The sequence below is a fragment of the Bradyrhizobium erythrophlei genome, assembly GCF_900129505.1.
GTDB classification, from domain to species: domain Bacteria; phylum Pseudomonadota; class Alphaproteobacteria; order Rhizobiales; family Xanthobacteraceae; genus Bradyrhizobium; species Bradyrhizobium erythrophlei_D.
The window spans coordinates 6242050-6352276 of sequence record NZ_LT670818.1; the positions used below are offsets into that span (position 1 = coordinate 6242050).

A 110227-nucleotide genomic window follows, 5' to 3' on the forward strand; every position below is an offset into this window, starting at 1 on the left:
CCGGAACCCTCGGGCCCAACCAGCAGCATGATCCGGTTGGGCCATTCGGGCCAGCTGTCGACCAGCACCAGCCCTGCGGCATTGGCCGGCCCCTCCAGGAAATTGTCGCGCGTCAGGCTTTCCGTGTGCGGCAGCGCAAATGCGAGCTGACGGGGTTCAACGCGGCCTGGCACCTGAATTACTCCATGCCGGAACCGGCCGGCGCTGACTTATTTGGCTTCGATCGTGCTCATGTGCCGCATCCACTCCACGAGATAGAGCGACACAGAAGCCAAAGTAAAGATCGTGACAAGACCCATCAGGATTAGATCGTACGGCGTCGGATTGAAGCCAAATCCAAGCGCTGCCAGCACCAAAGCCGCGAACGCAACCTGCGCCACGGTATTGAGCTTCGACACCATCAACGGTTTCATCGGAATCGGCTTGCCGAACAACCATGACACAATCACGGCGGAGACGATCATGATATCGCGCGACACCACCAGGATGACGATCCAGCGCGGCACGGCGCCCCAGATTCCGAGCGCCACGTAGATCGAGACCAGAAGCGCCTTGTCGGCCAGTGGATCGAGCAGGGCTCCCAATTCACTCGCCATATTGAAGCGCTTGGCCAGAAAGCCGTCGACGGCATCGCTGACGCCAGCGATGATGAAGATCGCAAACGCGATCTCCATCTGGCTGGAGGCGATCGCCCAGACGATGATCGGGACCAGCAGGATGCGGCCCAGGGTAATGATGTTGGGGATACTCACGCGGCGCTTCCCGGCTACCGGCCTGATTTTACGAAAGGTCTGGCCCTTTGCGAGGTTAGCCGGTTCCTGTCTACATAGTACATGCGCGTAGCGCTTGCGAGCCATTGCGCATCGGCGGAATCCGACGTAACCAGCCGCCATCATCTGGAATAGGCCATGGTCGACCGCAAAAACGGGCTCACTTACGCGGATTCAGGCGTCGATATCGATGCCGGCAATCGTCTGGTCGATCTCATCAAACCGATGGTTCGCGCGACCGCCCGCGCCGGCGCGGATGCCGAAATCGGCGGTTTCGGCGGGCTGTTCGATCTCAAGGCCGCGGGCTTCAAGGACCCGGTTCTGGTCGCCGCCACCGACGGCGTCGGCACCAAGGTCAAGATCGCAATCGAGACCGGCCTGCATAGCGGCATCGGCATCGACCTCGTGGCGATGTCGGTCAACGACCTCGTCGTGCAGGGCGCAGAGCCCTTGTTCTTTCTGGACTATTTCGCCTGCGGCAAACTCGATCCGGAGGCCGCCGCTGCCATCGTCGCCGGCGTCGCCGAAGGCTGCCGGGAATCCGGCTGTGCGCTGATCGGCGGCGAGACCGCCGAAATGCCCGGCCTCTACAAGGACGGGGATTACGACCTGGCGGGCTTTGCGGTCGGTGCGGCCGAGCGCGGCACGCTGTTGCCGCGACCCGATATCGCCGTGGGCGATGCGGTGATCGGTCTGGCTTCGTCGGGTGTTCACTCCAACGGGTTTTCGCTGGTGCGGAAAATCGTCGAAACCTCGGGTCTTCCGTTCGATGCGCCGGCGCCGTTTTCGCCGGTCATGACGCTGGGCGGCGCGCTGCTGGCGCCGACACGGCTCTATGTCAAATCGTGCCTGCGCGCGATCCGTGAAACCGGGGCGGTCAAGGGACTTGCCCATATCACCGGCGGCGGGTTCACCGACAACATTCCGCGCGTGTTGCCCAAGCATCTCGGCGTCGGCATCGACCTGGCACGCCTGCCGGTGTTGCCGGTGTTCAAGTGGCTGGCGGGGCAGGGCGGTATCGCCGAACTCGAGCTGCTGCGCACCTTCAACTGCGGCATCGGCATGATCGCCATCGTCAAACCGGACGCGATCGAACAGGTCAGCGGGATCCTCACGGAGGCCGGCGAGACCGTCACCCTGCTGGGCGAGGTGATTCCGGCCGCAGGTGAACACCGCGTGGTCTATAACGGTCATCTCGATCTTTCCCGGTGAGTCCATGAAGCGCCGTGTCGCAATCCTGATTTCGGGGCGTGGATCGAACATGGCCGCGCTGATCGAGGCTGCGGCGGCTGCGGATTTTCCAGCCGAGATCGTTCTCGTCATTTCCAACCGGGCCGATGCCGGCGGGCTGGAAAAAGCAGCCGCTAGCGGCATTGCGACGCGCGTCATCGAAAGCAAACCGTTCGGCAAGGATCGCGCGGCGTTCGAGGCGGTGCTGCAGGCGGCGCTCGATCAGCGCCGAATCGACCTGATCTGCCTGGGCGGCTTCATGCGGTTGTTCACCGCTGAATTCGTGCAGCGCTGGTACGGTCGTATGCTCAATATTCATCCCTCGCTGCTGCCGTCGTTTCCCGGGCTCGAACCGCAGGCCCAGGCGGTGCGCGCCGGCGTGAGGATCTCGGGCGCAACCGTGCATTTTGTCATTCCGGAAACGGACGCCGGCCCGATCCTGATGCAGGGCGCGGTCGAGGTTTACGACGACGACACGCCCGAGAGGCTGGCGGAGCGTATCCTTGCGATCGAGCACCGCATCTACCCTGCCGCGCTGCGGCTGCTGGCCGGTGGCCGGATCCGGATCGAGGGCAATACCTGCAAGACAGTCGGCGGCTCAGGCTCCGACGCGAGCCTGATTTCGCCCGGCATCGGCTAGGCTTTTGCTCGGAGAATGGGGGCAACGCCGGTTAGGCGGCGAGCAATAAAAATCCCCCGGCAGAGGCCGGGGGTACATCAGGAATGCTTGCGCGCATCGTGACGAAGCTTACGAGACCTTCAGATTTTCCGCGGAAGTCTTGCCGCGATTCTCCACGAGGTCGTATTCGATAACTTGGTTTTCGTTGAGGGTAGAGAGCCCAGCACGTTCGACCGCCGAGATATGGACGAACACGTCCTTATCGCCGACCATCGGCTTGATGAACCCATAACCCTTTGTCGGGTTGAACCACTTGACGGTGCCTTTTTGCATCGCCTGTCTCCTGGTCTAGACGTAAAAAAGACGCGGCCACGCTTTACGCGTGCCACGCCACAAGCGGGCTTTTCGGATGTCTGCTGCTCAATTTCTCGGTCGCGAAACGCACAGTCGATCGGCCTAAATCCGATTGTGCCGGATATTGCAACACGAAATTTGCGCGTTAGCAAGCTTTTGGCGCGGTTCACGAAATCGAGCGGCGACAGGGACTGCCCCCGAACAGCTGTGGCAACGGAACAACAATGTCGGCTAATGCCCTCGCCAACGACCAAGACCGATTGACGGTCCGGAAGAACTGGAGGCAAATCCGCGCCGGCCGGCGTTATTTTAGTAATTTTTACCAAGTTGGTACTCTTTGGGAATGGCATCGATGTGCTGCTCACCGCAGCCTGCGCGATCAAGAGAGAGGGGCGCCGGCCGCGGGGTTGCAAGAGCCGTTGCCATCGTCTTTGGCCTGATGCTGGCCGCCGCAGTGGCGTCTTCGCCGGCGCATGCCCAATCACCCAGCCCTACGCCTACTCCAAACCCGACTCCGTCCCCGAGCCCTACGCCGCTCCCCAGTCCGTCGCCGACGCCGACATCGACATCAATCAATTCCGATCTGTCGGCCGGCGCGACCGTGACCAATCTCGGCAGCAATTTCCTGGAACGGCTTGGAAGCCAGGCGTCGTCCGGCTTCGGGCGAGGTTTGCGGACCAATCCGGGCGGCGGCGGCGCCTCCGAGGCAACCGACGCGCCACGGTTTCGGACTTGGGGCGAAGCCTACGGGATCTCGGTCAATACCGGCGCGCAGGCTGATTTCGTCGGCGATCACCGCCAGACGTGGGGCGGCGTCGCAGGCCTTGGCGCGATGGTCGCGCCCGGTGTCAATCTGGGCGTTTCGGTCGACCAGAGCCGCACCGCGATCGACGTTCCGCTGGCGCTGCAGTCGGCAACCCTCGATCTCACCCAGTTCGGCTTCAACGCCTCGGTCGACAACGGACCCTGGACCTGGGCGGTCGCGCTGGTCCATGGGTTCGGCAAGATCAATTCAAGCCGGGACACCGGCTTCGGCACCGCCAGCGCCGGCTACAATGCCAGGATCGACGGCGCGCTGACCGAGCTCAGCTACTACTGGAACATCGACCAGAGCCGGATCGTGCCGAAAGCCGCACTCGAATATGTGCGTGCCACGACCGGATCGTTCCAGGAGGTCGGCGGGCTCGATCAGCTGATGGCGACAGGGACGTCGGTGGAGCGCTCGCGCATCCTGCTGGGCGCGGAGGTCGGGCACTACTGGATATTGGATCAAAAGATTTTCGATCTGTCCGCCTACGGCAAGTTTGTCGACAATACCTCTCAGAATTTCAGTTCGATCACCGTCAGCCTCGGCGCCGAGAGCATCACCGTACAGGGCATCGGCGAGAGCCGGTACGGCGCGGACGCCGGCGCGTCCGCTTCGCTCAGCCTGAGCAACACGGCGCGGCTCTATCTCAACTACGACGCCAAGTTCCGCGCCGCGCTGCAGTCGCATCAGGGAACGCTCGGCGTCGAGTTGAAATTCTAGCGACGCCGACGCGGGACCTGTCGGGTTCAATCCTGGCCGCGTTGCTAAGCCTGCCCGGCGGCATACCCCTCCAGGCCGAAATTGCGCCGCGTCTCCGCCATCAGCGAAATGAGCTCATTCGGGTGGATGAACTCGTCGCCGAAACACGGATACGCCTTGGGATCGAATATCTTCTTGAGCCAATCAATGACGATCTTGTGCCGGTCGGAGTTGCGAAACTCCTTGTGGTACGTGAGCCACAAATCCATGTGATAGTTGATCCCGAGATCGATCGGAACGACCGGCGCGCCGAGTGCCATCACGGACGTCGGCAGAAATCCGATCCCGGCCCCCCTCTCGATCGCATAGAGAACCGCGACGCTGGAATTGGTCGATATGCCGACGATCCCATCCAGCGAATCCAATCCGAGGATTCGCGCATAGCCGGTCTCGTCGAGTTGCACCCCGTGTTGCTTGACGATCCGGTGATGTCTGAGGTCGGCGAGCGATTTCGGCAGCCCGTAGGCGTCGCGATAGGCCTCCGACGCAAACGCGTAGATGTGATGTCTTCCGAGCTTCGTAACAATGAGGTCCGGATTTGTCGGCCGCGCGAGCTGGATCGATATATCCGCCTCGAGTCGCGAGACGTCGGCCTGCTCCATCGCGCAGCGAAGATCGACCGTGATCTTGCGGTAGGTTTTCTGGAAATCGATCAGTCGGGGCAGGATCCAGGAGAGGCCGGGTCCCTCCGTCACTGCAACACGCACTGAACCATTTATCTCTGTCGACATCGAGGCGCGACGAAAAATGTTGAAGCTGAGGCGCTCCATCTGTTGGACATCGAACAGCAATGCGTGTCCTTCATCGCTTAGCGACAAGCCGGATTGATCGCGCAAGAAGAGTTTAAATCCCAATTCCTCTTCAAGCCTGTCGATCTTGCGCATCAGCGTCGTGCCGGTCAGTCCGAGCACTTCCGCAGCGTTCCTGAAACTCTGATGCCGCGTACATAGTAAAAATGCGTGTAAATCTTCCCACGACGCGTTGAGGGTTTCTTCAGTCTTCTTGCGCTGCATTGGTGCAGCGCCCCGATGCAAATGTTGCCGCATACCCGTCGTCCCCGTCAGATATGATGATGGTTACATAAATGGGACATTAATTAAATGCAGAAAATGTTTCGAGAAAGTAGGGACCTGGCCGTTCGCCACGAGCTGGATCGGCTTTCGCCAAGCTCCGCGATCAGCGTCGGCCTGGCTGCGCGCGCTCACCTGACCGAATTGGTGGATATTGCCCGGCGCGAAATCCCGGGGGTCAATGCGACGGAACAGGGCCTCGCGCATTTCTTGCAGCAGGATCCGGAGTCGATTTTCGTATTTCAGCGTGGCGGCAATCTGCTCGGCGGCATCGCGTTTCTTTATCTCAATTGCCGGGGACATGACGCGCTTCTGCTGGAAGAAATCGATCTTAAAAACCCGAGCCGCGAGTTTTTGGCGCGCTCCGACGAGGAAGCATCGGCGATTTACGTCTGGGCTCTCGCTGCCTTCGGGCGCGCCGTCGTCGGATTGGGAAATGTCGCGGAGTATCTGAGAAGGCCGCGATTCATCGACGCGGATTATTTCGCGCAGCCGGCGACGAAAGCGGGCCGCGATCTGCTGAAAGCCATTGGTTTCGAACCGGTCTCGAGCTTCCAGCCCGAGCTCTGGAGTTATGTGCGGCCGTGGAATCGCCTTCCACCGAATATCCAGGCGTCGAATGTCCCAGCAAGGAGTTTTGCAGATGCACGGCACTAGGCCCCCAACACCCGCAAAAACAGGTTCGCGCGCGATTTCAATCCGCATCGCCCGCGACCCCAACGATTTGATGCTGGTGACCGCGATTCGCGCCGCCGTGTACCTTGCCGAGCAGGATTGCCCGATCGAGGAAGAATTCGACGGCAACGATCTGGTCGCGGCGCACTTCATCGGATTTATCGGCGGCGAGCCCGCGGCCTGTCTTCGGGTGCGATTTTTTGGCGAGTTTGCCAAAATCGAGCGTCTCGCCGTGCGGCATCAGTTCCGGCGCTCGCGCATATCGTTCAAGCTGGTGCAGGCGAGCTTCGAATACATCAAGCGCAAGGGCTTCAGGAAGGTTTACGGCCATGCGCAAGACCGGCTGGTGAACTTCTGGTCGCATTTCGGCGCCAAACCGCTCGGCCACAACCGGAAGATCACCTTTTCCGATTTTTCCTATACCGAGATGGTGCTGGACCTCGAGCCGGATCCCGATGCCATCACGCTCGACAGCGATCCTTACGTGATCATCAGGCCGGAGGGTGATTGGGACAGACCCGGCGTCCTCGACATATCTTCCGGCCGTGCGGTGACGTCGCCACTTCGCACGCCGGCGCTGGCCGACACATGATCGCGAGTCGCAAAATAATGCCGGCCTCGATCCATGACGATCCGCCGATCCTCGTCTGCGCCGATCTCCAGACCGAGTATCTGACCGAGGGCCGCAGCCACGTCATCTCGGACGCCGAGGCGGTCACGGCGCGCTGTCTCGAACTGATGACGCTGTGGCGTGACAATCTCTGGCCGGTCATGCATCTCAAACGCATCGCCCAGGCGGCTTGGTTCAATCCGGCGTCGAACCTGACGGACTGGATCGCGGAGCTGAAACCGAGGCCGGGGGAGCTTGCCTTCGAGCATCCGCTGCCCTCGGCCTACAGTTCGTCGCGGTTCGCCGAATACATGGCGAACATGAGAAACATCCGCTGCGTATTGATGGGATTTTCCCTCGATGAGACCGTGCTGTCGACCGTGGTCGACGGGTTTCACCGCAGCCATCGCTATCAGGTGGTCAGCGATGCCGTGGCCTGCAGGCGCCCCGGCGTCGGCGACGCCGCGTCATACAAGCTTGCGGTCGTCAAGGTCATCGGCAACTTCGCCGGGACACTGGGAACCGCCGAGCTGATCGGGGCAAGCGGTAAAATCGCGGTATGATCCGTGAGCGATGGCGCCGCGTCGAGCCGACGGTCGCGCCGCCGATCGTTCGGTCAGTCCGTGCTTGCGGCAAAGGCGCCGGCACCGAGTATGAATGTTGATGCGCGAGGACGATCTCAATGAGCTGGCGCAGCCCTGCTCTAGGTTCGATCGACCCTGACCACCCGGCCTTTTTCGATCGCGAGCGCGAGCCGACCATGCTTGAGCGACAGCGCCGCTTCGCCGAACAGGTCGCGGCGCCAGCCGCGCAGCGCGGCGACATCGGCGTCGTCGTCGCCGGCGATTTGTTCGAGGTCGTCGACGGTGGCGATGACCTTGCTGGCGACGGCATGGCGTTCCGACGTCATCCGCAGCAGGACCTTCAACAACTCGACGGTCGCCGCGCCATTTGAATTGCCACGCGGTTTCTCGATTTTCGGCAAGGCCGCGGGATCGCGCGCAAGGCCCCGCTGTACAGCAGCCACGATATCGGCGCCCCATTTCGAGCGGTCAAAGCCTTTCGGCAGCGAGCGCAGATTGGCCAGCCGCTCGAGGCTGGTCGGCGCATGGGTGGCGATGTCGCCGACCGCATCGTCCTTCAGCACGCGGCTACGCGGAACGTCGCGACTCTGCGCTTCCTGCTCGCGCCAGGCGGCGACTTCCATCAGCACCGCCAGCTCCTTCGGCTTGCGCACCCGCGTCTTCAGGCGTTCCCAGGCGCGCTCGGGGTGAAAGTCGTAGGTCTTCGGGCTCGTCAGGACCTCCATTTCCTCGCTCACCCAGTCGCTGCGGCCGCGCTTCTTGAGGTCGGCGTCCAGGGCCTGGAACACGTCGCGCAAATGGGTGACGTCGGAGACCGCATAGTGCATCTGCTCCGCACTCAGCGGCCGGCGCGACCAGTCGGTGAAACGGTGGGTCTTGTCCGGCCGGTGCCCGGTGATGCGCTCGACCAATTGGTCATAGGCGATGCTGTCGCCATAGCCGAGCACCATGGCGGCCACTTGCGTGTCGAAGATCGGATGCGGAATGGTGCCGGACTGGTGCCAGACGATCTCGATGTCCTGGCGGGCGGCGTGGAAAACCTTCAGCACGTTCTCTTCGGCCATCAATTCGAAGAACGGCTTGAGATCGATGCCGGCCGCCAGTGTATCGACAACGACCGCTTCGTCGGCGCTCGCCATCTGCACGACGCAGAGCAGGGGGTAATAGGTGGTCTCGCGCAGGAATTCGGTATCGACGGTAATGACCGGATGCTGGGCAAGCCGGGCGCATACCGCGGCGAGTTCGGAAGTGGTGGAAATCAGATCCATGAATGGTCCATAACGCTTTTCAGAGGCGTTCTGCCGAAAGCGCTGATATGTCAAGGGTCTTGCGGCGAATTCGAGCCTTGCATTTCCGCCAGACGCGGGCTTTTGGCCAAGAGTCGGCCCAAGAGTCGGCCCAAGACTCAGCCAAGATCAACGCAGGACTCGGCCGCTCGCGGCGCGCCTGGCGATGGCCGGGACCCAAGCCCCCTGGTTTCGAAAAGCGGAATCAGTGGTCGCTCATGTGCCGGGCAGAGGGCCGTCGCTGCGACGGCACGGCAAGCACGATGACGCAGAGCCCGAGCATCGCCAAACCCATGAATTCAAATACCAACGCGTCAAACACGATAGTTCCCCCCAACCAAGCCGCTAGACTTGTAGGGAACGCATTGACCGCTTCTTAATTCCTGTGGCGCGGCCGCGGGCGCCTTCTGGAATGTTTAACGGAAGGTTAGTGCTTCACGTCCCGCAAAAGGTCTGCAGCACGCGCTCATGCGGCTCGGGTGGCTCCGCATAGGCCGAAAACGCCGGCTGGTCCTCATAGGGCTTTGACAGGACCGCGAGAAGGTTCTCGAAGGGAACAAAATCGTCGCGATTTACGGCGGCCTCGATCACCGCTTCCACCCGATGGTTCCTCGGAATGAAGGCCGGATTGACGGCTCGCATCGCCGTCCGCCTGGCGCGGGAATCCTGCTTTGAATCCTCCGGCTCCCCGCCGAGCCGCTGCCGCCAGCGTGCCGCCCATTCGTCATAGGCGGCCGGATCGGCGAACAGCTGCCTGACCCCGCCATCATAGTCCGGGCCGAGTGCGGCATCGCTCAGCCGCCTGAAAGTGAGCGTGAAGTCGGCTTGGTTCCTGGCCATCGCATCGAGCAGGTCCTGGGCGAGGATCCGGTCATCGTCACGCGCAGAGAACAGGCCGAGCTTGCGTCGCAAGCCTGCCTGATAGGCGGTGTCGAAAACCTCGACGAATTCACCGATCGCCGCCTGCGCTTCGGCCACGGCCTTGTCCGGGTCGTCGGATATGAGCGGCAACAGGCACTCGGCCAGCCGCGTCATGTTCCACTGGGCGATTCTCGGCTGGTTGGCGTAGGCATAGCGCCCCATTTCGTCGATCGAACTGAACACCTGCTTCGGATCGTAATGGTCCATGAAAGCGCACGGGCCGTAATCGATGGTTTCGCCCGAGATCGAGCTGTTGTCGGTATTCATGACGCCATGGATGAAGCCGACCAACAGCCAGCGCGCAACGAGATCGGCCTGCCGCGCAATGACGGCGCCGAGCAGCGCGAGATAGGGGCGTTCGTGGTCCGCTAGCTCAGGGTAATGCCGGGCGATGACGTGATCAGCCAGCTGCCGCACGCCTTCGGTATCGCGGCGGGCCGCGAAATACTGGAAAGTTCCGACCCGGATGTGGCTGGAGGCGACCCGGGTGAGGACCGCGCCGGGCAGGGCGGTCTCGCGCAGCACGCTCTCGCCGGTCAACACCGCGGCGAGCGATCGCGTGGTCGGGATTCCCAGTGTCGCCATCGCCTCGCTGACAATGTATTCGCGCAGGACCGGACCCAGTGCCGCGCGGCCGTCGCCGCGGCGCGAAAACGGCGTCGGGCCTGATCCCTTGAGCTGAATGTCGCGGCGGACGCCGTCGGCATCGACCACCTCGCCGAGCAGGATGGCGCGGCCGTCGCCGAGCTGCGGCACGAAATGACCGAACTGGTGGCCGGCATAGGCCATGGCGATCGGGTCGGCGCCGTCGGGGAGCCGTTTGCCGGCGAGGATTTCGGCGCCTTCCGGGGTTTCCAGAAGGTCCGGATCGAGGCCGAGCTGGAGCGCCAGCGGCCGGTTCAGCTTGATCAGCCGGGGCGAGGTGACCGGGGTCGGCGCAACACGGGCGAAAAAGTTCGCCGGCAGCGCCGCATAGGTGTTCTGAAAGGGGAAATGCACCGTCATGGCCTCAAGATAGGCATGTGGGGGAAATAGACAATTGGCTTGCGGGATGGGATGCAATGGGGTGGATGATTTGCCGTCCCTTTTCTACGGGGCTGCCTCCTTTCCAGGGGGCAGGTTTGGGTCCGCATTCGGTTGCCGCGCCCGACGCGCTCGGGTAAACCCTGACGCTCTTCGGGGCCGGCAAATGCCGCCCGATTCTGCCCTCTGGCCATCTTTCTTGGGATTTCCATGCATCGTTACCGCTCCCATACCTGCGGCGCGCTCCGCGAGAGTCACATCGACCAGACGGTCAGGCTGTCGGGCTGGTGCCATCGCATTCGCGACCATGGCGGCGTGCTGTTCATCGATCTGCGCGACCATTACGGCCTGACCCAGTGCGTCGCCGATCCGGATTCGCCGGCCTTCAGGGACGCGGAGAAACTGCGTTCGGAATGGGTGGTACGGATCGACGGCAAGGTGCGGCGGCGTCCCGCCGGAACCGAGAATCCGGAACTGCCGACCGGCGCGGTCGAAATCTATGTCAGCGAAATCGAGGTGCTGGGACCGGCGGGCGAACTGCCGCTGCCGGTGTTCGGCGAGCAGGAATATCCTGAGGACATAAGGCTTAAGTACCGGTTCCTCGACCTGCGTCGCGAGAAATTGCACCAGAACATCATGACCCGCGGCGCGATCGTCGATTCCATGCGCAGGCGGATGAAGGAGCAGGGGTTTTTCGAGTTCCAGACCCCGATCCTGACGGCCTCGTCGCCGGAGGGCGCGCGCGACTTCCTGGTGCCGTCGCGGATCCATCCGGGCAAGTTCTACGCCCTGCCGCAGGCGCCGCAGCAGTACAAGCAACTCCTGATGATGAGCGGCTTCGACCGCTATTTCCAGATCGCCCCCTGTTTCCGCGACGAAGACCCGCGCGCCGACCGGCTGCCCGGCGAGTTTTATCAGCTCGACCTCGAGATGAGCTTTGTCGAGCAGAACGATGTTTTCGCAGCGGTAGAGCCCGTCATCACGGGCGTGTTCGAGGAGTTTGCCAAGGGCAAGCCCGTTACCAAATCGTGGCCGCGGATTCCCTTTGCGGAGGCTTTACGCAAATATGGCAGCGACAAGCCGGACCTGCGCAACCCGCTGGTGATCCAGGAGGTTTCCGAGCATTTCCGCGGCTCCGGCTTCAAAGTATTCGCGCGGATGCTGGAAGACCCGAAGAACCAGGTCTGGGCCATTCCCGGACCGACCGGCGGGTCCCGCGCGTTTTGCGACCGGATGAATTCCTGGGCGCAAGGCGAGGGCCAAGTGGGTCTTGGCTATATTTTTTACGCACAAGAAAAAGGACCAGAAGCGGGCAGCGTGCGCGAGGCCATCATGCAGGCTCTGCGGGAGGAGGGACATCCCGACGTTGCTAAATGGATGGAATTGCAGGACTTGGTTGTCGGAAGAGGTCCAGTCGCTAACAATCTGGGGCAGGGACGGACAGAAGTTTTGCGCCATAAGTTAGGTTTGGAAGCTGGCGATGCTGTTTTCTTCGTCGCCGGCGATCCTGACAAGTTCTGGAAATTTGCTGGATTGGCGAGGACAAAACTCGGCGAGGAGTTGAACCTGATCGACAAGGATCGGTTCGAGCTTGCCTGGATCGTCGACTTCCCGATGTACGAATACAATGAGGAAGACAAGAAGGTCGACTTCTCGCACAATCCGTTCTCGATGCCGCAGGGCGGGCTGGAAGCGTTGCAGACAAGGGACCCGCTGACCATCAAGGCGTTCCAATACGACATCACCTGCAACGGCTACGAGATCGCCTCGGGCGGCATCCGCAACCATCGTCCCGAGGCGATGGTGAAGGCGTTCGAGATCGCAGGCTATGGCGAGCAGGACGTCGTCGAGCGCTTCGGCGGCATGTATCGCGCGTTCCAGTACGGCGCGCCGCCGCATGGCGGCATGGCGGCGGGCGTCGATCGCATCGTCATGCTCCTGTGCGGCACCACCAACCTGCGCGAAATCTCGCTGTTCCCGATGAACCAGCGCGCCGAAGACCTTTTGATGGGCGCGCCTTCGGAGGTGACGCCGAAACAATTGCGCGAACTTCACATCCGGCTCAATTTGCCGCAAACCTGATCTCTCAATGAATCAAGCACCGAAGCCTGGATTCGGGGTGCGGGAGCCCGCGGAGGGAATTGATGTCATCCCATTCTGAAGATCTGCAATCTGCGGCGCTGGCGTATCATCGCCTGCCGCGGCCGGGTAAGCTCGAAATTCAGCCGACCAAGCCGCTCGCCAACCAGCGCGACCTCGCGCTTGCCTATTCGCCGGGCGTGGCGGCGGCCTGCATGGCGATCGCGGAAAATCCGGCGGAAGCAGCTTCGCTCACCACCCGCGCCAACCTTGTCGCGGTGGTCTCCAACGGTACTGCCGTGCTTGGCCTCGGCAATATCGGCCCGCTGGCATCGAAGCCCGTCATGGAAGGCAAGGCGGTGCTGTTCAAGAAGTTCGCCGGCATCGACGTGTTCGACATCGAAATCGCCGCCGATACCATCGAGCGCGTGGTCGAGACCGTGGCCGCGCTGGAGCCGACCTTCGGCGGCATCAATCTCGAGGACATCAAGGGGCCGGAATGCTTCGAGATCGAGGCGCAGCTCAAGGCGCGCATGAAGATCCCGGTATTTCATGACGATCAGCATGGCACCGCCATCATCGTCGGCGCCGCCATCACCAACGGGCTGCTGCTGAACGGCAAGAAGCTTTCCGACGTCAAGATCGTCGCGTCGGGCGCCGGTGCTGCGGCGATTGCGTGCCTCAATCTGCTGGTCGCGATGGGCGCGCAGCGGAAGAATATCTGGGTCTGCGATATCGACGGCGTGGTGCATGAGGGCCGCAACACGCTGATGGACCGCTGGAAGGCGGTCTATGCCCAGAAGACCGACAAGCGCAAATTGGCCGAGGTGATCGGCGGCGCCGATATTTTCCTCGGGTTGTCGGCGCCGAACGTGCTGACGCCGGACATGGTCAAGGCGATGGCCGACAAGCCCCTGGTAATGGCGCTGGCCAACCCGAACCCGGAAATCATGCCCGACGAAGCCCGTAAAGCCCGCCCCGATGCGATGATCTGCACCGGCAGAAGCGACTTTCCCAACCAGGTCAACAACGTCCTCTGCTTTCCCTTCATCTTCCGTGGCGCGCTCGATGTCGGTGCCACCGCGATCAACGAGGAAATGAAGAAGGCCGCGGTTGATGCGATCGCGCAACTGGCGCGCGATCCGCCGGTCGACGCCATCGCGCAGGGTTTTGACAGCGGCGAGGCGCAAGGCTTCGGCCCGGGCTCGCTGATTCCGAGCCCGTTCGATCCGCGGCTGATCCTGCGCATCGCGCCGGCGGTGGCGAAAGCGGCGATGGATTCCGGCGTTGCCTCCCGCCCGATCAACAATTTCGAGGACTATAGCGCGCAACTGGAGCGCTTCGCGTTCCGCTCCGGCCTGGTCATGAAGCCGGTATTCGCCAAGGCAAAAACCCAGCCGGTCCGCGTGATCTACGCGGAAGGCGAGGACGAGCGCGTCCTGCATGCGACGCAGGTGGTGCTCGAGGAAAAGCTGGCGCGCCCGATCCTGGTCGGACGTCCATCGGTGGTCGAAGCGCGGATCAAGCGGTTCGGCCTCGCGATCAAGGCCGGCCGCGATTTCGACCTCGTCAACCCCGAAGACGATCCGCGCTACCGCTCCTATGTCCAGTCCTATATCGACGTCGCCGGCCGGCACGGCGTCACCCCCGACGCCGCGCGCACGATGGTCCGCACCAACGCCACCGTGATCGCAGCCCTTGCGGTGATTCGCGGCGAGGCCGACGCCATGATCTGCGGCGTCGAAGGCCGCTACATGAGCCATCTGCGCCATGTACGCGAGATCGTCGGTTTCCTGCCGGGGGTGAGCGATTTCGCAGCCCTTGCCCTGATGATCACCAGCAAGGGCGCCTATTTCATCGCCGACACCCAGGTGCGGCCGAATCCGAGCTCCGAGGAGCTTGCGGAAATGGCGGCGCTGGCGGCGCTGCATGTCCAGCGCTTCGCGCTCAAGCCCAAGATCGCCTTCGTGTCACATTCCGACTTCGGCAGTTACGATACCGACTCATCGCGCAAAATGCGCCGCGCCACTGCGCTGTTGAAGCAGAACCATCCTGAACTGGAGGCCGACGGCGAGATGCAGGGCGATACCGCGCTCTCCGAAGCCGCGCGCAAACTGATCCTGCCGCACTCGAAGCTGGAAGGGGAGGCCAATATCCTGATCATGCCGAATCTCGATACGGCTAACGTGGCCTATCAGATGATCAAGGCGTTGGGCGATGCGCTCCCGGTGGGGCCGATCCTGATCGGTCCCGCACGTCCGGCGCATATTCTCACGCCGTCGGTGACCGCGCGCGGCATCCTCAACATGACGGCGGTGGCTGCCGTCGAAGCCCAGGAGCGCGCCGGCCGCCAGCAGCCGTCCTTGTTCGGCTAGGCTGGCGACCGTTCGATCACGTTCCAGTTGGAAATCGGAGCGGCTTGATGAGTTTGATTTGACCGTTTGAAAAGCGGGGGCGGAATGCCCATAATCCCCTGAAATTGCGACCTTGGCTTGTTGCAACATCCAGTGAGGCGACCCATGCCGGCTTTTATCATTTTCGGGCGAATTCTGTTCGCGGTGCTGTTCATCTATTCGGGTGCAACCAAGCTGTTCGCGATACCGGCCACGGCGGAGTTTATTTCGGCCAAGGTGGTCGTTCCCGCGCTGCTAACGCCCTATACGTCCCAGCTCGAAACCATGACGGGAATGTCGACGCCGCAAATGCTTGCCATTGCGGTAGGATCGTTCGAAGTCATCAGCGGATTGATGATCGCGCTGAATTTCGCCGCGCGGTTCTTTGCCATTCTCCTGATCTTCTTCGTGGCTGCCGTGACCTTCTATTTCCATGATTTCTGGAATCAGGCACCGGCCGAGAGTGCCAAGACCCTGATCGACGCGCTGAAGAATCTCTCGATCATCGGCGCCCTGTTCATGATCGCAGGCTACGGCCGAAGGCCGCGCTCGTCGGAGCCCGTCTATGGCGAGATCTGACCCACCCGCCGCCACGGCGTCACGCTGACATCATTAGCGCTGTCGAGGATCCGGGCTTCGCCGGCTTTGAGCCCGTGTGCGGCCAAAATCTGCTGCGGCGATCGCGCGGGCACGCCGGGAAAGCACGGCTCGCCATCCGGCAGCCGCACGTGCGGCGCCTGTGACAGCCAGAAGGTGTCGTAGCGGTCCATGAACATCGCGAAGACCGCTGGTCCGCCGATGATCGCAATGGTGCCGGAATGCACCCCGGCGAAATCGCAGGCTGCCTCGAACGAGGCGGCTGCTGGATTCCACAGCGTGGCTTTGCGGTTGGATGGATCCGGCGCGATCGCAGTGATGCGGCGGGTCAGGATGATCCGCCTTCGCCGCGGCGAGTTGGGCTGGTCTTCATGGGAATGGCGGCCGTGCAGGATCAGGTCGGCGCGATCGAGGGCGGCGTTGAAGAACTGCTTGTCGCCTTCGAATTTCAATTCATCCGGCATCACATGCGCGGCGTTCGCCAGCATGCCGTCCGCCGACACGATGACATAGCCCTCGATGCGCCGATCCGGCATCTGGCGCGCGTAGAATGTTATTCCGAAATCGTCTGTACCACACTGGAGACCGGCCGCGAGCTCACGGTCGGCAGTTTGGCGTCTTTCAGAACTTCATCGTCATACTGTGGCAGCGTCTGCACCGGGGCTTTGGGGATCATCTTGACGACCTTGTAGCCGCCGGCCTTGAGCCGGTGCATCAGCTCGGGCAGCGCTTCGGCGGTGTGCTTGTGGAAATCGTGCATCAGGATGATGCCCTTGCCGAGCTTGTCGAGCTTTTTCATGGTGACGTCGATCACCTGCTGGGCGTTGCGCGCCTTGAAATCGAAGGAGTCGAGGTCGCAGGAGAACATCGCAACATTCCTGGTGCCGAGATAGGTCACCATTTCCGGTGGATGCTGCAGCGCCGGGAAGCGGAAGAACGGCGCCGGCGAAACTCCGCCAAGGGCCCATTTCACCGCGCTGAAGCCTTTCTCGATCTCCTCCTTGCGCTGGTCTTCGGTCAGCTTCTTGTTGGTGAGGGTGGCGTGCGACCAGGTGTGCGATCCGACGGTATGGCCGGCCGCGAGAACCTCCTTCAGGATTTCGGGATAGTAGGTCGCGTGCTTGCCGATCGGAAAGAAAATGCCGGTGGTGCACTCGTCCGCCAGCGTCTTCAGCACCGAGGGCGTGTTGAGCAGCCACGGGCCGTCGTCGAACGTCAGCACCACTTCATGATCGCGCAGGAAATCCAGCTGCTTGAAGTGCTCGAAACCGAAGCCCGGTCCGCCGGTGGTGTCGATTTCGACGACGCGGGCGATGCCGAGCGCATTGGGATTGGCGCAGGTCGGTTTGGCAGCGGTTGCCGCCGGGGCTGGAGCCGGCGCGGGGGCCGCCTGAGGGGCCGCAGCGCTTTTGGCAGCGGGGGTCTGCGACCAGGCCAGGCCTGACGCACACAGCGAAACGGCGCCCGCGAAGATCAATCCTGCCGCAATCCGCATTTTCTTCATCCCTTACGCTGATCCAATGCCCGGTCGCGGCTTTTTCGCCATCGTCCAAGCGCTTTCCTGCCCCTGACAATACTAGCCTAGTTGGAGCTGCGCCGCCACGGCAACGGCTTTTATCGCAAGAGGCGGATTTGCATTCCGAACCGGTTAATTACGGGGAGGAATAGGCGTTTCAGGTCTCAGCGAGCGTCCGCGCAATGGCGGTTTTAACGCGTGTATCCGACGGCTCGACGGCCGAGGCAAACACTTCCGCGATGTAGCCGTCGCGGCCGATCAGGTATTTGTGGAAGTTCCAGCGTGGAACGTCCCTGGGCCGCGCGGCGGCCGCCCATTTGTAGAAGGGATGCGCGTTCGGACCGTTGACCACGGCCTTGGCCGCGATCGGAAAGGTAACGCCGTATTGGTGTTGCGCGGTCGCCGCGATCTCACTTGAACCGCCCGGCTCCTGGCCGCCGAAATCGTTGGAGGGCACGCCGATGATCATCAGGCCGCGACCGTGAAACTCGGTCCACAATTCCTGCAATCCGGCATATTGCGGCGTGTAGCCGCACAATGACGCGGTGTTGACAATCATTAGCGGATGGCCGGTATAGTCGGCGAGGCTGATAGCGCCACCGTCCAGGGCGGGGAAAGCAAAAGCATAGGCGGTGATTCGGCTCATGCCGGCCTGCGCGCGGGCGGCCTGTGTCACCAGCGGAGCGGCGACCGCGGCCAGCGCTGCCGTCAATATCGTCCTGCGGTTGATCATGGTGATCCCCTGTCACGCTTGGCCGGACCGTGACGAGCATAGCCGAAGCGGTAGGCGAGCGCTCTTCAACAGGCCGTTATGGCCGCGCCACGCCAGAACTGCACCAGGGCAGCGGCAGCAGCGGCATGTAATGGCCGTCCCACTCGCAAATTGGCTGCGGGCCCCGGCGCATGAAGGCATATTTTATCGGCTGAGCCTGGCCGACGGCGATATGCAGTCCGAACAGCACCATGGCCACCGGATAGGTCCACCGGTGAAAGCGCAGCTCGTTCAGGCCGTCGAGCAATACGGCGCCGGAGAGGACGATCAGCGGATCGGTAAAGATGAAGTATTCGGATTTCAGCCCCCGTCGTACGCCGAGCGTGTCGATCCCGACCGCTGCCAGCAGAAGCACGAGCGCCTGGATGGCCAGGAGCCTGTCGCCGCGCCGCCACGCATAGATAATCCCGGGCACGATCAGCCAGGTCAGGAACACCGTCGGTCGCGGAGAGGAGTGCAGCACGAAGGTGTAGCGCGCGAAAACCGACGCGAGCCCGTCGAGCAACAGCAACAGAATTCCCGCCAGGTTCGATCCGTTCGCGGCATCCAACGTGTTTGCATCGGCAAAGGTCAGCATTTTCTCCAGCGGATTGAACACGGCGATCACATTGCTGGCGTTATAGACGAGCCTGAGCGCAAGCAGAGCAAGCAACGCGGCGGCGGCCATCGCAAACATCGACGTAAGCGTTTCGCCCGCGCTGATACGCCAGATTGCGGCATATCCGATCATGCAGCCGCCGATCAGAACAATCAGCGCTGCCTGATAGAGGCCGAAGCGGCCCAGCAACAGCGGATGAAAATGCGCGGCATCGAGCAGGGCGCGGTCGAAGCCGGCAGCGATGAGCGGCCATGCCGCCCATGCCGCGGCGAGCGCCGCGACGGCGGCAACGACCGCAGCCAGCGGGCCCGATCGCGGACGGCGCCAGAACCCGACGCTTGCGCTACCTTTGCTTCCAAACGGCAGGACGACCAGCGGCAGCGCGCCGATCAGCAGAATCGCCTGCACCTTGTTCTCGAGACCGAGCACGCACAGGGCGGCCGCGGCCGCCAAGGCGAGCGGCCGGGCGGTGCTGGCTCTTCGCCCGGCCGCGATCACGATCATCAGCGCGAAGATCACGGGGCATGCCGCGACCAGTTCGCTGCGCAATATCCGCGAATGCACCGCGACGCCGCCGGAGAACGCGAAGGCCACGGTGGCCAGCATGGCCACGCGCCAGTCACGGACGATGCGACGGGCAAGGCTCGCGAAAGCCAGTACGCAACCGGTCGCGATCAGAAAGGCGAGCAGGCGCCCGGCGCGAACCGCGCTCGTCATGGCGGCGTCGAACGCCGGCGCATTGGAGGCCGGTGGAATGGCCGACAGCGACCACGCATCAAGCAGGCCGAGCGCATGCAGCCACTGAAACCAGAGTTTGACCGACAGGATGGTGAGGTAGGCGGTATGGTCGAAGAACTGCTGCGGCTTGCCGTCATTGAGGGCGAGCGCGCTGTAGATCACCATGAAATCCATGTCGGCGTTGCGCCAGTAGATCAGCGCATAACCGAACAGAAAAAACGAGCCCGCGAGGCCGGCGATGATCGCCGCCAATCCCCATCGCCAGCCAAGCAACGTCAGCCGGTCGAAGGCGTCCTTCGGGGTATCGATGGGTCGGTCGGCCGCAAGCGCCGGCGTGGAAAGCTGGTTCATGGCGGCGGTCTTTTAGCCCAGCCGGCGGCGCAAAGCGACCGGGTGGCGATGCCGGAACGGCGGTTGTCCACGCGCCTTCCGAATGCACCAGCGGACGGGATGGCCGCTCACCCCGGATGGTTATGCCTGCATCGCCGCCAGCATGTCGGGGACCGAAACGAATTTCTCCCGCGGCTTGCCGAGCAGGGCGCCCTGACGTTTTTCGGCCGCATCGATCGTGGTCCAATCTTCGTAGCTGACGATGCGTGCGACGCGCGTGCGCAGCCGCGCCAGCAACAGATCAGGGGCGCTCAAACGCGGACCCGGCCGGGCGGGCAGATCCGCAAGGACTGCCGCGGCGGTAGCCATGCCGCAGTCGCGGTTGGTGCCGATCGTGCCGTTTGGGCCGCGCTTGCTCCATCCGCAGACATATAGGCCGGCGAGCACTTGCGGGCCGATGGCCACGCGTCCTCCGATGTTGGCGTGCACGCCCCGGTGCTCGTCATAAGGAACCCCGGCCATCGGCGCGGTCCGGCGGCCGACGCTGCGAAATATTAGGCCGCAGTCGATCTGTTCAACTGTCGCTGACGGCTGTTGCATGAAAGCGATCGCCTCCACCCGGCGTTGCCCGCGGACGGCGACGGGCGAAAGGCCAAAGCGGAAGAGGCACCGCCGTGGCTTGGTCAAAACCCGCTGCGAAAACGCGCGGAGCAGCGCCAGCTTCTCGACCAGTTCCGCATCGCCGGGATTGTCCGGCTCGAAATCATCCAGCGTGAGGGCGCTTCCGTCGATCGCGGCGTCGCACTGGTCCAATTCAAGGAAATCGCGCAACTCCTTTGCGCTGAACTTCGCTTGCGCCGGCCTGCCACGTCCGACGACATGGATCTCGCGAATCCGACTTTCCGCCAGGATATCGAGCGCATGGCGGGCGATATCCGTCCGCCGCAATTCATCGGCGGTCTTGGCAAGCATGCGCGCAACGTCGAGGGCGACGTTGCCATGGCCGATGACGGTCGCGGCCTCATGGTCGAGGTTGATCTCGAGATCGCGAAAATCTGGGTGACCATTGTACCAGGCGACGAAATCGCCGGCGTGATGGCACCCACGCAGCGATTCGCCTGGGATATCCAGAGGTCGGCTGACATCGGCGCCGGTGGCAAGGATGACGGCGTCGTAGCTGTCGCGCAGCTCGTCGATCGTCACATCGCGCCCGACCGCGACCGCGCCGATGAAACGGAACCCGGGTGTTGTTGCGATCCTGTCGAAGGCTGCCGTGACCTGTTTGAGCTTCGGGTGGTCCGGCGCGACCCCGAACCGCACCAGCCCGTAGGGCACGGGGAGTTGCTCGAACATATCGACGGCCACCGGCGCGCCCGCGCGAAACAAGGCTTCCGTCGTGTAGAAGCCGCTCGGTCCGCTGCCGATTACGGCGATCCGAAAGGAGCTTGCACCCGCCGCGCCAAGGACAGGTCGCGTCATCGTCCCAGGGCCTGCCTGCGCTCGTCGGCGCCGGGCAACGGCGGCAGGCGCGCGCTGACGACGGGCGTTTGAGCCGCCCGCTTGCGGTTGACGTCGATCCAGAATTTTTTGTCCGCGGGCAGGCGGTAATCGGGCTCGATGGCCCCGACGGGGCAGACCGGCACACATCCGCCACAGTCGATGCAGTTCTCCGGATCGATATAGGTCATGGCGGCGTCGATATGGAAACACTCCACCGGGCAGACGGTGACACATTCCGTGTATCGACAGCCTCGGCAGTTATCCGTCACCACATATGTCATCGTCGGCCATCCCGGTGCATCGATGAATGAACAAGAGTTCGCGACGGCGCCCGTCGTCGCGCGTGAGCGAGCCGGTCAAATTCTCCCGACCTGGACGAGGATGTCCGAGAAAGTCGGGGCACGGCCCAGGTCGGCGAAAGCGGGCGGCGTGAGCGCGTGAACGGTCGCGGCCTTGCGGTTGGACCGCTGCCAGTAACCCGAGGGCGCCACCACGACCCCTTGCATGATATCGGGCGAAACCGTCGCATAGGCCTCGAACGAGCCGCGATCGTTGAACACGCGAATGGGCGCTCCGGCCTCGATTCCACGTTGGGCGGCATCATCCGGGTGCAGCAACACGGCCTGTTCCTCTCCCGCTTGCGCGGTCTGCGCGGGCAGATTGCCGTAGTTCGAGTTCAGGAACGCGTGGCTCTTCGGCGAGATCAGACTGAGTGGGTAGCGTGCCGCGAGGGCAGGGGCCGTCCGGGCATTCTCGTTCGGCGGGATGTAATGCGGCAGGGGATCCACCGGCGTGCCGTCCTGGTCGCCATTGTAGCCCTGTCGGAATAGCGGCGCGACGAAGTTGCCACCGCCGGCGATGGTCGACTTGAATTCGCATTTGCCCGTTGGTGTCGGGAAATTACCGTCGCGATGCGGCGCCCATTGGTCCGCTGCTGGCATGGTAAGGCGCGCGTAGCCGCTTGCCTTGACCGTATCGAGAGTGATGCCCTGCAGGACCGGGTTCGTCCAATCCAGCGATGCTTCGATCATCTCGTCGTCGGTCCTGAAGAAGGTCGGGTCCGTGATGCCCATCGCCTTTGCAAGACGACGGAACAGCTCCGTGTTCGAAACCGCCTCTCCGAGCGGCTCAATCGCCTGGTTGTTATAGGACAGATAGAGATGTCCCCACGAGAACATGATGTCCTTCTGTTCAAGCTGGGTTGTCGCGGGCAGAACGATATCGGCATATTTCGCAGTGTCGGTGAGGAAGTGTTCGCTGACGACGGTGAAGAGATCCTCGCGTTCGAGCCCCTGTTCGAGTTTGGCCTGTTCGGTCACCATGGCCATCGGGTTGGCGTTGTAGACGAATAGTGCCTTGATCGGCGGGTCGAAGCCGGTTTCTCCCGTCAGCGCCGGCCCAAGGCGCCACGAGTTCAGCACGCGCATGGTTTCCGGCTGCAGGTCGGGACGCATCAGCACGTCCCATTTGACGGGAAACGCCCAGACGGGAAGCTGCAGCAGGCCGCCGCCGACATGCTTCCATGCGCCGATCAAGGCGGGAAGGCAGGCGATCGCGCGCACGGTCTGGCCGCCGCCGGCGTGCCGCTCCACGGCCACGCCGATGCGCACCACGGAAGGAGGCGTGGTGGCGTACTCGCGCGCGAGCTTAAGGATGTCGTCAACGGGAATGCCCGTTTCCTGCGAGGCGAATTCGGGGGTGTAGCTTGATACCCGTTCGACGAGTTCGTCGTAGCCGACGGTATGCTTGTCGATGTAATCGCGGTCGACCAGGTTTTCCTTGATGATGACATGGATCATCGCCAGCGCCAGCGCCGCGTCGGTGCCAGGCCTGATCGGAATATGCCAGTCGGCCAGCCGGGCGGTACGCGTCCGCACGGGATCGATGACCACCAGCCTGGCGCCGGCTTTTCTGGCCTGCTCGATGAACGGCCAGTGGTGTGAGTTCGTGCTGAGCGTATTGCAGGCCCACAGGATGATATATTTGGAGTGCACGAAGCTTTCGGGATCGACTCCCGGCGTCGGCCCGATCGTCATCATGTAGGCCGTGCATGAGCCCGAGTCGCAAAAGGTACGCTCGAGCACGGTGGCGCCGAGCTTGTTGAACAGCGGGTCGCCGACGTTCAGTCCGTTGATCACACCCTGCGTGCCCAGATAGCTGTAGGGCAGGATCGCCTGCGCACCGTGTTCGGCGGTAATCGCCTTCCAGCGCGAAGCGATCGTCTCGAGCGCCTCGTCCCAGGAAATCCGCTGAAACTGCCGCGTGCCCTTCGGGCCAACCCGCTTCAGCGGATAGAGCACGCGCTTGTCGCTGTAGACGCGCTCTTCGTAGTTGTTGACCTTGACGCAAAGTCGTCCGCGCGTGAATGGGTGATCAGGATGGCCGCGGACGGCAATGGCCTTGCCGTCCTCGACCGTCGTCAGGATCGAGCAGGTGTCCGGGCAATCGTGCGGACAGGCGCCTACTACAGTGGTCCGGGCCATGTGTTCCTCCGCTCCCTGATTCAATGCAGTGCGAAGCTTGCGACGGCCGGAACTTGCTGGCTTCTCGGAACGTGCGGGGTTGTTGTCCTAAACTGCTCTCAGCGGATGGACACGCGTCCAGAGCTCTGGCATGATATTTGCCTGAAAAATGCTACCGTTGCCTACACGTCGCGCTGATCTGGCGGAGATTCACGATGGGTATGCTTGGCAACTCTGTCGATAAATATGTTACCGGCAGAATGCTTCAGACGTCCAACGACCGGCGATGGTCGCACCTGCTCGCGGAGCGATGGAGCCACGAGGCGGGGGAACTGCCTTCGCAATTGCCACGGGATACCGAAATCGCGATCCTGCTGCGCGGCAATTCGGTCGTGGACCGGGAAGGCGCGGGAATGCGCCAGCGCACCCACGCCAGAAAGGGCACCGTGTGGCTTTGCCCGGCCGGCGTCCGTGAAGACTTCATCCGCGTTGAGGACCACATCCCGGAATGCCTTCATCTTTTTCTTCCGGGCAAACCCTTCGACGATATGCTGTTGAAGGATCTGGATATCGACCCGTCCGGAATCTCGATCCGTTACGAGAGCATCGATCACGACACCTTCATTGACTATGTCGCGGACCAAATCCTCGGGGAACTCGCGGCGGAGTCCTCCACCGGCCGGCTCTTGATCGAAAGCCTCAGCAGCGCCCTGTCAGCCCATCTGGTGCACAGCTACTCGGCCACCGCCGTTCGGCTGAAGCACAACAATGCTGGTCACAAGGCACTGGACCCGAAACGCCTGTCGCGCGTGACGGAGTTCATCGAGGCGTCCGTCGAGCGTGAGTTCACCGTCAAGGATCTGGCGTCCGTGGCCTGCATGAGCCCGGCGCATTTCTCGCGAAGCTTCAAGGCGGCAACCGGAAATGCTCCGCACGAATATGTCAGCCGCCAGCGCCTCGATCTGGCCAAGCGGCTGCTGGCGACCAGCGATCGGAGGCTGGTCGATATCGCCTATACAACGGGATTTTCTTCGCAGGCCAATTTCAACCGCGCCTTCCGCAAGGCCGTCGGGACCACGCCAGGCCTGTACCGGGCGCAGAAGCTTCGCGATTAGACCACGCGGCTCGCGAATAAATTCTAGCGCAGCGAAACGATGAAGTCCGTTCCTTCGCCGGTTTCGCCGGCGCTGATGCCCTGATCGGAAACGATGATCGAGGCGCCGGTCGAAAGCGCTTCCGTAATTCGCGCCATCGTATCCGAGGCGATGGTGATGCGGTCCAGCGCCTCCGCGGGGCTATCCGGCACTGGCTTTGCCTCGACGACGGCTGTGCCCGCGATCTTGTGCCGGCGCGAGGGGCGTTCGTCCTCGGTACGCCGTTCGGCGTAGCGCGAGGGCGTGGGGAGCGAGACCACCGACCAATGCACGAGATTGGCATCAAGCTTGTCGATCTCAGCCGTAAACACATGCGTGCCCAGCGGCCGGTCGCTCGGGGCAATCTTCACGGGCGCGTCGAACAGCGGCGCGAAATTCTGCCGCACATAGATTTTTGAATCCTTGCGGCTGATGAACACCGCAATCTGGCCGGTGCGCTTTGGCACCACCGCCGTGTCGTTTTTGCCGGCAGCCGGCTTCGCGATGTCGGGCAGGCGGGTCTGGTCTTTCTTCGAATCGGGAGCCGGAGCGATGGGGCCGATGCCTGTCGTCGCCTTGGCGGCCTCGCCAGGCTTGTCGTTCGCTTGCGGCACGTCCGGCTTCTGTGAGTTTATCTTGACATCATCCGCCTTCGCCCCGAGTTTTTTCTCGGCCGGCCTCTCTTCACTGATCGTGCTTCCGGTTGCCGATACATCGGCCTTCGCGGCATCGGGCACCGGTTGCACGGCGACGACAGCATGGTCCGGTTGCTTTCCGGCGTCACCCGTCGCGGTTTCCTGTGATTTGAATTCGACACCTATGGCGTCTGACGGCTTGTCGCCGGACGATTTGGCTTCGGCGCGCTTCGCGGCGACCGGCTCGGTCTCGGATGCCGCCGTTTGCGGATTGGTGGCCGCCTTCGCATCAGGCTTTGACGCATCGGCTGCCACCGGCGCGCTATCGGGTTTGAACTCGGCGGGCGGCGTCGCATTGCCGCCGGATGATACTGCGTCGGTGATCGTGATCGCCAGTTTGGCCGCGGCCGTGCCGCCGCTAGCGTCCGCGGTATGCGTCTGGCCAAGCAAGGATGTGGCGCCCGGCGGTTCGCCGATGATGGACTTTGCGCCGCCGGCGTGGCCGACGGTCGATCTCAATTCGAGCTTCGCTTGCGAAATTGCGGGCTCGATCGGCGTGTCGGCCTCCGACGCCTTGTCGGATTTCGGGGCGGGCGGCGCGTCAGCCTGCGGCTCGGCTGCAGGCTGCGGCGCTACCTTCTGCGTCACCAACAGCGGATGCGAAAAGCTGGCAGGGGTTATCTCGCCGGGCGTGACCACCACCCGCGCGCCCATTCTGGTCCAGTTCCACATCTTCATGGCGAATGCCATCGGCATGCGGATGCAGCCGTGCGACGCCGGATAACCGGGAAGCACGCCGGCGTGGATGGCAATGCCCGACCAGGTGATCCGCTGCATATAGGGCATCGGCGCGCCACTATAGATGTTGGAATGGTGCAGCTTCTGTTTCTGAATGACGCTGAAGACGCCCATCGGCGTCGAATGGCCCTTCATGCCCGTGGAAACCGGAGCTTCCGCAAAGAACCCATTGGCGTCGTAGATTTTGAGGTGTTGCTTTTCGATCGAGATCGCGATGATGACCGGCCCTTGCGGCTTGGCCGATTCCTTCCCGGGGGGCACGATTTTCTTGGCCTGATGGCGGGACGGCTTTTGCCGCCGGGGCTGCGTGATTGGACCCGGTCGAAAATAGCCGGTATCGGAATCCGACCAGTCATACAGTGCGGCTTCCGCCCGGGCCGTGGTACCGATCGCGGCGGCTGCCGTTAGAAACGCTACTCGCCAAAGCCGTCCGGCACCAACAGCCTTGTACTCGTTCACGCGTACCATTCCCGAATCCTTGAGCCTTGCTCGATCGTTAGTGTTTCAGACGTGAAACGCGTTCACCAGCGCAAGGCTCCCAGTAGCCCGCGGTTTTCGGCTTAAGCGTAACAAAAAAGCCTCACACTCCGTTAAACAGCGCTCAGCAATTGTTCCGGCGGCCTTCCTGTGGGAACTCTCAACGCCAACATGGGCGGCAATGCGCCAACCGGAGAAAGAAATGACACGTAGAGCCCTAAGCCTTTGTGACATCGGGTGGAAACCCCTGGCTTTGCTGGTTCTGGCGCTGTGGCCGGGTTCGGCCGTATTCGCGGCCGACGAACCGGATCTCATTTTCCGCCGTTCGACTGTGTTCAAGCTGCTCAGCCCGAACGACAAGCTCGCGACCTATGGGGTCGATGACCCCGAGGTCGAGGGGGTCGCTTGCCACTTCACGGTGCCGGAGCGGGGCGGATTCAAGGGCTGGCTTGGGCTTGCGGAGGAAGTCTCGGATATTTCGCTCGCCTGCCGACAGATCGGCCCGATCCACTTCAAGGACAAGATGGAACAGGGCGACGATATGTTCCGGAAGCGGCGCTCGCTATTCTTCAAGAAGATGCAGATCGTGCGTGGCTGTGACGCCAAGCGCAATGTATTGGTTTATATGGTCTATTCGGACCGTCTGGTCGAGGGGTCGCCGAAAAATTCAACCTCCTCGGTGCCGATCATGCCTTGGGGTGCGGCCGATGCGGTGGTGCAGAAATGTGGCGAGTTCATCCAGTAAGGGAATGCTGATTTACCGCTTCGCCGGTTCGGCGCGCGGGCGGATCCAGGGCGCCGGCCGCGCCTTGGGTTCGCGGCAGCCTACCAACTGCGGCAATTTTTGCGGCGCCGACTGATTGCCGCGGCCAAAGTCGCCGCCTTGCTGCGCCATGGCGACGCTAATCCCCGGGCGCTCCTTGCTCAGAGGCTGTTGTTCGCCGATCCGTAGTGCGGATGGACCATTGGTTTTTCGGGCCGGGGTTTTGTTGCCAGCGTCGAAGTTGCCGTCGCCCACGAATTGTTTCCCCCGTTGAAGCTGAATCAGAACGCGCAATTGCCTGGAAAAGTTGCAACGTCCGTCTGATTGAGACGGTCCGGGCCACGTTGTGGTTCAGGCACCTTGGTCGCGCCTTGAACTGTCAGGTGCTTCTTCACCAGAGAAAGGTTAAAAAGCAGCTTTTGGCTTCATTGCTTGCGCCGCCACCCGAGAGAAGAGGCGCAGCCCGATCAACGGGCCTTGCGAGCGCTCAGAAGGAGCAGAGCATTCGGCTGAATTCGTTGGGATTTCCTAGACATTGTTTCGTCGGCCCGGGGCAACGAAACAATTCTCTGCGTGACGAAACCATTTTTCGCTTTGGGCGCAGAACGGCGGAAACGCCGCATGGTTATCAAGACACCAACGACGACGGCGGAAAGCCGGTGATAACCGGAGACAGTCAAATGCGAACCCTCAGCATTATCCTTGCATTCGCCTTCGTTCTCGTCAGCCCTTCGATGGCTGGTTCGGTCGAGAGCGGCCTGCCGGGCGTCGGCACCTTCGCCCATACGGGCTCTCCCGTGCTGGCTTCAGTTCCACAGGCCATGGTTGTTGCGGCCCGTTGAAAAGCGGCCGAACTGACGCTCAAGGAAAGTTGCCGGTAAGTTCTCATGTATCTTCCTATCAGTGCAGCCGTCGTCGCCTGGTTCATGCTCGGTGGTTCGGCGCAGACAGAAGTTCAACGGAGCAAAGTCGGGCAGATTCCGGTTCGGCAGGCACACGTCCGGCAAATTCAATTCCGCGCATTGCAGAAGCTGTCCGATCCGCGCGCCGAGTTCGTGCGTCAGTGTGCGCCTCATATGCTCGGCCGCTGGGCGCATCCCGAAGAAGTCTGCGGCTGCCTGCACGACCATGCCGCCGCTGTCGTCGAGGATAACGATCTGCGCGAAGCGCTGTTACGCGGCATCGGCGAAACCGGCGTGCCCACCATCGAGACCGAATGGGTGCCGGCATCCAAGCAATCCGAGATCGGCGGCACCTTCACGAAAATTGCCAAGCCAACATTGCAATGCATGTTCGAGCCGGCGAAGTAGGCTCGCTGCTCTAAATCTCCAGTAATTGCTGCAGACGCCGCCGGCGAGCCGGCGCAGGGGCGCTATCGGGACGCACCGTTTATTTCTTGGTTCCAAGATTTATTTCTTGGTTCCAGGACGCGGAATACATTTTACCGCACGCAGGATCCCGTTCGGGGTCAGCTTGGCCCCAGACACTTCCTTGATCTGGCCCGCGGGGCACGATCCGTCGTCGACCATAATGTGCTGCCCCAGCCGCAGATTGACGATGTCCTGCTCGCGCGACACCTGTTCGGCCATCACGGATGTCGCCGCCAGGGCCAGTGCCATGCCGGCAAGCAGCAAGACCGAAGGGCGGCTGATGCGCGACATCTTCATGGCCGATGGGATCGCCGTTTTCACTTGTTTTGAATCTTCAATCCGTTCGGACCGACATTGATTTGCAGGCCTTCCGGTTCTTTCTTGGTCTGGTAGAGATTGTAGCCCAGCACACCCACCGCGACGACCAGTGCGCCGATGATGAGGTAGAGGATATTGCGGTTGGCGGGCATCCGTGTCTCCATGGGCCGCGCAATCTCGCCGCCGAATACTGAAGTGTATTGGCGCGGGTGCGATTCTGAAAGCAACAACGGAAAATTGTCACGGAAATGAACGCCATCGATACCAAGCAGAAGATTCTCGACGCCGTCGACGCCAATTTCGACGCCCAGCTTGCAACCACGAGCGATTTTGTCGCGATACCCTCGACCCGCGGCGCGGAAGGGCCGTGCCAGGACATGATCGGAGATTTGCTGCGGCAGCGCGGCTACGAGGTCGACGACTGGCATATCGATGTCGACGATCTCAGGGATCTGCGCGGCTTTGGCCCGATCGAGCATGATTTTTCCAGGGCGCGCACCGTGGTTGGAACCTACCGCCCGGCGAGCAACAAGGGAAAATCGCTGATCCTGCAGGGCCATTGCGACGTGGTGCCGACCGGGCCGCTGGAGATGTGGGACACGCCGCCTTTCTCGCCCGTGATCAAGGATGGCAGGATGTACGGCCGCGGCGCCTGCGACATGAAGTCCGGCACCATCAGCGCGTTGTATGCGCTCGACGCGATCAGGGCCGCCGGTTTGAAGCCGACGGCGCGGATCCATTTTCAATCCGTGATCGAGGAGGAAAGCACCGGGGTCGGTGCGCTCTCGACCCTGCAGCGCGGTTATCGCGCCGACGCCTGTTTCATTCCCGAACCGATGTCCGGCAGACTGGTGCGTTCGCAGGTCGGCGTGATCTGGTTTCGCCTGAAAGTGCGCGGACTTCCCGTGCATGTATTCGAGGCGGGCTCCGGTTCCAATGCGATCATGGCGGCGTACCATTTGATTCACGCGCTGGAAAAACTCGAGGCCGAATGGAACGAGCGCGCCAGCAGCGACCGCCATTTCAAGGCGGTGACGCATCCGATCAATTTCAATCCCGGTATCATCAAGGGCGGCGACTGGGCCTCCAGCGTGCCCGCCTGGTGCGACGTCGATTGCCGGATCGCGATATTGCCGGGCTGGTCGGTCGCCGACTGCCAGGCCGAGATACTGGCTTGCGTCTTGGCCGCGGCGCGCGACCACCGCTTCCTGTCCAACAATCCGCCCGACGTGGAATGGTCCGGGTTTCTTTCGGAAGGCTACGAACTGAAGGATTCGGCGGAACCGGAAGCCGCGTTCGGCAAAGCCTATGACGCGGTCTATGGCGGCGCGGTCCCCGAAGGTGCCTTCACGGCACTGACCGACACCCGTTTCTATGGGCTCAATCACAACATCCCGAGCCTGTGCTTCGGCGCGAGTGGTGCGGCGATGCACGGCTTCAACGAATATGTCGATCTCGACTCGCTGCGCCAATCCACCAAGGCCATCGCCCTGTTCATCGCGGAATGGTGCGGGGTGGAGGAGGTGTAATTGCCTTCGAAGCCAACGCTGACGTCATCCCGAGGAGCCGCGCGCAGCGCGGCGTCTCGAAGGATGGGCCGCAAGCTTCTCATCCTCCGGGGCTCGCTGCGCTCGCACCTTGGGATGATGGTGCCGCCCACAGCGCCGCGACGATCGTGTCGAGCCCACCGGTCAGCGCGGCGGGGCCGGGCTGCAGGATCAGCGGCGATTTGATCTCGACGATGCGGCCGTCGCGCACGGCCGGAATTTCGCTCCAGCCGGGCCGCCTTCTAATTTTGTCCGGCACGACCTTCTTGCCGCACCACGACGCCAGGATCACATCCGGCGCGGCCGCGCGGTTTCCTCGGTGAGACAGACGATCCGGCGGGGAGGGAATTGGCCCATGCTGGATGATATGGCGAACTATCGGCTTGATGTCACGGTGACCATTACCCCGAACGTCATTGCCTGGTTTGACACGGCGATCCATGTTCTTGAGGAATGACCTGAAGGAAAACGGGGAGACCGCATGACGCCGCTCGAAAAAGTGAATTCGATGAAGATGCCATTCGCCGAATTGAAGGGCGTCACCTTTACCGAAGCCGAGAAGGACCGCGTGGTGGCGCGGATGCTGGTTCGGCCGGATCTGTGCACGCTGGGCCATATCATTCATGGCGGCGCGATCATGGCCTTTGCGGATTCGGTCGGCGCTGCCGCCACCGTGATTAATCTGCCCGACGACGCCAAGGGCACCACCACGATCGAAAGCAAGACCAATTTCATCGGCGGCGCGAGGGAAGGAACGACGCTGATCGCGACCGCGACGCCGGTGCACCGCGGCCGTCGTACCCAGGTCTGGCAGACGCGGCTGGAGACCGAGGATGGCAAGCTGGTGGCCGTGGTGACCCAGACCCAGATGGTGCTCGTATGAATACGGAGATTGATTTTTGTTAACCATTCGGTCGCGGCATTCTGCCGTTATTTCGGGCGGGAAGCGGCCTTGAATTCCATGTTGCGATGCACAATATTCGGTGTCTAGGGATTCGACGCCTCCTCGAGGGCCATCCAAGAGGAGTTTTGACGTGCTACATCGTTCGAGGTTTGGCGGCGGCTACGTTCGGACGCTGTATCAGCAGGAAGAACTGCCGCTGCTGCGCGATCATCTGTTGCGGCTCGATTCGGAAAGCCGCCATGACCGCTTCAATGGCTTCATGGACGACACCTTCATCGAACGCTACGCCGCGAAATGCGCAGAGGATGGCACCGTCATCGTCGCCTATATCGAGAATGGCGTGGTGCGGGGTGCTGCGGAACTGCATCCGCCGGATCAATCCCCGGACTCCTTGCCGGAGATCGCTTTCAGCGTGGAGGCGTCCGTACGCCGGCAGGGCGTCGGCATCATTCTGTTCAAGCGACTGATCTCGGAAGCGCGATGGAAGGGCTATGGCGCGCTGCGGATCACCACCGGCGCGCAGAATCAGGCGATGCGGGCCCTCGCCAACAAATTCGGCGCCCACCTGACGTTCCGCCATGGCGAATCGACCGGCACGATCGATCTGAAGCCGCAACCGCAACTCGAACTCGCAAAGTTCGCGATCGCGACGCCGGCCGATGCGACCCGCGCGATGATGCAGGTCAACCGCGCGTACTGGAAGCTTTTGCTGGGAATGGTTGGTCTGGGCCGGGCGGCCTGAACAACGGCGTCACAAACAGCAATTCGCCGGCTCCTGGGCCGGCGAATTGAGGTAACGGCGGTGCGCCGACAGCGCGGTTTCAGGTCCCAGTGCGCTTGTCGTTGCCAAATCGCCTGACGACGCGACGTTCGACCACCACGGAACGCTGAGCGCCCTGTTCGCCCGCGATCACGCGGGTCGTGGAACGTGCCGTGGTGCGCGCGATCTTCTTCACTTCGGCCAGCACGGATTCGATCGGCAGCCCCATCAGCGAGGCGGCGATTTCAGCCTGCGCTTCCTGGTCGTCGGTAATCCCGACCGCGGCAAAAATCGCTTCGTCCAGCGTCGGTGGATCGCGCCGGACGCGTCGCGTTCCATATTTGGTATTCCAGTCTTCGCTCATCGGGGCCTCGCAGTTGGTCCGATTACCTAGGACCCCTTATGTTGCATTGCAATATGTAATTGGTGTGGCAATCCAGCTATGCACCGTGGGCTTTGCATTGCCGTGTTGTCACATGCGCGTCACTACCATCATTTCAGTCGCCGCTATTTCGGATTGCCACGGTTCAGGGAATTGAATCACCGACGCTTGCAAAATCGATCGGCTGTTGTGGCCAACGCTTCAGCGCGGCATGTCCGGCGTCGGTCAGGAGGTAGACGCCGCGCTCGGCGCGATCGAACCAGCCATAGACGTTGTGCAGCAGAATTTTTGGTGCGTCGGGAATCTCCGGCTTGAGATCGCGCACGCGTCGCGGCCCCTGTGACAGCGCGGAAGCGCAGGCCAAAGCCTGCTGGCGATAGGCGGTCATGATCGGCGAGCGCGTGCTGCCGCCGAGCGCGGGATCGCCCTTGCGGCGCCGGTGTTCGGCGACGAGGCGGGAGCGCTTTTTGGGATCGCGGCGCGGGCTGGTTGTGGGCGGCTTAACGATCACTTCCACGTCGCCGGTATTCGTGACGGCGAGCATGCCGAAGCCGAGCCGGCGGCAAAGATTGCGATACCGCGCGTCGCTCTCGCGCCCCTTGCCGCGGGCCGACAATTTGGCGGCAAGCCAGACCTCGTCGCAGGCCGCCGCGCGATCAACCGCCTGCAGGATCAATTCGAGATTGAAGGAAAGCTTTAATTCGCCGATCACCACGATCGGGGGATCGTCACCGCTCAGCGCCACGAGGTCGCAACCGCCAACCTCACCCTTGACGGTAAAGCCGAGGTTTTCGAGGAAGCGTTTGACGGGCAGGTAAAGCGCGGTTTCCAAAACGGCTCCAGGGTGGGCTTTCGGTGTCGCCCATGCGACTCAATGCCGTAGTTTAGCCCGGATCGGTAAAGACGCGGACCCCCCGCGATTTGATCAAACGCGCCTGGTGCGGCTATCGTGGGTCCGGGACGGGCGCCAAGCGGGTCATCTGATCAGGGATGGGCTCTACCACATCACCGTGGAGATGCTTGACGGCATCGAGGGCGGCAATCAGGGCGTCATGGTAGTGCGCGATCATACCCTGTGCGGAGGCCATGGCGCCCGCCGGTAATAAAGAGGATTTGTCTTAAGGCGAAGCCGCCTTTGTTGATCGCGGATCGAAGGCAATGGCGCGCCGGAGGATACACACCGGCGGGGTTGCAGGCCAGAAAGGCCGGAGCGACGATGTTGAACGGGCTCTACAAAGTCGAAATGCATACGGTGCACGGTTCGCGCCGCGGCGTCATCTATGTCTATGACGGCAAGATGATGGGCGGCAATTCGGCGTTCGCATTCATCGGCACTTACCGGGAATCCGCAAACGGCGAGGTGTCGGTAGACATATCGACGATGCGGCATAACGACGATCCGAATTTTCAGCCGCTGCTCAAGAGCGACAAGGTCACGCTCTCGCTCAGGGGCCGGCAGCAGGGCGAGCAATATTGTTTTGAAGGCGGCACCACGCAAGTGCCCCGCATCGCCTTCCACTCGGTGATGACCCCGATCAGCGAAGCGGCGGCGCCGCCGGCGATGCCGCCTGGAGAAGGCGGAATCGGGAACGGGCTCTATTCCATTCATATCCGCATGCTCGACGGCATCGACGGCGGCAATACCGGGGTCATGGTGCTGCACGACGGCCGGATCCGCGGCGGCGATGCGTTCTTCGATTATATCGGCGCCTACACCAGCGCGAAGGGCCGGTGGAAGGGCGAACTCGTCAACCACGAGCACACCCCAAGCCAGGGTGAACGGCCGGTGTTCGGGGGCTACGAAGTCGGCATCGGTTTTTCCGGCACCCACACCGCCGAGGGAGCGGTCGCGGAGGCAACGGCCCTGGCCGGCAAGCGCAGCATTCGCTTCAGCGCGGTGTTGAAGAAACTGGCGGAGGCCTGAGCGGCCCTTACACCCGCCCACTTACCGGGAGCAGCGCGCCGGTGACGGCGCTGGCGGCGTCGCTGACGAGAAACAGGATGACCTCGGCCAGTTCTTGTGGGGTCACCCATTTGGTGAAATCGGCTCCCGGCATGCTGGCACGGTTGGCCGGGGTATCGATGGTCGAGGGCAGCACAGCATTGACGGTGATCCTGCCTTTCCATTCGGCCGCCAGCGCTTCGGTGAGCCGGTGCACGCCGGCCTTGGACGCGGCGTAGGCGCCCATGCCGGAGCCCGCCTGCAGCGCGCCCATTGCGCCGACATTGACGATGCGGCCGGCGCCGGAACTGACCAGGTGCGGGACGGCCGACCGCGACGCGTTCAGCGCCGTGAGGACGTTGAGAGCATACATGTGTTGCCAGGTGTTGGGGTTGCCGTCGGCGACCATCTCGAAGGCAAATCCGCCGGCGATATTGACCAGCGCGTCGAGCCTGCCGAAATGCGCCGCGGCCGCATCGATGGCCTTCTTGGCCGCGGCCGCATCCGAAAGGTCGACGCCGCCAAGTTCAATCCGATTGTCGGTCGCCGCGGTCTGAGACGGCGCGTGATCCACCCCGGCGACGCGCGCGCCCCGCGCAAGCGCGATTTCCGCGACCACCTTGCCGAGCGCGCCCGAGGCGCCGGTCACGACGATGACTTTTCCTTCCATGGGGAACTCCGCGGCGAGAGGCGAGGAGGCCACACTATCGCCCCGGCCAATTCATTTGCAATACTGCGAATTCCTGCGCCAATCGCTGTTTCAAATGGGCTCGCCCCGCAAACCGACAGGGGGAAATTCAGATGGCCGACGCTGCGTCCGATGGTGATATTCCCGCCGAAATCGTCAACTTTACATTTCCGCTTCCGAAACTCGCGGAAGCCTTGTTAGGCAAGGGTCCGGTCAGGATCGTCGCGATTGGATCATCTTCGACAGCGGGCAGGGGTGATGTTGTGCCATACCCGCATCGTCTCGAGATGTACCTGCGGGTTCGATATGCGGAAGAACAGTTTCCAAATCTCAAGATCGACGTGCTCAACAGAGGGAAGGGCGGCGAAGAGGCGATTGAGGAACTGGTGCGTTTCGAAGCCGATGTCTTCGCCGAGAATCCCTCGCTGGTGATCTGGCAAGTCGGAACCAACGCGGTTTTCCACAATTACAGGCTTGACGACGTCGCAGCGAAGATCGCTGAAGGTTTGAGCCTGCTCCGCGACAAGAAAATGGATGTCGTGCTGATTGATCCGCAGTACGTCCCGGCGATGCTTTTCGACGGGAAAGCGGAAGCTTCCGAACGCATGGTGTCCTTGATCTCGGACGCGGCCAAGGTGGCTAAAGTCAATCTGTTCCGGCGTTGGGCGTTGATGCGTCATTGGCATGTGCACAACGATATCGGTTTTCATCGAATGTTCGACCCGACCGATCCGGACCAGCTTCATCAGAGTGACTGGAGCACCCTTCGTTTCGCGCAGGCGCTGCGCGACGCAATCACCAGGGCGCCACCTGCGGGCGCTTAGCGTCCGTAATCCCGCGCGATTAGTTAAAATTTGCTGGGGTTCCGTAAGCGGATTGCAGCGCGGGCCGGCTACGCTCGTGTTCTGGTCCAATGAGGGTTGGAAGACGTCATGAGATATCTGCCTGATCACGGTTTGCCTCTGGTTCAGCTCAAGGAACAGCGGCGGGATTTGATAGTCGCGCTGCAAAACCGCAATGGCCCGATCAGCAGCTGGGAATTGCTGCAGATCGCCGCGGTTCAGCAGGCGATTTCGGCATTCGAGGACGTCATCGCCGATCTGGATGCGGAATTGGAAGCGGCGGCGTAGCGGCTGTCTCGTCCTCCGGTCCGTTTGGCCGCAGGGGAAGCTCAGGGTTCCAGATAGCGGGCTTCCAGCATCGCACGCTCGCCTGCACCAAGGCCCAGACCGTCGCTGAAATAGCTTTCGAGGTCGCCGTAATCGGCGCTGATGGCCTCGAAGGCGGCGGCGAGGAAGGAAGCTTCCACCGATCCGAGCACCCGCCTGACATCGTCGGGCAGCTCGCTCGAAGCTCCGGGGTCGCGGCGGTAGAAGCGGTTGGTAAGCAAATAATCCTCGGCGATCACCTCGTCCGGCACGCCCAGCGCATGCAGGATCAGCGCGCAGGCAAAACCGGTGCGATCCTTGCCGGCGGTGCAATGAATCACCAGCGGTGCGCGGTCTTCCAGCAAATGCGCGAACAGGGCGCGGAAGCTCGACGTGTAGTAACGAACGTAGTTGCGGTAGGAATCGCGCATCACGTCGAGCGCGTCGACCGGCGACAGCGCGATGCCCCCGGCGAGGCGCGCCCGCAGCGCCGCGACCACCGTCGGCTCGATCGGCAGCGAATGAACCGCAATCTCCGCAAGCCCGCAGGTCGCGGCCACGCGTTCCTCGGTGCCGCGAAAATCGAACGCGCTTTTCAGGCCGAGCGGCCGCAGCACGTCGATATCGGCCTCGGTCAGGTGTCCAAGATGGTTGGAACGGAAGATCTGCCGCCAGCGGACGATACGGCCGTCTTTTCCCGGATAGCCGCCGAGATCGCGGAAATTGCTGGCGCCGGAGAGGTTGAGATGGCGGGGAGGGGTATCTGACATCGGCCCAGTCTAAGCCATCATCCGCGGCAGAGAAATGACCGACAAGACATATCGCGCGCCGTGAGCTCGTCTATACTGATAATTGCAATTCGGGGGCGGGCATGAATCGGCGAAAGTATTCAATTTTTGGTGCGACATTTTTAATCGCGGCGGCCGGCGTATCGCCGGCGATGGCGCAGACTTTTCAGAACTATCGTTGCGCCGACGGCACCCAGTTCATCGTCGGATTTTTCGAATACGACAATCGCGCCCATCTGCAGATCGACGGCAAGGCGGTGACACTTGCCAGGCGTTTTGGCCTGTCAGGAGCCCGCTATTCGGGCGGCGGCGTCATATTGAAAATCGCCAGGACGGGCACCACGGTCAAACACGCCAGGCGGCTGGTGACGGCCTGCGAACTCAGCTGAAGAGATGTGGCTGAAGAGACTTGGCTGAAAAGACTCGGCTGAAAAGACTTGGCAAAGGACATTTGGCTGGAGGATCCTGGCCAGAGAAAAGGGCCGGAACGTTTCGTCCCGACCCTTTCAACCCACTCGATATTGCGGCAAAGGCCGACAATCTATCGGCGTCAGGCTTGCGATTGGCATCAACGCTCCCATGCCGGCTTGGACTCCTGAATAGCCGCTTCGTGATACCAGCTGCCGCTGCTGATTGTTTCATTCACGCGCGATGCACTCTGCTCGGTTGCCGATTTTGGCTCGTCGTTGCGGAGTCCGCCGAGCGCCGCGCGGCCCCCGGCCGGGAATTGGTAGATCTTGGCAGATCCGTGGTTCAAGCTCGAATTCATTTTCTCATCTCTCCTTATGTCGATGCACATTGGTCCATGTTGCGACGGTCTGTCCTCGAACGGTTGACGCCCATCAACCATGCTGCGCCCGACTCGTTCTCGACTGGTTACCGATTCCGATATCGGCCCTGCACGCCACTAGTGCAACCTGACCAAGAGAAAGTCATATCGTGTTTAAAATGTAGGCATATTGCGGTTTTGCTTCGGCTGAAGCAGTTGTCGGGTGGCTAACGCTTGAGCCATCGGCAAGGTTGCAGGAGCGGGGCCCCTCGATGCCTGATGTCGACATAACATGCCGCGGGTTTAATCGCCGCGAGGAGACGGGCTGAGCGATGCCGCAGAATCGAGCGTCATATAGGCCTCAATCACATCGTCGGGGGTGCCTCGCCAAGGCGCACCCGCGCGCCTTTGCCGCACCTAAAATTTGAAATGGCGGGCCGGCGCCGAGGGCTGTTCCCTGGCCCAGCCCGGCTGCCGCGGTGCGGCAATTTGGCACTTTAATTGCTTGGTAACGACTGGCCGATGGTGGCCGGCTACGCATGTGGTGACCAATAGCCTACGGCTCGCCACCTTTTGCATCATCAACTCAAGAGAGGCTCAATGACCAAGTATAAGCTCGAGTATATCTGGCTCGACGGGTACACGCCGGTACCGAATTTGCGCGGCAAAACCCAGATCAAGGAATTTGACGCATTTCCGACGCTCGAACAGCTTCCGCTTTGGGGATTTGATGGAAGCTCCACCATGCAGGCCGAGGGCCATAGCTCCGACTGCGTGCTGAAGCCGGTCGCCGTTTACCCGGATGGCGCGCGCACCAATGGCGTGCTGGTGATGTGCGAAGTCATGATGCCCGATGGCAAGACCCCGCATGCCACCAACAAGCGCGCGACGATCCTCGACGACGCCGGCGCCTGGTTCGGCTTCGAACAGGAGTATTTCTTCTACAAGGACGGCCGTCCGCTCGGCTTCCCGTCCAGCGGCTATCCGGCGCCCCAAGGGCCGTATTACACCGGTGTCGGCTACAAGAACGTCGGCGATGTCGCCCGCAAGATGGTGGACGAGCATCTCGACCTCTGCCTCGCCGCCGGAATCAACCATGAAGGCATCAACGCCGAAGTCGCGAAGGGCCAGTGGGAATTCCAGATCTTCGGCAAGGGCTCCAAGAAGGCCGCCGACGAGATGTGGATGGCCCGCTATTTGATGCTGCGGCTGACCGAAAAGTACGGCGTCGATATCGAATTCCATTGCAAGCCGCTCGGCGACACCGACTGGAACGGCTCCGGCATGCACGCCAACTTCTCCACCACCTATATGCGCGAAGTCGGCGGCAAGGAGTACTTCGAGAAGCTGATGGAAGCATTCAAGGTCAACCGCGCCGAACACATTGCCGTCTACGGACCGGACAACCACATGCGCCTGACCGGCAAGCACGAGACTGCTTCGATCGATACCTTCAGCTACGGTATCGCGGACCGCGGCGCCTCGATTCGCGTGCCCCACAGTTTCGCCAACAACGGCTACAAAGGCTATCTGGAAGATCGCCGCCCGAACTCGCAGGGCGACCCCTACCAGATCGCGTCCCAGATCCTGAAGACGATCGCGTCGGTGCCGACCTCCGCCAAGGCGGCCGCGGCTTAGGACGGGATGACGTAAGGGCCGGACCTCTGACCGTCCGGACCGCCATTTGATCCGTCAAGGCGTCCACCGCTTTGGCGGATCATTGCGTTTGGGCCTTCTTTCCAGAGGGCGTGCGGTTTCCGGGCGGCCCGGGTTGCGGTTGTCACTGACGGAGCCGCGACGAGGGAGGCGAGATGGCAGACGTCGTTCGCGTGCTTTCGACGCTCGCTTTGATGGGAGCGGTGCGCGGCCTTGCCGGACGATATCAGGCCGCGGGCGGCGCGCGTATCGATGCCGATTTCGCGCCGACGCTGGGGTTGCTGGATCGGCTGGGCGGCGGCGAGACGGCCGACGTCGTCATATTGACCAAGCAGGCGCTCGACGATCTTGCTGCCGACGGCAGCGTGGTCGCGGCAAGCTGCGTCGATCTCGCGCGTTCCTTCGTCGGCATCGCGGTCAAGGCCGGCGTTGCTTATCCCGACATCGCGACCGGGGCTGCGCTGCGCGCAACGCTGCTCGCCGCGCGTTCGATCGCCTATTCGCGCATCGGCGCCAGCGGCATTTTTTTCGCACAACTGATCGATCGTCTGGGAATCGGGTCCGAGGTCAACGCCCGCGCCCGGATCATCCCGTCAGGCCTGACTGCCGAATTGTTGGCCGGCGGCGAAGCCGATCTGGCCGTGCAGCAGATCAGCGAGCTGAAGCAGGTCGCGGGCGTTGAGGTGGTGGGAGCGATCCCGCGCGAACTGCAGACGCCCGCGGTGTTCTCCGCGGGCCGCTGGGCGGCGTCGGCGAAGGCCGTGCAGGCCGACGCACTGTTGAAATATCTTGCCTCGCCGGAGGTCGTCCCGATGCTGCGCGAGTCCGGGCTCGAGCCTTGAATCCGCCCGTTCTTCGAAGCTAACCTGCCGCCGTCAATTGGTGAATCCTGATGAAACCATCCCGCCGGCTTCTATCGGCTGCGACGGGCCGCATCGTGCTTTCAGCGCTGGCGGCAGTCGTATCGTTGGCCGATCCGAGTCAGCTGAGAGCGCAGTCGGCCGACCTCGTGCTGTGCGACCGGCTCGCCGCTGACCCCGCTGATCCCGACAAGCCGGCCGACGTCAAGGGAGTGCCCGATGTCGCGCCGGCCGATATCGCGACCGCGATCAAGTTCTGCAAAACCGCAGCCGGCTCGTCGCGCCGCGGGCTCTATCAGCTTGGCCGCGCCTACGCCGCCAACCGGCAGTTGCCGGAGGCAATCGCTGCCTGGCGCAAGGCGGCCGACAAGGGCTCGACTTCGGCGATGGTCGAACTCGGCGTGGCCTATGGCACCGGCTCGGGCGTCGCTCAAGACGAGGCGCAAGCGCGGAAACTGTTCGAGCGCGCGGCACAGGCCGGCAATCCCCGCGGCATCAGCAATCTGGCGGCTTTGGGTGGTGGCGGCGCTGCATCGCCGGATCCGGCGCGGGCACGGGAGCTTTTGGCTAAAGCCGCCGAGACCAATGCGGAGGCGCAGTACCAGCTCGGGCTGATGCTGGCGGACGGCACCGGCGGGCCGCAGGACGATAGCGCGGCGCGAAACCTGTTCGAGAAGGCGGCCGCGCAGAATCATCCCGGCGCGCTGGAGCGGATGGGCGCCTTCGCCCAGGAAGGGCGCGGCGGGGCGAAGGATTCGGACGCCGCCAAGGCCTATTACCAGCGCGCCGCCGCGCTCGGCAACGAAGACGCCAAGAAGGCGCTGAAGCGGCTGGAATGCCCTTACACGATCAAGGACAAGCGCGGAAATTTTGTCACGAATCTTTGTTTCTAGGCGATGTTCGCCCGACGCTCACTTTTTTGTCATGGCCGGGACAGCTCAGTGACGACGGCATAGCCGCCCCTCGGCGTTCACCTTGATGGATATCAACAGCGCCAAATCGGGCCGTGCTAGACGGGCAGCAGAAAACGCTACACGTTTGGAGCATCGGATGAAACTGCGCGGATATAGTGTTGCCCTGCTGATGGTTTGCTCGCTGGCGCCGCTCGCCATTGCGCAGTCCGGCCAGTCCAATCTGAATGCATCGCCGACCAACGAGCAATACGTCCCGCGGCTCGGCGACATCATGATCGCGGTGCAGACGCGGCACATCAAGCTGTGGTTCGCCGGCAAGGCCCAGAACTGGGATCTCGCGGCCTATGAACTTCGCCAGCTTAAGGCCGGCCTGTTGGAGGCGGCGCTGCTTTATGAGGGCATTCCCGTCAGCAACGTCACCACGATGACAAAACCGGTCCAGTCGATTTCCGACGCCATCGACGCCAAGGACGGCAAGCGCTTCGCGAAGGCGGTCGGCGAACTGACCGATGGCTGCAATTCCTGTCATCAGACCATGCAGCGTGGCTTCGTCGTGATCCAGACGCCGACGGCTGGGCCGTTCGGCGATCGGTCGTTTGCGCCGTCGAAAAAACCCTAAGGCCGGCCCTCCATGATGTCGCTGAAGGCCGCGAAATAGCCTTCCGCGCGGAACAACAGCGAGGCAATCGCGGTTGTTGCCGCGAAGGAGGCGTTGGTCCATGATCCGGAAATTGCGATCGGGCGAGTACCGGCTCTATTCCCGAAAGGTCAATTCCAAAACCGGCAAGCGGCGCAATCTCGGCACCTTCAAGTCGCGCGCGGCTGCCGAAAAGCACGAGCGCGACGTGCAGTATTTCAAGCGGCACTAGAGCCGCGGTTCTGGTGCAAAACGCTATGGCTACGCGGCCCGGACCTCCGAGAGGAAGCGGTTGACCTGCGCGGCGAGATCGCCGGATTGCGACGTCAGCTGGGCCGCGGCCCCCAGCACCTGATTGGCGGCCGAGCCGGTATGATTGGCGGCCTGCTGGACGCCGGAAATATTCGCGTTGACTTCCTGCGTGCCGCGGGCGGCTTCCTGGACGCTGCGGGAAATCTCCTTGGTCGCCGATCCCTGTTCTTCGATCGCGGACGCGATCGCAACGCCGATCTGATCGATTTCGGCGATCACATCGGCCACGTTGCGGATCGCCGTGACCGTCGCGTCGCTGGAAGTCTGGATCGCCGCGATCTGTTCGGAAATTTCGGTCGTCGCTTTTGCGGTCTGGCCGGCCAGAGATTTGACCTCGGAGGCCACGACCGCAAAACCCCGTCCGGCGTCCCCGGCGCGTGCCGCCTCGATGGTCGCGTTGAGCGCCAGCAGATTGGTTTGCGCGGCGATGCTCTGGATCAACGTCACGACGTCGCCGATCTTCTGTGCGCCCTCGGCCAGCGAGCGCGCGCTGTCGCCGGTGCGGCGGGCGTTCTCGACGGCGCGCGCCGCGATTTCGGTGGATTGGGTGACCTGGCGGCCGATCTCGGCGATCGAGGACGTCAGCTCTTCCGTGGCGCTGGCGACCGTCTGCACGTTGGTGGAGGTTTGTTCGGAGGCCGCCGCGACGATGGCGGCCTGGCGGTTGGTGTCCGCCGCGGTCGAGGACATCGACTGGGCGGTACCTTCCATCTTGGCCGACGCCGCCGACAATCCGCCGACCAGTTCGCCTACCTTTGTTTCGAAGGCACGGGTGAGCTCGTCGAGCACGCGCGCGCGCCGCATCTTGACGTCGTTCTCGGCTTCCTTCTCGGCGGCCAGACGGTCCGCCGCGATCATGTTGTCCTTGAAGACTCCGACCGCAGCGGCCATCGCGCCGATTTCGTCGCCGCGCTCGGTGCCCGGGATTTCGCTGGAGACGTCGCCGCCGGCGAGACGCGACATCGAGGCGGTGAGCGCCACGATCGGGCTGCAGACGCGGCGACGGACCATCACCACCATGGCTGCGCTCGCGATTGAGACCGCGGCGAGACCTGCGAGCGCGATCAGGAAGCTGACGCGCGCCGCGGAATAGGCAGCACCGAGGATTTGCTCGGCATTGTCGTAGAACGCGTCACGCACCTCGACGACCGCGCCGAGGCCGCGCTGCGACTCCACGAAGAAGGCGTCGGCGTCGTGCTCGTATTTGCCGCTGATGGCGCCTTCCTTCACCATCTTCAGCTCCTTGCCGAAGCGCTCGACATAGGCATCGTTCATCCTTTCCAGAGCGGCCGCCACATTCGCCGGGGTCGCGGGATTGCTGCGCAATTCCTGCAGCGACAACAGGATCTGGTCGGTGCGCCCCTGCGCACGGCTCAAATCCATCTTTTCGGGGTCGGTGGCCGCGCGCTTGGCACCGACCAGGCCCTTGTGAATGCTGGCATTGAGACCGCCGACGTCGCGCAGGGTCCAGGCGATATTGGCGTAGCTGGCCTGACGGTAGGCGTCGCCGTCGAGCTGGGCCATCCTGCGGACCTGCTCGTCAAGCAGGGCGGTCACCGCGCTGTTGAAGGCCGAGTTGTCGGCGACGATCTTCTTGGCCGCGTCGCGGCGGGCGTCGACCGGACCCGCGATGGCCTTGTCGATGGTCTCCCGCAGACTTGCGAATTTCGTGTTCAGCGCATCGATGGCGCTTCCGATCGCAGCGCCGTCGTCCAGCGCGCCGGGCAGGGTGCTCCTGATCCGGTTCATCTTGTCGCGCGCGCCGTCGGTCTGCTTGCGGTATTTGTCGGTGAGTTCCGCAAGTTGCTTCGGATCCACGGCGGGCGGTCCGAACAGGATGTTGGTGGCGAAGCCGCGTTCGGGGTTGATATAGCGGGGAAGGTCGCCGACGGCCCGGACGATCTCCAGCCTGCTTTGTGCGACCGAAACCTTGTCCATGGTCTGGAATTTCGCGACGGCGACATAGGCCGCAAGCCCGCCGCCGACGGCGGAAAGCGAGACGATGGCGGCGGTCAGCAAGGTACCGATTTTCATAGGTTTTAAGCCGTTTACGCTGGGTCGGGAGCGGGGCCTTCACCGTAGATTACCGATGTTAATCTCAAGTTTACGCTTGCGACCTCGCCGCGGCAGGAAATCGATGCGTGGGCAAGGCGGTTCAATTCCACGGCACGCGTGCTAATGTGCCGCCGCCATGAGCCACCGCATCCTCGTGTTCTACGGTTCCTACCGCTCCAACCGCATGGGCATCCGCCTGGCGCAGTTCGTCGTCGAGGGTCTTCGTGGTCGCGGCGACGAGGTCGAGCTGATTGACGCCAAGGCAGTCGGCCTGCCGATGCTGGACCGGATGTACAAGGAATACCCGAAGGGCCAGGCGCCCGCCGCGCTGGAAAAGCTCGCGGGCCAAATCCGCGAGGCCGACGGTTTTGTGTTCGTTGCCGGCGAATATAATTGGGGCATCCAGCCGGGCCTGAAAAACCTTACCGATCATTTCCTCGAGGAATGGTTCTGGCGGCCCGCCGCCATCGCTTCCTATTCGGCGGGGCGTTTTGCCGGCGCCCGCGCCGCGCTGGCCTGGCACGGTGCGCTGTCGGAGATGGGCATGGTGGTGATCTCGAGCGCGATTGCGGTCGGGCCGATCGCGCAGGCCCTGTCCGCCGACGGCAAGCCGATCGGCGAGGGCGGAAATGCGCTGGCGCACGCGTTTCCCCGTTTTGCCGACGATCTCGGATGGTGGATCGAAGCGGCCAAAGCGCAGCGCGAGCGGAAGAAGCCGCCGTATTGAGGCAAGCCATCGCAAGCCAGCAAAATCCTCATACCCCGCCACCGGCTCTCGCCTTTGGCGAGCCCGACGACAGGCTCCTGCGGGGTATCCAGTGCGCCGCGGCGGCTCGATTCGATCGCTGACGGCTCTGGAATACTGGATCATCCGCTTTCGCGGATGATGACAGCTGGAGCCAAACGCGTCCCTCCGCGCTATTCGATCTGCCGGTGATGGAAGTAGTACAGCGTCGCCGCAAGGGCCGCCGAGGCGAGCGCGTAGAACACAATCAGGTCGAGGTTCGGATGTCCTTCCACCAAAGCAATCATCGCGTTCCACTCCACGGCTGGTGTGGCTTCTTGTTCCCTGCGGGTGAGCCTTGGTGGGTGGAAGGCTAGGCGCATAGATTGTGCGCCGGTAGTCGACTTTCGGCGAAGGGAAGGGTTGGAGCGGGCACTGATGCCAGCGGCGCGGCGCGCTCATCCCGCAACGACGATCTCTGGACATACGTCTAACTCCCGCGGCGCGAGGCGCCCGAAGTTTTGAGAAGCCTTCGCCCAAAGAGGGCGTGGGGAATGCCGGGTGCTCAGTGCACCCGCAGCCTCGTGTGCGAAGTTTGTAGTTCAAGGTGCACACGAGTATTCACAGCGGTCGCACCGAAAATCACCCGGCATCCCCGCACGCAATGGTTTTAACGGCTTCCTTCGAGCTCTCCCCGGTGATCGGGCTTTTTTGTCACCGTCGCTTGCGAACGAATCCGCAAACTTGACGCCAGCGTCGAGGCGTCAGGACCACACGACTTCTCCGTCCGCTTTGGCGCCATTCGTCAAAGGCGCCGCCGCGTCCACCGCATCCCGCACCAACGTCCGTGACGATCGCGAAACGCCCCTCTCAATGGGCGGGACGGCGGGAGTTATAGGGTGATTTGTGATTTCTGGAAATCAGAATATTTTTTCGAATAGGGCTGGACAGGGCAAATCAGCTTGATCCGGCTTGAGAAATTAGGTTTTACGCGCATTTCCGGAAGGGCGCGCCGGTGCAGGTTCGATGCGTGAATGAAGCTCACCGCTCGGCACGCTGCTCCGAAAGGTCGGTTGAGTGCACTGTCACCGTAATTCGGCGCAGCCAAAACGGCCTCGGCGGATGTCCGCTCTAACACGCATAACGGACTCAAGTCGGACAGCATCCTTTGTCCGTTTTGTGCCAGTAGCTGAACCCGTCAGATATGGCGCGTTTACCTTTTCTCCTCTGCCGGACGGTCGCCGATCCGGCGCAGAAATATCTGTGCTTCCTCGGTCAACTCGCGGATTATTTCTCGTGCCGGCATCGAGCGCTTCACAGCACCCACCGATTGGCCGGCGTACAGGGCCATTGCATCGACGTGCCCTGTGGCGGTTCTATCCGCAACAGTGGCCGCGAAGCGCGGAACGGTAGCGCGCGTTCCATCGATGTTTGCCACGCTCGCAACGGTATCATCCTGTAATGCATCAGCTGCTTCGATGGCCGAGCGCAACACACGATGCGGCGCTTCGGGCCAGCCAACGTGGTAGGCGCTCCCGTAAATGCTGTCCTCGGCTCTGGCGGCGATAAGCGCGTCAACGTAAATCGGGTGGATGTCGGCCTCCACGGCGGCAGCAAAGCGCGTCCCCAGGCGCACGCCGTCCGCGCCCGCTGCGAGCGCGGCGGCCATCGCGCGGCCAGTGCCGATCCCACCGGCAGCGACAACCGGAATGTCAGGCGCCGCTTCCAGCACATCGCAAAGCAGGGTCACGAGACCGACGGTGCCGCGAACGTGACCGCCAGCCTCAATCCCCTGCGCGACGATGACGTCGCAGCCGACGTCGACCGCCCGGCGAGCCTCGTCAACCGAGCCGACCTGCCAACACGCCAAGGCGCCTTGGTCGTGGACGATGCGGACGAACTCGGCATTCGGGTCGCTGTAGAAAAACTCGATCAACCTTGCGGCTTTCGCGGCCTGCTCGACGAACGCGCGCGGTGCCCTTCCCGCAGCGCTGCCCGATCGGATGATGAAGTTCACACCGAATGCACGGTTGGTCAGCCTCCGTGTGCGATCAAGGAGGTCCGCCAGCGTTGTCGGATTGAGCCCGGCACGTGCTGTCCCAAGCATGCCGAACGCGCCGGCTTCGGAAACGGCCGCAGCCAATTCGGGGGCCGCTACCGTTCCCATGCCGGCCAGCTGGATCGGAATCTCGCACCCCACCAGCTTGGTAAAGCGTGTCATCAGCATCATGCGCTCCGCGGTTTGCCACAGCAAATTTTCGCTTGAGCTTAGGATAATGGGGAACGCCCGCAATGGGTCAAAAGGCGAAATGCTCGCCGGGAGCAGATGTTTTCCGCTTCGGCTTCGACAGCGGACATTGCTCAACAGGTGCGGCATGTCCGTTCGGTGCCAGGAACGGAAGTCACCCTGTTCAAATAGATTCGTCGCCGAAGAGCTACTAGATTCGTTTTGACAGCTTTTTGATGCCGTTGTGATTTTCTATAATCGCCTACTGACACTTCAGTCATAGCTATTCAGCAAAGAGCCCTACTTCGATCTTGGTACCGGGGGCAGAAAGCTTGTGAGCAAGCTCGGTAGGGGCGGCAGAATTCGCCTCAGGTACAATTTGTAACTTGCCGCCAGTAATTTCGGTTACGAGGCGAGCCTTCATAATTACCTGTCCAAGAAACCGAACCTCTATGAACCGGCCAATATACTTGGCCGTAAAATCCGCAAACGAGCTTCGTGATTCTGCTGTCAACGTAACCGTTACTCCGGTTCTTTCGTCAATGCCGCGGCTCACTGCAGCGTCGGCAACATCGAGAATGATTCTGGGTGATTGAGCCGCCGCAATCGACGAGGACAACAACAATGTTACTAGCGCGCCGCAACGAAGTTTTCTGATAGCCAACATTACTAGCTGCGCGGGCGTTATCGAGGTCATGAAGCCGTCGCTCCGCCCGCGAGTCCCAAAAAGTCACGTCGCCGCATATCCGCTCCCATGGTATCAGGACGGGCACTTTAGCCACTCTATTGGAGCTTCAGGAAGAGGCTTGGGGCGTAAACCACAAACCGTTTGGCGCGCGCCCGATGGCCGCTTTGGGTCAAAAGGCGAAATACTCGCTGCGAGTAGATGTTTTCCGCTTTGACCCCAACAACGGACATCGCTCAATAGGGTCAGCATGTCCGTTCGGTGCCAACAAGAGACTCATGCGCAGCAATCTTCACCCCTATTCGATCACGTCGTCGGCACGGGAAAGCAGCGTTGGGGAAATGCTGAGGCCGAGTGCCTTAGCTGTCTTTAGATTGATGACCAGCTCGATTCTCCACCCGGGCTACCCGTTCTCACTCCGCCGGAACCGCCTTGGCGAAGGCGATGCCCTTGGCTTCGGTGCCCATGATGGTCAGGACCGCGATGACGATCGCGACGACGCCAGCGACGGTGGCAAGCGCAAGGCCGTAATTGCCGCCGAACTGGATGGCGAGGCCGGCCTGCAGCGTGGCGTTGACGGAGGCGAGGAGATTGCCGAGCTGATAGACGAAACCGGGAAACGTGGCCCGCGCGGTGTCGGGCGATAGTTCGTTGAGATGCACGGGCACGATACCCCAGGCGCCCTGAACGAAGAACTGCATCAGGAACGCGCCGACCGCGAGCAGGACCGGGCTGGCCGAAAGCGCCCACAGCGGAATCACCGGCAGCGACAACAGCGCGGCGATGACGATGCACCTGCGGCGGCCGAAGCGCTCCGATAGCGACCCGAACAGGATGCCGCCGCAGATCGCGCCGATATTATAGATCACGGCGATGATGCCGACCTCATGCGGCGACAGCTTGTGTTCGACCTGCAGGAAGGTCGGGTAGAGGTCCTGCGTGCCGTGGCTGAAGAAGTTGAACGCGGTCATCAGTATCACGGCGTAGATGCCCAGCCGCCAGTTCTCCTGCAGCACCGTCCATGTGCTGCCGCGCTCGACGGCGGCCTGGGTGCTCCAGCTCGGCGACTCCGGCACGGTGCGCCGGATGTAGAACACCAGCAAAGCGGGAATGATGCCGACCATGAACATGCCGCGCCAGCCGATATACTGGAACAGCACGCCGTAGACGATCGAGGCCAGGAAATAGCCGGCCGGATATCCCGACTGCAACAGGCCGGAGACGAAGCCGCGCGCATGCGGCGGAATCGATTCCATCGTCAGCGAGGCGCCGACGCCCCATTCGCCGCCCATGGCGACGCCATAGAGCGCGCGCAGGATCAGAAGCACGGTCAGGCTCGGCGCGAAGCCGGAGGCGAATTCAAGGATCGAATACAGCACGATGTTGACCATCAGGGTCGGGCGTCGGCCGTACCGATCCGCGGCGCGGCCAAAGATGAAGGCGCCGATCGGGCGCATTGCCAGCGTCAGCAGGATGGCGAAGGTGACGTCGGAAATGTCGGTGTGGAATTCCGCGGCGATGTCCTTCAGCACGAACACCAGCAGGAAGAAATCGAAGGCGTCGAGCGTCCATCCGAGGAAGGTCGCCACCACGACGTGGCGCTGCGCGCCGGTCCATCCAGAGAGCGCCCGGAAGGCCGGGAAGGCGGACTGTGACGGGGGAGAAGCGGGAATGGACATCGCAGACATCCGGCAAATGTGGGCGAAAGGAGAACGCGCGGGCGGGAACCTTGTTTCCCTATCATCCGGGCGGCGAGGCCTTTGCGGATTCGCACGACGCGTTACATTGTGCGCTCGTCTGCTGGCTACACAGCGTCAGCGCGGATAACATCGCAAGGAGCCCGAGATGAGCCTCTTGAACAACCCATTCGATCCCGCCCGCGAGACGGCCCTGGTCACCGGCGCGGGAAACGGCATCGGGCGCGCGATCGCGCAGGCGCTGGTCGGCGAGGGTGTGCGCACGGTGTTCGCCGACGTGAACGGGGAGACGGTCACCCAGGCCGTCGCAAGCTCGCCGCGGCCGGAACTCGCGGTGACCTGGATCGGCGACCTCGCCAAACGCGACGCATGCGACGCGCTGCTGGCCGATGCGCGGGCTGCGGTCGGAACGGTGACGCACTTCGTGCACAGCGCCTCGCCGGCGCGGCGTGAGGCCGATCACGCGTTCGCCGTCAGCGGAGATACCTGGCAACAGATGCATGCGGTCAATCTGGACGCCGGCTTTTATCTCGCACGCGAACTCGCGCGTCCGCTGATCGCGGCCCGTGAGCCCGGCTCGTTCCTGTTCCTGACCTCGCTGCACGCTGGCACGCCGCGCAACCTGCCACATTATTCCACCGCCAAGGCGGCGATGACGATGCTGGTGCGAGAGCTCGCCAAGACGCTCGGGCGCTTCGGCATCCGGGTCAACGCGCTGGTGCCCGGCGCCATCGCCGCCGGCGGTTTCGTCGCCGATCCCGCGCTGGCGCGGCACATCCCGCTCGGCCGCCTCGGCCACAGCGAAGACCTCGCGCCGATGGCGCTGGCGGTGCTGTCGAACCGGGTCTCGGCCTACGTCACGGGCGCAGCGTTCGTGGTCGATGGCGGCTTGTCGCTGACGAACTGGTTCGAGCCGCCGGAGCTCGGCGATCTCTGAAGGCGCCATGCGCGGTCTGTCACTTCAACGACTCACCATGCCTCGGACAAAGCGGACGTTGGCGGTGCCGTTGTCGTCATCAAAAAAGAGGGCCCGCCGATTGGGCGGGCAAAGTTTCGGGAGGAAGCGTTCCATATGCGGAACGCGATTTCGAGTCTCGAATGATTCGGCCGCTCTCGCATAGATCAAATTGGGTAGCGGTGCCGAGTTCGGAGCCGCCTGTGTCATTTGGGTCTCGGCGCTCCCCAAGCTCGTCAGCCCATTCGGCCCCACATTGATCGCGGGCTGCGTATCATTCCGATGTGAAAGGCCGTCCCCGACGTCTAACCCGGCGACGGCCTTTTTGTTTTTCGTAACTAGCGGTAATCCAAGGCTCCGCCGTGCGGACGGTTCCATGCGGGAACCGCGTCCCGTAAACACTGAGACATTATAACAACAACCGTCGTCCAATATTCGCGGATGCTGATCAGAGCCCGTAGTTAAGAAGCGTTAACTCATTCGTGGCGATATAATCGCACCAATGATTCCGGAGGGGGTCTCGATGGCAAAATTTGCGATTGGCGAGCAGGTCGACAACGTGGCCGACGACCATGAGGGCGGCACAGTCGTCGCCGTGTTTCCAACAGTCGACGGCAAGTTTCGATACGCCGTAGACACGGAAGGATACGGCACGCTTCAGTTCTTCGCCGAGGAAAAACTGGTCGTTCATTCCCACAAAGCCGGAGTGCGTGCGACCGTAGTTTGATTGCGGCGGTTGTCGTGACGACGTGAGAGCTGCTTGGCGGCGCGGGCGGATGTGTCCCTCCGCGCGCGGGTGAGTTCGGGCCTACGAGAAATCCGCCCGTCGCATCACGCCGATCCGGGCGAACATCGTTGGCGCGTCACGCTCCGCTACCAGCAACAGCGCCTCCATCCCGGCCGCCATTTTTTGGCATGGCGCTCGCGGCCTCCGGCAATGCATCGCTGTGCCGTTGAATATTATGTGAAGTATCCGTCGCGTGTTTCGCGCTTGTGTTGGATGATGCCGCCGAATGCGACCGCGACCAGAGCACCGCACAGCGTGACGATGGCGATGATCATGAGGACCTTGCGCATCAATGGATGCGGTGGTTCGACGAACACCGGCTTCGGCGGCACCACGAGCATGTCGGGCCAGCGGTCGATCCACGATGTCGCTTGCACCGCCGGACTGATCTCGGCCATCGCCGCCATGGTGTTCGACCACTCGCGCATGTCTGGCGGTGCAGTCGGCTGCGCGTTAGCAGCACGATCATTCACGCTATCGTCGACCGGCAAAGGTTTAAGCCCGCGCCTGAAATAGGTCCAGCATCCGTCGTCATCGATGGCGAGTACTCGGCGCTGCCACGTGCGCGCGGCTTCGTCTCTGTCAAGACAGGAGCGCGATGCGTGCACTGGCGCAGATAGCAGAGCCGCTATCGCCAGAATTACGGCGGCACGAATCATTTCAGCTCTCCGTCGTCATCCGAGATGTTTCTGACGGCGTCCTGCCGGCTCTTGGCTTTCTCACCGAAGAATAGCAAAAACCGCCTTTCCTTAACAGACACCCGAATGGGTACACCCCACCTGAACAGCTGGATGTCTGCTCCCGGCGAACAATTGCGATCGATCTCGGTGCAATCGTCCAGAAAGTTACCTCACAAGCCTGCGCCCTTGTTGAGACCACCAATGAAGGGTCCGCAGGGCATTGCGCCCTGCGGCCTCCGGTAAAAATTGAATGCTTGTGAAGCCTGATCGAATGAGGTTCTCAACTTCCGGTCTTCGGGCACTTTTCTGACATGGTGCGACGCCCCGCTGCAGGTTTTTTGCCACGAATCAGCCTTACGTCCAATTTCGGCCGCCTCGTGGGCCAACGGGGATGGTCAGACCCGGCGCGTGTCGTCCGCTACTCACCGCGCGCCGGGCCGCTGACCCGGAAGGTTTTCATCGGTCACGTTCGGTTCCTGAAGGAGTGCGTAAATAGTCCATAGCTAGGGGAGTATTGATTCATGGTACAGTCCACTACTAATGGTAAAACTCTGGAGTTGGTCGATGTCGAATATGACATTGCCCAGGTGCTGACAAAAAGCCCGCCGCAACGAGATCACCGTGCAATCGATTTTGCGGTAGCCAAAGTCCGGACGCCATCGCCGCAGATGCCTCCACATGTCGAGCATCACGCCGATGTCGATCAGATTGGCAAACTCGGTGCCGAAGCGGTGATCGCACAATATGAGGGGGCCGTTAAAGCCCTTGAGGCGATGGGCACAACGCTTATCGATTGTGTGCAGCGCGCCGAGACCATGGCGGCTGGATGCAAGGATGCCATCGCTTACGTCCAAGACACCGCACAAAAATACCGCGAAGAGGCGAAGCTGATTTTCGATCGCATCCAGCAAGCATCGGTGATGACTTCCGAAGTCGTGTCGGTCTGCGACGCGATGCGAAAGAAGATCGAGAACCCCGCGCAATCAGCGTGAACGATCGCACGGCAACGTAACTCACGGCGGCGTGTGTCGTCGCCGTGATCATCCAGGCTGAGCCGTGCTGCTCAAGATGAACGTGGACGGCCGGGACATAGGCGAGCGGAAGCGACGCCGTCCTTCGGACGGCTATGTGGCGAGCGGAAGCGACGCCGTCCTTCGGACGGCTATGTCCGGCCCTGACGAAAGGGCTAACCGGCTAAGCTTGCTCCGGGAGGCCGGTTTTGACCGTAATCTTAGCCAAGTTTCCGACTATTTTTCGCCCATTGCAGCCGCCAACTGATTCGGCGTTCATCGCGAGGGGCATTGCCATGGGATTTTTCAAGCGTGAGCTCAGCCCGGTCGAGCACTTCGAAAGTGCGCTCAAGGCAAGACAGGCGGAGCGGCAGAAGCTGGCCGACCGGCTGAGCCTCACCGACGCGCTGCTGGCGGAAAAACGCGGCGCGGCCGAAAAGCTGGCGGTAGCCGGCGCCGCCAACGCCAAGCTCGAGCGCGCCGAGGCCGCCATGCGCGCCGTCGAGGAGCGCGCCAAGACCCAGCGTGCCGCCCTGGCCGAATGCGATGAGCAGGTGGCCTCGACCGAGCGGGCGCTGGCGGACGCCGCGGCGCAGCGCGACCGCAATCTGGCGGCGGACGGAATCGAGGCACTGGCCGGGGCGATCGAGCAGGCCCTTCCCAAATTTGAGGCGGGCGCCGGCGCATTGGTCGGGGCGGTCACCACAAGTGCTGCCTCGATGGTGGAGGCGACGAGGTTCTCGACCAGCGTCGAAGCGGTGCGTCGCGAGATCCTCGCGGCCGCGGATCTGATCTGCTGGGAGCTGCGTTCCGCCGCAGTGCGCACGCGCGCGGGCAACGCCAATGTCGCGTTATCGGCGGTCCTCGAGCCGGAGCAGCCGCAATCTGCCGAGATCGAGCGGCAATTGATCTACACGCTCAACCCGCTGCTGTGGCGGGAGGCCGGCGAGGTGCGCCGGGTTCCAGCGTTCGCGCTGGTGGGCTTGCCGAAAGGCCTGCTGCCGGCCGCGCTACGGCATCAGCATGTCGATCATCTCAACGCCCGGCGCGTGCAGACCCTGATGCACGTTCACGGCAGTGGACGGTCCGATGGCGAGATCAGCCCCGACGATCCGCATCTCGTCGATCTCGATGCGCTCGCCGCTGATGAGACCGACCGCGCAGAGGCCAATGTAGCCTGACTCAAGAAGCAACCCATGAAATGGTGAGGTTCGTGCCTGGCCATGACAATGGCGGGGTGTAGACTCGCGTGCGGACAGTTGACGGATGGATGGAGAAGCCAAAATGACAACCTGGATCTTGTTTGTCGGCCTGCAACCGGAAACGGTCGATTTCTCCGATCCGGCACTGCCGCCTGGCTTCAACGCCGAGAAGATCCATGCCGGGATCGCGGTCGCCATGCGGCAAATCGCCGAACGCGGATGGCAGGCCGATCTCTGCCTGATCCGCCCCGACGAAACCGCCGGTCCCACCCTCGCGCATCAACTCTCCAGCAAGCTTTATGATTGCGTCGTGATCGGCGCGGGGGTTCGGCTGCCGCCAAAGAACCTGCCGCTGCTGGAGGTGCTGGTCAATGCCGTGCTCGAAGCAGGGCCGGGGACCAAGATCGCGTTCAATACCCGGCCCGAAGACTCCGCCGACGCCGCGGCGCGATGGGTGAAAGCCGAATAGCTCCGAAAGCCCCACCGGCTCCATCCGGCCGAGCGGTTTTAGCGCATTTTCGGTCGTGTCTTGGCTTGAATTTCCGCTCACGACCCCTTGCGGTTGTTCCTTCAGTCGTCGCCAATCGAACGAATGACCCGCGCCGGATTTCCTCCGACAAGGGTATTTGGGGGAACGTCCTTGGTGACTACCGAACCCGCAGCCACAACCGAGTTTTCGCCTACCGTCACCCCGCCGACAATGGTTGCGCCGGCTGCGATCCAGACGTTTCTCTCAATCACGACGGGCTTTCCGATTGTGGCGGCGCGTCGCCGCGAAGGTTCAAGGGGATGGCCCGCCGTGATGATGCTCACGTTCGGCCCGATCATCACATCGTCCGCGATGTCGAGTCCCCCAAGGTCATAGAAAGTGCAGTTCTGATTTACGAAGACATTATGCCCGACGCGGATTTCGTCCCCGCCGGCAGTGTAGAATGGCGGGATCAGTAAAAAGCTCTCATCTACCTTTTTACCGATGAGTTCGCTGAACAAGGCCCGAATTTCATCTGCATCGTTGAACGTCAAGCGGTTAAGTGTGGCGGTGATCGCCATCGCTCGTTTGACGTTTGCCAACATGGCCGCCGATTCCGGCGTCCTGCGGTAAATTATCCTGGTGCCGTCCTCATTCGACATTCGCTATTTTCCCCGGGCTGCGGTTGCGCGTGCGTTTCGGCACGCCAGGGCGGCACCGAGATTCGCCTAGTGTAGCCACAAAGCCGAAGGGCCGGAATCCACCTGATCCCGACATTCAAACTGAGCCGCTACCGCATTTTCGGGTATCGGCGGGGCTGTGGCGCCAAGATCACACTGAACGGAAAATGCGTGGTTGAGGCTGTGCCAAATGCCGGCTGGTCACAGTCCTGCCCTGATTGAGTTCCGCCCTTGGCCTCGGCTGGATGGGTTCGGGTTGGGGGCAAGATTGGGGATGCACAATGTCTTCCATCAACTGTGCCGGAGTTGCGTGCGTCAGGGTTAAATCGGGCTCTCATCGTGACGCGGCCTTGGCTTCGGCCGCTTCTGTCGGGAATGGCGTTCGGCTGTCCGCCATCGTTCTCGGAGGCGCCATGCTTGCGGCCTGCGCCCAGTCCTCCGTGGTCAGCAGAAATTCCGGAACGTTTGGCCCAAGCCGGCAGGCATCGGTGCGGCACGATCATACGCCATCGCATAGGTTCGTCGCGTCCACGACGCAGCCAGCCCCGTTCACGTTTCACAAAAATTCCGCCAGGACGCGGACGGCTTCGCAAGGCCTTGCCAGCTTCTACTCGGAGGGCACACAGACCGCGAGCGGCGAAAAGTTCGACGCAAACGAGTTGACCGCCGCGCATCCGACCTTGCCGTTCGGCACAAGGCTGCGGGTAACGAATGTCGCGACCGGCCGGTCCGTGACGGTCCGGGTCAATGACCGCGGACCGTACGTTCCCGGACGCGCCGTCGACCTTTCCTATTCCGCGGCGCAGTCGCTGGGAATGGTTGAAAAGGGTGTTGCCAACGTCAGGCTCGACGTCGTGCAGTAGCCGCGCGTCATATGTCGTTCTTGGGAACGTATTTGCCCATCACGCATTTGTACCGCTGCAGCTTCCATTCATGGTACGGGCCATTGGCGAGCCAATCGGCAATGCCGATTTGCCCTTGGACCGTGCAGGCCGTCATGGTGATTCCCGACTGCTCAGTGTTGGTGACGACTTTCTCCAGGCATAGCTGGCCGTTGCAGAGAACGGCGACGAGAGTAACGAGCATGGTTGTCCTTCGCTTGTCATGAATGACCCGGTTGGCTAACTGGATGCAGAGTTCATGCCAGCATTGGGGCACGCCGTACTTTCCCGGATCTGGCGACGGACGCTATCGACCCACGTAAACCGGGTCTTTCGGGTGGGCGGGCAATTAGCGAATTTACACGACGCAAAATTACACTAAGAATTTACCGCGATCGCCGGCTGTGCCTCACAGCCCGCCGCTATCGCTGCGGCCTTGGTGCTTCGCGTGCCATTTCGGGCCGGGGCCTCGCATGTAATGAAGCTCGGGCCGATAGGGGTTGCCGGCGATCCGAATCAACTGGTGGCATCGCGTCACAATCAGATTCAGGTACTGAAAAAACGGCATCGATGACGGTTGCGTGATCCACATGGCGCCCACTCAGTGCGGTTTGCCGAGCAGGGACGCAAACGGCACCGTGAAGATCTCCTCGCCGTCCTTGTCGCTGACGTGCAGCACCCAGCCGCGCCAATCTTCCAGCACGGGCGTCATGATGAGCGAGCGCACAACGAGGGCGGCGTGCTCCTTCGCCTCGGCAAGATCGGCGACGGCACTGCCGCAGCGATCAATCGAGACGCCGATCGAATTGGAACAATGGAAATAGACCCGAGCCATATTTCGCCTCTTCCCGAATCACGAAAAGCGAAGTGCCAGCTTCGTGGATAGCAGCGATAGGGCGAGCTGAAAATTCCGATAGATTACGGAGGGCACCGTGCAAATTGCCAATTCGACCGATCGTGAATCCCGCGCCCGATTGGGCGGTGCGACCTGCGCCTTACGTGAAGGGCTGTACGACGATCGAAGGAATATAGGATGCGTACTGTGTCGGCCTTTGTCTCGGCCTCTGTCCTGGGGCTGGGCCTGTTCATCAGCGTCTGTGCTTCCGCCGACGCCGCAACGGTGCATCACCCGAAACGGCGACATGTCGTCGTTCGCCCCAACGAGAGTCTGAACGTCGACGGCCTGAACTTTGGCCCCGCGGGTTCGAGTTGGGCCTACGCGCCGGCGCGGCCGCCCGTGCACTACGACGACACGCCCAGCTACGACGATCCGTCCAAGTTTGGCGGTCAATCGCTGGGGATCGATCCGTAGCGCCTCGTGCCGTCAATTTGAGGGATCGTGACGCCGCTGCAGCATATCGTTCGATTGGAGCAAATGCGATGCGTTCTGTTGTGGCCTGTGCTTTGACCTTGGGCCCGTTGATCAGCCCGTATGCTTCCGCCGACGCGGCAACGAGGCACCGGCCGTTGTACCCGCGCGTGCGTCCACATGTCTTCGTTCCCGTTCCGGGCCAAGGTGCGGCCGCCCCGCGCTTCGCGGTGCCCGGCTGGAGCGACGGAGCAACCCGGCGCTGGCTGGATAATGCCAGCTCGGGCTGGTCACACGCCTGACGGTCGCTGCCCTGGAGGGCCTACCGCGTTTGCTGGTCCTGAGTTCGCGCCGCGGATTTATGCGGGGGTTGCTGCGGGGAACCCAGTTCCTGACACGGCGACCGCGCCCAGGTGCCATCGGCCGTTTTCTGCAAAGCGCTGCAGGACGACGAAGCCGATGGCTCGCTTGGCGTCGTCACCTCGGAATTTTTCACCTCGGAATGTTTGGCCAGCGCCGGCGTCGTTTGCGAAGCCAGGGCGGCCACGATGCTTGCGAAGATCGCGTCTCTGGTCCGCATGGGAGGCTCTCCTTTCTCGAAACGGCAATGATTTCGTAGAAAGGATTTTGGCGATTTTTGGCCGCGACGAGACGAGGAGGGGGCTCCGCGGTCGACGATGGCCCGGGTCGCGCCGTGCAGATTCGCACGCGCCGTTCTTTCCGGAAAGCCCGGCAATCCGATGATGCAGTATGCTACCGCGACTGGCGGGCGATGACGCCATGGCGGGAAGGGCCTGATGAGCCAGACTAACGTTCGGCTGCCGGGACTGTCTTGGTCCGAATTGCCCAGGGTTATGCGACTGACAAGCGCGCTGCGCGCCGTCACTCCGCCGCTGCTGTTCGGCTTGCGGCTCTGGGCCGCAGTCTGCCTCGCGCTTTATATCGCGTTCTGGCTCGAGTTGGACAACGCCTACTGGGCCGGCACCACGGCGGCCGTCGTCTGTCAGCCCAACCTCGGCGCTTCCTTGCGCAAGGGCTGGTTCCGCGCGATCGGCACGATCGTCGGCGCCGTGGCGATCGTAGTGCTGACGGCGTTCCTGTTGCAGAATCGTTTCGGCTTTCTGCTCGGCCTTTCGCTCTGGTGCGCGGCATGCTGTTTCGTGGCCTCGGTGCTGCGCAACTTCGCGGCCTATGGCGCGGCGCTGGCCGGCTTCACCGCGGCGATCATCGCCAGCGACGAACTGGGTGCGGTCGGCGGCGCGTCCGGCGATGTCTTCATTCTTGCGGTGACGCGTGCCACCGAGATCTGTATCGGCATCGTCTGCGCCGGCGTCGTGCTCGCCGGCACCGATTTCGGCGGCACGCGGCGCCGACTGGCCGTGCAGCTCGCGGAACTTTCCGCTGAAACGACCCGGCGGCTTGCCGCCACGTTCCGGCTGGCCGGGCCCGAGCAGTCGGAAAGCCGCGAGGTCAGGCGCAATCTGATCCGGCGGGCCATCGCGCTGGATTCCGTCATCGACCAGACGCTCGGAGAGGCGTCCGACCTGCGTGCGAAGTCGTCGAGATTGTATGCGGCGGTCGGCGGTCTGTTCGCGGCCTTGTCCGGCTGGCGGATAGCGGCCGATCACCTCGAATGGCTGCGGGTCGACGAAGGCCGGCAGGACGCGGAAACGGTCCTCGGAAATATCCCGCACCAGCTGCGCCAGGCCGAGGCGGCGGAGTGGACCGCCGATCCGTCGCGGATGCGTCGGCTTTCGGCTGCGGCGGTGCGGACACTCGCCGCACTGCCGGCCCGCGCGCCGTCGCTTCGCCTGCTTGCCGACCAGACCGCCGAGGCGCTGCTCGGCCTGCGGCGGTCGCTCGACGGGCTGCTTGTGCTGGCCGATCGTGCCCCGGCCACTGCGCCTCGCGCCGTCCAATTCCATGTTGCCGATTGGCTTCCCTCTCTGGTGAATGCGGCGCGCGCCTTCGTGACGATCGTTGCCGTCGAGCTCGTCTGGATCGTGACCGAATGGCCGAACGGCACGCAGGCCATCACCTTTGCGGCGATCGCGACATTGCTGTTCTCGACCAAGGCCGAGCAGGCCTATGCCACCACGATGAGCTTCATGATCGGCATATGCGCCGCCACGGGGCTCGCGGCCATCGTCGGTTTCGCGGTGCTGCCGGGTGTTACGAGTTTTGCCGGTTTGAGCCTTGCCATCGGCATCTACCTGGTGCCGGTCGGCGCCTTGATGACCCTATCCTGGCACACGGCGATCTTCATCGCCATGGCGGTGAGCTTCGTCCCGCTGCTCGCGCCGATGAACCAGATGAGCTACGATCCACTGCAATTCTACAACGCGGCGCTGGCGATCATCGCCGGCGTGGGCGCGGCCGCGCTCGGATTCCGCCTGCTGCCGCCGCCATCGCCGGGCCTGCGGACCCGGCGGCTTCTGGGCCTGACGCTGCGCGACCTGCGCCGGCTGACGACGGGGGCGAGCATCCCGACGTCGAACGATTGGGAAAGCCGCATCTACTGCCGTCTGTCCGCGCTGCCGGAGGAAGCCGATTCATTGCAGCGCGCGCAGCTCGTGGCCGCAGGCTCGGTGGGAGCGGAGATCATTCGCCTGCGCCGGATCGCGCGCCGCTTCGGCCGGGATGTCGAGCTCGATGCGGCACTCGCCGCGGTCGCGAGCGGCGACAGCGCGGCGGCGGTCGAATGCCTTGCCCGGCTTGACCGCCGGCTGGCGGCCGTGCCCGGGACCAGCCCGGGTGCCCGGTCGAGGCTGCGGATGCGCGGTCAGATCCTGGCGATGTCGGAGACGCTCGAGGGGCACGCCGCCTATTTCGATTCGGGAGCGGCCGCATGAAGTTCACCGAGGTGAATCTGCTCGGCGTCTACGTGGCCCCGCTCTCGTTGATGATGGTGGTGGCGTGGCTTCTGCTGATCGCGTTGCGCCGCGGCGCCGACCATTTCGGCCTGCTCCGCTACGTCTGGCATCCGGCGCTGTTCGTGTTCGCGGTCTATGTGATCCTGCTCTCGTCCATCGTGCTGGTCGTAGCGGCGGTGAGGTGAGCCGATGCTTGACGCCCAATCGAGACCGGAGCAGGGTGCGGGCGATGGGATAGATGTCTCATCTTCCCCGGCGGCCGGCCGTAACAGGGCCAGCTGGCGTAGTTCCGTAGCGTCGGTGCTCATTACGCTTGCCGCGGTCGCCGTCGCAGCTCTGCTCGGGTGGGCCACGTGGCAGGCCTATATGGGGTCGCCCTGGACGCGCGACGGCACCGTGCGGGCCTATGTCGTGACCATGGCGCCCGAGGTGGCCGGGCGAATTGTCAGGCTTCCCGCCGGCGACAACCAGCTCGTGCACAAGGGCGATGTGCTGTTCGAAATCGAGCCGTCCGACTATCGCATCGCGCTCGAGAGCGCGCAGGCGCAGGCGCAACGCGACGCCGCCGCGCTCGATTACGCGCGCGCCAATGAGGGCCGGCAGGCGACGCTCGAGGGCGAAGGTTGGGTTTCGAAAAACATTTTTCAGCAATCGGCAAGTGCGATGCGTCAACTGGAAGCGGCAGTCGCCGTCGACAAGGCCGGCATCGCCAAGGCGCAGCTCGATCTCAGCCGGGTGGTCGTTTACTCGCCGGTCAACGGCTATGTGACGAATCTTCTGGCGCAGCTAGGCGACTACGCCAATGTCGGTCAAAGGCTGGTTTCTTTGGTCGACTCCGATTCCTTCTGGATCGACGGCTATTTCGAGGAAACCAATCTCGGAAAGATCCAGGACGGCGATCCCGCGACTATCAAGCTGATGGGCTACAAGCAACTGATCCGCGGCCACGTCGGCGGCGTCGCCCGCGGCATCAATATCCCGAACGTGCAGCCGGACGCGGCAGGGCTCGCCTCGGTCAATCCGATCTTCACCTGGGTACGCCTCGCCCAGCGCGTGCCCGTGCGCATCCGCCTCGATCCTGTGCCGGAGGGCGTGCGCCTGGTGGCCGGCATAACCGCCACCGTGCAGATTGATCCGCAACCTGCGGCCGCACGTCATTAAAGGAGCCGCGCGTCTGGAGCGCGATAGGGCGCCCTCGCGCAGCGCACGTCGCTGCTTGCGCAAAAGCACTTAGTCAATGGCGTCGAATGCCGATTGGTTAATCGGCGGCGATTTTCGCATGGCCGTATGCGCGGCTGGAAGGAAAATGGAGCCAGATCAAGCACTTCTCGCCCCATTTTCGCCATGGATGACAACTCAAAAGCCGTTGCTGGAATTCAATTCCACGCACTAGATCGGGCCGTTGCGCGATATCGAATGATCGCTCACACCGGCGGCTTTTCCTGATCGCGATAGCGCGATCTCCCCCTCAAGTTAAGGAACATCCATGAAGCGTATTCTCATGGCTGCAACGGCAGTGCTTTGTTTGGTCGGATCGGGCGCAGAGGCTCGATCGTATCACCACCATGCCGGTGGTCGTCATGCCTATGCGGGTCGGCCCAGCGCATGGTGCGGCTGGTATATGCGCGGGCAGGTCGGCGGCGACCCCGGACCGACGTACAACCTCGCGCGGTCATGGGCTCACTACGGATCGAACGCGGGCGGTCCAACCGTCGGTGCGATTGTTGTCTGGCCTCATCATGTCGGAAAGATCGTTGGCCGCGAGAACGGTCAGTGGATCGTGGAGAGCGGCAATGACGGACACGCCGTCCGGACTCGTCCGAGGTCGATGGCCGGCGCGATCGCCTTCCGGTTCGGGTGACGCTGTAAGGAATACGGCTCATTTGGGCCAAAGCCCATCACATGACCACAACGCCGCCGCGAGCGATGCCCCTTGGGCGGCGTTGTGCTGAATTGGCGTGTCCATTGACCCTCAATCGGCGCCCCGGGGCTGATAATGTTTGGAGCCGAAACACAGGCTCAGTGCGCCGGCGAGGGGGCCTCGGAAGCAGGACGGCGCTTGAATTGGAATTTCCAATAGCCTGCGTACCCATTTTCTAACACCAATGTATGTGCGGAACGAAACCAGCGTTGAATGGAGCGACGCTGCGCGTGGCGTTAGAGTACCCTTCAGTGAATGGTCCCTCTCGATACCTTGAGGGTTCCGAGACACGACTGGGTTTTGCCCGGACCGACAAAGTGGTCCTGCTCCAGGTCGCCAGCGGTCCGTGAGGCCGGGAGATGAAGGAGGCCGGACGATTATCGCGCAAGGAGGCTGACATGTTTCTTCATCTGCCGATCGCAATGATGGGAATGCTTTCGCCTATTGCCGTTTCCGACACGGTGCCGTCGTTCAGCATCGTAAGAGAGTGCCGTTTTGAAGGCGAATCGACCGTCGCCTTTGACCGCTGCTCTAAGGATGAAACGGAAGCGCGTCAGCGGCTGGAAGGAGAGTGGGCGCAGTTCGTTGCCGCGGACAAGAGCACCTGTATCGTCGAATCGACCATCGGTGGTTTCGCAAGCTACGTCGATCTGCTGACCTGTCTGGAAATGTCGAACGAAGTTCGCAACACGGGGGATAAATCCCGAGCTCCGCTTGCAAACGAAGAGCCGCAGTCGATGGGACAGGGGCGGCCTGAAACGACCGTCGGCAATGGACACGGTCCGAATAGCCGCGCGCACCCCTAGCCGGGCACGCCAACCAACGGTTTCGCGCCGCCGCTAGCGATACCGCTCGGGCGGCGTTGTGGCTTTTCCGCTGTTCTTCCTGGTAAAAGCAAATCAATGGATGGCGGAGCAGTCCCAGCGCCCTTGCCTCTACTGCCGCGTGCTGCTCCTGGCTCCCGGGTTATTGCGCGCGCCCATGTTCCCTTTGTGCGAATGCACTCTCAGGCCGACGCGCCAAGTTGTTCTTGCGCCGATCCAGACGTAGAATGAACAAGGCGGTCGGCGACAGCCGGCGCAAGGTGGAGAGACGATTGGGCGGCTAGCGATGGAGGCGGAACGTGAGGACCATTCTGATAGCGGGTATGTTCGCGATCATTGCAACCATTGGCCCGGCCAGCGCCGCGGATGGCTGCGGCCCCGGCTGCCATAGTTCGCAGTACGGCGCTTGCGTGGTGGATGGCTGGGAGAGAGCCGCCCCCGTCTGGAACGAATGCCCCGCCGGGGCTCATCCTCGTCCGCCGTGCGGAGGCGATTACACCTGGAGCAAGCGCATCCGGGTCTGTATCGAGAAATGACAGAAGCCGCTTTGCGGAGCGGTGCCGGGCTCAAACACAACCAGATCCGATGCGAGACGCGATGAGCCCTTACAAACCACAGGTCATCTGCCTCATGGCCTCTAGCGTCGACGGTCGAACGCTCCACAGCCGCTGGCGTCCCAAGGCCGTGGCTGGGGAGCTGTTCGAACGCGTGCACGACGAACTCGCCGGCGACGCCTGGCTGGTCGGCCGCGTCACGGGACAGGAGTTCGCGAAGGGCAAGCCGTACCCGGCGTCGGCGAAAGAGAGTTTTCCGCGTGAGCCCTGGTTCGCGCGGCGCGACGCGAAGGCTCACGGGGTGGTGCTGGACGCGCGCGGCAAGATCGCCTGGGGCCGCTCCGAGATCGGCGGCGATCCGATCGTGGTCGTGCTGACGGAGGCGGTGGCGGACGCGCATCTGGCCGGCCTGCGCAGCGAGGGCGTGTCGTACTTCTTCGCCGGAAAGTCGGAGCTCGATCTCGCGCTTGCGCTGGACATCCTCCATCGCGAGCTCGGGGTGAAGCGGCTGCTGCTCGAAGGAGGAGGCGGGACCAACGGCGCCTTCCTGCGCGCGGGACTGATTGACGAGTTCAACCTGGTGCTCTGTCCGGCCGTGGACGGGGCGAAGGGCGCGCCGAGCGTGTTCGACTCGACGGAGGCGGAGGCCGACCATCGCGCCCCCGTCACCTCGATGAATCTGGAGAGCAGCCGGACCCTGGATGGGGGCGCGATGTTGCTGCGCTACCGGATTCACAACGGGCTCGCGGAAGCCGCAGTGGGTCGATAACCCCAGATGTCCCGACCGACCCCGGACCACATCGTCGTCATCGGCGCTGGCGCTGCAGGCCTGATGGCCGCCCGTGAACTCGGACGCGCGGGCAAGCGCGTGACCCTCCTGGAAGCGCGCGACAGATGCGGCGGCCGCATCGATCCGCTTTCGGCTGCCGAGTTCGGCTACCCCGCGGAAGGCGGCGCCGAGTTCATCCACGGCGAGGCGCCCGTCACGCGCGCGTTGCTGCGCGAGGCGGGAATTTCGCTGCTGCCGATCGAAGGGAGACAGTGGCGCGTCGAAGGCGGGGGACTGTCGCGCGAGAGCGCCGCGGAACTTCATGAGGCCGAGCTTCACAAGGCGCTGAGGGATCTCAAGGACGACGTGGCGGTCGCCGAATTTCTGAGACGGCATTTCGCCGGCCCCGAATATGCCCGGTTGCGGCATTCGATCGAACGGATGGTCGAAGGCTACGACGCGGCCGATCCCGAGCGGGCCAGCACGCTGGCGCTTCGGGACGAGTGGATGGGCGGGGGACGGGGCACGCAAAATCGCATCGCCGGCGGCTACGGCGCTCTCATCGATTTTCTGCTGGCGGAGTGCCGCAGCCATGGCGCAGAAATCCATCTCGGCGCGGTCGTGACAGCCATCGACGTCGCCGGGGGTGGCGCGATGGTCCGCTGTGCCGACGGCGATACTCATGCGTGCGATTGCGTCGTCCTCACGGCGCCCCTTCCTGTTCTCCGAGACATCACACTTCCGCCGACGGAACGCGAGAGAGCGGCGGCAGCCGCAGACATCGGCTTTGGCAATGTCATCAAGATCCTGACGCGCTTCGAAACGCGCTGGTGGCTCGACGGACGAAAGGATCTCGCCGATCTCTCATTCCTGCTTTCGGACGCGAGGATCCCGGTCTGGTGGACGCAGCATCCCGCCGACCTTCCCGTGCTCACGGGCTGGTTCGGGGGCCCGAAGACGCAAGTGATGGCCGAGCTCGGCGAGCAGGAATTGATACAAGCAGGGCTTGCGTCGCTCGCCGGCATCTTCGGCGTGTCTGCCGAACATATCGCGCGAGATCTGGTCGCGGCGCTGGCGATCAATTGGGCGCACGATCCCTTCGCGCGGGGTGCCTATTCCTATGCGACGCCGGAAACGCGCGCAGCCCAGTCGGTGCTTTCAGGTTTCGACGGCGGGGCCATCCTGTTTTCCGGCGAAGCGCTTTACCGCGGGCGTGACATGGGGACGGTCGAAGCGGCGCTGACCAGTGGCAGGGATACGGCGCGAACCATCCTGGGCCGATAGGATAGTCCCCCAAGCACCAGTCATGTGCGGCCCTCATTTCTGCAATGCAGCAAAATGAGGTTGCGGTGCAGCAAATAGCTATTAGTTCTCATTGGCGAAACCTGCCGAGGAGAATTGCAGTGAAATTGACCTTATCGATCGCGGCCGCCGTCATCTCGATTGCGGGAGGCACCGCCGCCTTCGCTGCGGGGCTGCCGAGCTATGAACGGACAGGTTTCCCGATATCCCCCGTGCAGATGCAGGTGCTCGGACCCGCCAACGTTCAGGAACGGTCGCCGGCGCCCACCGTCGTGGCCTCGCCGCATCAGGCGAATGTCCTGAAAGCGCGGCCAGGACTGACGACCGGGACGGCCGCACCGACCCGGACCGAAACAGGTCTCGCGGCCCGCTGAGCGGGTAGCGTCTCCGTCGGCACGCGGGCGCTCGCGTGCAAGGATGAGCCACCGCGGATAGCAACGATCATGAGCCCCGTCGCGCGAGCGGCGGCGCCGTGTTCATTGCCATGGCAGGCGTATTTTCGTTCAATCTCAAGGTTGCCTCTCGGCAAAGCTGAGTCTTTCGCGCTTCCAACGTCGAGCGATCGGGGAACCATTGTCCTCGACCGGCATTAGCCGGGGACAATCCCGCTGGAGGGCGACGCCATGCATTTGTCCAATCAAGGTCTCCTCGTCATCATTATCGTCGGAATTGTCGCCGGTTGGTTGGCAGGCAGGGTGATGGAGGGGGGCGGTTTTGGATTGCTCGGTGATTTGCTCGTCGGTCTGGTCGGCGCGTTCATCGGCGACTGGCTGCTGCCGCGGCTTGGCATTCACCTCGGCGCCGGAATCGTTGCACTGATCCTGAACGCCTTCATCGGCGCCGTTGTCCTGCTGCTGATCCTGCGACTGGTAGGCGGCGGCTGGGGCCGCAGACGCCGCTGGAGCTGATGGTTGTAGGGCCGTAGGATGGGTTGAGCTCTTCGCGAAACCCATCAACTCCGCGGCAATCGATGGGTATCGCTGCGCTCCACCCATCCTACAGGCTCCTCGCACCTACGATCCACGCACAGCAACTGCATCGAACCGGCGCTTGGGATGGACGAGCAGCCCGGCGCTCTCGACGATGCGCATTTCCCCGGTGCCGCGGAGTGCGGTTTGTTCCAGCACGGCGAAGATGGCGGAGGCGGCGTGCGCCAGCGCATCCGGCGTGTCCGATCCGCGCACTCGGGCGGACACGAATAGCGAGGCAAACAGGTCGCCGGTCCCGTTCGGATTGATGGGGAGTTTTGGTGTACGCACGCGCCAGGCTTTTGCGCGTTCGACGGCGAGGGTCTCGATCTCGCCGTCAGGCGTATCCGCGAGGTCGGCGCTGGTGACGACGACCGTCGATGGGCCGCGCGCCAGCAGCGTTTGCGCCAGCGCGATCATTTGATCAGACGTCGCGGCCTTCGCCCCGCAGAGGAATTCGAACTCGAAATGATTGGGGGTGATGATATCGGCAAGCGGGCACAGGCGGTCGCGCACCAGCGGCGGGATGTCGGCCTGCACGAACAGGCCGCGGTCGCGATCCCCGAGCACGGGATCGCAGCAGTAAATGAGCTTCGGGTGGCGCGCTTTGGCGCGGCTGACAAAATCCGCAACCTCAGCGGCGATTTCGGGCGAGCCGAGATAACCCGACAGGATCGTGTTGGCGGTATCGAGCGCGCCGCGCTCCTCGACCCCGAGCAGGAGATCGGCGACCAGCTCGGCATCGAGCACCCGGCCGCGGATGGTCGGATAACCCGGTCGGTTGCTCAAAAGCGTGGTCGGCACCGCGATCACGTCGATGCCGTGCATCTGCATCGGAAACACCGCGGCGCTGTTGCCGACATGGCCGAAGGCGACCTGCGACTGGATGGAGATGACGGTCATGCCGGGGGCCCGCGATCACCCGAACAGCGCGACATAGATCACGTAGAGCCAGCCCAGGATGCCGTGGATGATCGCCCACAGGATCGAATGGTTGTTGGTGTAGGAGATCGCGATGGCGAGTGCCGAGCCGAACCCCACGCCGTATTTCGCGCCCTCGACCCGAACCCCGTAGAAACGATTTCCGTTCATGCTTGATCCTCCGGTCGCAGGGGATAATTCGTAGCCGGTAGGACGGATCAGCGGAAGCGTAATCCGCCGCGGCCACATACAAAACTGTCATCACCCGCCACCGGGTCTCGCCTTCGGCGAGCCCGATGACAGGCTCCAGCGGGTGATCCAGTACGCTGCGGCTTCTCGGTTCTATCACTGACGTCTCTGGAATACTGGGTCGCCCGGTCAAGCCGGGCGATGACACCGGATGTGTGTTCGCGATCTCGCGGCGCGATGCGCCCGAGGCTTGCGTTTATCTCGCGCCCTTGAAAACAGAGGGCGCAGGGAAAGCCGGGTGCGCGCTGCACCCGCGGTCTCGTGTGCAATAGGCGTAGGAAATGCGCACACGAGCATACAGGTCCAGCGGAGGCATCCCGGCTTTCCCTGCGCGATGGTTTTACGGTTTCCTTCGAGCTCTCCCCGGTGACCGGCTTTGTTGCCACCGTCGCCTGCGAATGAATTCACAAACTTGACGCCAGCACCGGGGCGTCAGGACCACACGACTTCGCCGTACGCATCAGCCACGCCCGTCCGTCGCAGCTTTCGCGTCCACCGCATCCCACCCGCGCGTTCGTGACGTGCGCAACGCCCCCTCTCGTCGGGTGAGACGGGCGGATTTAAATCAGTGATTTGCCCGACGGCGAAAGCGGAATATTTTTCATGGGAGGGCTGGACAGACTTTTGGTGATTTGCCCGTCGGGTTGCTTTGCCGCAGGTGGAGAAGCCGGATTTGACTTGCACGTGAGGCGAAGCAGCGGGTAGCGGCAGCGCGGTACGAGGCCAGCGTAAGCTGAGGCCTCTTGCCGTGCTGGAAAGCGGGGCGCCGGCACGCTATGTTGGATTCGGCAGCTTTGGCATGACGAAGCTCCCACAACTACGGTGGGAGTGATGCGAACGGTAACGCCGCATTCAGGCCAAGGCTGCCGCTCATCAATTCCCCTGCAACCGGTGGGTATCGCTTCGCTCAACCCATCTTGCGGGCTATAAAGTGGAGCGACGCAGTCCATAGTGAACAAAGAGGATGACCATGACACCTCGAAGGGCTACGTTCCACCATACGGCTATCGCAGCTCCTTGAACAACCGCGCAAACACCGGCGACGCCCGAACTCGCATGGAATACGATGCAGGTGATGACGATGGCCCGCAACGCCGCGGCATCGCTTAGCTTGACAGCAAAAAAACATAGCGTAGCGAGGGCGAGTTCCGATGCTCCCAGCAGGTAGCTGAGGAAAAAGGCCGACCGCGGAAGTTCGATTCCGGCCACGCCGGGAACCAGCTCTGGCCACAGGAAGAGAACGACGCCGGCAGCGAGCATTGCCACCGCATTGATTATGAGCAGCCGTTGCAAGTTCATCGCGGCCTCGCTTTCGTGCCAGGCGCAGACATCGACTGTCGCGACTGCGACGTCCGCTCTAGATGCGCCAACGGCCTCGGACCAGGGTGCCGTCCTGCTGGCGGCGTTTCGGGTGCCAAAATGGAACCATATCTTTTAGCCAACATTCTTTAAACGTGTCGTGGGTTGGTGGCGCACCGGGGGCGTGGCATGTCAAAACTCAATATCAGGATTGCCGTCATTGTTCTCGCGACCGTGCTGTCGGCCGCTGGTTATGCCGCTGCGAAAGGTGGCGGTGGCGGTCATGGAGGTGGCGGTCATGGCGGTGGTGGTCATGGCGGCGGTGGTCATCACGGCGGTGGTCATGGTGGCGCACATTTCGGTGGGGGCGGTCATCGTGGTGGGCATTTCGGCGGCCATGCGCACTTCGGCGGTGGTGGGCGCCACGTCGCCCACAATATGAGATCCGGCAGTGTGCGCAACGCGCTGAACTCTCGTGCGCTTTCCCGTGCGCTGCGCAACCCCGCCGCGCTGCGCAACCCCAATATTCGCGCTCGGGTCGCCGCCGGTGCAGCGATGGCCGGCTGGTATTACGGTCGGACTGGAAGCGGATGGTGGCAACACAGTAATGGCGGATATGGATGGGTCGGACCGCTGTTCTGGCCGTTCGCTTATTTTGACATCTATGACTATGCGATCTGGGGCAGCGGTTTTGGGGCCCCGTTCTGGGGCTATGGCTACGATGACATCTACGCCGGCATGTTTGCGCCCTACGCCTACGATGATCTTGCTGGCTATTTGCCGCCGCGCGCCGCGGCACCTGGCCCACCCAATGCGGCGCCCGGCCGGTTGGCGCAAATGTGCGGTGACGACAGCCGCGATATTGTCGGCTTGCCGATTGATCTGATTCAGCAGGCTATCGAGCCGACCGAAACGCAACGTACCGCGCTCGACGAGCTTGCCAGCGCTTCCGCCACGGCCGCGCAGCGTATCAAGGCGGCCTGCCCGACACAAATTTTGCTGACGGCGCCGAGCCGCCTGGCGTTCATGCAGCAACGCATTGAGGCGATGATCGCGGCGGTGGCAACGGTGCAGCCGCCGCTGGAGAAATTCTACAGCCTCCTGAACGATGAACAGAAGGCGCGGCTCAACGCCCTCGCTGAGGACCAGCGCAGGAGCACCATCGCAAGGAAGAGCAATAGACCGCTTGTTCAGAGCTGCGACGTTACGCAACCCACCGCGCTGACTTGGCCGACCGAGGAGATTGAGGCGAGGCTGCATCCGACCGACGCCCAACGTGGGAGCCTTGCCGCGCTCCAGAACGCGAGCGCCAAGGCGGCGGACATGCTCAGGACATCGTGCCGGGCCGACGAGGCGGTCACGCCCGCGGCACGGCTCGCGGCCGTCGGCAAAAGGCTCGACACCATGCTGCAAGCGGTCAAACTCGTGCGCTCTTCATTTGACGATTTCTACGCAACACTGAGCGATGAGCAGAAGGCCCAGTTCGAGGCGATCGGTCCGAGGCGAGCAGCCTCGTCGGATTAGCCCGAGCCCTGCGGACTCAGCCGTGGCCGGTAAATTTTCGGCAATTGATTTCCATCGTGTAGCCCGTAGGATGGGTTGAGCCTTTGCGAAACCCATCAGCTTTGCCGCAATCAATGGGTATCGCTTCGCTAAACCCATCCCAAGGGCTGGACTCACTCCGGATATCCCAAAATCGTCTTCAGCAATCTTGGAAACCGCGCGTTGATGTCGGCCTCGCGCACGACGTTACGGTGTTCGACGCCTTTTTTTGTGGTCTGGATCAGGCCGGCTTCGCGCAGAATCCGGAAATGGTTCGACAGCGTCGATTTGGCCATGCCGGGGCAGGGCATGGCTTCGGTGCAGGACATGCAGTCGTTGTTCTGCCCGAGCAGGCTTTTGACAATACGCAGCCGCATCGGGTCGGCGAGTGCTGCCAGCACTCCGGCCAATGTGATGTCCTCGCGCGACGGGTGAACGAATTGCACCATTCCGAAATATATAGCATTGCCCTTGCACTCGTTCAATAGTTCACTATTACTGAACTATTGAACAATGGGGCGCGTTCGCGCTGACATGGAGAGCAAGATGACCAAGAGACTTGAAGGCAAAGTGGCGCTGGTAACCGGCGCATCCAAGGGTATCGGCGCCGGGATCGCGGCCCGACTGGCCGCGGAAGGCGCCGCCGTTGCCGTCAACTACAGCGCCAGCAAGGAAGCCGCCGAGCGCGTGGTGGCTGCGATCACCGGCAAGGGCGGCAAGGCCGTCGCCGTCCATGGCAATCTTACCGACGCCGGCCATGTGAAAAAAGTGGTGGCCGAGACCGTCAAGGCGTTCGGCCCGATCGACATCCTCGTCAACAATGCGGGCCTCTACGAGTTCGCGCCGCTCGATGGCATCACGGCCGAACACTTCCACAAGCATTTCGATCTCAACGTACTCGGCCTTCTCCTGGTATCGCAGGAAGCCGCGCGCCATTTCAGTCCGGCCGGCGGCAGCATCATCAACATCAGCTCCGGGGCGTCGACGATGGCGCCGCCGAACGCCGCCGTCTACACCGCGACCAAGGCCGCGGTGGACGCCATCTCCTCGGTGCTTTCAAAGGAACTGGCGGCGCGCAAGATCCGCGTCAACACCGTCAACCCCGGCATGATCGTGACCGAAGGCGTCGTCTCCGCCGGCCTGCATGAGGGCGACATGCGCAAGTGGATCGAATCCGCCACGCCAATGGGGCGGATCGGCAAGGTCGAGGAGATCGCGGCGGCGGTGGCCTTCTTCGCGTCCAGCGATGCTTCCTACATCACCGGCGAAACGCTGCACGTGACCGGCGGCCTGCACTGATCGACCGCACTTTTCGTCATGGCCGGGTCTGATCCCGGCCGTGGCCATGACCCGCCACTTTTTCGTCTGCAAGCCCGTAGCCCGTAGGGCGGATTAGCGAAAGCGTAATCCGCCGCCTTGGCTGAACCATAACGGCGGATTACGCCTTCGGCTCCAATCCGCCCTACGGGCTACGGGCTGCTCCATGCGCCACCCGCTCGTCCAATTCGGGGGCCATGATATGCCCCTCACAGGGAACCCTGGCCAGTGCAGGTTTTTCATGAAAACGAAGAAGGCTACTATGCAGTTGTCTAAAGTCGCCGCTTCGGCGCTCATCGTTGGAGCTACAAGCTTGATGTCCGCGTCGTTGGCGCGGGCCGCTTCAGACTGTTCAATATCAGCAACACTGGCGGATTGGGGCCAGAGTTCGAACAGCGATATTGACGTCGTGTCCGGGGGAAGTTGCCTGTTTCCGATCAGGATGCATGGCACGGTGAGTAGCTCGGACATTTCACAAAAGCCGGCACACGGCAAGTTGAAAAGGCTCAACATATCTACATACGAATACACGGCGAAGCGTAGATATAAGGGAAGCGATTCTTTTGCCATCACAGCAACGGGTCAGGGACCGACGGCTTCCGGCACGTCGGTGATTACGGTGCACGCGACGATCAAATAGCTTTCCTCGCGTCCACCGGTGCGGCGCTTGCGGCCATAGGTCAAGGTTCAAGGACCGGGTGCACCGCGCGCGCCAATCCAGAAATGACAGGGCCGAAGGATAACCAACTATTAACCAAGTGGGATTATCTGGATAGTTGGGCATTCGGGGGCGTGTGTGCTGGCTTGCGGGCCAGCCGGTAGCGTAGGCATGGACCCATGGCCCTTGACCCGGACGAGTTTGTCATCCTGACAGATCACGGCACGATGAAACTGCGCTCGGCAGTATTGCGGGCGATGATGTTGCTACCCAAGGAGCGCAAGCGGGCGACAATCGTCCGCGAGGGTGAACCCGCGATCCTGAATTTCAAGCAGATCAAGAACCTTGCGGCGCAGTGGGACGAGCGGCTCGTGCCAATCGACTGACTGGTTGCCGCGTATAGCCCGTAGGGCGGATTAGCGATAGCGTAATCCGCCGCCTTGGCTGAACAGTAACGGCGGATTACGCCTTCGGCTCCAATCCGCCCTACGGGCTGCCGTTGGGTTCGTATTTCGGCCAAGACAATGGCCGCTCGTTTGCATTTGGATGAATCGTTTGGCCATTTGCCGTTACAGCGCTAAGCGATTCTTGATCGCACCTAGTGACGGCGCTCAGATCGACTTGATCGATCGTCGTGCCATGAGCGGTAGCGAAGTATAAATCAGAGTCTGAAGAAAGAGTGATTCTTTTCAACACGCTACTTACGAATATGCTGTCCGAGAGATCTATCGTTGTGGATTGATCAGTTTGATCTTTGCGGCTTCCCAACAATCGTAATCTATAAATTGTGCTGCCAGATAAATTAATAACAGATGGAGCCCCCGAGAGGCGCGTAGAATACACGTCGCACCAACTTAGATTAAGTCTCGATCCGTCCGTGCCCCTGAACACGACTTCCGACAATTGGGAGTTTGAAATATCGATATTGGATTCAGCGCAATCGAAATCGCTATCCAAAATGAGAGAATCATCAATTTTAAGGCGAGACTGCTGTTCGGCATTAAAGTTACACCTGACGAACGTACATCGCCGAAAGTTTACTAGTGAAAGCAACCCTTGGTTAAAATGCCGACCGACAAACAAGCATTCGTAAAAGATTGATTTGGTTGACTGGGGGTTCGAGATCATTTGACCGGCGAGAGCGTCGGCGGCCTCGTTGACATCGACCCGTGTTTCCGGAATTTGCGCTGCCCATTGCGCCAGTTCTTTAACCTTCTCCTCCGTGCTCGCGATCCAGGCGTCCCTCTTTTCTTGCGCTTCACGGTTAGCAGGGCCGCGATCTAGTTTGTACGCCCATCCCCAGACAAAATTGCGCGACCAATCAGGCTTACTGGTCAACTCGCCTGATCTATCTGACCAGGAATTTTCTCGAATATACGATCGAAGAATATTGCCAATTTTTTCGCGGTCGCGCTGACTTTCTTCGGCAAGTCGGGACAGAGAGTGAATTCCGCCGAGTCGAACCTCGATGTTGGGAACGGTCATTGCGGTGTCGACGGAACCGGTGGGAGACTGCAACGTTCGCTTCATTTCTCGCGTTTGGCCGAGTTGTTCGATGGCACGGGAAAAAATGGAGGTGTAGTGAATCTCGCGATCAATCTGTGTCTTCTCTTCGCTGATCCGCGTTTGCCGATCGAAGAGTCGCAGGCGCCAGATTATGAGAGGCAAGCCGATGGCACCTGCGAGGATTGGCAAAGCCGCTTTGGCAGCCTCCGCTGCCCGCTTTTCATCGCCGCTTACCAAGTCGGCAAGCAACCAGCCAATCGCGAGAATAGCGATGAAAGTCAGCGCTAGAAAAATCGATATGCCGAGTACGCTAGCTGGAACGGAGAACGAATAGGGCGGCATTTCAAGAAACGAAAACTGTAACGGCCATCCCTTTTTCTGCTCTGCCTTCTGCATAAAAGATGCTCCGCGCCGCAGGCCTACGGTACCTGCGAAAAGGCCGCTCTTCCGAGCGGCCTTCCTGTCTCATCGACTTGTAAGGCGCTCACGAACACCCCGTCGTGCTGCCACACGTATCGCACTTCATGCAGGTGCCGTTCCGCACGAGGGTAAAATTCCCGCACTCGCCGCACATCTCGCCCTCGTAGCCTTTTGCCTTGGCTTCCGCCCGGCGTTCGGCTTTTGAGGGTGCTGCCTGCGCCGCCGCGCCCGCCTTGCTCCATTGCATGGCTTCAAGCTTTTCGGTCGGCGACAGGTCGTGCTGGGTTTCCTGCTTCAGCGCCACCGCGCCTTCGATCGCGTCGGAGGCGCGGGCGGTGGCGCCGTGCTGGGACATCGAGGTGACGTTGCTAGGCCCGCGGGCTTCGGCAGTGGGCTCGCTGGCGCCGCGCATGACGACGAGATTGTCGGTGCGCGAGCGGGTCAGGCCCTTCGACAGGTACTTGTTGTTGGGCTGCTCCGGCTGCTTGCCTTCCTCGACACCCCGGCCCATCGCGTCGAAATTCGACTCGGAGGGATCGACATGGGCCAGATCAAACCGGCCCATGTAGCTGACCGCGAGTTCGCGGAACACATAGTCCAGGATCGAGGTGGCGTACTTGATGCTGTCGTTGCCCTGCACGGGTCCCGCCGGCTCGAAGCGGGTGAAGGTGAAGGCGTCGACATATTCCTCCAGCGGCACGCCGTATTGCAGGCCGAGCGAGACGGCGATGGCGAAATTGTTGATGAAGGAGCGCAGCGCCGCACCTTCCTTGTGCATGTCGATGAAGATCTCGCCGATCCGGCCGTCGTCATATTCGCCGGTGCGCAGATAAACCTTGTGCCCGCCGACCACGGCCTTCTGGGTATAGCCCTTGCGGCGATCCGGCATCTTCTCGCGCTCGCGCATCACCACGATGCGTTCGACCAGGCGCTCCACGACCTTTTCCGACAGCGCCGCGGTGCGCGCGGCCATCGGCTTCTCCATGAAGGCCTCGATGCCATCGTCCTCCTCGTCCTCGTCGCTGATGAGCTGCGAGTTGAGCGGCTGCGACAGTTTCGAGCCGTCGCGGTAGAGCGCGTTGGCCTTCAGCGCGAGCTTCCAGGAGAGAAGATAGGCTTCCTTGCAATCGTCCACCGTGGCGTCGTTCGGCATGTTGATGGTTTTGCTGATCGCCCCCGAGATGAACGGCTGCGAGGCCGCCATCATGCGGATGTGGCTTTCCACCGACAGATACCGCTTGCCGATCTTGCCGCAGGGATTGGCGCAGTCGAACACGCTGTAGTGCTCGGCCTTCAGGTGCGGCGCGCCTTCCACCGTCATCGCGCCGCAGATGTGCACGTTGGCGGCCTCGATCTCGCGCTTTGAGAATCCAACCGCGGCGAGGAGATCGAAATTCGGCGCGGTGATCGCTTCGGGATCGAGCTTGAGCGTGTCGCGCAGGAACTCCTCGCCAAACGTCCACTTGTTGAAGGCGAACTTGATGTCGAACGCGGTGGGGAGGGCGGCTTCCACCTTGGCCAGAGCTTCGTCCGTAAAACCCTTGGCTTTCAAGGTGGAAACGTTGATCGCGGGCGCGTTGGAGAGCGAGCCGTGGCCGACGGCATAGGCCTCGATCTCCGCGATGTCGCTTTCGCGGTAGCCGAGCGCACGCAGCGCCTCGGGCACGGCGCGGTTGATGATCTTCCAGTAGCCGCCGCCGGCGAGCTTCTTGAATTTTACGAGTGCGAAATCGGGCTCGATGCCGGTGGTGTCGCAATCCATGACCAAGCCGATGGTGCCGGTGGGCGCAACCACGGTTACTTGCGCGTTGCGGTAGCCGTTGATTTCGCCGAGTTCCAGCGCCTGGTTCCAGGCGGCCTTGGCGCGCTCGACGATGTCGGCCTGCCTGCCGGAGGCGTGGTCGAGCGGCACCGGACTGACGGCGAGCCCCTCATATCCCCGCGATTCGCCGTGGGCGGCGCGGCGGTGGTTGCGGATCACCCGCAGCATGTGGGCGGCGTTCTTCTTGTAGCCGGGGAACGGGCCGAGCTCCTTTGCCATTTCCGCCGAGGTCGCATAGGCGATGCCGGTCATGATGGCGGAGAGCGCGCCGCACAGCGCGCGGCCTTCCTTCGAGTCGTACGAAAGCCCCATGGTCATCAGGAGGCCGCCGATGTTGGCAAAGCCGAGGCCCAGCGTGCGGAATTCGTAGGACAGTTCCGCGATCGCCTTGGAGGGAAACTGCGCCATCATCACGGAGATTTCGAGCACGATGGTCCACAGGCGGCACAGATGCTCATAGGCATCGACGTCGAACAGTTTTGTCGTCGTGTTGTAGAAGGTGATGAGGTTGGCGGAGGCCAGGTTGCAGGCGGTGTCGTCCAGGAACATGTATTCCGAGCACGGATTGGACGCGCGGATGTCGCCGGACGCCTTGCAGGTGTGCCAGTCGTTCATGGTGGTGTTGAAGTGCAGGCCGGGATCGGCCGAGGCCCAGGCGGCGTAGCCGATCTTTTCCCAGAGATCGCGCGCCTTCAGCGTTTTTGTCACCTTCTTGTTGGTGCGGCCGATCAGGTTCCAATCCCCGTCGGTCTCAACCGCGCGCAAAAAGTCGTCCTTCAGCGAGACCGAGTTGTTGGAGTTCTGGCCGGAGACGGTGAGATAGGCCTCCGAATCCCAGTCGGTGTCGTAGATCGGGAAATCGATGTCCTTGTAGCCCTGGCGCGCATACTGGATGACGCGCTTGATCATGCCGTCGGTGACCAAAGCGCGGCGCGCCAGTTTTATTTCGCGGCGCAGGGCAGGGTTCTTTTCAGGGTCGAAGCAGTCGTCGCCCGAGCCTTCGCAGTTGACGCAGGCCTTCAGCACCGCCTTGAGGTGCCGCTGGTTGAGCTTGGAGCCGGTGACGAGGGCGGCGACCTTCTGCTCTTCCTTCACCTTCCAGTCGATATAGGTCTCGATATCCGGATGGTCGGCGTCGACCACCACCATCTTGGCGGCGCGGCGCGTGGTGCCGCCCGACTTGATCGCGCCCGCGGCACGGTCGCCGATCTTGAGGAAGCTCATCAGGCCTGACGAGCGGCCGCCGCCCGACAGCTTCTCGCCTTCGCCGCGCAGGCGGGAGAAGTTGGAGCCGGTGCCGGAGCCGTATTTGAACAGGCGCGCCTCACGCACCCAGAGGTCCATGATGCCGCCCTCGTTGACGAGGTCGTCACCGACGCCCTGGATGAAGCAGGCGTGCGGCTGCGGATGCTCGTAGGAGGATTTCGACTTGGTCAGCTTGCCGGTCTTCCAGTCGACGTAATAGTGGCCCTGGCCGGGGCCGTCGATGCCATAGGCCCAGTGCAGGCCGGTGTTGAACCATTGTGGCGAGTTCGGCGCGACCATCTGCTTGGCCAGCATGAAGCGCAGCTCGTCATAGAAGGCTTGCGCGTCTTCTTCCGAAGCGCCGAAATAGCCGCCCTTCCAGCCCCAATAGGTCCAGCAGCCGGCGAGGCGATCGAACACCTGCTTGGCGGAGAGTTCGCTGACATAGCGCTGGGCTTCCGGCAGGTCGGCGAGCGCGGCGATGTCCGGCACCGAACGCCACAGCCACGACGGCACGGTCTCTTCCTCGACCTTCTTCAAGCGCGCGGCAACACCCGCCTTGCGGAAATACTTTTGCGCCAGGACGTCGGAGGCGACCTGCGACCAGAATTCCGGCACTTCGACGTTTTCCAGCCGGAAAACCACCGACCCATCGGGGTTGCGGATCTCCGATGTCGTCAATCTGAAATCAATCCCTGCATAGGGTGACTGGCCGGAAGTGGTGTTGCGCCGTTCGATTCGCATTGGTCGTGCCCCGTTCTCTATCTGACCGGACCCGCATTGGCGCAGGCCGGGTGTTCATCTGTGAAGCGGACTGGCCGGACCAACGTCAAAGACGATGTTGGCCTGGACATCCCGCCAGTTCTACCGGTTGACCCGGCCCTGTTTCTGTTTGCCGGCAACATCGGTGCGAGCACCCATCTTGCCGCCGCATGGCCTGACGGAACGCCCCCGTTCCGGATGCCAGGTCATGATCTCAACGCCTCAACTCTCGACTTGAGCCATTTTGGCTCGTTTTTCGCGCTCCGGAAGCGTTCCAAATTCAGGGCAGACAAGCCCGCCACCGCAGCCTCAACCGGCAGGCGGAGTGGTCATTCTGGAACCCATCTGGGAGCGACCGGCGGGACCCAAACACACTCGCGCCGAACGAGGCCAAAGCTAGGACGACTCCATCGCGCCCGTCAAGGATTAGTACGAGTTCCTGAATCAAATACTAAATATGGTGGAAAGTCGGGGAAAACAGGGGGCCCCTGCCGCTTCCTGTCGGCCCAAGTATCAGTGAGTCCTCAGGGATTCCCAAGGGAAAAAATTGTCCTGACCCGGCCGGTTCCGGGCTTCCGCCCGCTGTTCACAGGGCAAGTATTTATTGCCGGTCAGGGGTTGCCCTAAGGAGACTCACGGCGCGTTACGGGGAGGGCCGGGCAGGCATGCCGGCTCCCCGATAGCTCGATGCCCGAATAAGCGGCAAGGTGACTTTCGATTCTCGCCGGTCTGATTCCCATGACATCTCAAAAACGGCCGGGCGCGCGTGTGCAGATCACGCCCGCGGGCCTCATGTTCCTCGCCATCACCTCGGTCGGCTGGGGATTCAACTGGCCCGTCACCAAGTTCCTGCTCGGCGAACTGCCGCCCCTGATCCTGCGCGGCTCGACCGGCGTGGTCGGCGCGGCGCTGCTGGCGGCGCTTGCCATGCTCAGCGGCCAGAGCCTGCGCGTGCCGCGCGAGCTATGGCCGCGGCTGGTGCTCGCCGCTTTCCTCAACGTCGCCTGCTGGATGGTGCTGATGGGGCTGGCGCTGCTCTGGCTGCCCGCCAGCGAAGCGGCGCTGATCGCCTATACGATGCCGGTCTGGGCCTCGATCCTGGCCTGGCCGATCCTCGGCGAGCGGCCGAATCCGCTGCGGGTGATTTCGCTGGTCATGGCGTTCGCGGGTCTGGCCGCCATCATGGGCGGCAACGGCATGGCGGCCTCGATCGCAAAACTGCCGGGAATCATCATGGCGCTCGGCGGCGCGATCGGCTTTGCCGTCGGCACGGTGCTGGCGAAGCGGCTGCCGCTCAACCTGCCGCCGCTCTCCGCCGCGGCCTGGCAGATCGGGATCGGCTGCTTTCCGATCGTGATCGTCGGGGCGTTGATCGAAAAGGCCGATGTTGCCGGGATCACCGATCTCGGCTGGATCCTGCTGGTCTATTCCACCGTGATCCAATTCTGCGTCGCCTATGTCAGCTGGTTCGCCGCATTGGCGCGGCTGCCGGCTTCGGTGGCGGCGATCGGCACCATGGCGGTGCCGGTGATCGGCGTGGTCGCTTCCGCAATCGCGCTGCACGAGCCGCTCGGGCCGGGCCAGATCGCGGCGCTGTTCTTTACCCTGGCCGGCGTCGTGCTGGCGACGCGGTCATAAGGCCAGGCCTTTCAGGGGCGGGCGGCTTTCGACGGGTTGAGCAGACATTCGGTGACGGCCGCGAGCAGAGTGCTCGACGTGAACGGCTTTCGCAGATAGCGCGTTGCACCGTATTGCAGGCTCATCGCCAGGAATTCATGCGTTGGCGTCGCAAGATGGCCAAAGGAGTAGCCGGACATCGCAATCAGCGGAACCGCCGGGGCGCGTTCATGGAAGACGCGAATGGATTCGTAACCGCGCATTTTCGGCATGAAGATATCGATCAGCATCACGTCGAACGCCGCCGTTTCGAGCGCGCGCAGGCCGGACTCGCCACCATCAGCGACGGTGGTTTCGAACCCCTGGCGCTGCAGACAGGCCTCGATGGCCGCGCAAACCAATGGGTCGTCGTCGACCACAAGAACACGCGGCACGATAAAACTCCCCTCATCGCCAGCAGGAATCACAGTTCACATGTGCGGAGTCATTAGGTCCGAACCGCAGGCACGTGTCTGCACGCCACGATGTTTAGCCGAGGCGTTTTGGCGCTGGCGCGGCCGGTCTCCACACGCTCACGACAAATTGCGGCGCCATCGGCGCGCCGGCCTTTGCATCGACGATCAGGAAAGTCGGCCTACGGGCAGGGGTGCCGGTAGCCGTCAAAACCAAGATAGGTGCCCGAGCCTGGATCGTAGGAACGGTAGGTCTGCATGCAGTAGGCCACCGCATCGTCGCCGCCGGGCGGCGGCGCCACCGCGACGGGGGCGTCATCATCGTACTGATCGGAATAGTAGCCGGGCGCAGCATAGTAGCCCGGCCCTCCATAATAGCCGTACGGCGCCGACGCGATCGCGCCGCCGATGATCGCACCGGCTACCGCGCCCGGGATGAAGCCGCCACCGCCATGCCAACCGCCGCCCCCGTGCCAGCCGCCGCCACCATGCCAACCGCCACCACCGTGCCAGCCACCGCCACCACCGTGCCCGTGGCCTTGCGCGAAACCCGCGGTCGGCGCGGCGATCGCCGCGACCAAACCGATTGCGGCAACGGTACTCAAAACCCTGATACTGATCATGATCGGCTCCATCTGCGGGACGCCGCCTGACCCTCAAACCGGGTCCCGGGGCAGCCTTTCCCGTGCCTAGCACCCATCGTGCGGCGGCTGCGTGACCCTGGCAAAGCGGAACTGTACCCGGAATGAACGGATTGCGCCCATTCCGCGACGGTCACGCCAAAAGTCGGCGTCTGCCATCCCCCCATCGATTGGATGCAGGAGGCGACTTTGCTGGACAATTCGGCCTTCCGGTGGCATCAGACCGCCAGCTGTCCTCGAACCGGCCAGAGCTCATGAAACAGTTCTTTCTTAAAGTATTCACCTGGTGGAACAGCGAGACCTTCGGCACGCAATTGTGGACGTGGCGATTCGGCGAGCTGGTCGGCGCCGACGAGCAGGGCAACCGCTATTACCGCACCAAGGGGCGCAAGATCGATCCGACGCTCGGCTTCGAGCGGCGCTGGGTGATCTATAACGGTCTCGCCGAAGCCTCGCGCATCCCGCCGGACTGGCATGGCTGGATCCACCACACCGTCGACGTCGCGCCGACCGAAGAGAGCTATACCCCGCGCGAATGGCAGAAGCCGCATGTCCCCAACATGACGGGGACACCCTTGGCCTATCGTCCGTCCGGCTCGACCCTGGCGAGCGGCCGCCGGCCTGCGGCCACCGGCGATTACCAGCCCTGGACGCCCGGTAGCTGAAGCCTGCCGTCATTCCGGGGCAGTCCGCAGGACTGGACCCGGAATCTCGCGCAACAACCTCTGGATTCCGAGTTCGCACTTCGTGCGCCCCGGAATGACGGCGCAAGCGCCTGTGAATAACGGGATCAGCGGGGACATCGGCCGCGGACTCCTTGAGGTTCGGACGCCGCTGATGTTCAATCAATCATCTTACGGAGATGGGAGACCATCGCGTCGGTTCGGGCAACAGATCGCGACTGCCCCGATATGCAGCGGCTACCGATCAGGATGTGGCTGGGAGATAGGCCCCCGGCACCGAGGTCCTGAGATCGCCCGTCAATGTGGAGCTGCCGTGAGACAGGAAAGGCCGTCTGGGAAACCGGGCGGCCTTTTTCTTGTTGATGCTCTTTTTTGTTGATGCGGTCATCCCGCCGCAACGTCACCGCCCAGCCGCGCGGCGGCGCGGCCGTTGGCTTCGCTGCGGCGCTGCCTTGCGGGCGCGATCCTCTCCTGCATCAGCGCGAGGATTTCCGGCGGCGCGGTGTCGGGCGAGCCGGAGTTGAACGGCGGCACCGGATTGTATTCGAGCCGGAGCTGGATCATCTCGGCGGTCGGGCGGTCGACTAGGATCGACACCAGTGTCAGCGCGAAATCGATTCCCGCGGTGACGCCGCCGCCCGTGATGCGGTTGCGGTCGACGCAGACGCGCGTCTTTGCCGGTGTCGCGCCGTAGGGCGCGAGCATGTCCATCGCCGACCAGTGCGTGGTGGCGCGGTAGCCCTTGAGCAGACCCGCCGCGCCCAGCACCAGCGATCCCGTGCACACCGAGGTGACGTACTTCGCCGCCTTCGCCTGCTGGCGCAGGAAATCCAGCATCTCCGCGTCATTGACCATGTCGTCGGTGCCGAAGCCGCCGGGCACGCAGATCACGTCGAGCTGCGGGCAATCCGCAAATGTCGTGGTCGGCGTCAGCGTCAGCACGGAATCGCTTGCCACCGGCTCGATGCGTTTCCAGATCAGATGCACCTTTGCGCCCGGCACGCTGGAGAACACCTGGAGCGGCCCGGTGAAATCGAGCTGGGTCACCTTCGGAAACAGCACAAGACCGATCTGCAGGGCTGCGGACATGGGCATAGCCTTTCGATGTTTTGCTTGACCTTGTGATCCTGCCATGATCAGCTTTTGTCAGAAATGCCATATTTCCCTCAATTCAGGACATGGCCAACATCATGATCGGCGTACTGATATTTCCCGATTTCCAGTTGCTGGATGCCGCCGGCCCGATTTCGGTGTTCGAGATTGCGGCGCGCTATGCGGGCCAGTCGCCGTCGATCAGGGTGTTGGCGGCGACGCCAGGTCCGGTGCGCAGCTCCTCCGGCGTCGAGATGCTGGCGCGCGGGCTGAAGTCCGCCGGCGCGATCACCACCCTGATCGTGGCCGGCGGGGAGGGCGTGGACGTCGCGGCGAAAGGCAAGACCACGCTGGCCTTCGTGCGCCGGCTCGCACAACGCGGCGTGCGGCTCGCCAGCGTCTGCTCCGGCGCCCATCTCCTCGCCGAGGCCGGCCTGCTCGACGGCCGCCGCGCCACCACGCATTGGCAGCGCACAAGGCAGTTCCTCGCTATCCATCCCAAGGTGAAGTGGGAGCCCGACCGGATATTCGTCCGCGACGGCGACATCTGGAGTTCGGCCGGGATCACCGCCGGCATCGATCTGGCGCTGGCGATGGCGAGCGAGGATTTCGGCGAGGCGATCGCGCAACAGACCGCTCGCCAGCTCGTGCTCTATCACCGCCGCAGCGGCGGCCAGTCGCAATTCTCGTCGCTCCTGGAATTGAAGGGGCCGTCGGGCCGGTTCGGGCCGCTGTTGACCTGGGCGCGCGAACACCTCGATGCGCCGCTGACGGTGGAGGATCTCGCCGAGCAGGCCGGCATGAGTTCGCGGCATTTTACCCGCGCCTTCATCGCCGAGACCGGCTCGACGCCGTCAAAGGCGATCGAGCGCCTGCGGATCGAGGTGGCGCGGCAGCGCGTGCAGGCCTCCGGCGAGGCGATCGAACGCGTTGCCGAATTGACCGGCTTTCGCGATCCGGAGCGGATGCGCCGCGCCTTCATCCGTGCCTTCGGCCAGCCGCCGCAATCGATGCGCCGCGCCGCAAGGGCGGTTTAAAGCGTGAATTGATGAATCCAGGGGCGTTGGCGGTATCCGCTTTGGCATGTGTTGCGGACTCACGTCGGAAATGGCCCGAGGTCCGAAAAGTACCAACAACGGTCATCGCATCGCAGCAAATTGCTTCACTATTCGATCACCTCGTCGGCGCGGGCGATTAGCGTCGGCGGCATGGTGAGCCCGAGCGCAAGGCGTCGCTGACTCACCTCCGCTGCAATGCGAGTTCCAGAGCACACGTCGCAAAGCTCTTCGCGTAGCGAGCGACCATCGTCACGTCTACGGCATCCGGCCACCGGTCCGCCGTATTATGGAAGACTTCGGTGCCGCACACCAACGCAAGGTAGTGGGCGCCTCCGCGATGGATCGTACCGGCCTCGCCGCGCGGCACCGATCCAGACTCTGCTTTATGGTCGATGCGGAGTCCCTCTTTTTGAAGTGCGGCGATGATCGAATCTTCGAGGGAGGCGTCGGATACGTGAACCTGATTTGGCTGCTGCGGTGCGCCGATGTTCGCTCCCAGGTGGATCCACGCGTGCGCGCGCTTCGTAAGGTCGGGACGGGATGCCAAATACGCATCAATTCCAAGGAACCCGATTTCATGGCCGCTGAACGCCGCAAACAGGCAATCGCGTGCCGGCGCAGCCGCGGCCAGCGTACGTATCGCTTCCAGCCAGCATGCAAGTCCTCCTCCGCGCTCGCTGGCACATTCCCACCAGCCGCTCCGCGGTGTTGTAACAACAAGAGGCGCTAACCCGGTGTCGCTACCCGCAATGCGAGCGGTCACGTTGACTGCTTGCGTCGTGGTGCGGCCCACCTGCGCGACAAGGCTAATCTCTGCGCGCTCCTGAGCTTTCAACCACTGGCTCTCCGCACTTGAAATTTGTATTGCCGGAGGGCCGAACGGCGCTTTGAACGACGGGGCATTGAGCAGGAAGAGCCCGGGTCTGCTTCCTCGGGTGAGTATGATCACGCCCTTATGCGGACCGCGCCTCGCTTCCGCAACCGCCCCGCCGAGTTCTTTTCGTGGTTCAATGAGTGTGAACGGCTCGGTCTCCACCCAAACTATATCGGCATCGCTGCCGAGCGGACCGAGCGTTCCGTGGACGCCGTCCGCATCGGTGAATGTCCCATCGAATAGAGGTACGCCTTCGATACGCCGGCCGGCAATGCGAAGATGACATGAAAGCGGATCGAGCCGGCTCAGCTTGAAAGATTCTAGCGTTGATTGGACGCGCGGCTGCTGAATTTCCCGAGCCAGCCATTCGGCCGATGCGGTGTCGGCGGAAGTCGCTGTGCGGTGATTGCCCTGAGCGTCGTAGGCCTCGATCGCCTCGACGAGGCGCTGCTCGAGCCTATCAGATGACGGCACCTGCTCCATTGCGAGCAGCCGGCTTTGGGTGCTTGCTAAGAACGGCCATACCGACGCCGCGCCGCCGAGCAACGTCACGAAATCGCGTCGCCTCATGCCCGTCTCTCAAGCTCTGGAAACAGCATCTTAGCGGCTAAAACGCGGTATCGGAAGCACCGCCGCAGGGTCGGCCCCATGTCAGTTCGGGGTCAAAAGGCGAAATACTCGCTGCGAGTAGATGTTTTCCGCTTTGGCCCCAACAACGGACATCGCTCAATAGGGTCGGCATGTCCGTTCGGTGCCATAAGCGGAAGAGGAATGGTGTGCGCACAACCGGGCTCGGGCGTTGCCGCGACCGGTCTTCATAGGTATCATTAATCTGAACGGTGTGTTTTATGGAGGCGTGGTGCGTAAATTGATTTCATCCATGAAGATGCTATGCATTTCAGGAGCTTTACTCTTCTCCGGCATTCCTGCCAATGCGGCACGGCTCGACGTCGGCCCGCGGTCATGTAGCAATCAACGCGACAAGTGCGTTGTCTATCGCCACGAATATGGACCGTTCGGATCGGAGGGACTTTGCGTTGAGGTTTTCCACGCCTGCATGAAGTCAGGTGTTTGGGACGCAACAGCTACATTTCCATACGGCGGCTCACGGATTACCGGCATGGTTCGTCGATAGTGTCGTTGCATCGGCCAACTGAGACAGCCTTACTTTTTTGTCTCGCTCAGCAAATTTACTCGAATGCAGCCCACACCAAAGAAAATCGAGAAAGAGGATAAGAAGCCGAACCAGGCAAAAAGACGCTTGTGGCCATCATAGTTAAGCCACCCAGCGTATCCACCATATCTTCCTGAAACAAACAATTCGTTGTCCAAAAACCCGTACAACAGATTTATCAGGCCAAGACCAATCAGGAACACACCCGCATAATAAAAACCGGTTTTCGCCTTCGGCGACATTGGGGGGAGCGGCTCCTTTAGCGGCTTCAAAAATAACCAGCCGCCTATAACGCCACCAAATGTGGCCGCTGCGCCCAAAACTAATTCCTGCTCCATAAACGCCAAAATAGTTCAGAACTCCAATTAGGCCGCTTTTGTTTTCAAATTGCGATTACCGCTTAGAGTATGGGCGGCATCCTGACCATCAGGGCGAAGCGCTTGAGCCTAAAGTGCCCTTCTTGCCGGTTAGGCGCTCATAAATTGTGTCGGAGATCATATGGCCGATGCGGCTGAAATCTTCGGGCGCGCTGAAATATTGCTGGCCAGCGAGTTGCACGCCGCCGAACACGTCCCAAAGCCGGAACTCAACCTTGATGCGGGCATCGGGCTGGTGGGTGACGCGCCCGGTGACCAGCTCCTGTGCTTTGATGGCGCGCCAATCGGCAAACTGCGGCAACACGTCAACGTTCACGTTCTTCTCGAAGAACGTCGCCTGATCAATCGGCACGAACACTCCGCTGTGCTTGAGGTCGGTAGCGATGATCTGCGAGATTGCGTGGGCCGTTTCGGCGTCGGCAGGGCTGCCTGCGAGAAAGTCCGGCAACGCTATCAGCACCGGTTGGAAATATCTTATAACGGGTTGTTGACGGAAAAAATCCGCGCGCGCAGCTGCGTTCGCAAACATCGCGACCCCGGCGGCGGCGGCAAAGTACACGGCGTGACGGCGCGTCAGCGTGCAAAGTCTGGATGCCGCACGTTCCTGAAACATTCGAAGGCTCAGCGTTGCGGCCTCTACTTCGTGACAATTAGGCGAAAATCCGGATCGTAGTTGGGAAGATGCGGGCGCTCGCCAGACATTGCAATCTAAATAGGCCCGCCCGGCGATGCAACAGGCGGACGTGCGATGGGTTGAGGTCAGTTCCGGGTCATTCGTGTCGTTTCCGCGATGTCGGCTGTGAGTCCGCTTTACCCCCAAGAACCGACATCGTCAGTTAGACCAGCCACGTCCGAAAAGTGCCAGAAGCAGACATCGCAACCGCGCAAGCGGTCAGCGTTCTCTTGGCCGCCATGTCGATGGCGAGTCATCGGCAGATATCTTTTCGCCGCTCGGTGGCCTAATTCGGAATGTATGGTACCGTGCGCTTATCGGGACGGCATTTCCGTCCCGCATTTGGGGGCATGTCATGAGATTGCCGTCAAGCTTTATCGCGCCTTCAGCCGTCGCTGTCTTGTCAACTGTCTTGCTGTGCGGCCCGGCAGCGTCGCAAACCGCAACAGACTCCGCCAAGCCGCTTCCCCCCATCACGGTCGAAGCACCGAAGCAGGTGGCAAGGCCAAATAGTCCGAAGCAGGTGGCAAACACAGTGGCATCTCGCCGGAGATCGTCAACCACTCAAACGTCATCGTCAACCGCTCGAACGCCATCGCCTGCGCCAGATTCCATATTAGGGAGGATTGCCAAGCTGGAGAAAGTCGCCAGTAATTGCAACGGTGGTTGCGAATCAAGCCTCAGACACGGCAATGCCCCTTGGGTTGGGTGTAGCGAGTCGGGGGGCGGACAAACAACTGGACCTTTCTCGTCAACGTGCAGAGACAACCTCACCTACAAATCCTACGTGGATTGCGTCGAGACCAAACTGTTCTTGGGCGAGTACCGAAATAGAGCCTGGTGGCTTTGTAGCAGCCTAGACGCCGCCGGGAAGTTTCAAGTCGCCGAACTCAAGCGATCAAGACATCCGCACTAGGCCATACCTCCCGCAGGCTCTCTGTTCCAGTTGAACGAAGGCCCTGACGTCGGCCACGCTTACCGCAGGCGGCCTGCAAGCCCTATGTGGCGCGCCTGCGGGCTACGGGCAAAGATGTCGTATTGACCGAGTATCCAAACGCCCCCCATAGCTTCGATAATCCGCTTGGCGCGGAGCCGGCGAAAGTACAACCCACGTTCGAGAGCGTTCGAAATTGCAGAGTCCAGGAAGAAAATGACGGTATGCTTATAAACGCGGATACCAAGCAGCCATTCACGTACAAGATGCTTGCGTCTTCCACGGCCCGCATACCGGCTATGATCCAGAGGCGGCGAAAGCTGCAAAGGAATCTGTCAACGCGTTTTTTAAGTCAGCGTTCAAGCTCAATTGATTGAGCCCGAAGTGGGACCGCCCCGCAATGTCTGCCTTGGCCCCTGCGAACGGACTTACTGAGCACGCGCGCGTTTGCCCGCGCGCCGTTGCATCCGGCGTGCGCTGCCCGGCGTCAATTCCCGTCGGCGCGGCGATCTGCCCACGTCAGGTGCCACTTCGTTGCAATCTCTGCGTTGGTTGGCATTCGCAATTGCGGGACCTATAGTCCGGGCTCAATCAACAGCGTTCGAGAGTAGGACCCATGCGCGTTTCAATCATTACCGGCGGTGGGTCCGGGATCGGTGCCGCCGTCGCGCGGCGGTTGGCGGCACCGGAAGCGTGCCTGATGTTGCACGGGCAGGGAACCGACGCGGCAGGGCTCGATCGATTGAAAGCGGTGGCCGCCGACTGCGAGCGTGCCGGCGCCAGGGTCGCGTGGCATACCGGCGACCTCGCCAACGCCGGGACGGCATCCGGGCTCGTTGCCGCAGCCCGCGCCGCGTTCGGGAGCGTCGACGCGATCGTCCATGCCGCGGGCTTTGCCGATCGCCGCAGTTTTACCCAGTTGTCGCGTGCCGGGCTCGAACGCTCGTTCGCGGTCATGGCCGCCGCGTTTCATGAACTGGCGAGTGCGGCGTTGCCGGATCTGACGCGTGGATCACAAGGACGGGTCGTCGCCATCAGCAGCTTCGCCGCCCATCGCTTCACGCCCGAGGCAACATTTCCGGCGTCCGGCGCGGCCAAGGCCGCGCTCGAGGTGCTGGTACGGTGTCTGGCGATCGAGCTCGCAAGCTCGGGCGCAACCGCCAACGTCGTCGTTCCCGGCTATACGCGCAAGGACAGCGGACGAATGGGAGCGCTGGACCAGCAGAGCTGGCAAGCGGCCGCTAAGGCCAATCCGCTCGGGCGCCTCGCCGAACCCGACGACGTGGCCGCGCTGGTAGCCTTTCTGTTGTCGCCGGAGGCCGGGCACGTGACGGGAGCGCTGTTGCCGGTCGATGGCGGGCTGACACTGATATAGCGTCTTCTGGGAGCACGGTTGATGTCGGACAAGGTCGCGGGCAAGCAAGTGGATGTCGTCGTGCTGGGTGCAGGCATCGTCGGCGTATCCGCGGCCTTTGCGGCGCGGCAGCGTGGCCTGTCGGTCGTCCTCCTCGATCGGCGTGAGCCGAGCAGCGAAACCTCCTATGGCAACGCCGGCATTCTCTCGAGCGGCTCGATCATGCCGCTCAACAAGCCCTCGCTGTTGAGCGCGCTGCCGAGTTACCTCACCAACCGCCACGCGGCGCTGCGCTGGGATCCGGCCTGGGCCATCCGGAATATCGACTGGGTCGCCCGCTTCCTCGCCAATACGGCGCCGTCCCGTCTCAAGCCGCGGGCAACGGCGCTGCAGGGCCTGATCGGCGCCTCGCTGAAACTGCACCGGGAATGGATCGTGAAGGCGGATGCGGCGCAGCGCATCCGCGAGACCGGCTGGCTGAAGGCGTGGCGCAGCGACGCCATCGCCGCGGCCAGGGAAGAGCAGGCATTTCTGGCTGACTATGGCATCGAAAGCCGGCTGCTCGACCGCCAGGCTATTTCCGCGCTCGAGCCGAACATCGTGCCCGTCTACAAGGTGGGCCTCCTGCACACACAGACCGCCTCCGTCGACTCGCCGGGCGCCGTGGTCAAGGCCTATGCGCGGATGTTCGCCGGCGCCGGCGGGGAGATCCGTCAATCCGACATCAAGGCGATCGTGCCTGACGGCGAGGGCTGGCGCGTGGGGCTCGCGGACGGCGCGATATTGGCGCGCCATGTCGTGGTCGCGCTGGGACCGTGGTCGCCGGATCTGCTGCGGCCGCTCGGCTATCGTGTTCCCATGGCCTTCGAACGCGGCTACCACCGGGAGTTCAAGCCGAACCCGGCACGTTCATTGCAGCGCCCGATCCATGACGCCGAAGGCAGTTTCCTCATGACGCCGATGGAGCAGGGCATCCGCGTCACCAGCGGGGTCGAACTGACCGCGCGCGACGCGCCCTCATCGTTCGCCCAGCTCGATGCCGTGGTGCCGGCGGCGCGAAGCGTCGTCGAATTCGGCGAGGCGGTCGGCGACCCCTGGCGCGGGGCGCGGCCGACGCTGCCCGACAGCCTGCCCATGATCGGGCCCGCGCCGCGGCATTCCGGCCTTTGGTTCGCGTTCGGCAACCAGCACATCGGCTTGACCACAGGCCCGGCGACGGGCGTTGCAATCGCCGCGATGATCACGGGAACGCAACCTCCGTTCGACGCCGCACCGTTTTCGCCCGGCCGCTACCTCTGATGGCCGGCAAGCGGCAAGCCGCAGCGGCGGGGTAGGGCGGGAGCGGATATGAACTACGTTTGGGACTTCGCGATCCTCGGCAAATACAGCCACCTGTTCTGGCTCGGGCTCGGCTGGACCATTGCCTATACGATCGGCACCATCCTGTTGGGGACCGCGATCGGTCTGGCGGTCGGCATCCTTCGCCTGAGGCGCTTGCCGGTGATCGACTGGCTGCTGCTCGCCTACATCGAACTGTTCCGCTGCACGCCGCTCCTGGTTCAGATCATCTGGTTCTATTACGCGTTTCCGGTCGTCATCGGCCTGAATATCCCGGCGCATGTCGCCGCCGTCACCGTGCTGTCGCTCTATGGCGGGGCGTTCTACGCCGAGATCGTGCGCGGCAGCATCGAGAGCGTGAATGTCGGACAATGGGACGCCGCGCGCGCGCTGGGCTTGCGGCCCTGGCGCGTGCTCCGGCTGGTGATCATTCCGCAGGCGCTGAAACCGATGCTGGCGCCCTATGTCAACCAGTCGGTGACGCAGTTGAAGAACACCTCGCTGGTGTCCATCATTGCCGTGCCGGACCTCGTCTACAACGCAACGCTGATCAACGCCGAAACCTATCGGCCGCTGGAAGTCTACACCATCGTGGCGCTGATCTACTTCGCGATCCTGTTTCCGGCCACCCTCGTCGGACGCCGGCTCGAGCGCGGCATGACCTACGACAAGGCCTAGGGGCCGGTCGTGCCTATTCGAAAGCGCGTGACGCTCCCCCTATTTGAACCCAGCACGACTGCCGGTAAAGTGTTGCGGCATCGCCGACCAAAAACCGGTGAGGTATGGAGGCGGTAGGTCGCCGCAGGTTGGTTCGGAGCGTAGTCGTCCCTTTCGCGGGCACCCCCGCACAGATCAGGCAAATGGCGAATGGTTTCTGTTGACGGCGCACGACCAGCGGAGCGGATCCAATGACCGCACCCGGCACGCCATCCGTCCTGGCCCCTGAGTCCCAACAGGTGGTTCAGAATCTGACCCGCGCTGCGATCTTTCTGGTCGTGACGGTCAACCCCGGCACGGCGAATAGAGCGGCAGTCCGGTCGTTTTGCGGCGACCTCCCGGCGCTGGTCCGTTCGGTCGGCTTCCGCGATATCGAGGGAAACCTCTCCTGCGTGATGGGAATCGGATCCGACGCCTGGGACGGGCTCTTCGGCCAGCCGCGGCCGGCGGAGCTGCACCCCTTTCGGGAAATCGAGGCCGGCCCACGTCATGCCGTGGCGACGTCAGGCGATCTCATGTTTCACATTCGCGCCAAACGCATGGACCTCTGTTTCGAACTCGCGACCCAAATCATGGCCCGGCTCGGCGGGGCCGTTTCGCCGGTCGACGAAGTGCATGGCTTTCGTTATTTCGACGACCGCGATTTGATCGGCTTTGTCGACGGAACGGAAAACCCGACGGGACAAGCCGCGGTCGATGCGGCCTATGTGGGGGCCGAAGACGCCGCTTTCGCCGGCGGCAGCTATGTGATCGTGCAAAAATACCTGCACGATCTGGCAGGCTGGAACGCGCTCTCCACCGAAACCCAGGAGCGGATTATCGGCCGCACCAAGCTTGCGGACATCGAGCTCGATGACGCCGTGAAGCCGGCTTACGCCCACAACGCGCTCGCCAAGGTCGTGGTGGATGGCAAGGAAATCAAGATCATCCGCGACAACATGCCGTTCGGCCGCGTCGCTGAAAAGGAGTTCGGCACCTATTTCATCGGTTACGCGCGTTCGCCGCGAACGATCGAGCAGATGCTTGAAAACATGTTCGTGGGTCAGCCTCCCGGCAACTACGATCGCCTGCTCGATTTCAGCGTTGCCAAGACCGGCAATCTGTTCTTCGTGCCATCAGCGACTTTCCTGGACAATATCGGGGATGACGATCCGGCCCCCGACGTTTCGGACAAGCCTGCCGTGCCCGCGCCACAGCCGGCGCCGAAACGGCAGGGTTCACTCGACATTGGTTCGCTCAAAGGAGACCCTGCGTCATGAACAATCTTCACCGCGAGCTTGCCCCGATCTCCGACGCGGCGTGGTCAGAGATCGAGGAGGAAACGTCGCGCACCATCAAGCGTTACCTGGCCGGGCGGCGCGTCGTCGACGTGCAGGGGCCGGATGGAATTGCGTTTTCGGCGATCGGCACGGGCCATTTGCGCAATGTCGCAGCACCCGGAGACGGAATCCTGGCGCGACAGCGTGAGGTCAAACCGCTGGTCGAACTGCGCGTTCCCTTCGAACTCGATCGCCAGCAGATCGATGACGTGGAGCGTGGCGCCAACGATTCGGATTGGCAGCCCGCCAAGGACGCGGCGCGGCTGTTGGCCTTTGCGGAGGACCGCGCGATCTTCGAGGGCTACGCCGCCGCAGGCATCGGCGGTGTCCGCGAGGGCACCAGCAATCCGGTCCTAATCCTTCCGCCCGACGTGCGCGCCTATCCCGACGTCATTGCCCAGGCGCTAGGTCAGTTGCGGCTCGAGGGCGTCAACGGTCCCTATTCGGTGTTGCTGGGGGCCGACGCCTATACGGCCCTGAGCGAGACCAGCGATCACGGCTATCCCGTGCTGCGACATATCAAAAGCCTGGTGGACGGCGAAATCATCTGGGCCCCGGCGATCAACGGCGCCTTCGTGATGACGACGCGCGGCGGCGATTTTGCTCTGTATCTCGGAGAGGATGTGTCGATCGGCTATTTGAGTCACGATGACAAAAAGGTCCGCCTCTACCTTCAGGAGACATTCACTTTCCTCCTGCTGACGACGGAGGCCTCCGTTGCTGTGGCTGCCAAGGACAGCAAAGCCAAATCCTGATTTCCGCTCGCGGACGCCGCGTCAGATATTGAGTTCGACCGGCACGTCTTCCGGCTTGACGCCGGCAAGCGACAATCCCTTGACGAACCATTCGCGCATTTGCCCGATGCCGCGATTGTAGTCGACCCACACCGACAGGAAGTCGCGCCAGCGCTTGTCGGGCTCGCGCCGCACCGCCATGCTGGAGGGAATGGCCACCGAGGGCGATTGCAGGATTTTGTAGGTGCCGAGGTTCGCGTTCTTGCCGATCGCGGTGAGGCCGAGCACCAGCGCATTGACGACACAGTCGACCCGGCCGGACGACATTTCCAGCATGACTTCGTCGCGCGACTTCAGCGACTTGATCGTCGCATTCGGCGCGAAGCGGCGCGCCACAGTCTCGTTGGCGGAGCCGACGTCAACCGCAATCGTGACTTCGGGCTTGTTGATGTCCGCCCAGGTTTTTGCCTCCATGCCCTTCTTCAGCATGGCGCCGAAGGGATGCGGGAACACGGTGGCGCAAAAATCCACGACCAGCGCGCGCTGCGGCGTAGGGTTGAGGGCAAAGCCGAGGTCGATCTTGTTCGATTGCAGGTCGAGGATCGAGTTGCCGTAGGTCGATTCCGTGTATTCGAGCTTGACGTCGAGAAGCTTGGCGATGTCGTTGGCCATCTCGATCGAGAAGCCGGACCAGTTGCCGGTGGCGAGGTCCTTGTTGAAATAGGGCAGCTCGCCCGGCAGCACCGCGATGCGCAGCACCTTGTTGGCGCGGACGCGATCGAGCGTGTTGTCCGCGCTCGCCTGGGCCGATGCCGGGCTCACAAGGGCGGAGGCAAGTGCCGCGCCGCTACCGATGGCGAGGGCGTAGCGCAGCGCTTCGCGGCGATCTTCGGAAACCTTGCTGTTATCAGGTGTGGTCACACGTGCCTCCCTAGCCAACCCGTTAGAGCCTAGCGTGCGCATTGCGGCGCAGCAATAGGCCGATCCCGGCAATGCTGGAGAAGCCCGGCGGATTCGACTTGTAGCTGCGCGCTACATCAAGGCATCTACGCGGTAGCGTCAACGAGGGCTACGGGCTTTGGTCTCCAACAGCCCGAGGCCCTTGCCCAGCCAACGCGTCGTCGGGGCCTGGATCAGGATGGTCGTCAGGATGGCGATGAAGGTCACCGAGGCGATCATCTGGGCGCCGGGCGCCTTCATGCCCAGCAAAAGGCCGCCGAGCGCGACGCGTCGTGCCTGACACCGGCAACGTCGCCCCCGAGGCGTCAGCAGTTTGGAAGCTTTCCACCGCGAAACGTGATTGCGCCGATATTAACCATGCCAGCGCACGCCGAGGCGAGGGCCGGACGCTTAATGCGTGCTTAACTTTTTTGCGCAAGAGATAGGCAACCAGCGCAAATATCATGACGCAGCAAGAACTGCGAGCGACACTCAGCCTCGATGGGGGAATGCATGAGGACGCTTTTCATTGGCGTGCTGGCCGCGATCCTGGCCGGCTGTAGCTGTCCATTCCCGTCGCATATGAGCATGGACGTATGCTCGGAAGCGAACGGGCTTGCCTGTCTCAACACGTCGGCCGAAAATGAGCCGGTGGAAGCAGAGCTAGCCGCGCTCCACGCCAGACCCAAGCCAGCAAAAGTCAAACCCGCGATCGCGAAGGCAGAAAAGGCGTCATCCGCCGAGGACCGCGACAAGACCACTCATCTCGAGGCGAAGAGCGCGAAGCCGACCGCGGTCACGGCGATCGTCGAGCCTCACGCATCTGCTCCGCCCGCAGCGACGCCCGATCCGGTCATTGTCAAGGCGAAGGCCACGATCGCAGCGAAGTTGGAGAATCCGGCGTCCGCCGAGTTCGGCGAGATGAATCGGGCCGTCAGGAAAAATCTGCTCGGACAGGCCGTCGACACCATTTGCGGTCGCGTCAAAGGAAAAAAAGTGTCTGGCGAGGATACCGGAGACAGGCCGTTTCTATATCTCGTGAAGGATGATGAAGCGTACGTCGTCGATGGCCCCGCCGGATCGGCGGCAGCGACGGCATATCGCAACATTTGCGGCTAGTCCGGAACAGCCGGACCGCTGCTGAAAACTTCTTGTAATAGACCAGAATGGTCAGCCGGCCGACACTCTGCGCGAGCTCGATGATCAAGAGCAACTTCGCCACCAGAAGAACGTCGCCGCAGATTGCATGATGCAATCTTGTTCCATGGAAATCCAGGCTGATGGAGTGAACCGACTATTTTATGAATTTGGGGACATCATGGACGATTTTACCAATCCAGCAGAACTAGCCCTGGGATCGCTGACATCACCGGTGCTCGTGATCATCGAGCGTAACGTCCTGGCGCGAACCTGCATCCTCAGTATCCTGAAGAGAGAGTTCGCCGGATTCGAAATCGTCGAAATGCCGACGACGAGTGGTCTGCACTGGTTGTCAGGAAAAGATGTCCGCCTCGTTGCGTTGAATATGGAGGACAGGCAGATCACGGATCCTTCGATCGAGGATAGTCTGGCGCTGATCGCAGAATGCTGTCCGAACGCGCACGTGGCACTATTGTCAAATCGCGACGACGACGCGACCGCTGTTGCCGCGATGCAAAGGGGAGTCCGTGGCTTTTTTCCGATTTCGATCCCGGTCGGGGTCGCCATCGCCGGATTGCACCTTGTCCTTGCCGGTGGCGTCTATCGGCCACTGCCGATTGTCGAGGCGCCAAGTCTCAAGGCGATAGCACAAGATGCCGGCGCTCGCGAACGCTCCGGAATCCACGAAGGTAATGGCGTCACGAAGATCTTGTCCGACAAGACGATGGTCGACCTCACGCCCCGCGAACAACATGTGCTCGCGGCGCTGGAACTCGGCCTCCCCAACAAGTTGATTGCCGCGAAGCTCAACCTTTCGGAGAACACCGTAAAGATGCATATTCAACACATCATGCGAAAGTGTTCCGCGCATAACCGCACGGAGGCGGTCCTTCGCTGGAGCGGCCGGTTCAACGGCAAAGATCCCCACCCGCGAATCCCCTGATCTTCACCCAGGTCGCCTTGCGCTCCCGATCCCGATCAACTCAATCCTCGTGGAATGCGTTGTTGAAGCTGTCGAGCAAAGGCTTGAGGGCATAGAGCGCCACGGTCCCACGACCGGTCTTGATGAAGACCTGGGCCGGCATTCCCGGAATGATCCGGATGCCGTTGATCTCGGCGACCTGCGGATCCTGTACGTGGATCTTGGTGGCATAATATGGCTGGTCGGTCCGCTTATCGAGGAGACGGTCGGCAGAGACGTGCGTAACGACGCCCTTGAGCCTTGGCACGCGGCGCTGGTTGTAGGGCAGGAGACTCACCTCGGCACTCAGTCCGGGACGCACCACATCAATGTCCTCGGGCCTGACGCGCGCAGTGACGACAAGACGATCCTGTCGGGGAACAAGATCCATGAGGGGGGCGCCCGCGCCGACTACGCCACCGGGAGTATGAATCCGCAGGTCGGTTACCACGCCGTCTTCAGGCGCCTTGACCGCGGTGCGCAGGAGTTGATCGTCGGCCGCCTGGAGTCGCTCGCGGATCTGGAATATCTGGCTTTGGACCTCGCGCAGCGACTGGGCGATCTCGTTTTGACGGTCATTCTCCAATTTGATGAGCGTTGTCTGCGATTCGTTGATGACCTGCTCGGCGCGCGATATCTGCGCGACAATTTCGCCCCGCCGTCCCTCGATGTCAGCCGTTTCCCGCTGGAGGCTCAGAAGCCGCGGGCGCCGCTCAAGACCCTTGTTGACGAGCATGGCGACCGTATCCGCTTCCTCGCGGACGATTTCAATACGCTTCGAGGCCGCGTTGTGCTGCGCCCTGAGGCCCTCGATCTCGTTTTCGACCTGCGACCTCTTGTCCCGATTGACCGCCACTTGCGACTGGAAGACCTGCCGACGCGTTTCGAAGATGCTCTGCTGGCCCGCAAGGACGGTTGCGACTGACGGATTAGCATTCCGCGCCGTCTCCAGTTTGGCAGGAAACGACACCCGCTCCTCTCCGTCCTGTTCCGCCCGGAGCCGGGCTTCGCGTGCCGTCGCGTCCCACAACTGGCCTTGCAGGCTCTCGGCTTCGGCACGGGCCTTGGTGTCCTCCAGCGAGATCAGTGTTTGTCCGGCGCGGACGACGTCACCGTCCGCGACCAGAATTTCCCTGATGATGCCTCCCTCGAGGTGCTGAATGGTCTTGCGGCTCGACTCGGATTCGACGGTGCCGACGGCGATCGCAGCGCTCTCCAGCGGTGCAACGGTCGACCAGGTGCCGAGGCCGAGGACAAAACAGCAGACCAGCAGGTTTCCTGTCCAGGTGACATCCCGAAGGCGGTCGCGGAGCGCCGGCGGCTCCGATTCCAAAAGCCCCGGAACTTCCCACATCTCGATGCGATCGATTGCAGTTTTCATCAGATGATCTTCCCCTCCGGGCAGCGGATCACTGCATGCTCTCGCATTCGCGATTCGAATCCGGCCGCGCGGAGTCGCGCGAGCCGACCTGGGGCCGGGCCAGATACCTCTCGAAGACTTCCTTGCTGTCACCGAACGCGCTGACCGCGCCACCCTGCATGATGGCAATCTTGTTCGTCGCGGCGAGGATCCCCAGCCGGTGGGTAATGATGACCACCGTCGTGTTGGCCGCCTTCATTCTTTCGATGGCGTCGAAGAGCATCCGCTCGCCGAAGTAGTCCAGGCTGGCGTTCGGTTCGTCGAGAACCACAAGGTGCGGGTCGCCAAAAAGCGCCCGAGCGAGGCCGAGGTGCTGACGAAAGCCGCGCGATAGATTGGCTCCTCCGCCAGCGACGGCTGTCTCGTACGCCTTAGGCATCCGAACGATCGTCTCGTGAAGGCCGGTCAGCTTTGCTGCTTCGATGACCTTTTGCAAATCGGCGCTGTCCAGCCGCGCGATGATGTCCTTTAGCGTCTCTCCGAACAGATCGATATCCTGCGGCAGATATCCGAGGCGGCAGCCGCCACCGGAGTCGCGCACGGACAGGACGTCGACACCGTCAAGCAGTACGGAACCTGCCGTCGGCGCGGAAATTCCGGCGATGATCTTGCCGAGTGTGGATTTGCCGGAGCCGGATGGACCGATGATGCCAAGGCATTCACCGGGAGAGAGACGGAACGACACACCCCTGAGTATCGAATGGCCCGATCCCGGCAGGGCTGCGCCGACATTGTTGACAATGAGGCTGCCCTTCGGCCTGTCCGAGAGCGCCTCGATCTCCGTGGCCGGGCTGACAGCGGCCATGACGCCGTTGAGCCGACGGTACGCGGCCAAGGCGGTCGCAAAGGCCTTCCAGCCTGCAATCGCGCCTTCAACGGGGGCAAGCGCGCGTCCGAACAACAGGGTCGTGGCGAAGATGATGGCGGGACTTTTGCTCTGTTCAAGGACGAGCCAGGCCGCAGTCCCCATGGTCAGGACCTGGGCCAGCGCCCGCACCGGTTTGGAGATCAGCATCAAGATCTCGTTGCGGCGTTGGACCACTTCGTGCTCGCTCCTCGCGTCCTGTGCGGCCTGGTGGACGAGGCGCGCGGCGCCGTTGAGCATTCCCATGGCCCGGATGACGTGCACGTTTCCGACCGCCATGCCGAACCGTCCCTGGCTCCTCGTCATCGCCGCAACCGACCGCGCCATCGGGCCTGCGATGAGGAAGTCGCCGGCAAATCCGAGGCCGGACAGCAGCAGCACGCTGACTGCGCCGATCACTCCCAGCAAGGGATGTACGAGGAAAAGAACGCCAAGGAAGAGTGGCGACCAGAGCACGTCAAACAGCATCGAGGATGCTCCCGACTCGGCGAACTGGCGCAGGGTCGCAAGATCGCGATACGCCTCGGAAGCGCGCGCCGGATCGGATCGATAGGCGTATTCGAAGCAGGCGGACAACACCGCCGGACGAAGCCGATCTTCGAGCCACCCGCCGATCCTGCCCATGGCGGCGCGGCGCAGTGCGTCGAGTACTGCGCCAACCACGACGGTAAATGCCACGATCAGCGTCAGCATCAGGAGTGTATCGGCGCTGCGGCTCGACAGCACGCGATCGTAGATCTGAAGCATATAGATGGAAGGAGCGAGGAGCAGGAGATTGTAACTGCAGCTGTATGCGAGAACGAGTCCGAGCGAGCCGGAGCAGGCTCGCAGCGCCGCTTCCAGCGGCGTCTGCGGCGGTGACGTCAGTTGCAGCCGGAGCGGCGGCAGCGGCATTGCGGTCCTCCTGCAGTGTTTTGAGGTCCGATCCTTCTTGCGCCGTCATCCCGTTAGCGTCGCGACGAATTGAAAACCGGCGGCACCGGGCCGCCGGTCTCTGCTCTTACGGACGCCGATCAGACATGGACGAAATCGTCGACATGGAACTGGTTGGAATGATTGAGCACGTCGTTCAGGTTGGCGGACTCGATCGTGGGATCGAAGTGTACGTCCCCACCTTTCGCATAGTTGTCGTTTCCGCCGTTTCCTCCGATGCCGGCTGCCGCGCTCTGATGCTGGTCTGCCGCGAGGAAGTTTGACTGGTAGGCCGTCGTATCAGCGCTCACATTGGATGTGTCATGGCCGCTCCAGTTGCTCTGGTCGCCATTCGACATGGCCGTTCCGCCATGAGCCTGGGCAAACGCCTGCGCAGACGCGTTCGCGCCCCCGGCTTGCCAATCGGCGGTCTGATGAACCTGATCGCCGGTGCTGACATGCACGTCGGCGCCGTCGGCCTTGTTGTACGGGTTGAAGTTGATGTGGGGGCTGTTGCTGATGTCGCCCGAATTGTATCCGTCTCCGCCGTTTCCGGCGCTGTTGCCACCCGTCGAAATGGCCTTGAGCGCGATCGTGTCGGATGGGAATGATGCCTTTGTCATGTCGGTCTCCCTGGGTTGGTTTGCACGCGGTGCGTCCCAATTTGGACGGTCGCGATCTTGGTTTTGCACACGGTGTCGGCCAAGCTACCAAAGCTGATGCCACCCGATCCGATGGAAGGTACGCCCAAAAGGCTGACGTCCTGGACAACTCCGACGCTATGCATGACCGAGCAAGTGCGCGTCCGCCAGCATGTGCATGACGAGATCGCCGCCAAGCGCGGCGTTGCCGTGGCCGCCATCGCCACCGATTCCAGCGATCTGGATCGCGCTCTGATCGAACTGGACGTTGTTGGTCTGGTGAGCGTCGGCTGTGGAATTGACGCCGGCGACCGCAATGTTGATCGGCGCGTAGATCGCGATGTTGAGGTCGACGAGACTGCCCGCGAAATGACCATCGCCGCCGGAACCAGCGCTGTTGCCACCGGTCGCAATGACGTCAGAGCCGATCAAGCCCAGGATCGAGGAGAGGGCGCCGGCGTCTCCACCGATCGCGGCATTGCCGCTTCCGCCGTTACCGCCGACGCCGGCCATCTGAAAGGCGGTCTGATCGAACGCCACATTGTTCGATTGATCCGCGTGGGCAGTGGAATTGTATCCCGCCACCGCAATGTTGATCGGGTCGTACAGCGCGAAGGACGTGTGAACGAGGCTGCCGTAGAAGTAACCGTCGCCGCCGTTGCCGGCGTGGTTGTCCCCGCTGATGATCGCATCGGAACCGATGCTGGCGTGGTTGGACGGCTGGCCAAGCTCGACGCTGGAGTGGGGCGCCGCGGTCTCTCCAGAGACAGACACGCCGCCGCCAATTGCGGCATTGCCGCTCCCGCCACCACCGCCAGCGCCGGCAACCTGCGTAGCGCCTTGATGGAATTGAACTGTGTTCGACTGGTGGGCGTCAGCGCTGCCATGTAAGCCTGCCACCGCAATGTTGACGGGATCAAAGACTGCGACAGGTGCATGGACGAGCGCCCCCGAGAAGTAGCCATTGCCGCCATCACCGGCGCTGTTGTCTCCCGTCGCGATCACGTCGGACCCGAACGATCCGAACGCGCCGCTTCCGCCCAATGCGGCATTCCCATTGCCGCCGTGGCCGCCGATCCCGGCTATCTGGGTCGCCGACTGATCGAAAAGCCCGATGTTCGTCTGGTGCGCGTTGGCTGCCGCGTCGGCGCCCGCCTGCGCCATATTGAGCGGCTCGAATGCCGCGTAGCTGCTGTCAAAGAGATTCCCGGCAAAATAGCCGTTGCCGCCATTGCCGGCGCCGTTATGTCCGGTATCGAAGAACGGCATGGAATCCGTGGGAGGCCACGACGGGACTGGCGCCCCGCGCCCGAACGGATCGCTTCGATTCATGTGAGAGTCGTCCGCTACATACCGAAGAACCATGGCCGCTGCCCTTGCCGAAATCGAACCGTGCCGACTGGACGGACGCCTCCCGAACTCAAGATGGACTGTCACCTCGGCAAGCCAAAAAGCCGAGTCGTCAATTTGGATTGGAGCGTCGAGGCGGTCGACGTAATATTGGCTACGCCCATTCGGGTGCGGCGGATCTTTGCCCGTTATGAATCTCCGGCGGTGGGGCTTCCCAGCCGCGGCATCCAGATTATTTCGGTGACCGGCGCCGGCATCATTTAACCGCCGCGGGACACGCTTTTCTCGCCGCTGCGCTCGGGCATTGAGCCGGAGGCGCTGAAACTCCGGACCAGCGGCTTGAGCAGCTGCGGCGACAGATAGATCGGGAACTGCGACATCGCGAAATACAGCCACGTCGCGCCCGGCAACACGCCGTCGGTGGCGGCCACCATCAGTCCCATATTGCGCTGGGAAACCATCAGGCCGAGCGCCAGCGCGCGCTCGCGGCCAGCGCGGCGAAAAATCAGCGTGGTGACACCGACCAGGGCGAAGAACACCGCAAAGGCAAGCAGCGTCAGCTCGATCGTCCTGACGGGATCGGCCCAAAAGCCGCCGACCACGTTGCCCATGACCGCGGCGACGAACACGAACAGGATCAGGATATTGAAGCCATCGATGGCGGCCTTGCGCCGCGCGATGGCGGCCGCGCCCACGCTCCCGCGGATCGCGGCCGCCACCAGCAGCGATCCCGCGAGGATCGCGACCAGCTTCAGCCCGAGCCCGAGCGGCGACAGCGTCAGCGCGGCGCCGAAGAAGACATAGGCGAACAGTGGTGCCGTGAACGGTACCAGCGCCGTGCTGGTGACCAGCGTGATCAGCGCCAGCGTCGAGTCCAGCCCCATCACGGCGGCCAGTGCCGGCGCCGCCATCATCGGCGAAGCCACCGCCTGCAGCATCAGCGCCAGGAACAGATCCGGCGAATGCGTATCGAGGCCGGCCGCAAGACAGCTTGCACCTGAAATCAGGGGTACGCCGAGCATGGTCCAGGCGGTGGCCGCGACGACGATGCCCGGCCGGCGCAGATGGTTGCGCAAGGCGCCGAGATCGACGCGCATGAAGGAGATGCAGAGCAAGAGAAAGATCGCTTCGGTGACGAACGGTTTTAACAGTTCGCCGACCGGCGGCACCGCGATGCCGATGAATACCAAAGCGGCGATCGCGCGGGTGCCCTGGCCGCCGAGCCAGGCCAGTGCTCGCACGGGAAAAGCGGCGGTACGTTCCAAAGGGGAGGGCATCTGGCTTTCGAATGGAATGGGCGGTGGGCGATAGCGTGTCGAGCAAGCCCGAGCTGTGCTTGGGAATGCGACCATGCGGCCGCCGCCGCATGGCACAAAGTAACGTCTGGTTACCGTATGTTTCCGGTTGGGGAGGACTCCTGGTTGAGTGATAGCTGCCCGCCGCCTGGTCGTGATATCGTTCGCGCTTTATGACCCGCATTCCCTGCACGGAGTTAAAATATGTTCAGACTGTAAAATATGTTCAGACTGTCCGAATGACGGCTGCGCGTCGCGCGATTTGCGTGACTAAATCGCTCATCGTACGACGTCTGACCCGAGGGAGGAGCCCGGTGCGTTAGTGGCGCACGCCGGGAGCTGTGCGGGGGGCGAGAAGAAATCCTCGTCCCTACCGCGACCATTTGAGGTTGGGCCGGCCGCTCGGCGCTTTTGCGTGTCTCTGACGAGGATAGATGGGAAGCCGAATTTAAATCAGTTCGGAAACGACGACGGGCGGTTCAAGATTTGGAGCCCAACATCCGGTGTCCGCCGCAAACATGCCGAAGGTGTTTCACCAAAGAGGTTTCGATAGGTGACCGAGAAGCGGCCGAGTTCCCAGAACCCGTGGTCGGTTGCAATCCGCGTAACGGTTGCCATCGAGTGGTCCGCGCGCAAGAGCGCTCGGCGGACAAGGTGCATTCTTCGCAACGATAGATAGCGGATCGGGCCCATTCCCAGATGCTGTTCGCAGCAAAAGCGGAGTGTTCGCTCCGCAACGCCAATGGCCGCACAAATTTCCGTCAAGTATAGCGGCCGGTCGGGGTTGGCTTCCAAAAACTCCTCGAAGCGCGTCATGATAGCATCGTGACGACGATCGCCCGGGGTCATTTCTGAAAGCCGGCCCTCGGTAAGGCATCTGACCATAAGGTGCATCAGCTCGTTTTCCAGGGCTCGGGCGACCTCGGGGAGTTCAAGAAGATCAGGGGTCGTTTGGGCCATCTGACCAACCATTTGATGCAGCTTTAACAAGCGCGACATCAAAGCATAGCTTGGCCGAATAAGTGGCTTAAGCGATGATCCGGAAAATTCCTGGCCCGTTATAGCCAGGCATGTTGCATAAAGATCATCGGGCGTCAGGGACATCGACCCCCAATCGCAGTGAGCCTCGGTTCGTCGGTGAACTAGTTCGGTGTCGTTGACGATAATGTCACCGACCGCCACGTCCAAGCCACGGTGCTGCATCGCCGGCTGGTTCGCTTTGGTTAGAAAGCCGATCGGCTTGCGGTCGGCGCTTATCGATCCAACGTAGACCCGCGGTAGGGCTTCATGGGCCCGTTGCATCCACAACCGGTCGAAACTCACTTGCGTCAATTCAGCATAAAAAACCCCCTTGGCCGTCGGAAGAACTTCCAGATCGGCGGCACGAATGGCCGATTGATAGGGAACGGGATCGGCAAATGTGAGAACCTGGCTTGAAGGCACTTCTCTTCTCCGCGCCTGCCGGCTGTCTGCCTCAGCTTACGAAGGGATCTAACCTATAAAACGCCTGGGAAGCGGCAATATGCAAAATCGGCAGAACTTGAAAAACCGTTTTAAATCTTTGGCACGAGTGTACCCATTACACGTGAAAGACATATGATCGTGGGCGGTATCCAGAAACCGGTCCGCCCGTGCCGGGCAGCGCCATCGCTATTCAATCTGCTCGATGCCGGCGCGTTTGATCACGCTCGCCCAGTATGGCGTTTCTTTTTCTGTCAAGTCGGCGAACTCGTCCGGGGTATCGCTTAGTGCCACTTGGCCAATGTCTATCGCTTTCTTCCGCACGTCCGGAGAGGTCATTATCTTCACGGCTTCTCCATAAAGCTTTTCGACAATAGCCGCGGGCGTCCCAACGGGGACAAACAGACCAAACCACACCATGACCTCAAAGCCCGGAAATCCGGCCTCTTCCATGGTCGGAATATCAGGTGCAAATGACGCGCGAGTGCGGGAGGTCACCGCAAGCGGCCTGAGTTTGCCTCCCTGGATCAAAGGCATCGTTGGAGCAGGACTAACGAATGCCATTGTGATCCGCTCGCTCACTAAATCGGTGAGTACCGCCGATGGCCCACGATACGGCACGCCCCGAATGTCGATGTGCGCCATCGACCTCAAGATTTCTGCGGATAGGTGAACGGTCGTCCCGGCGCCCTGGTGCCCATACGTAAGAGCGTTGGGCTGCCTCCGCGCCAAATCGACAAGCTGCTGTACCGATTTCGCGGGGACGCTATTGTTGACCACCAGCAAATTCGGATAGCCGAGAATAAGCGTAACGGGTTTCAGGTCCCTTACGGGATCATACGGTAGCTTCTTGTAAAGCGTCGGATTGATCGTGATGTTGGCTGCCGTCAATATCCCAATGGTGTAACCGTCAGGAGCAGCTTTAGCGATACGATCGGCAGCGATGTTGCCAGCCGCGCCAGTCACGTTCTCGAAGATGACCGGCTTGCCGAGTGCCATCGAAAGCCTGTCGGCAAAGATGCGAGGGATGACATCATTGCCGGGCGGAAAGCCGTAAACCAGGTGAATGGGTCGATCAGGGTAAGCAGATTGTGAGATACCTGGAGATATCCCCGTCACGATAATCGATGCAACAATCAAAAACCGAATTAGGTTCAATTTGATCTCCAAAAAGAAACATTGCCAGGAAGCACGTCCCCTTTTTCCGATCGATGCCCAGCCATCACCTGGAAATGCTTAATTCAAAAAAAGGTGCTGGTCGAATCGCTGACTTGGCAACAATCCCAATCCCAATCCCAATCCCAATCCCAATCGCAGTTGCCCAGCCAGCTCATGTCCGTTCGCTTCGGAATTTCGTCGCTATCGGGGCACAGCGGACTCTGGCAAGCCGTCCATCAGACAGATTTATGGCGGCGCCTTCGGCCAGACGTCGATTTCTATTGCCGCGACATTGGCTTGCTGCAGCAGTTTACCCATGGAAGCCGTGGATGCCGATAGGTCACGGGGCCGTCGGCTTCCTTCAGGCGATGGGCGTGTTCGTGGCCTTCGATCGCACCAAGGCGACGGCATCTTCGACATTGCATTGACAGGTACCTTGCATTAGTATGTACCCTGTTATATATCTTCTCTGATGTCAACGGCTGCCCGGGTGCGATGACCGAAGCGATCCAGATCCAGCTCAAGAAGGGCGCACTCGAATTATGCGTGCTGGCGCTGCTGGCACGGCGGGAAAGCTACGCCTATGAGATCGCGAGCACGCTGGCTGACCGCGTCGGCATGGGGGAAGGGACGATCTACCCGCTGATGCGGCGCATGCAGAATGACGGGCTGGTCGATACCCGCCTGGTGGAGTCGAACAGCGGCCCGCCGCGAAAATATTATCGCCTCACCTCGGTCGGCCGCGCGGCTTTCACAGCCCAGAAGCGCGAGTGGCGGGCGTTCATGGATTCGGTCAACCAGTTGCTGGGAGAAAGCTGATGAACCGCGACGCGTTCCTGTGCATCCTCAGCGATGGTCTCGAGGGGCTTCCGGCCCGCGAGGTCGACGACATCCTTGCCGACTACGTTGCCTATTTCGACGAAGCCCGCGCATCCGGGCGAAGCGAGGAGGAAGTGGCGGCAGCCCTCGGCGATCCCAGGCGGCTGGCGCGGGAATTGCGCGCCGAGAGCGGTTTGCGCCGCTGGGAAAATCACCGCAGCCTCGGCAATTCCGCAACCGTGTTGCTGGCGATTGGCGGACTGGCGGCGGTCGATATCCTGTTCCTGCTGCCGCTGTTGTTCGGCGTAATGCTCGCCATGTTCGTCATGGGGCTGGTGATCTTCGTCCTCGGGATCGTCGGCATCGGGTTGCTGCTCAGCCTCTTCAAGATCGTACACTTCACCTCGATCGCCGCGATGGTGCTGCGCGCCTCGGCGGGCATCGGGCTGATCGCCGGCAGCATGGGCCTGGTCGCGCTGCTCGCGCTCGCGCTCAACGGCGCGGTGAAGATGCTCGGCAACTACGCGCGGCTGCATTACCGGCTGCTGAAGCCGGAACAGCGGCATGCCGCCTGAGCTCTAGCCCCGAAATCGAACTCGGATATGCGGAGGAGGGACGAGGATGATCAACAGACTGCTGCTCGGCTTGATCGGCCTTACGCTCGTGTTGCCGATCGTTCCCGTTGCCGTGATTGCGTTCGACGCACCGGTCTCTCCGCCGCCGATGGTCTCCATGGCGGAATCTCCCAAGCCCATCGGGTCCCCGGAATTTCCCGCACCCCGGCAATTTCGCGCGCGCGACGGCGCCAGCCTGCAATATTACGCCTATCCCGCGGAGACGGACAAAGTCGCCGTCCTGGTCCACGGCTCGGCCGGTCCTGGAACCAGCATGCATGCGCTGGCGGAAAAGTTGCGCGCCGCCGGCGTGAGCGCTTATGTGCTTGACATCAGGGGCCATGGCGGCTCCGGCCGGCGTGGCGACATCGATTACATCGGGCAGATCGATGACGATCTCGCTGACTTTGTCGCCCTGCTCGGGCCGGCGCGGAGCGGCGGAGACCCGCACGCTGGTCGGCTTCTCCGCAGGCGCCGGATTCGTCATCCGCTTCGCGGGGGGCCCGTATGGCGCCCTGTTCGACCGCTACGTCTTTCTTTCCCCGATCCTGCCGGGCTCAGTGGCGTGGCGACCGAACGCCGGCGGCTGGGTCAACATCGCGCTGCCGCGCCTGATCACGATTGCGTATCTCGGCCGCGCGGGAGTCCACTGGTTCGACGGATTTCCGGTCATCAGCTACGCGGTGTCCCGCGATCCCTTGCGCGACACCACCGCCAGCTATTCCTACCGGCTGTCGATGAATTTTGGCGCCGGCCGCTCCTACGAAGCCTATTTGAAAAACCTTCGCCGGCCGGCCGCCATCCTGGTCGGCGATGCCGATGAGCAGGTGGTCGCGGACCAGCTCGCGCCATTGATGCAGCGCCTCGGTGTGGATATCCCGGTCACGATCGTGCCGGGCATGGGGCATGCCGACACGATCGCAAGGCCAGAAGCGCTGCAGGCCGTGGTTCGCGCGATCGGACGCGACCCTTAATAGTTTGGGGCCGGCAAACCTGCCGCCCCCAGTCTCGCCTGGCCTATCGCGTCGATCGACTAGTGCCGGTCGCCGCCGCCATCCCGATCGTGGTCATGACCCCGGTCGAAATCGAACATGTCGAACAGGTCGCCGATCGCCGGCATGTTGACGGGAACATAGGGATTTTCGTCTTCGGCGCGCGGATTGGGCAGGTTATCGCGGCTGCGCTCGCTGAGCTTGCCGAGATACCAGTTCCGTTCGACGAATTTCACGAACGACGAATGTTCGCCATAGACGTGGGTGATGTGACCGCCCCGCGAGAACGGCGAAACCGCGATCATCGGAATCCGCGGCCCGGTGCCGAAGAAATCGACGGGCTGGATGAAGCCGGAGTCATAGAATCCGCCGCCCTCGTCCACGGTGACGAAAATCGCCGTGCTTTCCCACTGCTCCTTGTTGCTCTGGGCAAGCTGGATGATGTTCTTGGTGAATTCCTCGAACAGGTCGAACTTCGACGATGCCGGATGGCCGTCCATGGCGCCGTCCGGCTTGGCGTAGGACACCGCCGGCAAGGTGCCGTTCTTGAGATCGTTGAAGAGATCGGTGACGTCACGCATATGGTCGGCGCGCATCGCCGGATAGTTCACCTGATATTCGAACGGGTTGCAGATGTTGCAATAGATCCCGTCAAGGGGAGCGCCGGTCCCGGAAACATTGTAGGCGCCGCCATAATACTTCCAGGGAATGTGCTTGGCGCTCAAGAGGTCGCCGATGCTGGTCATGGTGACCGGCGGAATGGAACCAGCCCCGCTCGGCGTGCCTTGCGGCGTCCAGGCCGGGTTGACGTTCACCGCGTTGTAATACGCGCCGGGATCGCATTTGGTCTGCACGGGGTAGGGCAGCTTGCCGAGGTAATCCAGGATCGGCTTGATGCCGTGCTGGGTCTGGTCCGAGCAATTGAACCACTGCTTGCGCACCGTGTACTGATTGAGTGTGTTGGGCAGCGGATCGGGGTTGTAGATGCTGCTGGCCGGCGGCGTCACGGCGTGGCCATTGCCGTCGCTGAAGAACACCTGATCGGCGAAGCCCAGCGGCACGCTGTCCGGCCCGGTCCCGCCCATCACCGGCTGATGATAATTGTCGCTCATGGTGTATTCGTCGGCGAGGAATTTCAGATAGGGCACGTCGTTCTTCTGCATGTTGAAGAACGCCATGGTCTGGCCGGTATCGTGTGGCGTGCCACCGGGCGCGGTCGAATAGGTCGTGGTGACGAAGGATTGCAGGTCGTGCAGGCAGCCGGTCGGATTGCCCCTGGAGACGTGCTCCTTGTCGATCGCGCAATCCATCTGCTGGTACATCTGGAAGAACTGATGGATGGTGTCGGCGGTATAGGCGTCATAGGGCATGGTCGGGCCGGTCAGCTGGAATGGCCCGGGCGGCAGGTTGTTGACGTTGGTGATGCGGGTGTCCGGACCTACGCTGACTGGCAAGCCTGTGCCACCGGTGCCGAACAGGAACTGGTCGGCCGCGGGCAGGCCCGGATCGCCGCCCGGGATGCTGAGAATAGGCAAACCTGTCGGGGCTTGAACGCCGCCGAGGTCGGGCGCGGGTAGCTTGGAATACAACGACTTATTAGCGGATCCGGCGCTGATGAAAAAACTTGCGCCATTCGGCGCCGACGTCACCTGAAACTGGTGCGCCCGGTCGAATTTTTCGTCAGGCGTGCCGTCCGCCTTGACGATGTGCTCGGACAAAAGGTTCAACACCCGTTCTTCGCGCGACTTCGGCACGTAGGTGGCGAAGAGGTGGTCAAAGCTGCGATTTTCGCCGACGATGATGATGACATGCTTG

At 62.3% G+C, this 110227-nt stretch carries 115 protein-coding genes and 2 pseudogenes (2 of these 117 running past the window's edge); 60 read left to right on the forward strand and 57 right to left on the reverse strand.

What is annotated here, in order from left to right; all coding sequences use genetic code 11:
• Both B5525_RS28900 and B5525_RS28905 read right to left on the reverse strand, forming a co-directional pair.
• A protein-coding gene (locus B5525_RS28900; protein WP_079569046.1) for a DnaA ATPase domain-containing protein crosses the window boundary here: on the reverse strand, positions 1 to 173 show its beginning. The gene continues 505 nt to the left of window position 1, outside the view; 173 of the gene's 678 nt are visible here — the first part of the coding sequence; its start codon is at positions 171 to 173; the stop codon falls past the left edge of the window.
• Between the two features lie 36 nt (positions 174 to 209).
• Complete coding sequence (locus tag B5525_RS28905; RefSeq protein WP_079569047.1) at positions 210 to 752, reverse strand: CDP-alcohol phosphatidyltransferase family protein; 543 nt, start codon at positions 750 to 752, stop codon at positions 210 to 212.
• 156 nt (positions 753 to 908) lie between these two features.
• On the opposite strand from B5525_RS28905, the gene purM reads away from it, so the two are divergent.
• Together purM and purN are read left to right on the forward strand one after the other, a co-directional pair.
• Positions 909 to 1982 carry a phosphoribosylformylglycinamidine cyclo-ligase gene (gene purM, locus B5525_RS28910; protein ID WP_079569048.1) on the forward strand — a complete coding sequence of 358 codons (1074 nt, stop codon included), beginning with the start codon at positions 909 to 911 and terminating at the stop codon, positions 1980 to 1982.
• A 4-nt stretch (positions 1983 to 1986) separates the two neighbouring features.
• Complete coding sequence (purN, locus tag B5525_RS28915) at positions 1987 to 2640, forward strand: phosphoribosylglycinamide formyltransferase (protein ID WP_079569049.1); 654 nt, start codon at positions 1987 to 1989, stop codon at positions 2638 to 2640.
• Positions 2641 to 2748: 108 nt separating this feature from the next.
• Here purN and B5525_RS28920 read toward each other — a convergent pair whose 3' ends face one another.
• Positions 2749 to 2952, reverse strand: a complete 204-nt coding sequence (locus tag B5525_RS28920; RefSeq protein WP_079569050.1) for a cold-shock protein — start codon at positions 2950 to 2952, stop codon at positions 2749 to 2751.
• A gap of 622 nt (positions 2953 to 3574) precedes the next feature.
• Here B5525_RS28920 and B5525_RS28925 point away from each other — a divergent pair.
• Positions 3575 to 4501, forward strand: coding sequence for an autotransporter outer membrane beta-barrel domain-containing protein (locus B5525_RS28925; RefSeq protein WP_425305217.1), 927 nt, complete (start codon positions 3575 to 3577; stop codon positions 4499 to 4501).
• Positions 4502 to 4545: 44 nt separating this feature from the next.
• On the opposite strand, the gene B5525_RS28930 is transcribed toward B5525_RS28925, so the two are convergent.
• Positions 4546 to 5586 (reverse strand): LysR family transcriptional regulator, encoded by a 1041-nt coding sequence (locus B5525_RS28930; protein WP_079569051.1) that lies wholly within the window; start codon positions 5584 to 5586, stop codon positions 4546 to 4548.
• A 30-nt stretch (positions 5587 to 5616) separates the two neighbouring features.
• Complete coding sequence (locus tag B5525_RS47595) at positions 5617 to 6315, reverse strand: hypothetical protein (RefSeq protein WP_172899782.1); 699 nt, start codon at positions 6313 to 6315, stop codon at positions 5617 to 5619.
• Between B5525_RS47595 and B5525_RS28940 the strand changes: the two genes are divergently transcribed.
• Both B5525_RS28940 and B5525_RS28945 read left to right on the forward strand, forming a co-directional pair.
• Positions 6254 to 6877 (forward strand): GNAT family N-acetyltransferase, encoded by a 624-nt coding sequence (locus B5525_RS28940; RefSeq protein WP_079569053.1) that lies wholly within the window; start codon positions 6254 to 6256, stop codon positions 6875 to 6877. The two genes, B5525_RS47595 and B5525_RS28940, sit on opposite strands and share 62 nt — an antisense overlap.
• 17 nt (positions 6878 to 6894) lie before the next feature.
• Positions 6895 to 7458: a cysteine hydrolase family protein gene (locus tag B5525_RS28945; RefSeq protein ID WP_079573923.1), complete on the forward strand. Its 564-nt coding sequence runs from the start codon at positions 6895 to 6897 to the stop codon at positions 7456 to 7458.
• Positions 7459 to 7598: 140 nt separating this feature from the next.
• On the opposite strand, the gene rnd is transcribed toward B5525_RS28945, so the two are convergent.
• Together rnd and B5525_RS28955 are read right to left on the reverse strand one after the other, a co-directional pair.
• Positions 7599 to 8747: a ribonuclease D gene (gene rnd / locus B5525_RS28950; protein WP_079569054.1), complete on the reverse strand. Its 1149-nt coding sequence runs from the start codon at positions 8745 to 8747 to the stop codon at positions 7599 to 7601.
• A 453-nt stretch (positions 8748 to 9200) separates the two neighbouring features.
• Positions 9201 to 10691, reverse strand: a complete 1491-nt coding sequence (locus B5525_RS28955) for a protein adenylyltransferase SelO (protein ID WP_079569055.1) — start codon at positions 10689 to 10691, stop codon at positions 9201 to 9203.
• A gap of 228 nt (positions 10692 to 10919) precedes the next feature.
• Between B5525_RS28955 and aspS the strand changes: the two genes are divergently transcribed.
• From aspS to B5525_RS28970, 3 genes are all read left to right on the forward strand, one after another.
• Positions 10920 to 12791: an aspartate--tRNA ligase gene (gene aspS, locus B5525_RS28960; protein ID WP_079569056.1), complete on the forward strand. Its 1872-nt coding sequence runs from the start codon at positions 10920 to 10922 to the stop codon at positions 12789 to 12791.
• A gap of 62 nt (positions 12792 to 12853) precedes the next feature.
• Positions 12854 to 15163, forward strand: a complete 2310-nt coding sequence (locus B5525_RS28965; RefSeq protein ID WP_079569057.1) for an NADP-dependent malic enzyme — start codon at positions 12854 to 12856, stop codon at positions 15161 to 15163.
• Between the two features lie 144 nt (positions 15164 to 15307).
• Positions 15308 to 15760, forward strand: coding sequence for a DoxX family protein (locus B5525_RS28970; RefSeq protein WP_079569058.1), 453 nt, complete (start codon positions 15308 to 15310; stop codon positions 15758 to 15760).
• Here the strand turns inward: B5525_RS28970 and B5525_RS28975 are convergent.
• From B5525_RS28975 to B5525_RS29005, 7 genes are all read right to left on the reverse strand, one after another.
• Positions 15745 to 16314: a dihydrofolate reductase gene (locus tag B5525_RS28975; RefSeq protein WP_079569059.1), complete on the reverse strand. Its 570-nt coding sequence runs from the start codon at positions 16312 to 16314 to the stop codon at positions 15745 to 15747. The genes B5525_RS28970 and B5525_RS28975 overlap by 16 nt on opposite strands.
• 17 nt (positions 16315 to 16331) lie before the next feature.
• Positions 16332 to 17273 carry a polysaccharide deacetylase family protein gene (locus tag B5525_RS28980; protein WP_079573924.1) on the reverse strand — a complete coding sequence of 314 codons (942 nt, stop codon included), beginning with the start codon at positions 17271 to 17273 and terminating at the stop codon, positions 16332 to 16334.
• A gap of 178 nt (positions 17274 to 17451) precedes the next feature.
• Positions 17452 to 18027 (reverse strand): glutathione peroxidase, encoded by a 576-nt coding sequence (locus B5525_RS28985; RefSeq protein ID WP_079569060.1) that lies wholly within the window; start codon positions 18025 to 18027, stop codon positions 17452 to 17454.
• Between the two features lie 76 nt (positions 18028 to 18103).
• On the reverse strand, positions 18104 to 19753 hold the full coding sequence (locus tag B5525_RS28990) for a hypothetical protein (protein WP_079569061.1): 1650 nt from the start codon (positions 19751 to 19753) through the stop codon (positions 18104 to 18106).
• Positions 19754 to 19873: 120 nt separating this feature from the next.
• Entirely contained in the window at positions 19874 to 21211 is a 1338-nt protein-coding gene (locus B5525_RS28995) for an FAD-dependent oxidoreductase (protein WP_079569062.1), read from the reverse strand.
• Complete coding sequence (locus tag B5525_RS29000) at positions 21208 to 21513, reverse strand: ferredoxin family protein (RefSeq protein WP_079569063.1); 306 nt, start codon at positions 21511 to 21513, stop codon at positions 21208 to 21210. Before B5525_RS29000 ends, B5525_RS28995 begins: the two co-directional genes overlap by 4 nt.
• A gap of 75 nt (positions 21514 to 21588) precedes the next feature.
• On the reverse strand, positions 21589 to 23715 hold the full coding sequence (locus B5525_RS29005; RefSeq protein WP_079569064.1) for a molybdopterin-containing oxidoreductase family protein: 2127 nt from the start codon (positions 23713 to 23715) through the stop codon (positions 21589 to 21591).
• Positions 23716 to 23909: 194 nt separating this feature from the next.
• Here B5525_RS29005 and B5525_RS29010 point away from each other — a divergent pair, with 194 nt between their 5' ends.
• On the forward strand, positions 23910 to 24809 hold the full coding sequence (locus tag B5525_RS29010) for an AraC family transcriptional regulator (protein ID WP_244567623.1): 900 nt from the start codon (positions 23910 to 23912) through the stop codon (positions 24807 to 24809).
• A 23-nt stretch (positions 24810 to 24832) separates the two neighbouring features.
• On the opposite strand, the gene B5525_RS29015 is transcribed toward B5525_RS29010, so the two are convergent.
• Positions 24833 to 26728 carry a L,D-transpeptidase family protein gene (locus tag B5525_RS29015; RefSeq protein ID WP_079569065.1) on the reverse strand — a complete coding sequence of 632 codons (1896 nt, stop codon included), beginning with the start codon at positions 26726 to 26728 and terminating at the stop codon, positions 24833 to 24835.
• 211 nt (positions 26729 to 26939) lie between these two features.
• Here B5525_RS29015 and B5525_RS29020 point away from each other — a divergent pair, with 211 nt between their 5' ends.
• A complete protein-coding gene (locus B5525_RS29020) occupies positions 26940 to 27482 on the forward strand; it encodes a CreA family protein (protein ID WP_079573928.1) in 543 nt (180 codons plus the stop codon).
• A gap of 12 nt (positions 27483 to 27494) precedes the next feature.
• Here B5525_RS29020 and B5525_RS29025 read toward each other — a convergent pair whose 3' ends face one another.
• The gene (locus B5525_RS29025) at positions 27495 to 27755 is read right to left on the reverse strand and encodes a hypothetical protein (RefSeq protein ID WP_079569066.1); all 261 of its coding nucleotides are present in this window, start codon (positions 27753 to 27755) and stop codon (positions 27495 to 27497) included.
• A 212-nt stretch (positions 27756 to 27967) separates the two neighbouring features.
• Positions 27968 to 28285 (reverse strand): hypothetical protein, encoded by a 318-nt coding sequence (locus tag B5525_RS44560; protein WP_154073492.1) that lies wholly within the window; start codon positions 28283 to 28285, stop codon positions 27968 to 27970.
• A 141-nt stretch (positions 28286 to 28426) separates the two neighbouring features.
• Between B5525_RS44560 and B5525_RS29035 the strand changes: the two genes are divergently transcribed.
• Positions 28427 to 28810 (forward strand): hypothetical protein, encoded by a 384-nt coding sequence (locus tag B5525_RS29035; protein ID WP_244567624.1) that lies wholly within the window; start codon positions 28427 to 28429, stop codon positions 28808 to 28810.
• A 99-nt stretch (positions 28811 to 28909) separates the two neighbouring features.
• Here the strand turns inward: B5525_RS29035 and B5525_RS29040 are convergent, their stop codons facing one another.
• Positions 28910 to 29161 carry a DUF6719 family protein gene (locus B5525_RS29040; RefSeq protein ID WP_079573932.1) on the reverse strand — a complete coding sequence of 84 codons (252 nt, stop codon included), beginning with the start codon at positions 29159 to 29161 and terminating at the stop codon, positions 28910 to 28912.
• A 26-nt stretch (positions 29162 to 29187) separates the two neighbouring features.
• Positions 29188 to 29340 (reverse strand): hypothetical protein, encoded by a 153-nt coding sequence (locus tag B5525_RS45520; RefSeq protein ID WP_172899995.1) that lies wholly within the window; start codon positions 29338 to 29340, stop codon positions 29188 to 29190.
• A 96-nt stretch (positions 29341 to 29436) separates the two neighbouring features.
• Between B5525_RS45520 and B5525_RS29045 the strand changes: the two genes are divergently transcribed.
• Positions 29437 to 30717 carry an ArgE/DapE family deacylase gene (locus B5525_RS29045; protein ID WP_079569068.1) on the forward strand — a complete coding sequence of 427 codons (1281 nt, stop codon included), beginning with the start codon at positions 29437 to 29439 and terminating at the stop codon, positions 30715 to 30717.
• A gap of 79 nt (positions 30718 to 30796) precedes the next feature.
• Here the strand turns inward: B5525_RS29045 and B5525_RS29050 are convergent.
• A pseudogene (locus B5525_RS29050) lies at positions 30797 to 31045 on the reverse strand (ABC transporter substrate-binding protein); the annotation flags it as partial.
• Between the two features lie 171 nt (positions 31046 to 31216).
• Between B5525_RS29050 and B5525_RS29055 the strand changes: the two are divergent.
• Together B5525_RS29055 and B5525_RS29060 are read left to right on the forward strand one after the other, a co-directional pair.
• Positions 31217 to 31618, forward strand: a complete 402-nt coding sequence (locus B5525_RS29055; RefSeq protein ID WP_079569069.1) for a PaaI family thioesterase — start codon at positions 31217 to 31219, stop codon at positions 31616 to 31618.
• A gap of 151 nt (positions 31619 to 31769) precedes the next feature.
• Positions 31770 to 32381, forward strand: coding sequence for a GNAT family N-acetyltransferase (locus B5525_RS29060; RefSeq protein WP_154073494.1), 612 nt, complete (start codon positions 31770 to 31772; stop codon positions 32379 to 32381).
• Positions 32382 to 32460: 79 nt separating this feature from the next.
• Here the strand turns inward: B5525_RS29060 and B5525_RS29065 are convergent, their stop codons facing one another.
• Complete coding sequence (locus B5525_RS29065) at positions 32461 to 32763, reverse strand: hypothetical protein (RefSeq protein WP_079569071.1); 303 nt, start codon at positions 32761 to 32763, stop codon at positions 32461 to 32463.
• Between the two features lie 163 nt (positions 32764 to 32926).
• Entirely contained in the window at positions 32927 to 33613 is a 687-nt protein-coding gene (locus tag B5525_RS29070) for a DUF2161 domain-containing phosphodiesterase (RefSeq protein ID WP_079569072.1), read from the reverse strand.
• Positions 33614 to 33997: 384 nt separating this feature from the next.
• Between B5525_RS29070 and B5525_RS29075 the strand changes: the two genes are divergently transcribed.
• Positions 33998 to 34705, forward strand: a complete 708-nt coding sequence (locus B5525_RS29075; RefSeq protein ID WP_079573934.1) for a hypothetical protein — start codon at positions 33998 to 34000, stop codon at positions 34703 to 34705.
• 7 nt (positions 34706 to 34712) lie between these two features.
• Here the strand turns inward: B5525_RS29075 and B5525_RS29080 are convergent, their stop codons facing one another.
• Entirely contained in the window at positions 34713 to 35393 is a 681-nt protein-coding gene (locus B5525_RS29080; protein WP_079569073.1) for an SDR family oxidoreductase, read from the reverse strand.
• 131 nt (positions 35394 to 35524) lie between these two features.
• Here B5525_RS29080 and B5525_RS29085 point away from each other — a divergent pair, with 131 nt between their 5' ends.
• Positions 35525 to 36235 carry an SGNH/GDSL hydrolase family protein gene (locus B5525_RS29085; RefSeq protein WP_079569074.1) on the forward strand — a complete coding sequence of 237 codons (711 nt, stop codon included), beginning with the start codon at positions 35525 to 35527 and terminating at the stop codon, positions 36233 to 36235.
• Between the two features lie 108 nt (positions 36236 to 36343).
• Entirely contained in the window at positions 36344 to 36541 is a 198-nt protein-coding gene (locus B5525_RS29090; RefSeq protein WP_079569075.1) for a hypothetical protein, read from the forward strand.
• A gap of 41 nt (positions 36542 to 36582) precedes the next feature.
• Here the strand turns inward: B5525_RS29090 and B5525_RS29095 are convergent, their stop codons facing one another.
• Positions 36583 to 37329, reverse strand: a complete 747-nt coding sequence (locus B5525_RS29095) for a tyrosine-protein phosphatase (RefSeq protein WP_079569076.1) — start codon at positions 37327 to 37329, stop codon at positions 36583 to 36585.
• 101 nt (positions 37330 to 37430) lie between these two features.
• Between B5525_RS29095 and B5525_RS29100 the strand changes: the two genes are divergently transcribed.
• A complete protein-coding gene (locus B5525_RS29100) occupies positions 37431 to 37736 on the forward strand; it encodes an MliC family protein (protein WP_079569077.1) in 306 nt (101 codons plus the stop codon).
• A 179-nt stretch (positions 37737 to 37915) separates the two neighbouring features.
• Here the strand turns inward: B5525_RS29100 and B5525_RS29105 are convergent, their stop codons facing one another.
• On the reverse strand, positions 37916 to 38116 hold the full coding sequence (locus B5525_RS29105; protein ID WP_079569078.1) for a DUF2735 domain-containing protein: 201 nt from the start codon (positions 38114 to 38116) through the stop codon (positions 37916 to 37918).
• 600 nt (positions 38117 to 38716) lie between these two features.
• Here B5525_RS29105 and B5525_RS29110 point away from each other — a divergent pair.
• From B5525_RS29110 to B5525_RS44565, 5 genes are all read left to right on the forward strand, one after another.
• The gene (locus B5525_RS29110) at positions 38717 to 39754 is read left to right on the forward strand and encodes a glutamine synthetase beta-grasp domain-containing protein (protein ID WP_079569079.1); all 1038 of its coding nucleotides are present in this window, start codon (positions 38717 to 38719) and stop codon (positions 39752 to 39754) included.
• A 173-nt stretch (positions 39755 to 39927) separates the two neighbouring features.
• A complete protein-coding gene (locus B5525_RS29115; RefSeq protein ID WP_079569080.1) occupies positions 39928 to 40614 on the forward strand; it encodes a substrate-binding domain-containing protein in 687 nt (228 codons plus the stop codon).
• A 50-nt stretch (positions 40615 to 40664) separates the two neighbouring features.
• Positions 40665 to 41525, forward strand: a complete 861-nt coding sequence (locus B5525_RS29120; protein ID WP_079569081.1) for a tetratricopeptide repeat protein — start codon at positions 40665 to 40667, stop codon at positions 41523 to 41525.
• Between the two features lie 157 nt (positions 41526 to 41682).
• Positions 41683 to 42165: a hypothetical protein gene (locus B5525_RS29125; RefSeq protein ID WP_079569082.1), complete on the forward strand. Its 483-nt coding sequence runs from the start codon at positions 41683 to 41685 to the stop codon at positions 42163 to 42165.
• 100 nt (positions 42166 to 42265) lie between these two features.
• Positions 42266 to 42415: a hypothetical protein gene (locus B5525_RS44565; protein ID WP_154073495.1), complete on the forward strand. Its 150-nt coding sequence runs from the start codon at positions 42266 to 42268 to the stop codon at positions 42413 to 42415.
• A gap of 29 nt (positions 42416 to 42444) precedes the next feature.
• Here B5525_RS44565 and B5525_RS29130 read toward each other — a convergent pair whose 3' ends face one another.
• On the reverse strand, positions 42445 to 44529 hold the full coding sequence (locus tag B5525_RS29130) for a methyl-accepting chemotaxis protein (RefSeq protein WP_079569083.1): 2085 nt from the start codon (positions 44527 to 44529) through the stop codon (positions 42445 to 42447).
• Between the two features lie 157 nt (positions 44530 to 44686).
• Between B5525_RS29130 and B5525_RS29135 the strand changes: the two genes are divergently transcribed.
• On the forward strand, positions 44687 to 45277 hold the full coding sequence (locus B5525_RS29135; protein WP_079569084.1) for an NADPH-dependent FMN reductase: 591 nt from the start codon (positions 44687 to 44689) through the stop codon (positions 45275 to 45277).
• Between the two features lie 1210 nt (positions 45278 to 46487).
• Here the strand turns inward: B5525_RS29135 and B5525_RS29140 are convergent.
• From B5525_RS29140 to B5525_RS29150, 3 genes are all read right to left on the reverse strand, one after another.
• Positions 46488 to 47501, reverse strand: coding sequence for an NAD(P)H-dependent flavin oxidoreductase (locus tag B5525_RS29140; protein ID WP_172899996.1), 1014 nt, complete (start codon positions 47499 to 47501; stop codon positions 46488 to 46490).
• 283 nt (positions 47502 to 47784) lie between these two features.
• Positions 47785 to 48198: a SecDF P1 head subdomain-containing protein gene (locus tag B5525_RS29145; RefSeq protein WP_079569086.1), complete on the reverse strand. Its 414-nt coding sequence runs from the start codon at positions 48196 to 48198 to the stop codon at positions 47785 to 47787.
• A 401-nt stretch (positions 48199 to 48599) separates the two neighbouring features.
• Positions 48600 to 49865 carry an MFS transporter gene (locus tag B5525_RS29150; protein WP_079569087.1) on the reverse strand — a complete coding sequence of 422 codons (1266 nt, stop codon included), beginning with the start codon at positions 49863 to 49865 and terminating at the stop codon, positions 48600 to 48602.
• A 166-nt stretch (positions 49866 to 50031) separates the two neighbouring features.
• Between B5525_RS29150 and B5525_RS29155 the strand changes: the two genes are divergently transcribed.
• Positions 50032 to 50820: an SDR family NAD(P)-dependent oxidoreductase gene (locus tag B5525_RS29155; protein ID WP_079569088.1), complete on the forward strand. Its 789-nt coding sequence runs from the start codon at positions 50032 to 50034 to the stop codon at positions 50818 to 50820.
• A gap of 541 nt (positions 50821 to 51361) precedes the next feature.
• Positions 51362 to 51565, forward strand: coding sequence for a hypothetical protein (locus B5525_RS29160; RefSeq protein ID WP_154073496.1), 204 nt, complete (start codon positions 51362 to 51364; stop codon positions 51563 to 51565).
• A 233-nt stretch (positions 51566 to 51798) separates the two neighbouring features.
• On the opposite strand, the gene B5525_RS44570 is transcribed toward B5525_RS29160, so the two are convergent.
• Complete coding sequence (locus B5525_RS44570; RefSeq protein WP_154073497.1) at positions 51799 to 52284, reverse strand: hypothetical protein; 486 nt, start codon at positions 52282 to 52284, stop codon at positions 51799 to 51801.
• A 542-nt stretch (positions 52285 to 52826) separates the two neighbouring features.
• On the opposite strand from B5525_RS44570, the gene B5525_RS29170 reads away from it, so the two are divergent.
• The 3 genes from B5525_RS29170 (at position 52827) to B5525_RS29180 (ending at position 54986) form a co-directional block, all read left to right on the forward strand.
• The gene (locus B5525_RS29170; RefSeq protein WP_154073498.1) at positions 52827 to 53297 is read left to right on the forward strand and encodes a hypothetical protein; all 471 of its coding nucleotides are present in this window, start codon (positions 52827 to 52829) and stop codon (positions 53295 to 53297) included.
• A gap of 314 nt (positions 53298 to 53611) precedes the next feature.
• The gene (locus tag B5525_RS29175; protein WP_079569092.1) at positions 53612 to 54496 is read left to right on the forward strand and encodes a hypothetical protein; all 885 of its coding nucleotides are present in this window, start codon (positions 53612 to 53614) and stop codon (positions 54494 to 54496) included.
• 103 nt (positions 54497 to 54599) lie between these two features.
• Positions 54600 to 54986: a hypothetical protein gene (locus tag B5525_RS29180; RefSeq protein WP_079573936.1), complete on the forward strand. Its 387-nt coding sequence runs from the start codon at positions 54600 to 54602 to the stop codon at positions 54984 to 54986.
• Positions 54987 to 55087: 101 nt separating this feature from the next.
• On the opposite strand, the gene B5525_RS29185 is transcribed toward B5525_RS29180, so the two are convergent.
• Positions 55088 to 55648, reverse strand: coding sequence for a sugar O-acetyltransferase (locus B5525_RS29185; protein ID WP_079569093.1), 561 nt, complete (start codon positions 55646 to 55648; stop codon positions 55088 to 55090).
• Positions 55649 to 56079: 431 nt separating this feature from the next.
• Between B5525_RS29185 and B5525_RS29190 the strand changes: the two genes are divergently transcribed.
• Positions 56080 to 56529: a septal ring lytic transglycosylase RlpA family protein gene (locus B5525_RS29190; RefSeq protein WP_154073499.1), complete on the forward strand. Its 450-nt coding sequence runs from the start codon at positions 56080 to 56082 to the stop codon at positions 56527 to 56529.
• 7 nt (positions 56530 to 56536) lie between these two features.
• Here the strand turns inward: B5525_RS29190 and B5525_RS29195 are convergent, their stop codons facing one another.
• The 3 genes from B5525_RS29195 to B5525_RS29205 all read right to left on the reverse strand — a co-directional run bounded on the left by B5525_RS29195 (position 56537) and on the right by B5525_RS29205 (position 57382).
• Positions 56537 to 56752 carry a hypothetical protein gene (locus B5525_RS29195; RefSeq protein ID WP_079569095.1) on the reverse strand — a complete coding sequence of 72 codons (216 nt, stop codon included), beginning with the start codon at positions 56750 to 56752 and terminating at the stop codon, positions 56537 to 56539.
• A gap of 204 nt (positions 56753 to 56956) precedes the next feature.
• The gene (locus tag B5525_RS29200) at positions 56957 to 57139 is read right to left on the reverse strand and encodes a hypothetical protein (protein WP_154073500.1); all 183 of its coding nucleotides are present in this window, start codon (positions 57137 to 57139) and stop codon (positions 56957 to 56959) included.
• 9 nt (positions 57140 to 57148) lie between these two features.
• A complete protein-coding gene (locus B5525_RS29205; protein ID WP_079569097.1) occupies positions 57149 to 57382 on the reverse strand; it encodes a DUF6894 family protein in 234 nt (77 codons plus the stop codon).
• Positions 57383 to 57580: 198 nt separating this feature from the next.
• Between B5525_RS29205 and B5525_RS29210 the strand changes: the two genes are divergently transcribed.
• From B5525_RS29210 to B5525_RS29270, 11 genes are all read left to right on the forward strand, one after another.
• A complete protein-coding gene (locus tag B5525_RS29210) occupies positions 57581 to 57859 on the forward strand; it encodes a hypothetical protein (RefSeq protein WP_154073501.1) in 279 nt (92 codons plus the stop codon).
• A gap of 794 nt (positions 57860 to 58653) precedes the next feature.
• Positions 58654 to 60708, forward strand: a complete 2055-nt coding sequence (locus B5525_RS29225) for an FUSC family protein (protein WP_079569101.1) — start codon at positions 58654 to 58656, stop codon at positions 60706 to 60708.
• A complete protein-coding gene (locus B5525_RS29230; protein WP_079569102.1) occupies positions 60705 to 60914 on the forward strand; it encodes a DUF1656 domain-containing protein in 210 nt (69 codons plus the stop codon). The genes B5525_RS29225 and B5525_RS29230 overlap by 4 nt, the downstream gene beginning before the upstream one ends.
• Positions 60915 to 61029: 115 nt before the next feature.
• Positions 61030 to 61890 carry an efflux RND transporter periplasmic adaptor subunit gene (locus tag B5525_RS29235; RefSeq protein WP_244567625.1) on the forward strand — a complete coding sequence of 287 codons (861 nt, stop codon included), beginning with the start codon at positions 61030 to 61032 and terminating at the stop codon, positions 61888 to 61890.
• 325 nt (positions 61891 to 62215) lie between these two features.
• Positions 62216 to 62590: a hypothetical protein gene (locus tag B5525_RS46665; protein ID WP_244567626.1), complete on the forward strand. Its 375-nt coding sequence runs from the start codon at positions 62216 to 62218 to the stop codon at positions 62588 to 62590.
• A 458-nt stretch (positions 62591 to 63048) separates the two neighbouring features.
• Positions 63049 to 63456, forward strand: a complete 408-nt coding sequence (locus B5525_RS29245; RefSeq protein ID WP_079569105.1) for a hypothetical protein — start codon at positions 63049 to 63051, stop codon at positions 63454 to 63456.
• Between the two features lie 341 nt (positions 63457 to 63797).
• A complete protein-coding gene (locus B5525_RS47970; protein WP_079569106.1) occupies positions 63798 to 64010 on the forward strand; it encodes a GCG_CRPN prefix-to-repeats domain-containing protein in 213 nt (70 codons plus the stop codon).
• 61 nt (positions 64011 to 64071) lie between these two features.
• Positions 64072 to 64797 (forward strand): dihydrofolate reductase family protein, encoded by a 726-nt coding sequence (locus tag B5525_RS29255; RefSeq protein ID WP_079569107.1) that lies wholly within the window; start codon positions 64072 to 64074, stop codon positions 64795 to 64797.
• 6 nt (positions 64798 to 64803) lie between these two features.
• Positions 64804 to 66081, forward strand: a complete 1278-nt coding sequence (locus tag B5525_RS29260) for a flavin monoamine oxidase family protein (RefSeq protein WP_079569108.1) — start codon at positions 64804 to 64806, stop codon at positions 66079 to 66081.
• Positions 66082 to 66200: 119 nt separating this feature from the next.
• A complete protein-coding gene (locus B5525_RS29265; RefSeq protein ID WP_079569109.1) occupies positions 66201 to 66473 on the forward strand; it encodes a hypothetical protein in 273 nt (90 codons plus the stop codon).
• Positions 66474 to 66722: 249 nt separating this feature from the next.
• Positions 66723 to 67007 (forward strand): GlsB/YeaQ/YmgE family stress response membrane protein, encoded by a 285-nt coding sequence (locus tag B5525_RS29270; protein WP_079569110.1) that lies wholly within the window; start codon positions 66723 to 66725, stop codon positions 67005 to 67007.
• 105 nt (positions 67008 to 67112) lie between these two features.
• On the opposite strand, the gene pdxY is transcribed toward B5525_RS29270, so the two are convergent.
• The 4 genes from pdxY to B5525_RS46670 all read right to left on the reverse strand — a co-directional run bounded on the left by pdxY (position 67113) and on the right by B5525_RS46670 (position 69971).
• Positions 67113 to 67970 carry a pyridoxal kinase PdxY gene (gene pdxY, locus B5525_RS29275; protein ID WP_079569111.1) on the reverse strand — a complete coding sequence of 286 codons (858 nt, stop codon included), beginning with the start codon at positions 67968 to 67970 and terminating at the stop codon, positions 67113 to 67115.
• A 15-nt stretch (positions 67971 to 67985) separates the two neighbouring features.
• Positions 67986 to 68159 (reverse strand): hypothetical protein, encoded by a 174-nt coding sequence (locus B5525_RS45525; protein ID WP_172899997.1) that lies wholly within the window; start codon positions 68157 to 68159, stop codon positions 67986 to 67988.
• Positions 68160 to 69161: 1002 nt separating this feature from the next.
• On the reverse strand, positions 69162 to 69536 hold the full coding sequence (locus B5525_RS29280; RefSeq protein ID WP_079569112.1) for a hypothetical protein: 375 nt from the start codon (positions 69534 to 69536) through the stop codon (positions 69162 to 69164).
• A gap of 192 nt (positions 69537 to 69728) precedes the next feature.
• Positions 69729 to 69971 carry a hypothetical protein gene (locus B5525_RS46670; protein ID WP_244567627.1) on the reverse strand — a complete coding sequence of 81 codons (243 nt, stop codon included), beginning with the start codon at positions 69969 to 69971 and terminating at the stop codon, positions 69729 to 69731.
• Positions 69972 to 69989: 18 nt separating this feature from the next.
• Between B5525_RS46670 and B5525_RS29285 the strand changes: the two genes are divergently transcribed.
• On the forward strand, positions 69990 to 71060 hold the full coding sequence (locus tag B5525_RS29285) for a Spy/CpxP family protein refolding chaperone (RefSeq protein ID WP_244567628.1): 1071 nt from the start codon (positions 69990 to 69992) through the stop codon (positions 71058 to 71060).
• Positions 71061 to 71212: 152 nt separating this feature from the next.
• Here B5525_RS29285 and B5525_RS29290 read toward each other — a convergent pair whose 3' ends face one another.
• Complete coding sequence (locus B5525_RS29290; protein ID WP_079569114.1) at positions 71213 to 71527, reverse strand: ArsR/SmtB family transcription factor; 315 nt, start codon at positions 71525 to 71527, stop codon at positions 71213 to 71215.
• Between the two features lie 97 nt (positions 71528 to 71624).
• Here B5525_RS29290 and B5525_RS29295 point away from each other — a divergent pair, with 97 nt between their 5' ends.
• From B5525_RS29295 to B5525_RS29305, 3 genes are all read left to right on the forward strand, one after another.
• Positions 71625 to 72377: an SDR family NAD(P)-dependent oxidoreductase gene (locus B5525_RS29295; protein ID WP_079573938.1), complete on the forward strand. Its 753-nt coding sequence runs from the start codon at positions 71625 to 71627 to the stop codon at positions 72375 to 72377.
• 259 nt (positions 72378 to 72636) lie between these two features.
• Positions 72637 to 73035 (forward strand): hypothetical protein, encoded by a 399-nt coding sequence (locus B5525_RS29300; protein ID WP_244567629.1) that lies wholly within the window; start codon positions 72637 to 72639, stop codon positions 73033 to 73035.
• A 197-nt stretch (positions 73036 to 73232) separates the two neighbouring features.
• Positions 73233 to 73439 (forward strand): hypothetical protein, encoded by a 207-nt coding sequence (locus tag B5525_RS29305; RefSeq protein ID WP_079569115.1) that lies wholly within the window; start codon positions 73233 to 73235, stop codon positions 73437 to 73439.
• 100 nt (positions 73440 to 73539) lie between these two features.
• Here the strand turns inward: B5525_RS29305 and B5525_RS29310 are convergent, their stop codons facing one another.
• Positions 73540 to 74955, reverse strand: a complete 1416-nt coding sequence (locus B5525_RS29310; RefSeq protein ID WP_079569116.1) for a pentapeptide repeat-containing protein — start codon at positions 74953 to 74955, stop codon at positions 73540 to 73542.
• 88 nt (positions 74956 to 75043) lie between these two features.
• Positions 75044 to 78790 (reverse strand): vitamin B12-dependent ribonucleotide reductase, encoded by a 3747-nt coding sequence (locus tag B5525_RS29315; RefSeq protein WP_079569117.1) that lies wholly within the window; start codon positions 78788 to 78790, stop codon positions 75044 to 75046.
• A gap of 756 nt (positions 78791 to 79546) precedes the next feature.
• On the opposite strand from B5525_RS29315, the gene B5525_RS29320 reads away from it, so the two are divergent.
• Positions 79547 to 80446 (forward strand): DMT family transporter, encoded by a 900-nt coding sequence (locus tag B5525_RS29320; RefSeq protein ID WP_079569118.1) that lies wholly within the window; start codon positions 79547 to 79549, stop codon positions 80444 to 80446.
• 11 nt (positions 80447 to 80457) lie between these two features.
• Here B5525_RS29320 and B5525_RS29325 read toward each other — a convergent pair whose 3' ends face one another.
• Together B5525_RS29325 and B5525_RS29330 are read right to left on the reverse strand one after the other, a co-directional pair.
• Positions 80458 to 80859, reverse strand: a complete 402-nt coding sequence (locus B5525_RS29325) for a response regulator (RefSeq protein ID WP_079569119.1) — start codon at positions 80857 to 80859, stop codon at positions 80458 to 80460.
• 200 nt (positions 80860 to 81059) lie between these two features.
• The gene (locus tag B5525_RS29330) at positions 81060 to 81500 is read right to left on the reverse strand and encodes a BA14K family protein (RefSeq protein WP_079573942.1); all 441 of its coding nucleotides are present in this window, start codon (positions 81498 to 81500) and stop codon (positions 81060 to 81062) included.
• A 272-nt stretch (positions 81501 to 81772) separates the two neighbouring features.
• Between B5525_RS29330 and B5525_RS29335 the strand changes: the two genes are divergently transcribed.
• Positions 81773 to 82183 (forward strand): NADH:ubiquinone oxidoreductase subunit NDUFA12, encoded by a 411-nt coding sequence (locus B5525_RS29335; protein ID WP_079569120.1) that lies wholly within the window; start codon positions 81773 to 81775, stop codon positions 82181 to 82183.
• A gap of 402 nt (positions 82184 to 82585) precedes the next feature.
• Here B5525_RS29335 and B5525_RS29340 read toward each other — a convergent pair whose 3' ends face one another.
• On the reverse strand, positions 82586 to 83290 hold the full coding sequence (locus B5525_RS29340) for a DJ-1/PfpI family protein (protein ID WP_079569121.1): 705 nt from the start codon (positions 83288 to 83290) through the stop codon (positions 82586 to 82588).
• Positions 83291 to 83391: 101 nt separating this feature from the next.
• Here B5525_RS29340 and B5525_RS29345 point away from each other — a divergent pair, with 101 nt between their 5' ends.
• The gene (locus B5525_RS29345; protein WP_079573943.1) at positions 83392 to 84330 is read left to right on the forward strand and encodes a GlxA family transcriptional regulator; all 939 of its coding nucleotides are present in this window, start codon (positions 83392 to 83394) and stop codon (positions 84328 to 84330) included.
• Between the two features lie 202 nt (positions 84331 to 84532).
• Here the strand turns inward: B5525_RS29345 and B5525_RS29350 are convergent, their stop codons facing one another.
• From B5525_RS29350 to B5525_RS29360, 3 genes are all read right to left on the reverse strand, one after another.
• Complete coding sequence (locus B5525_RS29350; RefSeq protein ID WP_079569122.1) at positions 84533 to 85795, reverse strand: hypothetical protein; 1263 nt, start codon at positions 85793 to 85795, stop codon at positions 84533 to 84535.
• A 594-nt stretch (positions 85796 to 86389) separates the two neighbouring features.
• A complete protein-coding gene (locus B5525_RS29355; RefSeq protein ID WP_154073502.1) occupies positions 86390 to 86746 on the reverse strand; it encodes a hypothetical protein in 357 nt (118 codons plus the stop codon).
• A gap of 79 nt (positions 86747 to 86825) precedes the next feature.
• Positions 86826 to 87389: a hypothetical protein gene (locus B5525_RS29360; RefSeq protein WP_244567630.1), complete on the reverse strand. Its 564-nt coding sequence runs from the start codon at positions 87387 to 87389 to the stop codon at positions 86826 to 86828.
• A 1610-nt stretch (positions 87390 to 88999) separates the two neighbouring features.
• Between B5525_RS29360 and B5525_RS29370 the strand changes: the two genes are divergently transcribed.
• From B5525_RS29370 to B5525_RS29390, 5 genes are all read left to right on the forward strand, one after another.
• Positions 89000 to 89758 (forward strand): SDR family NAD(P)-dependent oxidoreductase, encoded by a 759-nt coding sequence (locus B5525_RS29370; protein ID WP_079569125.1) that lies wholly within the window; start codon positions 89000 to 89002, stop codon positions 89756 to 89758.
• Between the two features lie 21 nt (positions 89759 to 89779).
• Complete coding sequence (locus B5525_RS29375; protein ID WP_079569126.1) at positions 89780 to 91036, forward strand: NAD(P)/FAD-dependent oxidoreductase; 1257 nt, start codon at positions 89780 to 89782, stop codon at positions 91034 to 91036.
• 48 nt (positions 91037 to 91084) lie between these two features.
• Positions 91085 to 91753 (forward strand): amino acid ABC transporter permease, encoded by a 669-nt coding sequence (locus B5525_RS29380; protein ID WP_079569127.1) that lies wholly within the window; start codon positions 91085 to 91087, stop codon positions 91751 to 91753.
• Positions 91754 to 91983: 230 nt separating this feature from the next.
• Positions 91984 to 93051 carry a Dyp-type peroxidase gene (locus B5525_RS29385; protein ID WP_079569128.1) on the forward strand — a complete coding sequence of 356 codons (1068 nt, stop codon included), beginning with the start codon at positions 91984 to 91986 and terminating at the stop codon, positions 93049 to 93051.
• The gene (locus B5525_RS29390) at positions 93048 to 93866 is read left to right on the forward strand and encodes a family 1 encapsulin nanocompartment shell protein (protein ID WP_079569129.1); all 819 of its coding nucleotides are present in this window, start codon (positions 93048 to 93050) and stop codon (positions 93864 to 93866) included. The genes B5525_RS29385 and B5525_RS29390 overlap by 4 nt, the downstream gene beginning before the upstream one ends.
• Before the next feature lie 21 nt (positions 93867 to 93887).
• Here the strand turns inward: B5525_RS29390 and B5525_RS29395 are convergent, their stop codons facing one another.
• Both B5525_RS29395 and B5525_RS44575 read right to left on the reverse strand, forming a co-directional pair.
• Positions 93888 to 94766 (reverse strand): transporter substrate-binding domain-containing protein, encoded by an 879-nt coding sequence (locus tag B5525_RS29395; RefSeq protein WP_079569130.1) that lies wholly within the window; start codon positions 94764 to 94766, stop codon positions 93888 to 93890.
• Positions 94767 to 94904: 138 nt separating this feature from the next.
• A complete protein-coding gene (locus tag B5525_RS44575) occupies positions 94905 to 95045 on the reverse strand; it encodes a hypothetical protein (RefSeq protein WP_197687855.1) in 141 nt (46 codons plus the stop codon).
• Positions 95046 to 95318: 273 nt separating this feature from the next.
• On the opposite strand from B5525_RS44575, the gene B5525_RS46675 reads away from it, so the two are divergent.
• Together B5525_RS46675 and B5525_RS29405 are read left to right on the forward strand one after the other, a co-directional pair.
• Positions 95319 to 95903 (forward strand): hypothetical protein, encoded by a 585-nt coding sequence (locus tag B5525_RS46675; RefSeq protein WP_244567631.1) that lies wholly within the window; start codon positions 95319 to 95321, stop codon positions 95901 to 95903.
• A gap of 199 nt (positions 95904 to 96102) precedes the next feature.
• Entirely contained in the window at positions 96103 to 96867 is a 765-nt protein-coding gene (locus B5525_RS29405) for a helix-turn-helix transcriptional regulator (protein WP_079573949.1), read from the forward strand.
• Between the two features lie 40 nt (positions 96868 to 96907).
• Here B5525_RS29405 and B5525_RS29410 read toward each other — a convergent pair whose 3' ends face one another.
• The 4 genes from B5525_RS29410 to B5525_RS29425 all read right to left on the reverse strand — a co-directional run bounded on the left by B5525_RS29410 (position 96908) and on the right by B5525_RS29425 (position 102055).
• On the reverse strand, positions 96908 to 98266 hold the full coding sequence (locus B5525_RS29410) for an HlyD family type I secretion periplasmic adaptor subunit (protein ID WP_079569131.1): 1359 nt from the start codon (positions 98264 to 98266) through the stop codon (positions 96908 to 96910).
• A gap of 28 nt (positions 98267 to 98294) precedes the next feature.
• Positions 98295 to 100064, reverse strand: coding sequence for a type I secretion system permease/ATPase (locus tag B5525_RS29415; protein WP_079569132.1), 1770 nt, complete (start codon positions 100062 to 100064; stop codon positions 98295 to 98297).
• Positions 100065 to 100183: 119 nt separating this feature from the next.
• The gene (locus B5525_RS29420; RefSeq protein WP_425305218.1) at positions 100184 to 100774 is read right to left on the reverse strand and encodes a hypothetical protein; all 591 of its coding nucleotides are present in this window, start codon (positions 100772 to 100774) and stop codon (positions 100184 to 100186) included.
• Positions 100775 to 100861: 87 nt separating this feature from the next.
• Entirely contained in the window at positions 100862 to 102055 is a 1194-nt protein-coding gene (locus tag B5525_RS29425) for a hypothetical protein (protein WP_154073503.1), read from the reverse strand.
• Positions 102056 to 102148: 93 nt separating this feature from the next.
• Here B5525_RS29425 and B5525_RS44580 point away from each other — a divergent pair, with 93 nt between their 5' ends.
• Positions 102149 to 102337 carry a hypothetical protein gene (locus B5525_RS44580; protein ID WP_154073504.1) on the forward strand — a complete coding sequence of 63 codons (189 nt, stop codon included), beginning with the start codon at positions 102149 to 102151 and terminating at the stop codon, positions 102335 to 102337.
• Here B5525_RS44580 and B5525_RS29430 read toward each other — a convergent pair.
• From B5525_RS29430 to B5525_RS29440, 3 genes are all read right to left on the reverse strand, one after another.
• Positions 102334 to 103350 (reverse strand): Na+-dependent transporter, encoded by a 1017-nt coding sequence (locus tag B5525_RS29430; RefSeq protein WP_079569135.1) that lies wholly within the window; start codon positions 103348 to 103350, stop codon positions 102334 to 102336. The two genes, B5525_RS44580 and B5525_RS29430, sit on opposite strands and share 4 nt — an antisense overlap.
• Before the next feature lie 471 nt (positions 103351 to 103821).
• Positions 103822 to 104811 (reverse strand): AraC family transcriptional regulator, encoded by a 990-nt coding sequence (locus tag B5525_RS29435; protein WP_154073505.1) that lies wholly within the window; start codon positions 104809 to 104811, stop codon positions 103822 to 103824.
• A 207-nt stretch (positions 104812 to 105018) separates the two neighbouring features.
• On the reverse strand, positions 105019 to 105987 hold the full coding sequence (locus B5525_RS29440; protein WP_154073506.1) for a Bug family tripartite tricarboxylate transporter substrate binding protein: 969 nt from the start codon (positions 105985 to 105987) through the stop codon (positions 105019 to 105021).
• Between the two features lie 495 nt (positions 105988 to 106482).
• Between B5525_RS29440 and B5525_RS29445 the strand changes: the two genes are divergently transcribed.
• The 4 genes and pseudogenes from B5525_RS29445 to B5525_RS45535 all read left to right on the forward strand — a co-directional run bounded on the left by B5525_RS29445 (position 106483) and on the right by B5525_RS45535 (position 108394).
• Positions 106483 to 106806, forward strand: a complete 324-nt coding sequence (locus B5525_RS29445; RefSeq protein WP_079569138.1) for a PadR family transcriptional regulator — start codon at positions 106483 to 106485, stop codon at positions 106804 to 106806.
• Entirely contained in the window at positions 106806 to 107381 is a 576-nt protein-coding gene (locus tag B5525_RS29450; protein ID WP_079569139.1) for a DUF1700 domain-containing protein, read from the forward strand. The genes B5525_RS29445 and B5525_RS29450 overlap by 1 nt, the downstream gene beginning before the upstream one ends.
• A gap of 313 nt (positions 107382 to 107694) precedes the next feature.
• Positions 107695 to 107799 (forward strand): annotated as a pseudogene (locus B5525_RS47975) (alpha/beta hydrolase); the annotation flags it as partial.
• A 10-nt stretch (positions 107800 to 107809) separates the two neighbouring features.
• Entirely contained in the window at positions 107810 to 108394 is a 585-nt protein-coding gene (locus B5525_RS45535; RefSeq protein ID WP_172899998.1) for an alpha/beta fold hydrolase, read from the forward strand.
• A 59-nt stretch (positions 108395 to 108453) separates the two neighbouring features.
• Here B5525_RS45535 and B5525_RS29465 read toward each other — a convergent pair whose 3' ends face one another.
• Positions 108454 to 110227, reverse strand: partial view of an alkaline phosphatase family protein gene (locus B5525_RS29465; RefSeq protein WP_079569142.1) — the 3' portion only. 122 nt of this gene lie beyond the right edge of the window; only the last 1774 of its 1896 coding nucleotides appear in the window; its start codon lies off the right edge, out of view; its stop codon occupies positions 108454 to 108456.

What these genes read in the sequence shown, in the direction of transcription:
- B5525_RS28940 (WP_079569053.1), top strand. Translation starts at nt 6,254, where the DNA reads ATGCACGGCACTAGGCCCCCAACACCCGCAAAAACAGGTTCGCGCGCG.
- B5525_RS46665 (WP_244567626.1), top strand. Translation starts at nt 62,216, where the DNA reads ATGAAGCGTATTCTCATGGCTGCAACGGCAGTGCTTTGTTTGGTCGGA.
- B5525_RS29225 (WP_079569101.1), top strand. Translation starts at nt 58,654, where the DNA reads ATGAGCCAGACTAACGTTCGGCTGCCGGGACTGTCTTGGTCCGAATTG.
- B5525_RS29035 (WP_244567624.1), top strand. Translation starts at nt 28,427, where the DNA reads ATGCTCGGTGGTTCGGCGCAGACAGAAGTTCAACGGAGCAAAGTCGGG.
- B5525_RS29270 (WP_079569110.1), top strand. Translation starts at nt 66,723, where the DNA reads ATGCATTTGTCCAATCAAGGTCTCCTCGTCATCATTATCGTCGGAATT.
- B5525_RS29120 (WP_079569081.1), top strand. Translation starts at nt 40,665, where the DNA reads ATGAAACCATCCCGCCGGCTTCTATCGGCTGCGACGGGCCGCATCGTG.
- B5525_RS28955 (WP_079569055.1), bottom strand. Translation starts at nt 10,691, where the DNA reads ATGACGGTGCATTTCCCCTTTCAGAACACCTATGCGGCGCTGCCGGCG.
- B5525_RS45520 (WP_172899995.1), bottom strand. Translation starts at nt 29,340, where the DNA reads ATGCCCGCCAACCGCAATATCCTCTACCTCATCATCGGCGCACTGGTC.
- B5525_RS29300 (WP_244567629.1), top strand. Translation starts at nt 72,637, where the DNA reads ATGAAAACGAAGAAGGCTACTATGCAGTTGTCTAAAGTCGCCGCTTCG.
- B5525_RS29360 (WP_244567630.1), bottom strand. Translation starts at nt 87,389, where the DNA reads ATGTTTCAGGAACGTGCGGCATCCAGACTTTGCACGCTGACGCGCCGT.
- B5525_RS44580 (WP_154073504.1), top strand. Translation starts at nt 102,149, where the DNA reads ATGGACTGTCACCTCGGCAAGCCAAAAAGCCGAGTCGTCAATTTGGAT.
- B5525_RS29370 (WP_079569125.1), top strand. Translation starts at nt 89,000, where the DNA reads ATGCGCGTTTCAATCATTACCGGCGGTGGGTCCGGGATCGGTGCCGCC.
- B5525_RS29345 (WP_079573943.1), top strand. Translation starts at nt 83,392, where the DNA reads ATGATCGGCGTACTGATATTTCCCGATTTCCAGTTGCTGGATGCCGCC.
- aspS (WP_079569056.1), top strand. Translation starts at nt 10,920, where the DNA reads ATGCATCGTTACCGCTCCCATACCTGCGGCGCGCTCCGCGAGAGTCAC.
- B5525_RS29415 (WP_079569132.1), bottom strand. Translation starts at nt 100,064, where the DNA reads ATGCCGCTGCCGCCGCTCCGGCTGCAACTGACGTCACCGCCGCAGACG.
- B5525_RS45535 (WP_172899998.1), top strand. Translation starts at nt 107,810, where the DNA reads ATGACGATCTCGCTGACTTTGTCGCCCTGCTCGGGCCGGCGCGGAGCG.
- B5525_RS29245 (WP_079569105.1), top strand. Translation starts at nt 63,049, where the DNA reads ATGTTTCTTCATCTGCCGATCGCAATGATGGGAATGCTTTCGCCTATT.
- B5525_RS44575 (WP_197687855.1), bottom strand. Translation starts at nt 95,045, where the DNA reads ATGAAGGCGCCCGGCGCCCAGATGATCGCCTCGGTGACCTTCATCGCC.
- B5525_RS29085 (WP_079569074.1), top strand. Translation starts at nt 35,525, where the DNA reads ATGGCCGACGCTGCGTCCGATGGTGATATTCCCGCCGAAATCGTCAAC.
- B5525_RS45525 (WP_172899997.1), bottom strand. Translation starts at nt 68,159, where the DNA reads ATGAACGGAAATCGTTTCTACGGGGTTCGGGTCGAGGGCGCGAAATAC.
- B5525_RS29320 (WP_079569118.1), top strand. Translation starts at nt 79,547, where the DNA reads ATGACATCTCAAAAACGGCCGGGCGCGCGTGTGCAGATCACGCCCGCG.
- B5525_RS44565 (WP_154073495.1), top strand. Translation starts at nt 42,266, where the DNA reads ATGATCCGGAAATTGCGATCGGGCGAGTACCGGCTCTATTCCCGAAAG.
- B5525_RS29155 (WP_079569088.1), top strand. Translation starts at nt 50,032, where the DNA reads ATGAGCCTCTTGAACAACCCATTCGATCCCGCCCGCGAGACGGCCCTG.
- B5525_RS29135 (WP_079569084.1), top strand. Translation starts at nt 44,687, where the DNA reads ATGAGCCACCGCATCCTCGTGTTCTACGGTTCCTACCGCTCCAACCGC.
- B5525_RS28995 (WP_079569062.1), bottom strand. Translation starts at nt 21,211, where the DNA reads ATGACGCGACCTGTCCTTGGCGCGGCGGGTGCAAGCTCCTTTCGGATC.
- B5525_RS29100 (WP_079569077.1), top strand. Translation starts at nt 37,431, where the DNA reads ATGAATCGGCGAAAGTATTCAATTTTTGGTGCGACATTTTTAATCGCG.
- B5525_RS29425 (WP_154073503.1), bottom strand. Translation starts at nt 102,055, where the DNA reads ATGAATCGAAGCGATCCGTTCGGGCGCGGGGCGCCAGTCCCGTCGTGG.
- B5525_RS29115 (WP_079569080.1), top strand. Translation starts at nt 39,928, where the DNA reads ATGGCAGACGTCGTTCGCGTGCTTTCGACGCTCGCTTTGATGGGAGCG.
- B5525_RS29190 (WP_154073499.1), top strand. Translation starts at nt 56,080, where the DNA reads ATGCTTGCGGCCTGCGCCCAGTCCTCCGTGGTCAGCAGAAATTCCGGA.
- B5525_RS29450 (WP_079569139.1), top strand. Translation starts at nt 106,806, where the DNA reads ATGAACCGCGACGCGTTCCTGTGCATCCTCAGCGATGGTCTCGAGGGG.
- B5525_RS29185 (WP_079569093.1), bottom strand. Translation starts at nt 55,648, where the DNA reads ATGTCGAATGAGGACGGCACCAGGATAATTTACCGCAGGACGCCGGAA.
- B5525_RS29015 (WP_079569065.1), bottom strand. Translation starts at nt 26,728, where the DNA reads ATGGTACGCGTGAACGAGTACAAGGCTGTTGGTGCCGGACGGCTTTGG.
- B5525_RS29290 (WP_079569114.1), bottom strand. Translation starts at nt 71,527, where the DNA reads ATGGTGCAATTCGTTCACCCGTCGCGCGAGGACATCACATTGGCCGGA.
- B5525_RS29410 (WP_079569131.1), bottom strand. Translation starts at nt 98,266, where the DNA reads ATGAAAACTGCAATCGATCGCATCGAGATGTGGGAAGTTCCGGGGCTT.
- B5525_RS29305 (WP_079569115.1), top strand. Translation starts at nt 73,233, where the DNA reads ATGGCCCTTGACCCGGACGAGTTTGTCATCCTGACAGATCACGGCACG.
- B5525_RS29005 (WP_079569064.1), bottom strand. Translation starts at nt 23,715, where the DNA reads ATGGCCCGGACCACTGTAGTAGGCGCCTGTCCGCACGATTGCCCGGAC.
- B5525_RS29090 (WP_079569075.1), top strand. Translation starts at nt 36,344, where the DNA reads ATGAGATATCTGCCTGATCACGGTTTGCCTCTGGTTCAGCTCAAGGAA.
- B5525_RS29095 (WP_079569076.1), bottom strand. Translation starts at nt 37,329, where the DNA reads ATGTCAGATACCCCTCCCCGCCATCTCAACCTCTCCGGCGCCAGCAAT.
- B5525_RS29180 (WP_079573936.1), top strand. Translation starts at nt 54,600, where the DNA reads ATGACAACCTGGATCTTGTTTGTCGGCCTGCAACCGGAAACGGTCGAT.
- B5525_RS29075 (WP_079573934.1), top strand. Translation starts at nt 33,998, where the DNA reads ATGTTGAACGGGCTCTACAAAGTCGAAATGCATACGGTGCACGGTTCG.
- B5525_RS28975 (WP_079569059.1), bottom strand. Translation starts at nt 16,314, where the DNA reads ATGCCGGATCGGCGCATCGAGGGCTATGTCATCGTGTCGGCGGACGGC.
- B5525_RS29040 (WP_079573932.1), bottom strand. Translation starts at nt 29,161, where the DNA reads ATGTCGCGCATCAGCCGCCCTTCGGTCTTGCTGCTTGCCGGCATGGCA.
- B5525_RS29255 (WP_079569107.1), top strand. Translation starts at nt 64,072, where the DNA reads ATGAGCCCTTACAAACCACAGGTCATCTGCCTCATGGCCTCTAGCGTC.
- B5525_RS29335 (WP_079569120.1), top strand. Translation starts at nt 81,773, where the DNA reads ATGAAACAGTTCTTTCTTAAAGTATTCACCTGGTGGAACAGCGAGACC.
- B5525_RS29375 (WP_079569126.1), top strand. Translation starts at nt 89,780, where the DNA reads ATGTCGGACAAGGTCGCGGGCAAGCAAGTGGATGTCGTCGTGCTGGGT.
- B5525_RS47595 (WP_172899782.1), bottom strand. Translation starts at nt 6,315, where the DNA reads ATGCGGATTGAAATCGCGCGCGAACCTGTTTTTGCGGGTGTTGGGGGC.
- B5525_RS44560 (WP_154073492.1), bottom strand. Translation starts at nt 28,285, where the DNA reads ATGGGCGAAGGTGCCGACGCCCGGCAGGCCGCTCTCGACCGAACCAGC.
- B5525_RS29170 (WP_154073498.1), top strand. Translation starts at nt 52,827, where the DNA reads ATGGTACAGTCCACTACTAATGGTAAAACTCTGGAGTTGGTCGATGTC.
- B5525_RS28980 (WP_079573924.1), bottom strand. Translation starts at nt 17,273, where the DNA reads ATGCGGATTGCGGCAGGATTGATCTTCGCGGGCGCCGTTTCGCTGTGT.
- B5525_RS29020 (WP_079573928.1), top strand. Translation starts at nt 26,940, where the DNA reads ATGACACGTAGAGCCCTAAGCCTTTGTGACATCGGGTGGAAACCCCTG.
- B5525_RS29385 (WP_079569128.1), top strand. Translation starts at nt 91,984, where the DNA reads ATGACCGCACCCGGCACGCCATCCGTCCTGGCCCCTGAGTCCCAACAG.
- B5525_RS29380 (WP_079569127.1), top strand. Translation starts at nt 91,085, where the DNA reads ATGAACTACGTTTGGGACTTCGCGATCCTCGGCAAATACAGCCACCTG.
- purN (WP_079569049.1), top strand. Translation starts at nt 1,987, where the DNA reads ATGAAGCGCCGTGTCGCAATCCTGATTTCGGGGCGTGGATCGAACATG.
- B5525_RS29080 (WP_079569073.1), bottom strand. Translation starts at nt 35,393, where the DNA reads ATGGAAGGAAAAGTCATCGTCGTGACCGGCGCCTCGGGCGCGCTCGGC.
- B5525_RS28985 (WP_079569060.1), bottom strand. Translation starts at nt 18,027, where the DNA reads ATGATCAACCGCAGGACGATATTGACGGCAGCGCTGGCCGCGGTCGCC.
- B5525_RS28930 (WP_079569051.1), bottom strand. Translation starts at nt 5,586, where the DNA reads ATGCGGCAACATTTGCATCGGGGCGCTGCACCAATGCAGCGCAAGAAG.
- B5525_RS29195 (WP_079569095.1), bottom strand. Translation starts at nt 56,752, where the DNA reads ATGCTCGTTACTCTCGTCGCCGTTCTCTGCAACGGCCAGCTATGCCTG.
- B5525_RS29445 (WP_079569138.1), top strand. Translation starts at nt 106,483, where the DNA reads ATGACCGAAGCGATCCAGATCCAGCTCAAGAAGGGCGCACTCGAATTA.
- B5525_RS29260 (WP_079569108.1), top strand. Translation starts at nt 64,804, where the DNA reads ATGTCCCGACCGACCCCGGACCACATCGTCGTCATCGGCGCTGGCGCT.
- B5525_RS29205 (WP_079569097.1), bottom strand. Translation starts at nt 57,382, where the DNA reads ATGGCTCGGGTCTATTTCCATTGTTCCAATTCGATCGGCGTCTCGATT.
- B5525_RS28965 (WP_079569057.1), top strand. Translation starts at nt 12,854, where the DNA reads ATGTCATCCCATTCTGAAGATCTGCAATCTGCGGCGCTGGCGTATCAT.
- B5525_RS29280 (WP_079569112.1), bottom strand. Translation starts at nt 69,536, where the DNA reads ATGAACTTGCAACGGCTGCTCATAATCAATGCGGTGGCAATGCTCGCT.
- B5525_RS29150 (WP_079569087.1), bottom strand. Translation starts at nt 49,865, where the DNA reads ATGTCCATTCCCGCTTCTCCCCCGTCACAGTCCGCCTTCCCGGCCTTC.
- rnd (WP_079569054.1), bottom strand. Translation starts at nt 8,747, where the DNA reads ATGGATCTGATTTCCACCACTTCCGAACTCGCCGCGGTATGCGCCCGG.
- purM (WP_079569048.1), top strand. Translation starts at nt 909, where the DNA reads ATGGTCGACCGCAAAAACGGGCTCACTTACGCGGATTCAGGCGTCGAT.
- B5525_RS28990 (WP_079569061.1), bottom strand. Translation starts at nt 19,753, where the DNA reads ATGAACCAGCTTTCCACGCCGGCGCTTGCGGCCGACCGACCCATCGAT.
- B5525_RS29175 (WP_079569092.1), top strand. Translation starts at nt 53,612, where the DNA reads ATGGGATTTTTCAAGCGTGAGCTCAGCCCGGTCGAGCACTTCGAAAGT.
- B5525_RS28970 (WP_079569058.1), top strand. Translation starts at nt 15,308, where the DNA reads ATGCCGGCTTTTATCATTTTCGGGCGAATTCTGTTCGCGGTGCTGTTC.
- B5525_RS29330 (WP_079573942.1), bottom strand. Translation starts at nt 81,500, where the DNA reads ATGATCAGTATCAGGGTTTTGAGTACCGTTGCCGCAATCGGTTTGGTC.
- B5525_RS29390 (WP_079569129.1), top strand. Translation starts at nt 93,048, where the DNA reads ATGAACAATCTTCACCGCGAGCTTGCCCCGATCTCCGACGCGGCGTGG.
- B5525_RS29140 (WP_172899996.1), bottom strand. Translation starts at nt 47,501, where the DNA reads ATGCTGATGACACGCTTTACCAAGCTGGTGGGGTGCGAGATTCCGATC.
- B5525_RS44570 (WP_154073497.1), bottom strand. Translation starts at nt 52,284, where the DNA reads ATGATTCGTGCCGCCGTAATTCTGGCGATAGCGGCTCTGCTATCTGCG.
- B5525_RS29295 (WP_079573938.1), top strand. Translation starts at nt 71,625, where the DNA reads ATGACCAAGAGACTTGAAGGCAAAGTGGCGCTGGTAACCGGCGCATCC.
- B5525_RS29055 (WP_079569069.1), top strand. Translation starts at nt 31,217, where the DNA reads ATGACGCCGCTCGAAAAAGTGAATTCGATGAAGATGCCATTCGCCGAA.
- B5525_RS29145 (WP_079569086.1), bottom strand. Translation starts at nt 48,198, where the DNA reads ATGACCTCGATAACGCCCGCGCAGCTAGTAATGTTGGCTATCAGAAAA.
- B5525_RS28920 (WP_079569050.1), bottom strand. Translation starts at nt 2,952, where the DNA reads ATGCAAAAAGGCACCGTCAAGTGGTTCAACCCGACAAAGGGTTATGGG.
- B5525_RS29350 (WP_079569122.1), bottom strand. Translation starts at nt 85,795, where the DNA reads ATGAGGCGACGCGATTTCGTGACGTTGCTCGGCGGCGCGGCGTCGGTA.
- B5525_RS29105 (WP_079569078.1), bottom strand. Translation starts at nt 38,116, where the DNA reads ATGAATTCGAGCTTGAACCACGGATCTGCCAAGATCTACCAATTCCCG.
- B5525_RS29110 (WP_079569079.1), top strand. Translation starts at nt 38,717, where the DNA reads ATGACCAAGTATAAGCTCGAGTATATCTGGCTCGACGGGTACACGCCG.
- B5525_RS29315 (WP_079569117.1), bottom strand. Translation starts at nt 78,790, where the DNA reads ATGCGAATCGAACGGCGCAACACCACTTCCGGCCAGTCACCCTATGCA.
- B5525_RS29430 (WP_079569135.1), bottom strand. Translation starts at nt 103,350, where the DNA reads ATGCCCTCCCCTTTGGAACGTACCGCCGCTTTTCCCGTGCGAGCACTG.
- B5525_RS29125 (WP_079569082.1), top strand. Translation starts at nt 41,683, where the DNA reads ATGAAACTGCGCGGATATAGTGTTGCCCTGCTGATGGTTTGCTCGCTG.
- B5525_RS29000 (WP_079569063.1), bottom strand. Translation starts at nt 21,513, where the DNA reads ATGACATATGTGGTGACGGATAACTGCCGAGGCTGTCGATACACGGAA.
- pdxY (WP_079569111.1), bottom strand. Translation starts at nt 67,970, where the DNA reads ATGACCGTCATCTCCATCCAGTCGCAGGTCGCCTTCGGCCATGTCGGC.
- B5525_RS47970 (WP_079569106.1), top strand. Translation starts at nt 63,798, where the DNA reads ATGTTCGCGATCATTGCAACCATTGGCCCGGCCAGCGCCGCGGATGGC.
- B5525_RS29160 (WP_154073496.1), top strand. Translation starts at nt 51,362, where the DNA reads ATGGCAAAATTTGCGATTGGCGAGCAGGTCGACAACGTGGCCGACGAC.
- B5525_RS29130 (WP_079569083.1), bottom strand. Translation starts at nt 44,529, where the DNA reads ATGAAAATCGGTACCTTGCTGACCGCCGCCATCGTCTCGCTTTCCGCC.
- B5525_RS29210 (WP_154073501.1), top strand. Translation starts at nt 57,581, where the DNA reads ATGCGTACTGTGTCGGCCTTTGTCTCGGCCTCTGTCCTGGGGCTGGGC.
- B5525_RS29200 (WP_154073500.1), bottom strand. Translation starts at nt 57,139, where the DNA reads ATGTGGATCACGCAACCGTCATCGATGCCGTTTTTTCAGTACCTGAAT.
- B5525_RS29340 (WP_079569121.1), bottom strand. Translation starts at nt 83,290, where the DNA reads ATGTCCGCAGCCCTGCAGATCGGTCTTGTGCTGTTTCCGAAGGTGACC.
- B5525_RS29230 (WP_079569102.1), top strand. Translation starts at nt 60,705, where the DNA reads ATGAAGTTCACCGAGGTGAATCTGCTCGGCGTCTACGTGGCCCCGCTC.
- B5525_RS28945 (WP_079573923.1), top strand. Translation starts at nt 6,895, where the DNA reads ATGCCGGCCTCGATCCATGACGATCCGCCGATCCTCGTCTGCGCCGAT.
- B5525_RS29405 (WP_079573949.1), top strand. Translation starts at nt 96,103, where the DNA reads ATGGACGATTTTACCAATCCAGCAGAACTAGCCCTGGGATCGCTGACA.
- B5525_RS29045 (WP_079569068.1), top strand. Translation starts at nt 29,437, where the DNA reads ATGAACGCCATCGATACCAAGCAGAAGATTCTCGACGCCGTCGACGCC.
- B5525_RS29010 (WP_244567623.1), top strand. Translation starts at nt 23,910, where the DNA reads ATGGGTATGCTTGGCAACTCTGTCGATAAATATGTTACCGGCAGAATG.
- B5525_RS29310 (WP_079569116.1), bottom strand. Translation starts at nt 74,955, where the DNA reads ATGCAGAAGGCAGAGCAGAAAAAGGGATGGCCGTTACAGTTTTCGTTT.
- B5525_RS29065 (WP_079569071.1), bottom strand. Translation starts at nt 32,763, where the DNA reads ATGAGCGAAGACTGGAATACCAAATATGGAACGCGACGCGTCCGGCGC.